Raw genomic sequence first — 81466 nt, forward strand, 5'->3', positions numbered from 1 at the left:
CGGCTACGCTGTGGCACGCGGCCACCGCAAGATCTGATGTTGTGTCCACAACGCACAGACGATCACGCGGTGGCCGCCTCGCGTCCAGCCCTTCCGAGCAGCGAAATCTCAAACGGCGGCTGCCGTATTAGGAACGGTTTAGCGGCAACCTACGGGTCGGTAGCTCTACCAGGCACAATAGGTCGGTTGGCGCGAAGAGGGAACTTGATCGTTCCGTGCCTGTTCCGGATCATGTGATCCGTCGGACCGCTCGCCCAAGGTGAGCGCCTTCCGTCGTGGGGAGCCGGGTCGCACTAGCCAACCGCTACCGAAAGGTTGTTGTGATGTACACCCGCACAGGGCGTCTACGTCGGTTTGTTCAGCCGGTGTCGTCCAGTAGCGAGGCCGTCGAAGGCTTGCAGGCCAGATCTACAGTCACGGCGTGACCACACCACGTACGCGCAGGCGCAGGCTGCTTCCGGCGCGCACTGTCGCCTGGATCGAACTCGTGGCACTGATCGTTGCTGTCGGTGCGCTTGCCAGAGACGTCTTCGACTGGAAGATCCCCGGCACTGCGAGCGAAGATCGACAGAAGATCCAAATCGACGTTCCCGAGTCAGGAACGCTGTCGAGGTGTGCCACGCTGCGGGGCTCCGCTCCCCGCATCAAGGGCAAGACGCTGTGGATGGCCCACATCTCTCCAGGCGGAAAATACAACTTCGCGCAAGCTACCTACGAAGACAACGGCCGATGGCATGCGACGGACACATTTGGCAGCGAAAGCGACGTGAACCAGCGCTTCCGTGTTGTCGTCTTCCTAGTTGCCCAAGAGACCTCATCCTTTCTGACTGGAATCCGGGGTGCGAGCGCAGACGGCAAGCCCTCCAGTGAGTACTCGGCCCAAGCACTCCCGCCTGGGGCAACTCACGAAGCATCTCTCATGGTCATTCGGGATGGCACGCGCGGCCAGCCCCACTGCGGGCAACTCGGAACGTAGCGAGGGGCCGCGAGCGTCGACAGCCTGAAGGTGCCCACTGTCAGCTTGGGAATCGGTTTGATCTACACGATGGGTGACTGTGCGACCTGGCGAACGAGCACGTAGTGTTCCGCCTGCCGGGCTCCCGGCGTACCGCTGCATCCCAATGTTGACCTCTGCATCGGGCACGCAACGGGCATGGCGGAGGACGGGTGCCGGTCCAACTCTGATGGCCGCTAAGGAGGCGCGAGATGAACGGGCTACCCGACGAGGTGATCGCGGCCGTCGGGCGTGTCACGATCGCAGCCGGCGACCTGGAACTCATCCTTGCCTGGATCGGGGCCACCCAGACTGACGGCGATGTCTTCAAGATCCTGGCCAAACCTGGAGAGCCGCTAAGAGCCGCTCATCGCGCCATCGAAGTAGCAGCACCGGTCTATCGCGATGCTTATCTGCCTGCTGTCGACATTGCTGCCCAACTCCTCGGCAGGCGTCACACGGTAGTCCACGCGATGTGGGTCAACAATGGCCCGGGGCAGGAGTGGGAGCTGCTTCACTACAAGACGCACGTACGACATCCGGCCGATCCTCTGACGCTTGACGAGCTGGCGCGCCACCTTATGGATATCAGGGATCAATTGGTGCGGATCGTGACGGCGCAGATCAACAACGCTCCGGTAGCTACTATTCCTTGACTCCATTTCAGCGCCAGCTAATATCAGGGGCACTCGACATCGATCATGTCTAAACTGCGCGCCGCCTGCCTGCGATATGCAGGGTCCGGCATTTGTTCAATGAGCTTTCGCGCCATGCGAACTTGATCCTGGAATTCAGTGCAGTTTCCAGCTCGCCGCTCCGTCTCTGCCCAGAATGTCCGGGTGCCTACTTGGGAGCGCTGCTTGATGCTTATTTGTTCAGATTCATCCAGCTTCAATGCTCGCTCGAACTGCCTCCTACCCTCCACTGGATCCCCCAATTGGAAGTAGCAGTCACCGAGAAGTCGCAATATGCCGTTCCGGATCGTTGAATTGGGAGCACGCACTAGCCCTCTCTCGGCTACATCAATGGCTCGTATGTACTGATCCGAGAAACGAAAGGCGTCGGCAATCACCAGGTATTCCGAAGGGAGGCCCCCACCTGGGATTTTCTCAACAAGAACAGCAGCCTGCTCGGCAAGCGCCAGGTTTTCCGCATTCACGTCGCCGGAGTAGGAGTAGGCAATAAGATTTCCGTCATCGTCCTTCAGCTCATCGGCCGACCCTCGCGCAGACAACGCTTGAAGGCGTTGAATTATCTGTCCCAGCTCAGTTCTAACAGCTACTTTTTGCTGCTCCTGGCTCTGACCATACGTGACGTATGCCACGACAGCAGAAACAACCATTGCCAGGATTGCAACGATCACACTAGCTTCTCGATACCATCTGGGGCGATTTCGAACCGCGCTTGCCTCTAGGGCCTCCAGCCTCGCCAGCAAGGATGAGATGTCTTGACTTTGATGACGCGGGGACCGAGGCGACTCATTCGGGTTTGCAGCAGGGACAGCACGCTGCCGACCACCCGACCCCTTACGCCGACCCAAAGCCGCCTCCACAGAGGTTTACGATCAAAGTGGCAACCGCGAAGGTACCAATGCCAGACAACCGAGCTACTTGATCCATCCCGTCTGCCGTCGACCCGCCCTCCTGGGGAGCGGGCCGCCGCCCGGCCCGCCACGTCAAGCGGACCTTGACGGCTCGTACGGACGCTGGCGGGTCGGGCGGTGGTCTGCTCGGCTTGCCCGGGTCGATGGCGGGCGGGATGGCTCCACCGCAACCACCCACGGACCGTGACCCGCCAGCGGAGCCCCGGCCATCCTGGAGCCGGAGCGCCCCCGCCGGAGGCGCAGTAGCCGCAGCCCCCGCGACCGCCGCCAACTCGCCGACGCGGCTGGCGTGCGCTCCCCTACGCCGCGCGGGCTCGTGGCCGCGCGGCCCGGCCGGCTGCCCGGCCCACCACAACCCGGTCAACGCTGCTGTCGTGCTGCGGCGGCCCACCGGGCTTTCCGCTCTCCGCGCCAGCCGCCGGGCGTGTTGCGTGGCCGGAGTCGGAGCGCCAGCGGAGCGACGGACGCGCGCCCAGGCGGCGGCGCGTGCGGCCCGTTCAGGGCCGCCTTGATAGATGTACAGAAAGTCCTCCCACACCGGCCGGCAGCCGGCCGCCCTGCGGGGTCACGACGGGTTGACGTGCCGGTACCCGGTGCTACTCTGGCGCTCGTCGAGCACGTCAGCGCGGCCTTCCCGCCGGATCGCTGAACTCGACTTCGGAGTTGCCGAGCGGCCTTCTTGCCGCTGATGCGGGCCACGTCCCGCCGGCTCTCGATTACACCGGCCGCTGCGCCGGCCTGGAATCCGCTGAGCGGCCCAGCACAGCCTGTCTCGCCGTCCACGATGGCCCTCGGATTCGCGCACCTCGACGGGTGGGGATCGCCTGCGGCAGCCCGCCGGAAGCCGACGACCAGGCACCCCACCCGTCCCGGCATCACCCAAGGTCCAGCGACCGGAAGAACCCAGATCAGCGGCGGTCCGAGGCCGATGGCCTGTGCCCGCCCTCCGGCGTGAGCCGCCCTCTCCGGCGGTGCCAGGAGACACCACGAACACCACCGACGGATACCGCTCCGGCGTCCGGTGGCAGTTCGTCGCCCGTCCCTGCCACCCCTTGAGGAGAATTTGTGTTCGCCCTGCCCACCCTCGCCGCCGGCCGTGACGTCCAGGCTCTGCACCGCGCCGCCGCCCCGGACTTCTTCGGCTGGCTTGAGCACACCCGCGCCGCCGGTGCCTGCACCCGCCCGATCCGCCTGGCTGGCACCCTCACCGCTGTCGAGTCCGGGACCGGCCGCGTTGTGGAACAACGGCACACCGACGAGCTGCCCGACCGGACGCTGTACAAGGCGTGCGGCAACCGCCGCGCCGCCCAGTGCCCGGACTGTGCCTGGGTCTACGCGGGTGACGCCTTCCACGTGGTCCGCTGCGGCCTGACCGGCGGCAAGACCGTCCCCACCAGTGTCGCCGCGCATCCGGTCGTTTTCGCCACCTTCACCGCGCCATCCTTCGGCCCGGTGCACCGCCGGCACATTCCCCGTCACACCTGCGCCGACCGGCGGCGATGCGACTGCCGGCCGGCACCCTGTCGCGCCCGGAGCATCGCCGGCACCTGCCCGCACGGGCAGTCCGCGGCCTGCTTCGCCCGCCACGACGCAGACGATCCGCAGCTCGGCCGACCGCTGTGCCTGGACTGCTACGACCACGACCACCAGGTCGTCTGGAACTACTTCTCGGGCGAACTGTGGCGACGCACCAAACAGGCCATCGAACGCCACCTCGCCGCCCTGTGCCGTCGGCGCGGCATTCCCCACGTCCAGGTCAGCACCGACTCTGGCCGGGTGCGCCGGGTGCCGCCGGTGCGGGTGTCCCACGGCAAGGTCGCCGAGATGCAACGGCGGGGCGCGGTGCACTTCCACGTCCTGCTGCGCCTCGACGGCGTCGACCCCGACGACCGGGACGCCCTGGTGCCGCCGCCGGCCGGCATTACCGTCGACGACCTCGACGCCGCCGTCCACGCCGCCGCCCGGCAGATCACCGTCGTCACCCCGCCGCACCCCGACGGCCCGCAGGGCTGGCAGGTCGCCTGGGGCGAGCAGGTCGACGTACGCCGCATCGGTGCCAGCGACGGCGACGTGACCGACGGGAAGGTGGCCGCCTACCTCGCCAAGTACGCCACCAAGTCCACCGAGATCACCGGCCACTGCTCCACCCGGCTCACCCCGGACACCGTCGACGCCTACGCCGACCCGGAGGGCAACCACCTGGCCCGGCTCATCGACGCCTGCTGGCGACTCGGCCGCCCCATTCATCACCACACTTCCCGCACCGTCGCCCCGGCCGGCGAGCGTCAAGCCGGCCTTGACACCACACCCAACGCCTACGCCGGGCTACGCCGATGGGCGCACATGCTCGGCTATGGCGGCCACTTCCTCACCAAGGCCCGCCGCTACTCGGTCACCTTCGGCCTGCTCCGCGACACCCGCGCCACCTACCGCCGGGCCGAGCACGATGACACCGCCGACAGCGGCGACGCCGCCGACACGGTCACCGTGGGCACGCTGGCCTTCGTCGGCTCCGGCTGGCTGACCGACGGGGACGCCCTGCTCGCCAACACCGCCGCCGCCCAACGCCGGGAACGCCGACGCGTCGGCCGGGAGGAACTCGCCCACGAGGCGTGGTCGGGGGTGGCGGCATGACCCGGCACCTCACCCCGCGCTGGTACTCGCCCGCCGAGGTCGCCGTGCTGCTCGGCTTCGGCCTGTCCAAGGTCAAGATGAAGATCGCCACCGGCGAGCTGCGTTCCATCAAAGACGGCAAGTACCGCCGCGTCCTGCCCGAGTGGGTCGACGAGTACGTCCGCGAGCAGGTCGAGCGGCAGGAGGCCGCCTGATGCCCGCCCGCACCCGCGCCAACGGGGAAGGCTCGATCTTCCCGTACCGCAACGGCTTCGCCGCGTACGTCTAGGTCACCAAGCCGGACGGCAAGCGGACCCGCAAGTATGTCTACGGCCCGACCCGTGAGGCCGTCCACGACAAGTGGATCAAGCTGCACCAGCAGGCCAAGGTCGGGCCGGTCGCCACCCGGGTGCCGACCCTGGGCGACTACCTGACCTACTGGCACCGGGAGGTGGTGCGGCCCAACCTCGCTCCGCTGACCTGCGCCACGTACGAGACGATCATCCGGTTGTACGTGATCCCCGGCCTCGGTGGGAAGCGGCTCGATCGGCTCCAGGTGCGCGACGTGCAGACCTGGATCAACGAGGTGGCGCGCACCTGCCAGTGCTGCGCCCAGGGCAAGGACGCCCGCCGCCCGGAGCCGAGACGGCGGTGCTGCGCGCTCGGCCGGTGCTGCGGTGACACGCCGTCCGCCCGCACCCTCAAGGACCCGCTGCTGTACTTCCCTGCTGTACAAAGCACCAGAGGGCACACCCCTCGATGGGGTGTGCCCTCTTACCTGGTCGGGGTGGCCGGATTCGAACCGACGACCTCTTCGTCCCGAACGAAGCGCGCTACCAAGCTGCGCCACACCCCGAGGCGTGCCGACAAATAGTAGCCCACCCGTCCCGACGGTCAAACTCGGTACCCACGAGGTCGTGATCCACTCCGTTCCGCCGGAACGGCGGTATCGGCGGGAGGCGGATCCCACCACGTCGGCGGAACGGAGTGGATCAACAGCGTCAGCGGGGGATCAGGGTGAGCAGGCTGGCCTCGGGCGGGCAGGCGAAGCGGACCGGGGCGGTCGGGTGGGTGCCGAGGCCGGCGGAGACGTGCAGCCAGGAATCCGAACCGGGCCAGTGGTGCAGGCCCTTCGCCATCGACCGGGGCAGGCCGCAGTTGGTCACCAGCGCTCCCACGCCGGGTACACAGACCTGGCCGCCGTGGGTGTGACCGGCGAGCAGCAGCCCGAAGCCGTCAGCGGCCATCTCGTCGAGCAGCGCCGGCTCGGGGGAGTGGGTGAGTGCGATGGCGAGGTCCGCCGTGGTGTCGACCGGGCCGGCCACCGAGGCGTAGTCGTCCCGTTCGACGTGCGGGTCGTCGACCCCGACCATGTCGATCGCCCGGCCGCCGGCCTTGACCGTGACGCGCCGGTTGTTCAGGTCCGTCCAGCCGGCCCCGGTGAGCACGTCGCGCAGCTCCTCGGAGGGCAGCTCCACGCCCTCGGTGTATTCCCGGTCCGGCAGGAAGTAGGTGAACGGGTTCTTCCAGACCGGGCCGGTGTAGTCGTTCGAGCCGAACACGAAGGCGCCCGGGTAGTCGAGCAGGGGTTGCAGCGCGCGCAGCACGCCCGGCACCGCCTGCGGGTGGGCCATGTTGTCCCCGGTCACCACGACCAGGTCGGGGTCGAGGGCGGCCAGCGACGCGACCCACCGCTGCTTGCGTAGCTGGTTGGGGGTCATGTGCAGGTCCGATAGATGCAGCACGCGCAGCGGTTCGGTGCCGGTGGACAGCACCGGGACATCGAAGCGCCGGAGGGTGAACATGTTGCGCTCGACGAGTGACGCGTACGCCAGGGCGGCGGCGCCCGTCGCGACGGTGGCGGTCGCGAGCCGGAATAATGTGCGCTTTCCCATGCCGATCAGAGTAGTTTGACCGTCCATGAGCACGCTGAAGGACCGCCTCACCGCCGACATGCGCGCCGCCATGAAGGCCCGCGACGAGCTGACCACCGCCACGCTGCGGATGGCCCTGGCCGCCGTCGGCAACGCCGAGGTGTCCGGCAAGGCCAAGCGGGAACTCAGCGACGACGAGGTGTTGACCGTGCTGACCAAGGAGGCCAAGAAGCGCCGGGAGGCGGCGACCGCCTTCGCCGACGCGGGCCGCGCCGAGCAGGCCGCCAGGGAGACCGCCGAGGGTGAGGTGCTGGAGCGTTACCTGCCGAAGCAGCTCTCCGACGCCGAGTTGACCGAGCTGGTCGCGGGGGCGCTCGCCGGGGGTGGGTTCACCGGCAAGGCGCAGATGGGCCCGGCGATGAAGGCGGCCCAGGCCGCGGTGGCCGGCCGGGCCGAGGGTGGTCGGGTGGCCACGGAGGTACGCCGACAGCTCGGCCTCTGACGACGCTCGCCGCCGGAGCAGCCGTCGGCCCGAGCCACGACAACGCCGAACGGGCGGGCCCCATCGAGGAGCCCGCCCGTTCGACGTGAGTTGCGGGTGGAATCAGCCGCCCGACCGGTCGTTCCCGGGCCCGTTGGGCGGTCCGTTCCCCTGCCGATCGTTGCCGTTACCGCCGTCGTTGCTGCCGCCGCCGGCGCTGACCTGGATCGTCACGATGCCGCCCTTGATGGTGCGACCGCTCGGGCTGGTGCCGGCGGCGGTGCCGGCCGGGCACTCCGAGGCGATCCGGCTGCCGGAGACGATCGGCTGGAAGCTGGCACCGGAGAGGCGCTGCTTCGCCTGATCGACGCTCAGGCATCGGACGCCGGGGATGCTGCGCTGGTCACCCTCGGAGATCTTTCTGCCCGGTGGGTCGAAGTTGATCCCCTTCTTGCCCTGCATGGCGTCGCGCAGCGTCTCGAAGACCGGCCAGTTGATGCCGTCGGCGGTCTTGTGCTTCATCCTGACGTTGGTCTGCGGCCAGTCGGGGTCGGCGAGGATGCCGGCCACCGCGTACTGCTTGGTCATGGCGACCAGGGAGGCGACCTTCTCCGCGTCGGTGGTCCCGGACTTGCCGGCGATCGGCTTACCCACGATCGACCGACCCTCAGCGGCCGTCCGGCTGCTGCCGCAACTGCCGCCTGAGGGATTGTCGCCGACCGGGCAGCGGGCCGCGTCAACAGCCGCCCGGGCCACGTCCGTGCTGAACCGCTTCTCGCAGCGCGGGTTGGCCAAGTCCAGCTTGTTGCCGTCCAGGTCGCGGATCTCCTGCACCGGAATCGGTTCGCAGTACTTGCCGTCGGCGGCCAGAGTGGCGTAGGCGTTGGCCAGCTCCAGCGGGGTGGTCTGCGACACGCCGAGGGTGAAGGCGCCCCACTGGTGCGCGGCCTCCTTGTTGTTGGCGAACTTCGCGTCCTCGCTGTCCCGGAACTGGATGCCCAGGCGCTTGGCCGCGTCGACCACGTTCTCCGCGCCGACCTGCTGCTGGAGCGGAACGAAGAACGTGTTGGTCGAGGCCGAGAAGGCGCTGCGCATGTCCTTCACGCCGCCCGGCTGCTTGTTCGAGTTGGTCGGGCAGTAGAGGTTGGTGCCCGTGCAGGCGGCCGGACTGCTGCTGCTGATGATGTATTCCGACTTGAACTGCTGCGGCGCGTCGATCGTGTAGCTGAGTGGGATGCCCTTCTCCAACGCGGCCACGATGGTGAAGATCTTGAAGACCGAACCGCCCTGGTAACCGGTGAGCCCGTCACCGCCGGTCAGCAGGGGGTTCACCGTGTTGGGGTAGTTGCCGCGCTTGTCCCGGTTCCGTTGGACCGGGTCGCTGTGCGGCTTGTTCTTCGGATTCTTCGGGTTGTCGAGCTTGAAGTTCCGGTTGACTGCCAGCGCGCGCACCCGGCCGGTGCCGGGCTCCACCACGGCGATCATCACGGCCTCTTTGGAGTTCACCGACTTGGCCTTGCGGACCGCCTTGTCGGCACCCTTCTGCGCCTGCGTGTCCAGCGTGGTGACGATCGTGTAGCCACCGCTCTTGAGCCGCCGCTCCCGGTCGTACGAGGTCGAGCCGAACGTCTCCTGCGACATCCACCAGCGGTAGAAGTAGTCGCAGAAGAAGCCCCAGGAGTTCTTGCTGGTAGCCACGCAGCCGTTGGGCGTCCGCTTGTCCTTGACCTTGAGTTCGGTCGCCTTGGCCGCCTCGGCCTCCTGCTCGGTGATGGCACCGATCTTGGCCATGTTGTCGATGACGTAGTTACGTCGGGCAAGCGCCTGTGGGCGGCCGTTCTCGGTGGTCGGGTCGAACGAGGTGGGTGCCTTGACCAGGCCGGCCAGCATGGCGGCCTCTTCGATCTTCAGGTCCTTCGGCGGCTTGTTGAAGTAGACCTGGCTGGCGGCGTAGACGCCGTATGCGCCATTGCCGAAGGCGGCGAGGTTGAGATAGGCCTCCAGGATCTCGTCCTTGGACATTTCCTTGTCCACCTGGAGCGCGTACCGCATCTCGCGCAGCTTCCGGGCGCTGGTGTCCTCGGTCGCGGCGATCACGTCGGCCGGGTGGGTGGCCGAGTACGCGATGCTCATCCGGACGAACTGCATGGTCAGCGTCGAGGCGCCCTGCCGGTCGTTGGTCGCCGAGCTGTTGTTGACGAAGGCACGGGCGACGCCGTTGAGGTCGACCCCGTTGTGCTTGTAGAACTCGTGATCCTCGGCGGCGACGATGGCGTTGCGCATGTGCGGCGAGATGGCGTCGAACTTGACCTCGCGCCGGTTCTCGTCGTACATCGTGGCCAGTGGTGTCTTGCCGTCCTTCGCCAGCAGATAACTGATCTGGGGTGCGCGGGCCATCGTCAGTTCCTTCGGCAGCGCGCCGAAGGTGTCCGCACCGGCCTTCGCGGCCAGGCCCGACATCGCCACGGCGGGGAAGGCCGCAGCGGCAACCACCACGCCGGCCAACAATCCACAGATCAGCAGCGATGCGGCGTTGGTCAGAATGTTGTGGTCACGTTTCCGCATCCAGGTCACCTCGACAGAGTACGCGAACAGGTAACGAGGGGCGCTGGGGCGTCTTTTCCCCATTTCCTGCGCGCGCCGGCCTCGTTGTGCTAGACGCGTGGCAGCGGCGTCCGGTTGCGTGAATCCGCGCCGAGTTTCCTCTCCGGGGAGCCCGGCCGCAGCGTTTTCCTGGACTCCGGTGGGGTAAGCGACGATCCCGCGCCCGACAGGCCGGGACTGTCCGAAATGATGGATTTGGCCGACAACGTTGCGTAATCAGACGACTACAGAGCATGATGGGGGCGGCGACAGCGCCACATGTCGTCCGTGCTGCCTTGGGGGTAAGGCGCGCGGACGCTCGGGGGGAGAAATGCCGGCTGGCCCGCGACGGCGTCGGTAGTACTGCAAGGGGGGACGTGTACAGATGGGCATGATCACTGACTGGCCGTCACTGGCGGCATGTCAGAACGGGGACCCGGACGCGTTGTTCGTACAGGGCGCCGAACAGAACGTGGCGAAGCGGATCTGCCGGAGCTGCCCAGTTCGGTACGAGTGCCTGGCCGACGCGCTGGACAACCGGATCGAGTTCGGCGTGTGGGGTGGCATGACCGAACGCGAACGTCGAGCATTGCTCCGCCGCCACCCGCAGGTCACCAGTTGGCGGAAGATGTTCGAGGCGGCGATGAAGAAGAACGCCAAGGACAAGGCCGGCAAGGATCGGCTCCTGGCCGCCACCACCAGCACCTGACCGGCGCGGTCAGGAGCGGCTGATCGCCGCGCCGATCGTCCGTAGCCCGTCGACGTCGTGCACGTCGGCGGGCTGCGCCGTCACCGAGACGGTCGGCACCTGCGGAAACGTCTCGGTGAACCGCGCCGCCACCCGCTGCTCGCGTACCGCCTGCTCGGCCAGGGCAGCATGGGCCCGCAGCACCTCGACGACGCCCTCGTGCCCACCGGCCGTGGCCAGCCGCTCGGCGGCCGCCCTGCTCTCCGGCGCGCCCAGCTCCGGCACCGCCGGGCGGTGCACCCGGTTGAGCACCAGGCCGGCGAGCGGCATCTGCTCCTCGCGCAACCGGCCAGCGAAGTACGCGGCCTCCCGGACCGCGTCCGGCTCCGGCGCCGCGACCAGCAGGAACGCCGTCTCCCGCGCCTGCAGGATGCGGTACGTCTGCTCGGCGCGCTGCCGGAACCCACCGAACATCGAGTCGAGTGCGGCCACGAAGCCGGACAGGTCGGTCAGCAACTGGGCACCGAGCACCTTCTGCACGACCCGGGAGAACATGCCGAAGGACGCGGTGACGAGGCTGAAGACGCTGCGCCCACCGGTGCGCGCCGGGGCGAGCAGCAGCCGCAGCATCCGGCCGTCGAGGAAGCGGGACAGCCGGGCCGGCGCGTCGAGGAAGTCCAGCGCGGACCGCGACGGCGGGGTGTCCACCACGATGAGGTCCCACTCGCCCCGCGCGTGCAGCTGGCCGAGCTTCTCCATGGCCATGTACTCCTGGGTGCCGGAGAAGGTGGAACTCATCGCCTGGTAGAAGGGGTTCGCGAAGATCTCCCCCGCCTTCGCCGGATCGGTGTGCGCGAGCACCACGTCGTCGAAGGTGCGCTTCATGTCGAGCATCATGGCGTGCAGTTCGCCGCCGCTGTCCTCGACGTCGATGCCCTTGACCTGCCGGGGGGTGTTGTCCAACTCGGTCAGCCCGAGCGACTGGGCCAGTCGCCGGGCCGGGTCGATGGTGAGCACCACCGTGCGCCGCCCGTGCTGCTCCGCCGCGCGCAGCGCGAACGCGGCGGCCGTGGTCGTCTTGCCCACCCCGCCCGCCCCGCAGCAGACCACGATCCGTACCCCGGGATCGGCCAGGATCTGGTCGACGTCCAGCGGCGGCGCGGCGTTGTCGGAAGGCACCAATCGAGCGTATCGGGCCCGGCGGGCCCGCGCGGCAGGCCCGACCTCAGGTGTGAGTCAGTCGCCGCCGAGGAGGGCCCTGGAGAGGACGTCCAGGCCGGCGCGGTCCACCCCGTCGGGCAGCAACGGCAGCTCCACCAGGGGCACGCCCAACTCCACCAGGTCGGCCCGGAGCGAATCCTCCAGCTCCCGGCGGATGGCCTGGTCGCGTGCCTCGTCGTGCAGTCCGGAGACGATCCGCTGGTCGGCCGGGAGCCCGGCGGCGCGCAGCCCACGCGCCAGCTCCGCCTCGGTGACCAGGCGCCCCGACGGCAGCGGTGGCCGGGCACCGTTGATGATCACCCGTCCCATGCCGAAGCCCAGCGAGGTCAGCTCGGAGATCGCGTCGATCGTCTCCTGCACCGGCATCTCCTCGAGCAGGGCCACCACGTGCACCGCGGTCATCGGTGAGCGCAGCAGGGCCGAGACGCCCTCGCTCTGGGTCTTGATCGGGCCCACCTTGGCCAGCCGGGCGGTCTCGGTGGTGACGTTCAGGAACCGGCCGATGCGGCCGGTGGGCGGGGCGTCCAACACCACCGCGTCGTAGACCCGCCGCTTATCGACCGTGCGGGTGGTGGCCTCCTTGACCTTGCCGGTGAGCAGTACGTCACGCAGGCCGGGGGCGATGGTGGTGGCGAAATCGATCGCGCCGAGCTTGCGTAGCGCCCGGCCGGCGGCGCCGAGCTTGTAGAACATGTCCAGGTATTCCAGCAACGCCTCCTCGGCGTCCACCGCCAGCGCGTACACCTTGCCGTCGCCGGGCGCGTCGGCCAGGTGTCGCTCGGCGTACGGCAGTGGCTCGGTGCCGAAGAGCTGGGCGATGCCCTGGCGCCCCTCCACCTCGACCAGCAGCGTGCGTCGGCCGTCGGCGGCCAGACCCAGGGCCAGGGCCGCCGCCACACTGGTCTTGCCCGTGCCGCCCTTGCCGGTCACCACATGCAGGCGGGCGGGCCAATCGGTGCCGGCCCGATCGGCCGGGTGCTGCGCTGCTCCCACCCGTCGAGCGTATCCACCCGCCGGGTTCAGGAGACCTCGCAGACCCACCAGCCGGATCTGCGGATCACGGTGAAGCGCAGGTCCTGATCGGTGATCTTCTCGTCGGCGGTGGTCACCGTCACCGTGGTGGTGACCGTGGCCCGGTCACCCGTCTCGTTGTCCACGGTCGGGGTGTTCCAGCGGAACCGGGGATTCTGGTGGGTCGAGACGTACGTCTCGATCTCGGCGACCTTGCCTCGGATCTGGTCCTGGTCGCGGGCGGCGCCGCAGACCAGGCGGGCGGCCTTGGCCGCGTCCCGCTCCTGATACACGGCGGTGAGGAAGTCGTCGACCGCCACCGACGGCTCCGGTGCGCCCTCGCCGGACTCGGCGTTGCGCAGCGTCAGGAAAGCGGCCACGCCACCACCGGCACAGAGCAGCAGCACCACGGCCAGGGCGAGGGAGGCCGTCCGAGCCCCTCCCCGGCGGTCGCCAGGTCCAGGGGCCGCACCGGACGGGGCCGGAAGGCCGGCAGGGCCGGTCGGGCCGCCGGCGGGTGGCTGGGTCATGGCGTACTCCCGGGTCGGGCGCGTCACCCCGCGGTGGCGGTGCGCGTGGGATCGGGTCGGCCGGGCCGGGCGCCCGTCCAGACCGGAAGAGTAACGGTCCGCGGCGGCGGTGCCGAGGGATCGTGAAGGCTCGTTCGCAACGGACGGAATCTCGCGGACGAGCGGCACCATCGGCACCCCGCTGCCGCGGTGTCGCAAATGTGACCGAAGGAGAGCAGGCGTGCGCGTCGGTGTTGATGTGGTTGATATGTCGGCCCTACCGTCGCTCCGGCACGCCCCGGCCCGGTCGCGAACCGCGGATTGGGCCGTCGGGCGGCGCCGTGACCAGGTACGACGCCCGGAGGCAGTGCATGCGCGACACGAACAACACCCCCCGAACGCAATTCCCGACGGGGGCCCGAGGGGGCAGCCGGACGGCCGATGAGAATCTCTCCGGCCGGCCACCCGTCAACGAACGTTCGTACGCGCGTCCGGTGGCGCCGGTCGTCTCGTGCGAGCCGGCCACCGGTCGGGACGAGGAGAGCCCGGGATACGTCATCCACCTGCCCATCCGGGTGACCGACCTGGCCGCCGCCACCGCCCTGGCCGGCCGGGTGGCCACCTCCCTGAACTTCCTGCCCGAGCTGGACGCCGGCGAGACCGAGGTGTCGACCGCCGACGACCAGAACAATCGACACCGGGTCTTCTGCGACCTGCTGCTGCCCGACCGCACCCGGTGCCCCCAGCCGTACGACCATCGGGGCCCCTGCGGCGAGTTGTCGACCGCGCCGGAACCGCGTCCCGCTTCGCGTCCGGGTGGCGGACCGTAGGCTGTGCCCGAAGTGTCCACGCCACGAGGGAGCCCTATGCAGAAGTGGGAATACGCCACCGTTCCACTGCTGGTCCACGCGACCAAGCAGATCCTCGACAACTGGGGCGAGGACGGCTGGGAACTCGTCTCCGTCGTACCGGGGCCGAATCCGGAGCAGCTCGTCGCGTACCTGAAGCGGCCGAAGGCATGAGCGCCGGCCCGCACGCCAAGTTGGCGGAACTCGGGCTGAAGCTGCCGGAGCTGGTGCCACCGGTGGCGAGCTACGTGCCGGCGGTGCAGTCCGGACAGCACGTGTACGTCTCCGGGCAGCTGCCGATGGCCGAGGGGAAGCTGCTGGCGACCGGCAAGGTCGGCGCCGGCGTCTCCGCCGAACAGGCCAAGCAGTTGGCTCAGCGGTGCGCCCTCAACGCGCTCGCTGCGGTCGACTCGCTGGTCGGCCTGGAGAACGTCGTCAAGATCGTGAAGCTGACCGGCTTCGTCGCGAGCGCACCCGGCTTCACCGGCCAGCCCGCCATCGTCAACGGTGCCTCGGATCTCTTCGGTGCCGTCTTCGGCGAGGCCGGCCGGCACGCCCGCAGCGCGGTCGGCGTCGCCGAACTCCCCCTGGACGCCCCCGTCGAGATCGAGGTCATCGTCGAGGTCTCCTGACCTTCCCCGCGATCTTGCAGTTTCTGTCCGGACGAACGCCCCTCAACGAGGGCGAATCGGGGGCCAGAACTGCAAGATCGCGGAACTCCGCCGGCGGGGTCGTACGATCGCAGCCATGGGAGGGCATGTGACGGGGGCGGTGACCGCCCTCGCCGGCGAACTACCGGAGTGGGTCACGTTGCTGCGGGCACCCAACCCGGGGCCGATGACGCTGGACGGCACGAACACCTGGCTGCTGCGGGCCGCGCCCGGCGAGCCGGCTCTGGTCGTCGACCCGGGACCGGCCGACGAGGGGCATCTGGCGGCGATCGCCGAGCGGGGCCCGATCGGCCTGGTGCTGATCACGCACGGGCACCCGGACCACACGGAGGCCTCCCGGCACCTGCACGAACTACTCGGCGGGGTGCCCGTCCGGGCCGCCGATCCCGCGCACAGCGTCGGCGGCCCGCCGCTGGACGATGCCGGGGTCGACGGGCACGGTCTGCGGATCCGGGTCGTGCCGACCCCCGGGCACACCGCCGACTCGGTCTGCTTCCTGGTCGAGCACGGCGGCCGGCGGGCGGTGCTGACCGGCGACACCATCCTGGGACGCGGCACCACCGTGGTCGCCCACCCGGACGGTCACCTCGGTGACTACCTGAGCAGCTTGGAACTGCTCTCGACGTACCGGGGGATTCCTGCGCTGCCGGGGCACGGCCCGGCGCTGGCCGACTGCGGTGCGGCCGCCGACTTCTACCTCGCCCACCGCCGCGCCCGGCTCGACCAGGTCCGGGCGGCGCTCGACGCGGGGGCGCGGACCGCGGCCGAGGTGGTCGCCAAGGTCTACGCCGACGTGGACCGCTCGCTGTGGTGGGCGGCGGAATGGTCCGTGCGCGCCCAACTGGAATATCTGGGCCGGGAATCCGGCGACGACGACGCGGGGTTGGACCGACCGTGACCTGCCCGGTGTGTGGAACCGTCGCGGTACCCGGCGCGCGGTTCTGCCACAACTGCGGCGCCGCGCTGCCCGCCGCCGCGATCCTGCCCGCCGCCGAACGGCGGGTGGTGACCGTGCTCTTCGGTGACCTGTCCGACTTCACCTCCTGGTCGGAGGATCTCGACCCGGAACGCGTCGGTGCGGTCACCGACCGGGTGCTGGCGGCCCTTGCCGGCGCGGTCAAGACCTTCGGCGGGCACGTCGACAAGCTGACCGGTGACGGGATCATGGCCGTCTTCGGTGCCCCGGTGGCGCACGAGGACGACGCCGAGCGCGCGGTGCGCGCCGCACTGTCCATGCAGCGGGCCGTCCGTCGGGTGCTCGACGACGAGCGTGGCGGTGGCGCTCCGCTGGGCCTGCGGGTCGGGTTGAACACCGGTGACGTGATCGCCGGCATCCAGGCCGCCATCGAGTACACGGTCATCGGCGACACCGTGAACACCGCCGCCCGGCTGGCCGACGCCGCCGCCGTCGGCGCGGTCTACGCCGGGGCCCGCACCGCCGCGGCCACCCGGCACGTGGCCAGCTGGCGGGCGCTGCGCCCGCTGCGGCTCAAGGGCAAGCGCGAGCCGGTCGAGGCGTACGAACTGCTCGGCCTGCTGGACGCGCCGGGCACCCGCTCGGGCCTCGGTGACGAGGCCCCCTTCGTCGGCCGGGAAACCGAGATCGGCCGGGTGGCCGGACGGCTGGCCGAGGTGATCGACCGGAACGAACCCCGGGTGATGCTGATGACCGCCGAGGCGGGCATCGGCAAGTCCCGGTTCGCCGCCGAGGTGGAGCGGTTGGCCGCCGGCTACGACGTGGGCGCGGGCCGGTACGCCGCGCACACCGGCGCCCGGGTGCTCTCGGTACGCTGCGCCGCGTTCGGCGAACGCCGCCGGCTCGCCCCCCTCGCCGACCTGGTGCGTGCCGCGACGGGGCTGCCCAACGACGCGGCCACCGCGATGACCCGCCCGGCCGTCGAGGAGCGGCTGCGTCGGCTCGGGCAGCGGCTCAGCCGCGCGCGCGGCGAGCCCGTCCCGATCGCCGTCGATCAGGTGCTGGCCCTGCTCGGGTACGCCGAACTACCCGCCGGCAGCCCCACCGACCAGGGTGACTGGAGCAGCGCCCAGCCGGCGAGCGACGTCGACGCGGTGCCGAACGCGGTGGCCGACCTGATCAGCGCGCTCGCCGAGGAGGCGCCGCTGGTGATGGTGGTGGACGACCTGCACGACGCCACCGCCGAGACCATCCGGGCGTTGGAGGCGACGCTGTCCCGGCTCAACGGTCCGGTGCTGGTGCTGCTGCTGGGTCGCCCGGAACTGGTCCGGGCCGCGGGCACCCTGACCCGGGTCGCGGACGCCGAGGTGCAGCCGCTGCCGCCGCTGCGGGGCGCCGACGCGGCCCGGCTGCTGACCAGCTACCTCGGCGGCGGGCGGCTACCCCAGGCCGACACCGACCGGCTGCTGGCCACCGCCCAGGGCAATCCGTTCTACCTGGCCGAGCTGGTCACCCTGTTGATGGAGCGCGGCGCGCTGACCGCCGGGGTGGGCAAAGGCTGGCGACTGGTGCCCGGCTCACTGGGCAGTCGGCTGCTCTCCCGAGACCTCGCGGCGGTGCTCGCCGCCCGGATCGACGCCCTGCCCGCCGAGGCGCGTGCGGTGCTGCGGGACGCGGCGGTGGTCGGCGACACCGTGCCCGACGGCGCGCTGGAGGCGCTGCGGGAGCAGCGCGCCGGTCGTGACGGCCGGCCGGCCGCGGTGGCCGCGGTCGAGCTGGACCGGGCGGTCGAGGAACTGTTGCAACGCCGCATGCTGCATCGCACCCGCACCGGGTACGCCTTCGCCACCCCACTGATGCGGGAGGCGGCGTACGCCGGGGTGAGTAAGGCGGAGTTGGCCGAACGGCACGCCGCGCTGGCCCGCTGGGCGGAACCGCAGGAGGGGCCCACGGGCGCTGCGGGCAGCCCGGTGACCGGCCCGGGTGGTTTCACCGAGGCGACCCGCGACGACTTCGTGGCCGAGCACGTCGAGCGGGCCACCGCGCTGGCCGACGCGGTCACGCTGCGTCCGGATGCGCCGGCCCGGGCGGTGGCGCCGCTGGGCGTCGCCGCGCTCGGGCGGGCCACCCGCCGGGCGCTGCACGCGGGCGAGCCGGCGCTGGCGGTGGAGTACGCCGAACGCGCCGCCGAGTTGACGGGCGTGGACGCCGTACCGGCCGCGGACCGGGTGGTGCATGCCCGGGCGCTGCTCCAGGTCGGCCGGGCCACCGACGCCCTCGCCTACGCCGAGAAGATCGCCGCGAACGCCGGTGACCAGGCGGACGTCCGGGCCAGCGCCCTGTTGCTGGCGGGGCAGGCCCAGCAGGTGATGGGCGACCTGTCGCGGGCGGAAGCCTCCTGGCGGGAGGCGTTGCAGGTGGCCACCGACGCCCAGCTGCCCACGCTGCGGGCCTCGGCGATGCGCCGGCTGGGCATGGCGGACTTCCTCGCCGGGCGGCTGGGGCAGGCGAGCAGCCGACTGGCCGCCGCGTACCAGGTCAGCCTGGCGGTGCGGGACCGCCGGGGGCAGGCGTGGTCGTTGCAGAATCTGGCGTGGGTGACCACCACCCGGGGTGACTTCGCCGGTACGGATGCGGTGCTCGGCCGGGCCGCCCGGCTCTTCGCCGAGCTGAAGGACCCTTACGGGCGGGCGTGGCTGCGGGGCACCGCCGCGTTCGCCCGACTGCTCGCCGGTCGCCTGCGGGAGGCGCGCCGGCTGGCCCGGATCTTCCTGCCGTTCGGTGAACGGGTCGGGGAGGCCTGGGCGGTGGGCACCCTGCGGGCGGTCGACGCGTACGCCAACGCCGAACTGGGTGAGCTGGCCGACGCCGACCGGGAGGCGCGCCGGGCGTACCGGGAGTTCGCCGCCGCCTCGGACGACTGGGGCCAGGGCTTCGCGCTGGTGGTCCGGGGAGTGGTGGCCCGCGGGCTCGGCGAGCCGGAACACGCCGCCGACCTGCTCACCGACGCGCTGTCGTACGCCCGCCGGACCGCTCACCCGCTGCTCACCGGGATGGCCGGCACGCTGCGCGGTTTCGTGGCCCTGGACATGGGCGACCGGGCCGCGGCCGAGCGCGACGCCCTGGCGGTGCTGACCACGGTGGAGCCGCACAACCCGCAGGCGCCGGCGCAGGTCGCGCCCCGGGTGCTGCTGGCGACGGCCCGGCTGGCGGCCGGCGACTCCGGCACCGCGGTCGGGCTGCTCGCCCCGGTCGCCACCGCCGCGGCCACCACGCCCTCGCTGCTGTTCTCGCGCCGGCAGACGATGGCGCGCTACGCCTCGGCGCTGCTCGCCCACGGGCAGCTCGAGCAGGCGCTGGACTGGGCCGGTCGGGCGATGAACCTGCCGGCCGAGGACGTCCGCAGCCAGGTGATCGCAACCAGCGTGCTCGCCGAGGCGCTGGCCGCAGGTGACCAACTGGCGGAGGCGTCGGCCTGCGCCGACGAGGCGGTCCGCCTGGCGTACGCCACCGAGCAACGCAGCGAGCGGGCCGCCGCCGAGGCGTTGCGAGACCGCCTACGGGCCGTTGGCTGAGCCACCCGTGCATGGCCGGTGGGTGTGGGTCTGTCGGTTCCGGTGATGTGTCATGTCGGTGATGGCCGCTAGCGTGAACACCGCACGCGGCGGTCGGTATCGACGGTCGTGACGGCGCTGGGGAGGGGTTCAGATGAGGCTGCCGCGTTCTGTCGCGGGTTGGACGATCGCGGTGTTCGGCGTGCTGGCGCTGGTCATGGGCGCGGTCGGGTTGCTCTGGCCGGAGGCGCTGCTGGCGATGCTCGGCTTCGAGATTCCCGAGACCCGGTCTTCCGGGGACTACACGGGTGTCTTCATGACCGCGTCGTCGATGGCCTCGTTCAACATGGGGGTCTACTACCTGCTCGCCACGGCCACCGAGTGGCGCGCGTTCTACCGGTTCACCGTGGTCTTCCGGCTGGTCACGTTCACCGTGTTCAGCCTCGTGGTGCTGGCCGACGTCGCACCCGGCCGGTTCTTCGGGGTGGCGCTCTGGGAAGGGCTGGGCGCGGTGGCCACCGCAGCCGGGCTCTGGTGGGACGCCCGCCGGGCGGGTCCGGCCGCTGACACCGCCGACGGCGTGGCCGGTGCCCCGGCGGCGGACGGCCGGCGCGGGCCGGGGACGCCGGGTGTGGAGCCGGCCGCCGATGCGGTTCGCTGAGCGGCCCGCACAGTTAGGTATTTTCGATACCGTGACCGACACTCCGCCCGGCGCCCTGCCGACGCCCATTGTGCCTGGTCTGACTGATTTGCAGGTCTTTGCCCGTGGCGGCTACGCGACCGTCTACCGGGCCACCCAGATATCGGTGGGCCGTGAGGTGGCAGTCAAGGTGGAGAACCGCACCCTGGTCAGCGAGCGGGATCAGGCGCGTTTCCTGCGCGAGGCGCGGGCCGCCGGCCGGATGTCCTCCCATCCACATGTGGTCGACCTCTTCGACGTCGGAGTCACCATCGATCAGCACCCCTACCTGATCATGGAACTCTGCGACGGGTCGTACGCCGAGCGGATGCGGAACTCGCCGCTGGACGCCGTCGAGGCACGAGACCTCGGCGTCAAGATCGCCGACGCGATCGCCCATTCACACGGCGCCGGCGTGCTGCACCGCGACGTGAAGCCGGCCAACATCCTCCACTCGCACTTCAACTCAGCGGTGCTGGCCGACTTCGGGCTGGCCGTGGTCGCCGAGATGCGGGACGCCTCGGTCGCCCTGGAGGTGCTCACGCCGGCGTACGCGCCACCGGAGATGTTCAGCCACAGCCCACCCTCGCCAGCCGTCGACGTGTACGCGCTCTGCGCCACGCTCTACGCGGTCATGCACGGGCGCCCGCCCCGCTGGCAGGCCGAGCGCAACCCGAGCCTGGTCACCGTGCTGGAGATGTTCCACCAGCCGATCCCCAGCCTGCCCGGCATCCCGGACGAGTTGATCGACGTGCTCCGCGTCGGGATGGCCAACGATCCCGGCGAACGGCCGTCCGCCGCGGAACTGCGCGACCTGCTCACCGGCCTGGCGTTGGAGACACCGGCGGAGTCGGGCGCGACCCCGGCCGGCACCGCCGCCCCGTCCCGGCCGGCTCCGGCGCCTGCCCGTGCGGACTCCGGCAGGTCGGGCGATCGCCATCGCCGGCGACGCTGGTTCCTCGGCGCGGCCGGCGTGGTCGCGCTGGCCGCCTCGGCGGGCGTCGGCGCCTGGGCCGCCGGCGGTGCCCCGCCGGCGCAACCCACCGTCCCGGTCCGGCCGGCGGCCAGCGGGGCGTTCCGTCCGGGCTGCGCCAGCCTGCCCGAGGCGTTGCCGACCGGCGCCGGGTGCGCGGCGGAGTTGGAGTGCTTCGGGCCGGTGCAGGTGCGCGGCCGGCGGGCCGAGGCCAGCCAGGTGCCGTGCGACACGCGGCACACCTGGGAGAGCTACGCCCAGGGTGAGTTGCCCGACGCCCTGTTCGACGCCGACCACGACGAGGTCGTCGCTGACCCGACCGTGCGCCGGATCTGCAACGAGGAGACCTTCCGGCTGGTCAGCGGGGCCGAGCAGTCGACCGGGTGGAACCTCGAGGTGCTGCCGCCGACCGACGGGAAGCTCGACCCGACCTACCGGTGCCTGGCCGGACGAGGTCTGGACGGGCTGGTCTCGCCCACCCTCACCAGCGGCTGAACGGCTCCGACCGGGTCGTTGCCGGCGGGGTCACCCACCGCTGTTGCCGCGGTAGCGGTCCCGCAGCGCGCGGACCGCCTCGCGGTCGCCCAGCGTCTCCAACGTGTCCGCGTCGATGCCGGGCGGCTCGACGCCGGTGGATCCGGCCGCCTGGTCGGGGTCCGCTGGGGGAATCTCGGCGTCACGCTGTCGAGCGGCGGCCACCGCCACTCCGGCGACGATGCCGCACAGGACGCAGAGCAGAGCCATCGCCACGCCCAGCAGATCCTGCCGGCGTCCGGCGAGCAACGACGCCAGCAGCCAGGCCGCCGCCAGCAACGCGACCATGGCCACCACGCGTGCGTCGAGCCGGGGGAAGCGTCTCACTCGTCCAGAATGTCGGCGATCGCCGTTCTGTCAACAGTGGTCGCCCACGCGGCGACGTATCAGCAGGAATAGCGGCACAACAAGTGACGAGGTCGTTACAGGCGTGTGCACGATGTCGGAAATGGCGATTTTATCGTACCAAACGTATTGCCCGGTGTCCCTAGAGTTTCCATGGTCGGGCCCCGCCCGACGTGTTCCGTAACCGATCGGAAGGCGTTCACATCCGGACACTGGCCGCTGCCGGACTCGCCGGCGCACTCCTCGCCGGGACAGCGGTCGCGCCCGCAGCCGCCGCCCCGACCTCGATCGGCGGCGCGATCGTCGCACACCGCACCAGCATCGCCGAGCGGTTGCGGGTCGACCGCGTGCCAACGCCCGAGCTGGACTGGTACAGGTGCTACGGCTACGCCGAGTGCGCCACGGTCGACCTGCCGCTGGACTACGACAAGCCGCACGGGGCGACGACCGAGATCGCCGTGCTGCGGGTGAAGGCGCGCGATCAGAAGCACAGGATCGGCAGCCTCTTCGTCAACCCGGGTGGGCCGGGCGGCTCGGGCACGGACATCGCCCTCGCCGCGCCGTACTTCCTCGGTGACGAGCTGCTCGACCGGTTCGACGTGGTCGGGATCGACCCGCGTGGCGTCGCCGCCAGCGAGCAGGTCAAGTGTTTCAAGTCGGTGAAGGACCAGACCCGCGCGTACGAGGGGCTGAACGTCGCTTCAGCTACAGCAGCGTCCTCGGGCAGTACTACGCCAACATGTTCCCTGACCGGGTCCGCGCCGTGGTGATCGACGGTGTGTTGGACGCGACGGCGTGGTTCGGCGGCGGCAACTCCGGCGACCTCGACCAGGAGACGCGGATGCGCAGCGCGCAGGGCGCGTACAAGGCGCTGCGCGAGATCATGAAGCGGTGCCGGACCGCGGGCGTCAAGGCCTGCCCGCTGGCCGGCGGCGACCCGATGGCGAAGTTCGAACTGCTGGCCAAGCGGCTACGACTTCCCGTACGACAACGGCCTGGAGACCTTGCTCGGGGTGGACTGCACCGACGCCAACCACCCGAAGGATGCCGCCTCGTGGGCGGCGCGGGCGACCAAGGCCGACCAACGTGACCCGCACTTCGGCCGGCTCTGGACATGGCTCAGCGCGCCCTGCGCCCGGGACAGTTGGACCGTACGCGACGAGAACCGCTTCACCGGCCCGTTCAACCGGCGCACCGTCAGCCCGGTGCTGGTGGTCGGCAACTACTGGGATCCGGCCACCAACTACAACGGGGCGGTGGCCACCTCGAAGCTGCTGCCGAACAGACGGTTGCTGTCCAGCGACAGCTGGGGGCACACCGCGTACGGGACGTCGGCCTGCGTGACCGGGGCGGTCGACGCGTACCTGATCCGACTGACGCTGCCGAAGAAGGGCAAGCTCTGCAAGGGCGACGTCCAGCCGTTCAAGGATCTGCCGGAGTCGGGAGCGGTCCAGCGAGCGGAGACGTCCAAGAGTGACCTGGCCGCCGAGGGCACGCCGCGCCGCGGTGAGCCCAAGCAGCTTCCGCCGGTGGTGGCGCCGCTGCCGGCCGTCGGCCCGCTGACGGTCCGCTGATCCGACGCCGGGGTACGGCGGCTGCCGTCGTACCCCGGCCCCCTCGCGGCCGAGGCCAACTGACGGCTTTGATCACCTGCGGGCGGAGCGGCTGCCCGAACGGCCGATTCCCCGAGTAGCATAGACGCAAGAAACGAATAGCGGTTACGATTCCTGCGACAGGGGGGAATCATGACTGCAGCTGCTCTGAAGGAAGAAACGTACCTGCCGGAGGCCGACGGACGGTTGGCTCAGGTCCACGACTTCATGCAGGCTCACGAGAAGGCCGGCCGGGGCCCGTTGGAGCCGCGGTACTTCCTGGCCGGAACCGCTCCTGGCGACCGGGTCGAACTTCCCGCCGAGATATACGGCGTGCTTCGTCAGGTCGTCGAGGCTCTCCAGCAGGGGTTTGCGGTGACTGTCGCCCCACGGACCCTGACGCTGACGACCCAGCAGGCAGCCGATCTGCTGGGAGTCAGCCGCCCTACGGTGGTCAAGTTGCTCGATGAGGGCAGGATCCCGTTCGAACGAGTGGGCACTCACCGACGGGTTCGGCTGCCCGACCTGCTTGCCTACCGGGAGAAGCGCAGAGCCGAGCAGTACGCCGCACTCGAGGCGACCTCCGTGGACATCGATGACGAAGAGGATCTTGATGTCGTGCTGCGGAGACTGCGGGAGGCGCGTCGTGCCGTCGCACGTGGACGGAGAGGACGCAAAGATTAGTGGGCCGGTAGGCGTCAAGACGCGCAGGTCTGCTCGTCGCTGATGACGGCTAACTGCGGCCTCGCCACCAGCGGCGCTTCCTGGGCGGCGCCGGCTCCGCTTCCGGCTCCTCCTCGTCCGCCCCGTCGTCCTGCTCGGCTCTGGCCAGGGCTGCCGTCGCAATCGCTCGGTCTTCTGCGCTGCAGCCAGGTGTGACCAGCATCAGCTGCGCCAGCGACTCCTCGATCGTGACCATCCGATCCGCCGCCACCGCCGCATCGAGGCGGGCCCGGACGAGTTGGCGTACCTCCTCGCGCACCGCTGGGTCGCGGTACGCAGCGGTGACGAGTGCGAACAGCGCCGCGTCGGCGACCCAGTCCTCGATGCCGAAGGCGAGGTCCACCAGTACCTCGCGCCGGGTCGACGTCGACCACGGCTCGTCCTTGGCGTGATGCAGGATGCCGAGGCACGCCCACGGCTGCACGAGCCGGTACCAGTACGTCGGCGTCGACTTGGCCAGGTGCTGCCAGCGAGGGCTGTCCGGCGCTTCGGGCAGGTGCGCGAGCAGCCCGAGCAGGTCGTCCAGCGGCAGCTCGCCGAGCGGCGCGGCCTGGAGGTACCCGGACAGGATCGAGGGCCACGGCTCCCCGCCGACCTCCTGCAGGAGCTTGACCGCGGCAGCCGACGGCGCCGGCACGGCCGGCACCGGCTCCTCGCCGTCGTACCGCCAGACCGCGTACCGACCCTGCCGAACGGGATTCCGGATGTCCGGAGCCGGAAACTCGGAGATGCCGATCTCAATCGGGCCGGCGATCCGACGGCAGGCGGTCATCGCACTGGCCGGCTCCGCGGCGGACAGCCCGAGGCCGGTGACCTTGAGCTGCTCACCTTGGGCCTGGCGACTACCGATCTCGTTGGCGACGTTGGAGATCGCCTCGCTCGGCATCGGCACCCAGTTGAGCCACGGCCGCTTCGATCCGGCCAGCGCGAAAACCACGTCGGTGACGTCACAGGGCTGTGGATCGTCCTGGATCGCAACCAGGTCCGTCACGTCACCGGATGCGCGGAACCGCATCGCGTGCCGGGCGGCATCCTGATGGGGGAAGGTGGGATCGGCCACCAGCCGCCGCAGGTCCGCATCCGCATCGCCCGTGATCATGGCGGGCAGCTTAGCAACGTGGACGGTCGGGCAGGGGGCAAGATCTACCTCTTTTTCCGGACCCTGGAGCTGGCAACCTGCCCTGAGGGTTCCCCCGCAGCTCGCAATGATCGTCAGTATGACCTGGGTTGGCCGAGTACGTGTTGGGCGACGAAGTTGAGGATCATCTCGCGGCTGACCGGCGCGATCCGCCCGGCCCGTACCGCCCCCAGCAGCGTCGCCACCCCGTACTCCGTGGTCATGCCAGCGCCGCCGTGCACCTGCACCGCCGTGTCCACCGCCAGCGCCGCCGCCTCCCCGGCCGCGTACTTCGCCATGTTGGCAGCGACGCCGGCCTCCAGGTCGCGTCCGGCGTCGTAGAGCACGGCAGCCTTCTGGATCATCAGTCGGGACAGTTCCACCTGCACGGCGGCATGGGCGAGCGGATGCGACACGCCCTGGTGGGAGCCGATCGAGCGTCCGCCCCACACCGTCCGCGTGGCCGTGTACTTCGAGGCGCGTTCGATGGCGTACCGGCCGGTGCCGGCGCCCATCGCGGCGACCATGATCCGCTCCGGGTTGAGGCCGGAGAAGAGCGCGAGCAGGCCGGCGTCCAGCGACTCGCCGACCAGCGCGTCGCCGGGCAGGCGAACGTCGTCCAGGTAGAGCAGGAACTGGTTCTCCGGGGAGAGGATCTCCATGTCCAGCTTGGACCAGGTCAACCCGGACGCGTCGGCCGGCACGATGAACAGCGCCGGCTTCAGCCTCTGCGGGGTCGCGTCCGCTGAGTCGGCACCGTCGTCCGTGTCGGCGACGCGCGCCACCACCAGCACGTGCCCCGCCTCGTCGACGCCGGAGATGTAGCACTTCTGGCCCGACAGCACCCAGTCGTCGCCGTCGCGGCGGGCCACCGTGGCGAGGCGGTGGAAGTTCGATCCGGCCTGCGGTTCGGTGATCGCGAAGACGATCTTTTGGGAGCCGTCCGCCAAGCCTGGCAGGTGGCGCTTGCGCTGCCGCTCGGTGCCGTGCCGGTTGATGACGGTGGCGGCGATGGCGGGAGAGACCACGAGCAGCAGCAGCGGGCAGCCGGCCGCCGCCAGCTCCTCGCAGACGACGGCGAGCTCGGTGATGCCGCCGCCCCCGCCGCCGTACTCGGTCGGGATGTTGACGCCCAGGTAGCCGAGCCGCCCGGCTTCGTGCCACAGCTCTGTGGTGTGCTCGCCGGCCTTGGCCTTCGCCACAAAGTAGCGGTGGCCGTACCGCTTCCCCAGCGCCCGCACGGCGTCGCGCAGCTGATTCTGCTCTTCAGTCAGGTCGAAGTTCATGGCTGAGCCTCCTCAAGGGGGTTGACCACGGCGAGCACGGCGCCGGTGTCGACCCGGCCGCCGGCCGGGACCGGCAGCTCGGCGACCACACCGTCGGCGGGGGCGAGCACGGGGTGTTCCAGCTTCATCGCCTCCAGGATCAGCAGCGGGTCACCGGCGACGACCCGCTGGCCGACCGCCACGTGCACCCGGGTCACCACGCCAGGCAGCGGCGCGAGCAGCGACCCGGCGGCCAGCTTCGCGGTCGGCAGGGGAAAGCGCGGCAGCTCGGCCAGGCGCGCGGCCCCGTCCGGGCCGTCCACGAAGATCTCCGACCCGACCCGGTGTACGCGGTACGCCCGCCGCACCCCGGCCACGTCCAGCACGACCCGCTCCGGGTACGCCTCGACCATGGTTACGGCCGGCATCGCGTCGGCGGCGCTGCCCTCGGCAGCCGGGGTGTTGCCGGCAGCCGCGGGGGACGGCGACGCCGACCACTCGGCGAGGCCGCCTGCGCGATTCAGGCGGTACCGGCTTTCGATCTCGTTGCCGTCCCGGCCGGTGAAGCGGGTGACCTGCGGGAAGGCGGGCACGTTTCGCCAGCCCGACGGCAGCCCACGCAGCACCGGCGCCGAGGCCCGGCGGGCGGCGGCCGAGGCGAGGGCCGCCGCCAGGGCGACCAGGGGAACATCGCCGGCCGGCAGCAAGGGCGCGAAGAGCTCGGGGTGTCGGTCCAGGAAACCGGTGTCGACGTCGACGGCGCCGAACTGCGGGCTGCGCAGAACGCGGACCAGCAGGTCCCGGTTGGTGGCCACGCCGTGCAACTCGGCCCGGGCGAGGGCACCGGCCAGCGCACGGGCCGCCTCGGCGCGGGTGGGCGCCCAGGCGATCACCTTGGCGAGCATCGAGTCGTAGTGGACGGTCACCACCGACCCGTCGACCACGCCGGAGTCCAGCCGCAGGCCGCGCTCCGACGCGAACTCGGCGGTCACCCCGGGCACGGCGAACCGGTGCAGGGTGCCGGTCGCCGGCCGGTACCCCTGGGCCGGGTCCTCGGCGCAGAGGCGTACCTCGATGGCGTGGCCCTCGGCCGGCGGGGCCGCGGTCAGCGACAGGGGCGAACCCTCGGCGACGAGCAGTTGCAGCCGGACCAGGTCCAGGCCGGTGGTCAGCTCGGTGACCGGATGCTCTACCTGGAGGCGGGTGTTCATCTCCAGGAAGTAGAACTCGCCGCCCGGGGCGAGCAGGAACTCGACCGTGCCGGCCCCGACGTAGTCGACCGCCCGGCCGGCGGCCACCGCCGCCTCGTGCAGCCGCTCCCGCACCCCGTCCGGGAGGACGCCCGGGGCCTCCTCGACGATCTTCTGGTGGCGGCGCTGGATCGAGCACTCGCGCACGCCCAGGGCCACCACCGTCCCGTACGCGTCGCCGAAGATCTGGACCTCGACGTGCCGGCCGCTGTCGACGTACCGCTCGATGAAGACCGTGCCGTCGCCGAACGCCGACGCCGCCTCGCGGCGCGCGCCGGACACGGCCTCGGCGAGCCCGTCGGCGTCGCGGACCACACGCATGCCGCGCCCGCCGCCCCCGGCGGACGCCTTCACCAGCACCGGAAAGTCGGTGACCTGGGCGGCGTCGGTCCAGGTGGGCAGCATCGGCACGCCCGCCTCGGCGAGCAGCGCCTTCGCCGCCAGCTTGTCGCCCATCGCGGCGATCGCCTGGGCGGGCGGCCCGACCCAGGTCAGACCGGCGTCGGCGACCGCCGTGGCGAATTCGGCGTTCTCGGCGAGGAAGCCGTAGCCGGGGTGGACGGCGTCCGCGCCGGACCGGCGGGCCGCGTCGAGGATCGCCCCGATCCGGAGGTACGTCTCGGCGGGCGTGTTCCCGGGCAGCCGGACCGCCTGGTCGGCCTCGGCGACGAAGGGTGCCTCGGCGTCCGCGTCGGAGTGCACGGCGACCGTCTGCACGCCGAGCGCCCGGCAGGTGGCGAAGACCCGGCGGGCGATCTCGCCCCGGTTGGCGACCAGGAGCCTGCTGATCATTGAGCCTGCCTCTCGTTCGCGACTGCGGGACTACTCCGTTTCGCTGCGTTCCTCGCGCTCACATTCGAAAGACGCCGAAGCGCTCGGCGCCCTTGACCGGGCCGTTGTGGATCGCCGACAGGCAGAGCCCGAGGACGGTACGGGTGTCGCGGGGGTCGATCACCCCGTCGTCGTAGAGCCGCCCGGAGAGGAACAGAGCGCCGGACTGGGACTCGATCTGCTGCTCCACCATCATTCGCATCGCCGCGTCCGAGTCCTCGTCGAACTCGCGTCCCCGCGCGGCGGCGGCCTGCCGGGCCACGATGGAGAGCACCCCGGCCAGCTGCGCCGGGCCCATCACCGCCGACTTGGCGTTCGGCCAGGTGAACAGGAACCTTGGTTCGTACGCCCGGCCGCACATCCCGTAGTTGCCCGCACCGTACGAGGCGCCCAGGTTGACCGTCAGGTGCGGCACCGTCGAGTTCGACACCGCGTTGATCATGAGTGCGCCGTGCTTGATGATGCCGCGTTGCTCGTACTCGGTGCCGACCATGTAGCCGGTGGTGTTCTGCAGGAAGATCAGCGAGGTGTCGGACTGGTTGGCGAGCTGGATGAACTGCGCCGCCTTCTGCGCCTCCGCGCTGAACAGCACACCCCGGGCGTTGGCGAGGACGCCGACCGGGTAGCCGTGCAACTCGCCCCAGCCGGTGACCAGCGCACTGCCGTAGGCCGGCTTGAACTCGTCGAACTCGCTGCCGTCGAGCACCCGGGCGAGGACGTCGCGCGGGTCGAAGGGCACCCTGAGGTCGAAGCTGGCGATGCCGAGCAACTCCTCCGGGTCGTACCTCGGTGGCTGCGGGCACGGGTTGCGCGGCCCGGGACCATGCTTGCGCCAGTTCAACCGGCGTACGCACTGCCGGGCCAGCCGGATGCCGTCCCGCTCGTCGGCGGCGAGGAAGTCGGCCAGGCCGGAGGCGGTGGCGTGCATCGCCGCGCCGCCCAGCGACTCGTCCTCGGCGTCCTCGCCGGTAGCCATCTTGACCAGCGGCGGCCCGGCCAGGTAGACCTGCGAGCGGTCGCGGATCATGATGGTGAGGTCCGACATCCCGGGCACGTACGCGCCGCCGGCCGTGGCGTTGCCGAAGACCACGCTGACCGTGGGGATCTTCGCGGCCGAGAGCAGGGTCAGGTCGCGGAACACCCGGCCGCCCGGGATGAAGATCTCCGCCTGGGTGGGCAGGTCCGCGCCGGCCGACTCGACCAGGTTCACCATCGGCAGGCGGTTGGCCAGGGCGATCTCGCCGGCCCGTCGGGTCTTGGCGAGCGACCATGGGTTGACCGCGCCGCCGCGTACCGTCGGGTCGTTGGCGATGACCAGGCACTCGACGCCCTCGACCACGCCGATCCCGGTGACCACGCTGGCCCCGACCGGAAAGTCGGTGCCGTACGCCGCGACCGGGGAAAGTTCCAGGAACGGGCTGTCCGCGTCCAGCAGCAGCTCGATGCGCTCCCGGGGCAGCAGCTTGCCGCGTTTGTGGTGCCGGGTCACGTACTTCTCGCCGCCGCCGGCCCGGGCCTGGTCGAGCGCGACGTCCAGTTCGGCAAGGCGCTCCAGCAGCGCCTCCCGGTTGGCCCGGAAGGCCGGCGAGGCAGGGTCGATCGCGCTGTCGAGTGTGGTCACAGCCGGGTGCCCCTCGCGGCGATCTCGTTCATGATTTTGGATGCAGGTGGGCCGGCAGGTCGATGATCCGGGAGCGGAGCAACTCGCCGAGCGCCTTGGCCTGCGGATCGAACCGGGTGGAGGCGGCCACCCCCGGCCCGAGCAGCCCCTCGATCACGAAGTTGACCGCCCGCAGGTTCGGCAGTTCGTGCCGTGTGACGGTCAACGGAGCGGTCTCCGGCAACAGTTCCGCCAGCCGCTCCACCGTGAGCCAGCCGCGCAGCCAGGCCCAGGTCGCATCCGTACGCGCCCAGACGCCGAGGTTCGCGTCGCCGCCCTTGTCACCCGAACGCGCCCCCACCACCGTGCCCAGCGCCGCCCGTCGACTCACCCCACTGCCCGGTAAGGAGGGGCCCCCTGTTAACGCCTGGTGTAGTAAAGGGGCCCCCTCCAAACACGTCACCGGCGGCGGGACGATCGGGACCCGGGTGCCGTCCGGCAGCACCGCGACGTGGGCGACCGCGTCCTGCGGCACGGTGTCGGCGGTGAAGACGCCGTACGGAATCGCGTCGCCGGGTGGTGTGGTCAGCGTGCAGCCCGGGTAGGAGGCCAGGGCCAGCTCCACCGCCGCCGCCGAGAACGCCCGACCGGCCCGCGCCCGGTCACCGTCGCGCAGGTGTACGTGCAGCAGCGAGCTGGCCGTCTCAGTGTCGGCGGCGTCCGGGTGATCGGTGCGGGCCAGCACGAATTCCAGCCCGTCCCTGCCGACTGCCTCCTCCAGTTGCGCCCGGACCAGGGCCGCCTTGGCAGGGATGTCGAGCCCGCAGAGTACGAAGGTCATCGAGTTGCGGAAACCGCCCAGGGTGTTGACGCCGACCTTGAGCGTCTCCGGCGGTGACGTCCCCCGCACGCCGGACACCCTTACCCGGTCCGGCCCGTCCTGGGCCAGTCGCACGGTGTCCAGGTGGGTCACCACGTCCGGCCCGAGGTATGCCGGACCGCCGACCTCGTACAGCAACTGGGCGGTGACCGTCTCGACGGTGACCGCGCCGCCGGTACCGGGATGCTTGGTGAGCACCGCCGAGCCGTCCGGGTGCAGCTCGGCGATCGGGAAGCCCGGCCGGTGCCCGCCGTCGGGCAGTTCAATGAAGAAGCTGAAATTGCCCCCGGTGACCTGCGCCCCGCACTCGATCAGGTGCCCGGCGACGGTGGCTCCGGCCAGCGCGTCGAGGTCGTCGCGTCCCCAACCGAAGCGCGCGATGGCCGGGCCCACGACCAGCGAGGCGTCGGTGACCCGACCGGTCACCACCACGTCCGCCCCGGCGTCCAGGCAGGCGGCGATGCCGAACGCCCCGAGGTACGCGTTCGCGCTGAGTGCGTCCGGTCGGGCCAGGGCATCGCCCTCGACGTACCCGATCCGGACAGGGAGGCCGAGGCGGTCGGCGAGCGCACGGATCGCGGTGGCCAACCCCGCAGGGTTGAGTCCACCGGCGTTGGTGACCAGCCTGACCCGGCGGTCGAGCGCGGTGTCGAGACAGCCCTCAAGCTGCCGCAGGAACGTCTTCGCGTAGCCCAGGTCGGGATCACGCATCCGGTCCCGGCCGAGGATGAGCATGGTCAACTCGGCCAGGTAGTCGCCGGTCAGCACGTCCAGTTCGCCGCCGTCGAGCATCCCCCGCCACGCGGAGAACCGGTCACCGTAAAAGCCGGAGGCGTTGCCGACGCGCAGCACCCCGCTCATCGGGGCCGTCTTTCATTCGCGGCTGCGGGGCTCCGCTGCGCTGCGCTCCTCGCGCTCATCGGGGCCGCCTTTTGGTGCCGGGCGGACCGGCGAACGCCTGGGCCACGTCCAACCACCCGTCGGCGACCGGCCCGGTGGCGACCAGGGCGAGGTCGGCGCGGTGCCGGCGCCGCGTCACCAGCAGGCAGAAGTCGAGCGCCGGACCGGTGACCCGGTCGGCCGCGTTCGCCGGACCGAAGGACCAGGTCACCCCGGTGGGCGCGACCAACTCCACCCGGACCGGCGCCGTGGGCACCGCCCGGCCGTGGGCGGCGAAGCTGTGTCCGACGGTACGGAAGCCGAGGTACGCGATGTGCCGCAGCCGGTCGGTGACGGGCCGGGTGACGCCGAGTGCCTCGGCCACGTCCTCGCCGTGCGCCCAGGTCTCCATGATCCGGGCGGTCGCCATCGAGGCCGGTGACATGCGGGTGCCGTACCAGGGCAACTTCTCCCCGGCGGCGGCGAGGGCGGTGGCGAGCGCCGAGCGGCCGGCCCGCCAGCGGGTCAACAACACGTCGGGCGGGGCGAGGAACGCCTCCGCCCCGGCGTCGACCAGCCGGGCCGGGTCCGGCGCGGAGGCAACCGAGGCGTGGAACGCATCGGCGTCGGTCGCGGCGAGGCGGGCTGCCTCATCGGTCCACGCCAGGTGGGCGATCTGGTGGGCGATCGTCCAGCCCACCGCCGGGGTCGGCCGCGCCCAATCCGGTGACGGCAGCGGTGCGACGAGCGCGTCGAGCTGCTCGGACTCGGCGGCCAGATCCGTGAGCAGTGCGGTCAGGTCGACCATGATGCCTCCGGGCGGGTTGGTCCGGTCAGGTGGGTGTGTACGCGGTGGTGAGCAGGGTGGCCAGCTGGTGTTTCCAGGCGTGCAGCAGCGTGGCCCGGCGGGTCGAGTCGTCGCTGAGCAGGTTGGCCACGCCGAGCCCGCGCAGCAGGTCGAGGGTGGCCTGCACGGCCTCGCGTACGCCTGGCCGCCGCTCGTCCACCCCGAGCAGGTCGACGGTCAGCCGGTGCATCTCCCGGCCGATCCGGGTTTCGAGCGGCAGCAGGGCGGCGCGCAACTCGGCATCGGTGCGGGCGGCCACCCACAGCTCCAGTGCCGCGACGAAGAGCGGCCCGGTGAAGGCGGCGGCGAGCAGGTCCACCACCCGGTCCAGCCGGTCGGCGCCGGCCGGCAGCGCGTCCGCCTCGGCGCGCAGCTCCGCCGCCCGGCGCTCGGTGAGGTGGCCGACGGCGGCGGTGACCAGGGCGGTCCGGGTCGGGTAGTGGTGCAGTTGGGCGCCCCGGGAGACGCCGGCCCGGGCCGCCACGACGGTGGTGGTGGTGCCGGACCAGCCGTGCTTGACCAGGCAGTCGACGGTCGCCTCCAGCAGCCGGGCCTGGGTGGCCCGACTGCGTTCCTGTTGAGGGGCGCGCGTCGATGCGTGGCGCATGGTCGTCAGCCTGACGCCATCAAAACAAACAGTCAAGCCTGACTTTTTTTGCGGTGACCGAGACGATCCGGTCCGGGACCTGTCCCGGTGGCCGGACAGCCCGGCCAGCGAGGGCCCTGCCGGTCACGAATGCCGCCGCGTCGGGAGCGGGCAGGCGGGAAGCTCCGGTGACCCGGCCGGACGTCAGACGCGGGCGCGGCGGGCCAGGCGTTCCGGGTCCAGGATGATGATGCTCTTGCCGTCCAGTCGGAGCCAGCCGCGCGAGGCGAAGTCCGCTAGGGCCTTGTTGACCGTCTCGCGGGAGGCGCCGACGAGCTGGGCGATCTCCTCCTGGGTCAGGTCGTGCGTCACCCGCAGCACGCCGCCGTCCCGGGTGCCGAACCGACCCGCCATCTGGAGCAGGTTCTTCGCGACCCGGCCGGGCACGTCGGTGAAGATCAGGTCGGCGAGCGCGTCGTTGGTCCGGCGCAGCCGGCGGGCGAGCACCCGCAGCAACTGCTCGGCGATCTCCGGGCGGTTGTTCAGCCAGGGGCGCAGGGCCTGCTTGCGCAGCCGGGCCAGGCGGCTGTCGGTGACCGCGGTGGCGGTCGCCGTACGCGGGCCCGGGTCGAACAGCGACAGCTCACCGACCATGTCCGAAGGACCCATCACCGCGATCAGGTTCTGCCGGCCGTCCGCTGCCCGGCGGCCTACCTTGATCTTGCCAGACAGCAGGATGTAGAGGCTGTCGCCGGGCTCGCCCTCGTTGAAGACGACCTCGCCCTTGCGGATCTCGACCGTCTCCATCTCCTTGGCGAGCGCCTCGGCCGCCTCCGGGTCGACGCCCTGGAAGATTCCGCTGCGGGCCAGTACCTCGTCCATCGCGCACCTCCGGTTACGCGTGCCGTCCGTCGGCGGGGTCTGCCGTCCGCTGATCCGTCGCGCGCCGACCAGTCTAGGCGCACGTGAGCAGGAATCGGAGGTGCACCCCTGGAATCTTGATCGTTGGATGTGACGTCGCCGTCGGTATCACCCGGTGGTGTTTCGCGCCGGTGCGGGCCGCGGCCCCCGTCGGCCGGCGCAGGCCGTTGCCCCGTCGGTCCGCCCGGTTCGGGCCGCTGCCGGCCGACGGCGTCACCGGCCGTAGGGTCACGGCGTGCTGAGTGACCCCCTGCTGACCGAGCGCCACGAGAACGGGCGGGACGTTCCGCTGCTCGTGTGGCGTGCCGGACGTCCCCTGCGGGCGGTCAGCACCGCGCCGCTGGGCGGCGGGCTGGGCGTACGACGGTGGGTGCTGAACGCGACCGTGCCGATGTCGTACGACCGGGACGACCCCGCCGACCACCTGGCCGGCATGGCCCGGCGGCTCGGGCTCGACGGGCCGGGGGTGGGCCTGCTGACCGGGGTGGACGTCGGCGAGGTGGTGACGCGGTCGGACGGCGGCGTGCGGGTCTGGGCGACCGTCGGGCTGGGCACCCCGGTTCCGGCGGCGGCCCCGGCCGTGGCGGTGCCGCAGCGGGTCGGCACGGTCAACATCGTGGCGTACGTCCCGGCTCGGCTCGGCGACGCGGCGCTGGTCAACGCCGTGGCCACCGCCACCGAGGCCAAGGCGCAGGCGATCGCGGAACTGGGCCTGCCCGGCACCGGCACCCCGACCGACGCGGTCACCATCCTCTGCCCGCCGGACGGGCCGGTCTGCGACTACGGCGGTCCGCGCTCGACCTGGGGAGCGCCGCTGGCCCGGGCGGTGCACGCCGCGGTGCTGGCGGTGGGGGCCGACACCGTTCCATGGTCGGATCGGCTTCCGGGCTGATTCTCCCACCCGATCGGCCCTCGTGGCCGAGTTGCCCGCCCGGTAGCGTCGCCCACGATGTACGCTGCCGCCCCTCTTCCCTCCCGTCCGCGTCGCCGCACCCTGGGCGCCGTCGGCGCGTTCCTCGTCGCCCTTCTGTTGGCGGGTTGCGGAGACTTCGGCGAACGGCCGGTCTGGCAACCCGGCGCGGGCGGCGGTGCCACCGGCGGGCCGGTCGAGTCGAGCGCCCCCGTGGTCAAGCCGATCTCGCTCTCCGCCACCGGCGACATCGTCATGGCGATGGCACCCAACCGGCTGCCGCCCAACAACGGCAAGGGCTTCTTCGACTCGGTCAAGAAGGCGCTCGCCGCCGACCTGGTGATGGGCAACCTGGAAGAGCCGTTGACCGTGGACACCGGCACCGGCAAGTGCGGGGCGAACTCCACCCGCTGCTTCCAGTTCCGAGCCCCGCCCGAGTACGCCGCCCATCTGGCCGACGCCGGGTTCGACCTGCTCAACCAGGCCAACAACCACGGCAACGACTTCGGGCCGAAAGGGTACGAGAACACCCAGAAGGCCCTGGAGAAGCACGGTCTCGCGCACACCGGGGCGCCTGACCAGATCACCGTGGTCGACGTCAAGGGCGTCCAGGTGGCGGTCGCCGGCTTCTCCTCGTACGCCTGGTCGAACAGCCTGGTCGACATCCCGGCCGCGAAGAAGGTGATCGCCAAGGCCGCCACCATGGCCGACATCGTCGTGGTGCAGGTGCACATGGGCGCCGAGGGCGCGGAGATGACGCGGGTCCGACCCGGCACCGAGATGTTCCTCGGCGAGAACCGGGGCGATCCGGTCAAGTTCTCCCGGGCGATGATCGACTCCGGGGCCGACCTGGTGGTCGGCCATGGTCCGCACGTGCTGCGCGGCATGGAGTTCTACAAGGGTCGATTGATCGCGTACAGCCTGGGCAACTTCGCGGGCGGCGGCAACTCGCTGAGCAACAACGGCCGGCTCGGCTGGGGTGGAGTGCTCAAGGTCAAGCTCAACCCGGACGGCAGTTGGGCCGGCGGCTCGTTCGTCTCCACCTACATGAACGACGCCCGCAAACCGACGATGGACCCCGACGACCGGGGCCTCGGGCTGCTCCGGGAGCTCACCGAGCTCGACTTCCCCGAGTCCGGCGCACGGTTCGACGACTCCGGGAAGATCAGACCGCCGGACGCCGACTGATCCCGTTCCGGGACGCGGCGATCCCGGCGGCCAGTTCCGCGTCCGGTCGCTGCTGCTCGCCGAGGCGGTCGATCGCCGGGTCGGCTCCGGGGCCGGCCGGCGAGTCGGAGCGACGACGTAGGCTGGCCGTCGTGACCAGAAGTGCCATCGAGACCGACCTCGGGCGTACCCGCCGGGCGCGGCGGATCGGCCGTGTGCTTGCCGAGACACATCCCGACGCGCACTGTGAGCTGCACCACTCCAGCCCACTGGAGCTGGCCGTCGCGACCATCCTCTCGGCCCAGTGCACGGACAAGAAGGTCAACGAGGTCACGCCCAAGCTCTTCGCCCGCTACCCGACCGCCGCCGACTACGCCGGGGCGGACCGCGCCGAGCTGGAGGACCTGATCCGGCCCACCGGCTTCTACCGCAACAAGACCAGCTCACTGATCCAGCTCGGTCAGGCGCTCGTCGAGCGGTACGACGGACAGGTTCCCGGCCGGCTGGCCGACCTGGTGACGCTGCCCGGGGTCGGCCGTAAGACCGCCAACGTCATCCTCGGCAACGCCTTCGACGTGCCCGGCATCACCGTCGACACCCATTTCCAGCGGCTGGTGCAACGCTGGCGGCTGACCACCGAAACCGACCCCGTCAAGATCGAGCACGCGATCGGAGCGATGTTCCCGAAGCGCGACTGGACCATGCTGTCGCACCGGATCATCTTCCACGGCCGCCGGGTCTGCCACGCCCGCAAGCCCGCCTGCGGGGCGTGCACGCTGGCGAAGCTCTGCCCGTCGTACGGCACCGGGCCGACCGAGTCGGCCGCCGCCGCGAAGCTGCTCAAGGGTCCCCGGGCCCGCGACCTCGCGGCCGCCGCCGGGGTCGACCCCGACCTGGTGCCCGTGCAGGCGGTCCGGGCGGAGGCGCCGTGATCCGCCGACTCGCCCTGCTCTCCGTGTCGCTGATGCTGCTGGTCACGACCGGCTGCACCGCCGAGCCCGAGGCGGCCCCGCCCAGCCGGCAGGAGGCGGCAGCCAGCCGGCCGTCGCCCTTCGAGGACTGCACCGCCCTCACCGGCGGCCCGGCCGGCACCGGCGACGGGGGCGCAGCCGCTGATCTGCTGCCCGAGCTGACCCTCACCTGCTTCACCGGTGGCACCCCGGTCGCCCTGCGGGACGTGGCCGGTCCGGCTGTGATCAACATCTGGGCCTCGTGGTGTGCGCCCTGCCGCAAGGAACTGCCCGCCTTTCAACGGCTCAGCGAGCGCAGCGAGGGGCAGCTGCGGGTCATCGGGGTGAACACCCGGGACGGCCGCGAGGCCGCGCAGTCCATCGGCGAGGACTTCGGCATCCGCTTCCCGATGCTCTTCGACCAGGGTGCTGCGCTGCAGCAGAGGCTGCGCCGCAACGCGTTTCCGCTGACCATGTTCGTCGCCGCCGACGGGCGGATCCGGCACCTCGACACCTCCGGCGCGCTGGACGACGCCCGGCTCGCCGAGCTCGTCCGGCAGCACCTCGACATCACGGTGCCGGCGTGAGCGAGGTACCGGCGTGAGTCACGGCCCGACGGCGAACGGTGGGCAGCGGCAGCCGCCAGCCTGGGTGACGCCGCTGCTGGTCCGGCTCGGCACCGCGCGCCGCGAGGACTTCACCCGCCTGCGCACGCCGGAACACGGTGGCCGGGAGAGCGCCGTGCTGGTGCTGCTCGGCGAGGCGACCGACACCGGCCCGGACGTGCTGATCCTCCAGCGGGCCGCCACGCTGCGCAGACACGCCGGCGAACCGGCCTTTCCCGGCGGGGCCGCCGATCCGGAGGACGCCGACGCCGCCGCGACCGCGCTGCGCGAGGCCAACGAGGAGGTCGACCTCGATCTGGCCAGCGTCACCCTGCTGGCCGAGCTGCCGAGGCTGTGGATCCCGGTCAGCGAATTCGTGGTGACCCCGGTGCTCGCCTGGTGGCACGCGCCCCACCCGGTGCATCCGCGGCAGCCGGCCGAGGTCGCCCACGTGGCCCGGCTGCCGATCGCCGAGCTGGTCGACCCCGACAACCGGGTTCAGGTACGCCACCCGAGCGGCTGGGTGGGGCCCGCGTTCTCCGTACGCGGAATGCTCGTCTGGGGTTTCACCGCCGGGGTGCTGGCGGCGTTGCTGGACATGGGCGGCTGGAGCCGGCCGTGGCCGCGTGACCGGGTGATCGACCTGCCGCCGGTCGCGGCGTCACCGGCCCCGTCGGCCGGTACGGACGAGGCCGACGAGAGCGCGGTCCGCTGATCGGGCCGTCACCTTCCGCAAGCGATCGTCATCCCGCGAGCCACCGGCCCGTACGCTTGAGCCGTGTCGGCCGTGGATCTCGTACTGCTGTTACTCATGCTCGTGTTCGCGATCAGCGGATACCGGCAGGGGTTCGTCATCGGGGTGCTGTCGTTCTCCGGGTTCTTCCTGGGCGCCCTGATCGGCCTCCAGATCGGGCCGATGTTCGCCCAGCAGTTCGTGGACAGCGGCAACCGGGTACTCATCTCACTGGTCGCCATCTTCGGTCTGGCCGTGGTCGGCCAGGCGCTCGCCGGCTGGCTCGGTTCGCACCTGCGCCGCACGATCGCCAGCGACGTGGGCCGGCGGATCGACGACGTCGGCGGCGCCTTCGTCTCGCTCTTCGCGGTGCTCCTGGTCGCCTGGCTGGTCGCGGTGCCGCTCGGCTCCTCCTCGCTGCCCTGGCTCGCCGCCTCGGTGAAGAACAGCGCGCTGCTGCGGGCGGTGGACGCCGTCATGCCCGACCAGGCCCAGCAGCTGTCCAGAGCGCTGCGGAACACCGTCGACACCAACGGCTTCCCGGATGTCTTCGACGGCCTGCGGCGTACCCAGGCCCGACAGGTCGAACCGCCCGACCCGGCCCTCGCCGGCTCCGAGGTGGTGGCCAACGGCCAGCGGTCGGTGGTCAAGGTGCTCGGCTCCGCACCGAGCTGTTCCCGGCGGATCGAGGGCTCCGGCTTCGTCTACGCCGACGACCGGGTGATGACCAACGCCCACGTGGTCGCCGGCACCCGCGCCGTCGCGGTGGAACTGCGCGGCGACCGGTACGAGGGTGAGGTCGTCGTCTACGACCCGAACCGGGACCTGGCCGTGCTGTACGTCCCCGGGCTGCCCGGCCCGTCGATGCGGTTCGCTGCCGGCAACACCTCCAGCGGCGCGGACGCCATCGTGCTCGGGTTCCCGCTGGACGGGCCGTACAACGCACAGTCGGCGCGGATCCGCGACGTCGACCGGATCACCGGCCCGGACATCTACTCCTCGGGCAACGTCACCCGGGAGATCTACACGATCCGGGCGCTGGTACGCAGCGGCAACTCGGGTGGACCGTTGGTCTCGTCGAACGGTCTGGTGCTCGGGGTGATCTTCGCGGCGGCGGCCGACGACCCGAACACCGGCTTCGCGGTGACCGCCGCCGAGGCCCGCTCGGTGGCGCTGGAAGGCGCGCAGCGTACCCGCGGTGTCGGCACCGGCGACTGCACCTGACGGTCTCCGGTCAGCGCTGCGACTGCCGGAACCGGCGCACCATGAACGCGGCACCGGTGAGCAGCGCGACGAAGATCGCCGAGCCGATCCAGAGCCGTTCCGTGGCGGCATCGTCCGGTGCCCCGGCGGCCCGAGCCCGCCACCGGGCCTCCTGGCGCGGCCCGCTCAGGCCGAGTTGTTCGGCGTCCGGGTCGTCCACCCGGGTCAGGCCGGGCGCCGCACCGAACCCGCTGACCCCCGGCGAGTCGTTGTCGTCCAGCGGGTTGTGGTGGATCAGCGGCACGTCGGCGGTGAGTGCCGCGATCGGGTCGACCAGGCCGTAGCCGAACCGGTCGTCGCGGCCGGTGGGGCCGATGTCCTTGGCGGTGACCAGCAGCCGGTTGACCACGTCGCCGGCGGACATCTGCGGATAACGGGACCGGACCAGGGCCGCGGTCGCGGCGACCAGCGGCGCGGCGAAGCTGGTGCCCTGCACCCGCCAGTAGCCGGAAGGGGGGCGAGCGCCGACGAGTCCGCTGGCCGGAGCGGTGAGGATGGTGGCGCGGCCGGTGATCGCGCCGCTCCACAGGTTGTTGCTGTTGCGTTCGAGGCCGGAGACCGCGAGCACGCCGGGCTCGCGGGCCGGGTACCACACCTTTGCGTCCGGCGAGGTGACGAGGTTGCCGGTACAGGCGACCACCACCACGTCACGGGCGAAGGCGTAGTCGATGGCAGCGGCCAGGGCGGCACTGTCGCCACTGCCGCCGAGGGACAGGTTGATCACACGCGCTCCGTTGTCGACCGCCCACCGTACGCCCTTGGCCACGATGAGGGCGTCGTCGTAGCGGTTCTCCTCGTCGAGCACCCGCACGGGCAGGATCCGGGCCTCCGGCGCCAGCCCGACCACGCCCTGCCGGTCGTCGTTGCGCCCCGCGATCAGGCCGGCCACCGTCGTGCCGTGGCCGACCGGATCCGGCTCGGCCGAGCCATCCGCGGAGACCAGGTCGAGCCCGGGGAGTACCCGGCCGACCAGATCCGGATGGGACCCGTCCACCCCGGAATCGATGACGGCGACGGTGACCCCGCGCCCGGTCGAGGTCCGCCAGGCGATCTCCGCGCCCAGTTTGTCGAGTTGCCACTGTTCGTCGCGGATCTGGTCGGCGCGTTCGATGACGTCTGCGGGCGCGTACGCCACCGGGACGCCGAAGGCGGGTGAGGCGACCGGCATGGCGGTGGCGGGGACGACCGTGACGGCGGCCGACAGTGTGGTGGCCACCGTCGCGAGCAGCGCCCGGTGAGCGAACAGTCGAGGCCCGATCGAGCCGACGTGCCGCACCCTGGTCACATTCTCAGCCATTCGTCGCAGGACACATGACGATCGGAGATTACCGGTTCCGTCCCGGTTTCAGGGGCGTTCCGTGGACTCCGGGTCACTGTGGCGGTAGGTGGGCCAACTGGACCAGGCGTACCCCCTCGCGACGGGTGAGCAGCCGGCCGCGTCCGGGCGGCAGTGGACCGGGGCGCACCGCGCCGAGCAGCGCGCCCTCCTCCGGGTTGCCCGACATCACCAGGCCCGAGGTGGACAGTTCGCGCAGCCGCTGCACAACGGGCTCGTACTGGGCGCGGCCGGCACCGCCGCACCGCCGTACCAGCACCAGGTGCAGTCCGACGTCCCGGGCCTGCGGCAGGTGCTCCTCCAGGGCCCGCAGCGGATTCGCCGGTCCACTGGCGATCAGGTCGTAGTCGTCGACCAGGACGAACAGCTCCGGCCCGGACCACCAGGACCGGTCGCGCAGCTGTGCCGGATTGACCTCCGGGCCGGGGATCCGGCCCTGCATGTAGCCGGCGGCCGACTCGATCAGCTCGGTGGCGTGCGCCGCCGCCGTGCCGTACCCGATCAGGTGCGGTGTCTCGATGACACCGAGCAGGCTGCGCCGATAGTCCACCAGGATCACCCGAGCCTGTTCCGGGGTGAACCGGGTGACGATCGAGGTGGCCAGGGCGCGCAGGAACGACGACTTGCCGCACTCGGCGTCGCCGTAGACCACGAAGTGCGGCTCGGCGGCGAAGTCGAGGACGACCGGACGCAGATCCGCCTCGGCGATCCCGATCGGGATCCGCAGCCCGGTGGTGGCGTCGAGGTCGAGGTCGGCGTACGGCAGCACCGCAGGAAGGAGCCGCACCCGCGGGGCCGCCGGCCCGGACCAGGCTTCCCGCACCCGCCGCACGAGGCCGACAGTGTCCGAGTCGGCGGAGCGCGGCAGCGCGGTGAGGAAGTGCAGGCTCTCGGCGGTGATGCCGCGCCCCGGCTTCTGCTCCGGTACGTCGCCCGCCGCGCGGCGGGCGACCAGCGAGTCGGACGGATCACCGAGGCGCAGCTCCAACCGGGAACCGAAGAGGTCCCGGATGGCCGGACGGAAATCCAGCCAGCGCACCGCGCTCGCCACCACGTGCAGGCCGTACGACAGGCCGCGGGTGGCGAGGTCGGTGATCAACGGTTCGAGGTCGTCGTACTCCGTGCGCAGGGTGGCCCACCCGTCGACGACGAGGAAGACGTCACCGAAGAGGTCGTCACCGGGCTCACCGGCCCGGGCCCGGGCGGCGCGGCGCTGTCGCCAGGCGCTGATCGACTCCACCCCGACTTCGGCGAAGGTGCGTTCCCGATCGGCCAGCAGGGTGGCCATCTCGCCCACCGTGCGTCGCACGCCGGTGGGGTCGGTCCGGCCGGTGACCCCGCCGACCTGGGGCAGGTCACGCAGCGCGGCCAGCCCGCCGCCGCCGAAGTCGAGACAGTAGACCTGGACCTCGGTCGGGGTGTGGGTGAGCGCCAACGCGCAGATCATCGTGCGGAGCGTGGTGGACTTGCCGCTCTGCGTACCGCCGACGACCGCGACGTGGCCCGCCGCGCCGTCCAGCGCCAGCCAGAGCACGTCGCGGCGCTGCTCGTACGGCTTGTCGACCACGGCCACCGGCACCTGCAGCGCCCCGTGCAACTCCGGATTGCCAAAGGTCAGCCCACGGTGTGGGTCCAGCACGAGCGGCCCGACCAGTTCGTCCAGCGCGGGTGCGCCATCCAGCGGCGGCAGCCACACCTGGTGGGCCGGGGGGCCCTGCCCGGCGAGCCGCGCGACGAACAGGTCCAGCAGGGTCTCCTGGTTCTCCTCCTCCGGCTCGACAACGGGCGCGGGGGACGGCGGGGCGGGCGTGAAGTGGGTGGAGAAGGTGAGCAGCCGAGGTCGGGCCGGTCCGGCCGCGGTGGCCTCCGCGCCGCGCCGGCGTACCGGCCCGGAGACGTAGGCGGCCTTGAACCGCACCAGCGGCTCGGTGCCGAAGCGCAGGTAGCCGTGCCCCGGCGAGCGGGGCAACTGGTGTGCGTCGGGCACCCCGAGCACCGTCCGGGACTCCAGCGCGGAGAAGGTCCGCAGACCGATCCGGTACGACAGGTGGGTGTCCAGCCCACGCAGCCGGCCCTCCTCCAGCCGCTGCGAAGCCAGCAGCAGATGTACGCCCAACGACCGGCCCAGCCGACCGATCTGGACGAACAGGTCGATGAAGTCGGGCTTGGCCGACAGCAGTTCGGAGAACTCGTCGCAGATCAGCAGCAGTGATGGCAGTGGAGCCAGCGGGCTGCCCCCGGCCCGGGCCCGCTCGTAGTCGCGCAGGCTGGCGAAGTTGCCGGCCCGGCGCAGCAGTTCCTGCCGGCGGACCAGTTCGCCGTTGATCGCGTCGACCATGCGGTCGACCAGGGGCAGCGCGTCGGCCAGGTTGGTGATCACCGCAGCGGTGTGCGGCAGCCGGTCGAAGGAGGCGAAGGTCGCCCCACCCTTGAAGTCGACCAGCACGAAGTTGAGCTGTTCAGAGGAGTGGCTGGCGGCCAGCCCGAGCACCAGCGTACGCAGCAATTCGGACTTGCCGGAGCCGGTGGCGCCGATGAGCAGCCCGTGCGGGCCCATGCCGTCCTGCACCGACTCCTTGAGATCCAGCTCGACCGCACCGCCGTCCACGCCGACGCCGATGGGCGCCCGCAGTCGGTCCCGCGCCGATCGCGGGGCCCAGCCCTGGTCGGCCGTGAAGTTCTCCGGGTCGCCGATGCCGAGCAGTTCCGGCAGCCCCGGCTCGACGCCGGGCGTCGCGTCCGTCCTGCGGGTGGCGGCGGCCAGGCGCAGCGGTGCCAACCGGCGGGCCACCGCCTCGGCCTCGGCGAGCGCCAGTGCGTCGGGGCCGCCGACCTCCGCGGGACCGTCCGCCGAGTGCGAACGCAGCCGGCCCCCGCGCAGCTCGAGGAGCAGGGCGAAGCGGTCGAGCAGCCGGGGTGGTGGGGTGCCCAGGTCGATCAGGGTGACCGCGTCGATGCCGCCGTCCCCGGCCAGTTCGCTGGTGCCGGTGAGGTCGCCACCGTCCAGGACGACCACCAGGTGCGGCCCGTCGGTGGCGGGACCGGCCGGGTTGAACCGGGACCGGGGGGCCAGCACCTCGTCGAGCAGGCGTTCCAACTCGACCGCCGAACTGGTCACCAGGCGCACCGGGCCGAGAGCGTCGCTGCGGGTCGGGTGCTGCGCGTGCGGCAGCCACTTGACCCACTCCCAGGCACCGCGGCGTTCCGGTCCGGCGCAGACGGCGACGAGCAGCTCGTCCGGGGCGTGGAACACCGCGAGCTGGGTGAGCATCGCCCGGACCAGCGCCTGTGCCTCCGCCGACCCCGTCGGGCCGGTCGGCGTGCCCCGGACGAAGATCCGGGCGAAGCTGCGCAGCGACACGGCCACCGGCAGGTCGGGCACCACGGAGTACGCGTCGAGGAAGCGGCGCAGCGCGCCGGCCGTCATCGGCTCCAGCTCCTCCAGTGGGCGGGTGACCGGCGGAACCAACGGGGTGGCCAGGGTCTGCGGCCCGACCCCGACCCGCACCACCGCGAAATCCGGATCGGTGGGACGTCGCTCCCAGACCCGATGGCTGTCCACGGTCGACCAGAGCAGCGCCGGATCCGGATGCCGGTAGTAGAGGCCGGCGCGCTGCCGCGTCACGGTCTGCCGAACCTGGCGTCGCAGCGTCGTCAGGTGCCGCAGGTACTCGCGGCGGGCCGCCATCATCTCGGACTTCCTGGGGCTGCCCGAGGCACTGCCCCAGGTGGTCACCAGCATGGCCAGCGAGGAGAGGCCGAACATGCCACCGACCACGTACGAGTAGGCACCGCCGCCCCGGCCGAACATCATCGCCATCGCGACCGTGCCACCGAGCATCGGCAGCACCATCAGCATCTGCTGCCAGCGTCCGCCGGTGCCGGCCGGGATCTCCGGTGGTGCCTCGACCGGCAGCTCACCCGCTGGTATCTGTGGTGCCGGCCGCCGCGGCGGCCGCCGGATGACGACAGTGGACACTCATCCTCCTGACCGCGTTCGGTAACGCGAACCTGGCTCATCGTAGGTAAAGTCCTTCCGTCCGCGCAGCCGTCACCCCCTGTTCGACATGGAGATCATTCAATGACAATCGGGCTGGCCCGGGTCAGCGTCAATGCCCCTCAGCGGCGGGTGGACGTGGCTCTGCCGGAGCAGGTTCCGCTCGTCGAACTGCTGCCCGAGGTGCTGCGCCACGTGGGCGAAGGACTCGCCGACGACGGCGAACGGCACGGCGGCTGGGTGCTACGGCGCTGCGACGGCAGCGTGCTGGTGACCGCGCAGACCCTGCTCACCCAGGGCGTCCGCGACGGCGAGGTGCTGCACCTGGTGCCGGCCCGCGCCGAATGGCCCGAGCTGGAGTACGACGACGTGGTGGAGGCCATCCTCGACGGCGCGCGGCGGCGCGGCGGCGCCTGGTCGCCCCACGCCACCCGGGCCGCCGCGCTGGGCGGTGCCGGGGTCCCGCTCGCCGTCGGCCTGCTCGCCCTGCTGGCCGGTGGACCGGGCCAGGCGGCCGGCTGGCAGGCCGCGACCCTGGTGGCGGTACTGCTCGTGCTGGCCGGCACGGTGCTGTCCCGCGCCCAGGGCGACGGGCCGGCCGGGGCGGCCGTCGGCGGCTATGCGCTCCCCTACGCGGCGGCGGCCGGTGCGCTCGCCGTCAGCTCGGGCGACCCGGTCGGACCGCTCGCCCCGCTGCGCTGGATCGGCGCGGCCGAACTGCTGGCCGGTTCGGCGGCGCTGCTGCTGGTCTCGGTGCTCGGGCTGCTCGGGGTGGCGACCCGACTACGGATCTTCGTGGCCGGGGTGATGGCGGGCGCCGTCGGCCTGCCGGCCGCCCTCGGCGGCCTGTTGCTGGGTCCGGCGGGCACGGCGGCTGTGCTGCTCTGCGTGCTGCCCTTCGCGATCGGGGCGATCCCGCTGCTGGCCATCCGGCTGGGCAAGGTGCCACTGCCGCCGATCACCCTGCCCACCGGTGCCCCGGACGACCCGGACCGGGCCCGCGACCTGCCCGACCGGGGACGGGTGTACGCGGCGGTGGCCCGCACCGAGGAGATGCTGACCGGGATGCTGATCGCGCACGGGGTGCTGGCCGCGGCCGCCGCGGTGGTTCTCGGTGTCACCGGTGGCCATGCCGGCCGGCTGCTCGTCGCGGTGGCCTCGGCGGTGCTGCTGCTGCGCGCCCGGCTCTTCGCGGCGGTGCGACACCGGGTGCCGCTGGTGCTCGCCGGATCGGTCGGATACGCCGTCCTCGGCGCGGTGCTCACCGCGCAGACCGGCCCGACCGGTCAACTCGCCCTGGCGGTCGGGGGGCTGCTGGTCGCCCTGGTGGTGGTGGCCAGCGGCATCACGTACGCCCGTCGGCCGGTCTCCCCGTACCTCGGTCGGCTCGCCGACGTCACCGACACCGTCCTGGTGGTCTCCGTCGTGCCGATCGCCTGCGCGGTGCTCGGCCTCTACGAGCGGGCCCGGGGGCTGCTCGGCTGAGCAGCCCCCGGGCCAGTCGAGACATCGGTCAGTGAGTGGTTTCCCCGCGCTCCGCGGCGTCCCTGGCCCGCTGGTACGACGCCTGGATCTCGGCCTCGGCCTCGGTACGCCCCACCCAGGTCGCGCCCTCGACCGACTTGCCCGGCTCCAGGTCCTTGTACACCTCGAAGAAGTGCTGGATCTCCAGCCGATCGAACTCGCCGAGGTGGTGGATGTCACGCAGGTGTTCCTGTCGCGGATCCTCGTAGGGGACGCAGAGGACCTTGTCGTCGCCGCCCTTCTCGTCCGTCATCCGGAACATGCCGATGGTGCGGCACCGGATCAGGCAGCCCGGGAAGGTCGGCTCGGGCACCAGCACGAGGGCGTCCAGCGGGTCGCCGTCCGCGCCCAGGGTGCCCTCGATGAAGCCGTAGTCCGCCGGGTACTGGGTGGAGGTGAAGAGCGTGCGGTCCAGCCGGATCCGGCCGGTCACGTGGTCCACCTCGTACTTGTTGCGGTGACCCTTCGGGATCTCAACCGTGACGTCGAAATCCATCTGCACGCTCCCTCGTTCGCCCACGCTGGCTTGATGCCGAACCGGCGGCCGACCCGGACAGGCGATTGCGCACCCACCGACTCCGGCCGCCGCATAGTCTTCGGACCGAAGTAGTGTCACCCAGGCCGGTTCCAGACTGGGAGGAGGGGGTAGTGGGGAGGGAAGATTCACACTACCGATCCGGGAGCCCTGGTGAGGCCGGTGCCGGCCAGCCGGCGACCGGACGGGTGCCGGTTCCCGACGCGCAGGCCCTCCGGCCGCAATCTCCGGCTCCGCTCACGCCACCAGCATCCGGCCCGTCCGCCTCGTCCCACCGGGGCACTGCCTCGGTGCGGGGTGCCGCCGAAGCGACGCCCGAGTTGACGGCGGGAAACCGCCCAAAGCTGGACGGAACCACTCTGACGCCCGATCAGCCACCGGGTGGCGAGGGTCGATTCGCTGGCGCCGTTGCGCAGCCGCCCCGGTCCGCCTCCCGCCGTCGGCGGCTGCCGCTGCTGCTCGCCGCCGTGCTGGTGCTCGTTCTCGTCGCGGTGGGGCTGGTCGTGACTCGTCCCGGACCTGTAGGGCGTTGGCTGGGCGACGGACCCGCCGGTCCCGCCAGCACCGGGGCGCCCGAACCCGTGCCGGTCGCGGTGCTGGCCACAGCCGACGTCAGTGCACCGATGCCCGGTGCCGAAGGGCTGCGTGCGGTGCTCGATCCGCTGGTCGGCGACACCGCCCTCGGCGGTCGGGTCAACCTGGCGGTTGCCGACGTGCTCACCGGGCAGTCGCTCTTCGACCGGGGCGGTGGTGAGGGCACCGTGCCGGCTTCGGTGACCAAGCTGCTGACCGCGGTGGCCGCGCTCACCGCGCGCGGCCCGGGATACCGGATCCCGACCCGGGTGGTGGCCGGATCGGAACCGGGTGAGGTGGTGATCGTCGGCGGCGGCGATCCGACCCTGGCGGCCGGTGCCAAGGGCTTCTATCCAGGAGCCGCGAGCCTGAAGGACCTCGCCGGCCAGGTGCGTACGGCGCTGGGCGGGACCACGCCGACCCGGGTCGTCGTCGATGCGTCGCTCTACCCCGGGCCGGTGCACGAGCCGGGCTGGGACGAGGACATCCCCACCCACGGGTACGGCGCCGCAGTGACCGCGCTGATGCTCGACGGCGCGCGCAAGGACCCCAAGGCGACCCAGGGGTGGGCCGAGCGGGTTCCCCAGCCGGAGCTCACCGCCGGCCGGGCCTTCGCCCGCCTGCTCGGCGTACCGGAGACCGCAGTGCGGCGGGGCACCGCTCCGGCGGCGCCGACCGAGGCGACCGGGACGCCGGCCGGGACCGTCGAGCCTGGCGCCGAGTTGGGCGTGGTGCACTCCCCGCCGCTGATCCGGCTGGTCGACATCATGATCAGCGAGAGCGACAACATCGTCGCCGAGGCGTTGGCCCGCCAGGTCGCCCTGGCCCGTGACCAGCCCGCCTCGTTCGCCGGTGCCGCCGCGGCGATGACCGACGTGCTGACCGAACTGGGCCTGCCGGTCGACGGCATGCGGCTCGCCGACGGCAGTGGTCTGTCCCGCACGAACCGGATCAGTCCGGTGCTGCTGACCGAAATGCTGGCGCTCGCGGCCAGCCCGGACCGGCCCGAGCTCGGCGGCGTCTTCAGCGGGCTTCCGGTCGGCGGCTGGTCCGGCACACTGCGCGACCGTTACGGCTCGGCGCCGGGCACGGCCGCCGGCGCCGGGGTGGTCCGGGCCAAGACGGGCACGTTGACCAAGGTGCACGCCATCGCCGGGGTGGTCACCACGGCCGAAGGTCGGTTGCTGACCTTCGCCGTGCTCACCGACCAGGTCGCGCCGGACGGGATGGAGCCCGCCCGAGCGGCCCTCGACCGGATCGCGGCGGCCCTCGCCACCTGCGGCTGTCACTGAGCGGGCCGACGGATCGGGGCAGGGTGTCCCGGCACGGGTACCGTGGGTCGCATGGCGCAGTTCGTGGACTGGGATCTGGCCGTCGCGACCGCGGGGGCACTGGGTAAGTCGGGCCCCCGGGTGTCGTACGCAGAGGCCACCGAGGTGGTCGTCGACCTGCGCCGGCTGACCGACGAGGCGGCCGAGCACGTCGCCACACACACCGGCCTGACGTCACAGGTGGCGCACCCGCCGGTGCGGGTCGTCGACCGGCGGGACTGGGCCGCGACCAACGTCGCCGGCCTGCGTGAGGTGATCACGCCCCTGGTCGGCCGGCTCACCGAGCACAAGCAGCCCGGCGCGTTGGCCGAGGCGGTCGGCTCCCGGGTCACCGGGGTGCAGGCGGGCACCGTGCTGGCGTACCTGTCCGGGCGGGTGCTCGGCCAGTACGAGGTCTTCTCCGCCGATCCGGGGCAACTGCTGCTCGTCGCGCCGAACATCGTCGAGGTGGAGCGCAAGCTGGGCGCCGACCCGCGTGACTTCCGGCTCTGGGTCTGCCTGCACGAGGTGACCCACCGGACGCAGTTCACCGCCGTGCCGTGGATGCGGGCGTACTTCCTCGGCGAGGTGCAGGCCTTCGTGGACGCCGCGCAGGGCGGCGAGCATCTGCTGGACCGGCTGCGCCGGGGCGTGGGCACCCTCGCCGACGTGGTCCGCAACCCGCAGGGCCGGGCCAGCGTGCTGGACATCGTGCAGACACCGGGGCAGCGCGCGGTGCTGGACCGGTTGACCGCGCTGATGACCCTGCTGGAGGGGCACGCCGAGTTCGTGATGGACGGCGTCGGCCCGCAGGTGATTCCGAGCGTGGAGCGGATCCGGGCCGGGTTCAACCGGCGCCGGGAGGCCGGCAACCCGGTGGAGAAGGCGGTCCGGCGGCTGATCGGCATCGACGTCAAGATGCGGCAGTACGCTGAGGGCCGCAAGTTCGTGCACGCGGTGGTCGAGCGGGTCGGCATGGCCGGTTTCAACCGGGTCTTCGAGTCACCGTTGACCCTGCCCCGACTGTCCGAGCTGAGTGAACCGGACGCCTGGGTGGCCCGGGTGCACGGCCCGGTCGGCCCGGTGCCGGACGCGGGCTGAGCACCCGTCCGTGGCCCCGCTCGCCCCGCCCGTCGCCGCGATCCGGCACGCGGTCCGTCGCGCGCTGGCCGTTCTGCCGGCGGACGGGCCGGTGCTGGTCGCCTGCTCCGGCGGGGCCGACTCCCTCGCACTGGCCGCGGCGACCGCGTTCGTCGCGCCGCGGTCAGGCCGCGCCGCCGGCCTGGTGACCGTCGATCACGGACTGCAGACCGGGTCGGCCCAGCGGGCCGAGGCGGTGGCGCGGTGGGCCGAACAGGCCGGTCTCGCGCCCGTGGAGGTGGTCCGGGTCGACGTCGCCGGCCGGCCGGGCGGACCCGAGGCGGCCGCCCGCGATGCTCGCTACCAGGCGCTGACCGAGGTGGCCGGGCGGCACGGCGCGACGGCGTTGCTCACCGGACACACCCGCGACGACCAGGCCGAGACCGTGCTGCTCGCACTGGCCCGAGGCGCCGGCCCGCGCGGGCTGGCCGGGATGCCCAACCGTCGTGACCTGAACGGGGTGCCGCTGCTCCGACCGCTGCTGGAGATCGACCGCGCGCAGACTCGCGCGGCGTGCTCGGCGCTGGGGCTGACGCCGTGGGAGGACCCGCACAACAGCGACCCCGCGTACGCCCGGTCACGGATCCGGGCCGACGTGCTGCCCCTGCTGGTCCGGACGCTCGGGCCGGGAGTGCTGGACAATCTGGCCCGCACCGCGCGGCTGGTCGCGGCGGACAATCTCGTACTGGACGGACTGGCCGTCGAGGCGCTGGCCGGGGCTCGGCATCCCGATGGTGGGCTGGCGGTCAAGGTTCTCGCCGATCTGGCTCCGGCGATCCGTGCCCGGGTGCTGCGCGCCTGGGCCCACGAGTTGGGCGCAGCCCCGGCCGCGCTGTCCCACCGCCACCTCACCGCGCTCGACACGCTGGTCACCGCCTGGCGAGGGCAGGGGCCGGCATACCTGCCCGGCGGGCTGCGGGTGTTCCGCAGCGCCGGCCGGCTGCTGTCGGCCGGCCCGGATCAACCGAGCGGGACGCGGTCGCGGAACGTGCGGCGATAGGCGTGTGGGCTGGCGCCGACCCGACGGGTGAAGTGGTGGCGTAGCGCGGCGGCATCGCCGAAACCCGCGCGATCGGCGACCGCCTCCACGGTCAACCCGGTCTCCTCCAGCAGCCGGCGGGCCAGCAGGACCCGCTGGTTGGTCAGCCAGTCGTGCGGGGTGGTGCCGGTCTCCGCGCGGAAGCGGCGGGCGAACGTGCGGGACGCCATGCCAGCCCGAGCGGCCATCTCGTCGACCGTGATCTGCTGCTCCAGCCGTCCCATCAACCACTCCAGAACCGGCTCCAGGGTGGCTGCCTCCGGCACCTTGGCGATCGGCGCCTCGACGTACTGGGACTGCCCGCCGTCGCGGTGCGGCGGTACGACCATCCGTCGGGCCAGCCGGGTGGCGATCGCCGAGCCGTGCTCCTGGCGCACCAGGTGCAGGCAGGCATCGATGCCGGCGGCGGTGCCGGCGCTGGTGAGCAGGCGACCATCCTGCACGTAGAGCGAGTTGCAGCGGACCCGGGCCTCCGGGTGCCGGCGTTGCAGCTCGTCGACGTGCCGCCAGTGGGTGGTGCACTCCCGGCCGTCGAGCAGCCCCGCCTCGCCCAGCAGGTACGCGCCCGCGCACACGCTGAACAGGTAGGCCCCCCGGTCGGCAGCTCGGCGCAGCGCGTCGTGCACCTCGGACGACGCGGTGGTGGCGGGGTCGTGCGCGGGAACGGCCACCAGATCCGCCTCCTCGACCGGGCCGAGGTCGGCGCTCGGCACCAGCTGGAAACCGGCGGAGGTGCGCACCACGGCACCCCGTGGGCCGCACACGTCGAAGCGGTAGCCGGGCAGCCCGTCGGCGGTGCGGTCGGTGCCGAACACCTCGGCGAGCACGCCCAGCTCGAACGGGGCGACACCATCCAGGACGAGCACGGCGACCGAGCGGAGCATGTGACCAGACTAACCCTGCCGCTGGCAGGATATCGAGCATGACTGGCATTCCTGCCACTTTCCGCCTGCTGGCGAGGCGCGCAGACTGACTTCCGTCCGGTGCGCATCGGCGGCGACAAACCACCAGCAATCATCTGAAAGCGGGCGCCGTCGTGGGATTCCTGTTCGTTCTGCTCTTCTTCCTGCTCATTGCCCTCGCCTCGGCTGCGGGGCTGACCGCCGACAGCCGCGACTCGGCCGACTGGAAGCCATCCGAGGCCGGCCGCCGATGGCGATCCCGCCCGTACTGGGCTGATTAGGCTTCTTTGCCGGGAAAGCCCGGCCCGGGGGCGCCCGCAAAGAGGCGGCCCCGGCGACGCCTCACCCAGGGCGTACGGCAGGCTAGGGTCATGGCTGACGGCTCCTGGTACGACGCCGACATCGACCACGTGATCATTTCCGAGGCGCAGATCCGCGAGAAGATCGCGGAACTGGCCAAGCAGGTCTCCGCGGACTACGCCCACGTCACCGACGGGCTGCTGCTCGTCTGCGTGCTCAAGGGGGCGGTCATGTTCATGGCCGACTTCGCCCGGGCGCTGGGCCGACAAGGGCCGCCCGCCGAGTTGGACTTCATGGCCATCTCGTCGTACGGGCAGGGCACCACCTCCTCGGGCGTGGTGCGCATCCTCAAGGACCTTGACCGGGACATCGCCGGCCGGCACGTCGTGGTGGTGGAGGACATCGTCGACACCGGGCTGACCCTCTCCTGGCTGCTTCGCTATCTGGAATCCCGGTCGGCGGCGAGTGTCGAGGTGGTCGCGCTGTTCCGCAAGCCGGACGCGGTCAAGGTGCACGTGCCGGTCAGGTACGTCGGCTTCGACATCCCGACCGAATTCGTCGTCGGTTACGGCCTCGACTTCGGCGAGCGCTACCGCGAACTGCCGTACGTCGGCGTGCTCAAGCCGGAGGTCTACGCCCGCTCCTGACCTGCCGGTGGCCTGGCCGCCGGTCACGGTGGACGTTCAGCCAGCTCTCAGCTGATCGGGCTACTGTGGGTCACGGTGGTGGGGAGGTCGCTCTCGGCCACGCCGGTCGATTCCCGGTTCGCCGTACGCGTAACTGCTGGGCTCGTCAGCTCACACCCGTGCCACACGGTGTACCGTCGAATGACCGTGGCGCGGCAGGTCCGTGTCTCGGGGTCAGGGCCGGCCCGCACGGCGGCCGTGGCAGCCGCCCCGGCGGCGACACCCACAGTCGGTCAGGACGTCGATCAGGAGGATGCGGGCGTCTCGGCGCTCGACAACAGCATGGAACGTACGCGTTTCTTCCGCCGACCGGTGTTCTGGGTCATCCTGGTCATCCTCGGCGCAGTCGTGCTCAGCCAGTTGTTCACCAGTGGCCCCAGCTACCACCGGGTGGACACGTCCGTCGCGCTCGACCAGCTCAACAAGGGCGGTATCGAGAAGGTCGTCTTCCAGGACAAGGAACAGACGATCCAGCTCAAACTGGCCGAGAAGGCCGAGTTCGACAAGACCACCACCGACCGGATCGAGGCCCAGTTCCCCTACGAGGTCGGCAACGAGGTCTGGAACCAGATCTTCGACGCCAAGGCGAACAACCGGGTCACCGGGCCGGCCGACACCGAGGTGTCATCCGACAGCATCTGGGTCAGCCTGCTGGTCAACCTGCTCCCCATCGCCCTGCTCGTGCTCCTGCTGCTGTTCTTCATGTCCCAGATGCAGGGCGGCGGCTCCCGGGTGCTCAACTTCGGCAAGTCCAAGGCCAAGATGATCACCAAGGACACGCCGAAGACCACCTTCGCGGACGTCGCCGGCTCCGAGGAGGCGGTCGAGGAACTGCAGGAGATCAAGGACTTCCTGCAGAACCCGGCGAAGTACCAGGCGCTCGGTGCCAAGATCCCGAAGGGCGTTCTGCTCTTCGGCCCGCCCGGCACCGGTAAGACCCTGCTCGCGCGGGCGGTCGCCGGCGAGGCCGGAGTGCCGTTCTACTCGATCTCCGGCTCGGACTTCGTGGAGATGTTCGTCGGTGTCGGCGCCAGCCGGGTCCGTGACCTGTTCGAACAGGCCAAGGCGAATGCCCCCGCCATCGTCTTCGTCGACGAGATCGACGCCGTCGGCCGACACCGCGGTGCCGGCATGGGCGGTGGCCACGACGAGCGCGAGCAGACCCTCAACCAGCTGCTCGTCGAGATGGACGGCTTCGACGTCAAAGGCGGCGTCATTCTCATCGCCGCCACCAACCGTCCGGACATCCTCGACCCGGCGCTGCTGCGGCCGGGCCGCTTCGACCGGCAGATCCCGGTCGACGCCCCCGACATGGAGGGCCGCAAGGCCATCCTCCGGGTGCACGCCAAGGGCAAGCCGTTCACTCCCGACGTCGATCTCGACTCGGTGGCGAAGCGGACGCCGGGCTTCAGCGGCGCCGACCTGGCGAACGTGATCAACGAGGCGGCCCTGCTGACCGCACGCAAGGACCAGCGGGCCATCAGCAACGACTCCCTGGAGGAGTCGATCGACCGGGTGATCGCCGGCCCGCAGCGCCGGACGCGGGTGATGAGCGACCGGGAAAAGAAGATCACCGCGTACCACGAGGGCGGGCACGCCCTGGTCGCCTGGGCGTTGCCGCACGCCGCGCCGGTGCACAAGGTGACGATCCTGTCGCGAGGCCGCTCCCTGGGCCACACTCTGGTGCTGCCCACCGAGGACAAGTACACCCAGACCCGCGCGGAGATGGTCGACACCCTGGCGTACGCGCTGGGCGGGCGGGCCGCCGAAGAACTCGTCTTCCACGCGCCGACCACCGGCGCCGGCAACGACATCGAGAAGGCCACCCAGCTGGCCCGGGCGATGATCACGCAGTACGGGATGAGTTCCAAGCTCGGTGCGATCAAGTACGGCACCACCGGCGACGAGCCGTTCCTCGGCCGCAACATGGGCCACGAGCGGGACTACTCCGACGCCGTCGCCGCCGAGATCGACGGCGAGATGCGGGCGCTGATCGAGCTGGCCCACGACGAGGCCTGGGAGATCCTGGTCGAGTATCGGGACGTCCTGGACAACATCGTGCTCGAGCTGATGGAGAAGGAGACCCTCTCCACCGCTGACATGGCGCGGATCTGCGCCCGCGTGGTGAAGCGTCCGCCGATGGCCCCGTACAACGGCTTCGGCAAGCGCCAGCCCTCCACCGAGCCGCCGGTGCTCACCCCGGCCGAGAAGGAGGCGCTCAAGGTGCAGGCCGAGGCGGACGGCGCCCAGGCCACCGTCGGCGGGGCGACCTCGAACAACTCGGACGGTCCACGCTGAGCGCCGACGACCCGGCGGCCGGCTTCTCCCAGCGGGGGCTGGCCGCCTCATCCACCGAGCCGGACGACGGCCTCGACTACATCGCCGCCCGGCTGGTCAACGGTCGGCTGACCGGGCGACCGATCGAGGAGACCATGGACCTCGCCCGGATCGAGAAGGCGGTCCGCGAGATCCTGATCGCGGTCGGGGAGGACCCGGACCGCGACGGCCTCCAGCAGACCCCGGCCCGGGTCGCGCGGGCGTACGCCGAACTCTTCGCCGGCCTTCGGGTCGACCCGGCCACCGTGCTCACCACCACCTTCGAGGCCAACCACGAGGAACTGGTGCTGGTTCGGGACATCGATGTGATGAGCCTCTGCGAGCACCATCTCCTGCCGTTCCGAGGCAGCGCCCACATCGGCTACATTCCCGGTTCCGACGGACGGATCACCGGCCTGTCCAAGCTGGCCCGACTGGTCGAGGTCTTCGCCCGTCGCCCGCAGGTGCAGGAGCGGCTCACCGCCCAGATCGCCGACCTGCTGATGGAACGGCTGGCGCCGCGCGGCGTGGTGGTCGTCCTGGAGTGCGAGCACATGTGCATGGCCATGCGGGGCATCCAGAAGTCGGGCGCCAAGACGATCACTTCGGCGGTCCGGGGCAGCCTCCAACGGGACGCCAAGTCCCGCGCCGAGGCGATGGCGCTGATCATCCGCTGAGCGAGACCGGCAGCAGGGCGGTGGCGGCCAGGCGGGTTCTGGCTGAGGCTGGCGTCATCGAGGGCGACCGGGAGGCGGCCACGACTCACGCGGCGAGCATGGTCAGGACGATCCCGGTGGTGGCCATCACCGCCGGGATCAGGCAGACCAGTGCACCGAACCGCGGAGTCCGGTCCACCCGGTGCCCGAGCTGGGCCGGGAACAGGCGCCCGACCGCGAGCCAGCCCACGCCGAAGGCGACCGCCGGTGCCGGCAGCCCCACCACCAGCGCCAGTACCCTCACCGGGTTGGTGCCGGCGAACACGTGCACCACCACCAGGAACAGCGGGACGAGCAGCCCCAGCGGCCCGTACACCAGCAGGTTGCGCGCCTTCGGCGGCCAGTGAGCCACCCGGGGCAGACCGCGGGCGGCGAGCGTGTCGTCGGCGCCCTGCGTCCACCGTCGGGCATCCCGCAGCGCCGTCAGCACCGCCGACGGGCCACCCGACATGGACCTGGTCGCCTCGGTCAGTTCCGGTGGCGCTGGTGCCAGCGAGATCTGGGGAACGCCCAGTTCACGTAACCGGGCCTCCTGCGACGCCAACCCGGTGCGTACGGCGGCCAACTCCTCCCGGGCGGCCTGCACCGTACGGGCCTGCTCACCTGCGGCGGTCGCCGCGTCCCGGCGTACCCCGTCAAGCTGGCGGGCTGCGGCCAGGTAGTCCGCCCACGCGGCCGCCATTGCGTTCTCGGCCTGGATCGGCTCGCTGCCGACGGTCTGTGGCTGGCTTCGCGTCATGCCGGTTCCCCGTCCTCGTCCTCGGGCACGTGATACGGCACCAGCACGACGCCGCGGTCATCCGGGCCGTCCCAGAGCACCACCCGGTCGGGGCGGGGCCGCCACTCCACCGCCCGACCGAACACCGGTGTGAGCTGGGCACCCGGTACGCCCGCCACCGCCACGGCGGTCAGCTTGTCGACGGTCTCCTCCGGCTCCAGCAACGCGGCGAAGGAGGGCACGGTACGCCACCAGCCGAGCACGTGCTGCCCGACCGGCGGTCCCTCGTACAACAGCGTCCGCAGTCGCGAGGGCGGCAGTTGCTCCGGTGACGCCACATCCAGCCCGAACACCACCAGGTAGGCCGGCTCACCGGTCTCCAGGGCGGCAAGCAGACCGGCCAGGTCGACCGTCTCGACCGGATGCCGCTCGGTCAGCTCCGCCGCCAGGTCGTCGGCCAACGCTCGCGACACGGCGTCCGGCGCGGCGATCAGGAATCGTGCCGCGCCCGGCGGATGGTGGGCCGCGGTGCTTCGGGCGGCCATCGCCAACAGCCGGGTCCCCTCCGGGCGCGGACCGAGGACGGCGAGGTTCCGCCCAGCGGCCGGCCCGAGCGGCACCGTCACGGTGCTCCGCGCGACATCCACGGCGCGCCCGAGCAGCGCGGATGGGGCCAACGACCGCCCGGCGAGGGCCGCCCGGTAGCGCGGATCGTTGTTCAGCAGCGGGCGGGCGTAGCCGGCGAAGACCACCGGCGGCGTGGACTCCTTCGCGCGCGCCGCCCAGAGCCGATGCCGCAGCCGCTCGGCCGTCTCCGGGTCGTCCTGCGGATCAGGAAACCGGACCATCCGCTCGTGACCCCGGATCGCACCCCGCGGACCGCCCAGCCCGCCCGCGGTGTTCACCACCGCGCTGCCCACCGGCAGGCCGGCCGCGGCGTCGTTCGTCGGCTCCAACACCGCCGCGCCACCCGGCAGCGCCACCCGCACCGGGAACTGGCCGAGCAGCGAGTCCCGGTACCCGCCGTCGGTGCGGGCACCCAGCCCCAGGTCACCGTCGCCGGCCAGGACCAGATGCACACCGTACGCCCGGCCGGTCCGCGCCAGCTTGTTCAACCGGGCGCCGGCGTCGGTGGCGAGCCGGTCCCGTTCGGCGAAGAGCAGCTGCAGGTTGTCCACCACGCAGACGATCCGGGGCAGCGGACGGTGTGCCCGCAGCTCCGCGAAGCGTTGCCCACCGACACGCGCGGATGCCTCCGTGCGTCGGTGGACCTCGGTGATCAACTGATCGAACAGGTCGAGCACGTACTCCCGGTCGGCGGCCATCGCGGCCGCCCGGACCTGCGGGATCCAGGACCGGTCCCGCTCGGTCTGCAGGAACTCCGCGAAGGACTCACCCGCGCCGAGATCGGCCAGGTACAGCGACAGTTCGTCCGGGCCGTACCGGGCGGCGAGACCGAGCAGCGCCGTGGTCAGGAAGGCGGAACGACAGGCCGGTGACCGGCCGCCGACCAGCCAGTGCGGTGCCAGTTCGGTGAAGCCGAGCGATACCGGCCGACCACCGGCGTCGCCGATCGTGGTGCTCAGCCCGTCGCCCGCGTCCGCCTGCCACAGCTTCTCCTCGATCGGTGGCAGGAGGTCGGGCAGGGACAGTCGGCTACCGGCCTCGACCTGCGCCGCGATTCGCCGGCAGACCGCGTCGACCAACTCGGCCGGTGGATCCGGCTCGAGGAACACCGGCGAGTTCAACCCGGCGCCGGTGCCCGGGGTGGCGAAGGGAGCGTCGGGCGGGTCGCCCAGCAGCGCGTACCCGGTGCGCATCGCCACCGTCGTGGCCCTGGGCAGTGGCGCCCGGCCGGCCGGCGGACCGCCCGCGACGATCAGGTGCAGTCCGGCGGCCGGCCCCTGCTCGGCGAGCGCCTCGATCCGCGTCAGGTCGGTCGGCTCGGTCTGCTCGGGCAGCGCAGCCATCACGAGCAGCAGCAACCGGTCGTGTCGGCGGGGGCCGGACGACCCTGGCGCCACCCACCGCTCCGCCTCGGACAGCGCGGCGCGCAGCCCTGCGGAATCGGTGGCCGGCGGGGACAGCACCCCGGCATCGCCGAGGGCCGCGAACGGCGCCAGGGCCATCCCGGCCGCGTCCACCACCCGGACCAACAGGGCGCCTGCGGGTGTCGCTGCCAGCAGCCGCAGCAGTACGGCCCGGAGCAGTCCGGCGACCCGCGGATCGTGCGCGTCGGTGTCCACCGCCAGGTGGCCGGCGCCGAGGAGCGGCACCACGGCGGGGAAGCGAGCGTCGTCCAGCGGTGCGGCAGCGCCGATCCGGACGAAGGGCGGCGGACCTTCCCCCGCCGGGGTCGCCGGGTCGAGGACGTCCAGGGCGGTGCCGGCCCAGCCGGGCGCCAGGATCGCCGCTGCGGTGGACAGCCGTTCGGCCAGCGCGTACTGGCGACGCTGGTCGGCGGGAGCGGGGCGGATGTCGTCGAGGACTGAGGCCGCTGCCGCCGCCGTAGCGGCGGCCCGGCGGTGCAGCGCGGCGGCACGAAGCGTCCGTGCCTTCGGACCGCCCACCGTGTCCCCTCCTCCGCCCGAGGTCGGCACCCACTCGCCGGGCAGGAACGACGGTATCCCAGCGGAGGCTCGACCCTTGGGATGCGTGACGGCGGTGCGCCGAACTTGTCGTGGATCTCACCGATCGACGGCGATCCGTCACGATCTGCTGAATCTGGGGCATTGGGCCGATGGCTGACAAGCGATAGCCTCAGGAGGTGGAATCAGTGCCGCCCCCCGCCGGTTCCCAGGTCTCCCGCGTACCGGCGCAACGGACCCCGCCGAAGGAACTGGCCCCGCCCGCGGTCGCACCAGCGCCGCAGCGGCCCCGCCGGCGGCTCCGGACGGTGCTGGCCGTGGTCGCCGGGACAGTCGCGGCGTTGTGCCTGGGCGGCGGAGTGACCGGCTACCTCCTCTACGACCGAGCCACCGCCCCTGATCGCAGTGCACCCGATGTCGTAGTAGACAACTACTTGCGCGCCTTCTTAGTGGACCGTAACGACGTGCGTGCAAACCTGTTTGTCTGCGAAGGAAACACAGACTTCGCCGCAGTGCGCGCACTTCGAGCGGAGGCCCTGCGACGCGAGTCTGACTTCGGCGTCACAGTGCGAATCAGTTGGGGAGCCCTTTACCAATTCGAGACGGCGCAGGGGCAGTCGGTCCGAACTACTCTTACAATAGCGAGCTCCGCCGAGGGTGAGTCGCGAAGTAGCAGACGCGAAGACTGGGTCTTCGACGTCACTGACAATGGTGATGGATGGCGAGTGTGCAGCGGACGGGTGACGGCAGGCTGACATCACTCAAGCCACAATAAGTGAACGGGCACCTCCATGGTGGTTGGTGACTGGCCGCGCCAGGCCCAGCGGTACCACTCCATCTCCGGTGCGACCCGTACGCAGATGTCGCCCTCCGCACCCGAGTAGGTCTCGGTCACCGCACGCAGCTCACGGTGCTCGACCGAGCCGACCATGTGCACCACCCGTCGGCCGACGACCGAGTCGGCCTCGAAGACCGGTGTTGGTGTCCGATGTGCCGGCGCGTCGAGCGAGACGAGCCGAATACCACCCCCGCCCGCCGCCGGCGTGGTGGTCCGCGAGACCACCGTTTCGACCCAGACCCGCTCTACCGGCACCAGTGGTGCGAAGACCTCTACCTGGTCGGACTCGGCGCGGTACCACTCGTGTTCGGGGATGACCGGCACGTAGGTGCGGCTGTTCTGCAGCACTCGCTCGTCGGCCCGCAGGTCGCCCCGCCAGCCGAGGCCGGGCAGCCCGACCAGCACCCGTCGCCCGCGCAGGTCGACTTGTCCGGCCGCCGGGAGAACCTCGATCGGGCGAGGTGGCTGCGGAGCCCAGTCCGGCTGGTCGGCGAAGGGGTCGGGTAGCGGTTCGGTCATGGCGTCGCTCGGCTCACCCGGTGCCCTTCAGCGGTGCGCCCTTCGACTGCATGAACGGCACCGGATCGATTGCGCTACGGCTGCTGCGGTCACCGTCGGTGTGCACCTCGAAGTGCAGGTGCGGCCCGGAGGAGTTGCCGCTGCTGCCCACCTCGCCGATCACCGCACCAGCCTCCACGGTGTCTCCGGCGGCGACCCGGGGACGACTCACCATGTGACAGTAGCGGGTGACGATGCCCTGGGCGTGCAGGACATCGACGAACCAACCGCAGCCGCCCTTGCCCGGCCAGCCGTCCACGTTGCAGCTGTGCCGGCCCCTCCGATCCGGGTCGCATCGGGAGACCAGGACCCGGCCCGTCGCCGCGACGCGGATGAGGGTGCCCTTCGGCGCGGCGATGTCGACGCCGTTGTGCGCCGGACGGCTGGCGGTCCGGAAGCCGGATCCCACGCCACCGGGAATCGGCGCGGTCCAACCGGAGGCGGCGATGTCACCCGACGCGGCGGAGTCGCACACCTCCTGCCCGGCGATCAAGACGGTCCGGGCTGCGCCGCCGGCCAGCGCGTCGACGATGCGGGCGGCCAACTCCTCGTGCTTGGCGTACGCGTCCGGGAAGGCGCTGATCTGCACCCGCTGGGCGGCTACGGTCAGCGGCAGCTTCTCCCAGCCGGACACCTCGACGAGCTTTTCGTAGAACTTGCGCGACGCGTACTCGGGATTCATCCGCTGGCGGACGGTGCCCCACGACGCCCGTTGCTGGAACAGGCCAACGGAGTCGTGGTCGGCACCGATGCCCTCGTGGGGGATTTCCCGCGACTCGGCGACCGTGCGGTTGGCGAGATTGAGCAGTCGGGATTCCTGCATCGCGGTCGCCACGGCGATCACCCAGCCCCGGGGCGGCACCCTCATCTCCTGTCCGACCTTGATGATCACGGCGGCGTTGCGGAGCTGACGCTCGCCGTACCGGGCGAATCGGGGCATGGTGCCGGTAACGTCGACCTCGAAGTCACCGGTGCACTCGATACTGGTCGGGGTCAACTGCTGCTCGGCGGCGTCGCCGCCGAGTTCGGTGAGGAAGAATGCGCCGGTGCCGCCGGTACAGCAGAGGAAAGCCAGCGCTGCGGTGAGTGCGGCAGCGAGGGCGCCGACCCGGACCGGCCGGCGAGGGGGGCCGCTCTCGTCGCTACTCATCCCTGCTCCCAGTCCACGGCGTCGACGAGCCACCGCCCGTCCGGTGCCACCAGCTCGAGCCGGAGTTGCCCGGTGTCGAGCGGAATCAGCGCCTCCACGACAACTTCGCTATGGACCTGCACGATCACCTCGTCCGTCACCGCGCGGGCCGGCACCCCGCCCGGATCGGCACCGGCGAGCTTGCCAGTGAGGGAAACCGTCGAGAAGGGGCGAAGGCCCGCACGCCAGTCCTCTGCGGTCAGGCCGGAGCGGCCCAGCCAGGCCGCCACGAACCGTTCCGCGACCTGCTCGGGCCTGGCCTCGCCGGGACGGGTGACCGGCGACGGGGTGCTGGTGGTCGAGATCGCGCCGTCGTCACCCGTGGTCGGGTCCACCGTGGTGATCGGCTGCGCCGGCCGGTTGCTCAATCCGGCCGTCGGATCGCCGGGGCCGGCGACCAGTCGGGCTGCTCCGACCACGCCGAGCACCAGGACGGCGATGCCGGCGGCCAGCCCGAGCCGGGATCGCAGCATCCGGGTGAGCAGGAACTCGATCGTGCGCCGCACCGCGGTCACCGAGCCTCGGAGCGGACCCGGGGCGCCGGCTTCTCGGGAGCCCGCTCGGCCGATCCGGGACGGTAGATGACGAAGGATGGGTTCTCATCCGGTACGTCCGGCTCGCTCCACGAGGCGGGCTGTCGGCGACGGGGTCGGGGCGCGACGGGACGGGGTTCGCGGCGTTGCTCCTCCGCCGGGCCGGACGCGTCGTTGGCCGTCCGGGCGTCCGGGCGCTTGGGCTCGGCTGGTGCGCCGCTCGGTGCCGGGTCCGGGCGGGCCTCCGGGCGCACCTTCGGCTGCTCGACCACGACCGTCCGGCGCCGCCCCGGGCCGGGCTCGGTGGTGCCGCCCGGCTCGGCGACGTCGAGGCGGGCCGCGGTACGCATGTCCCGGAAGAACCGCCGATGCCAGGAACCGGCCGAGCTGACCGCCTCACTGCTGTCCTTGCCGCCGAGTTGGGTGATCCGTCGGTACGGGCGCAGCAGCAGCCAGCCGACCACCCCGCACAGCCAGACCAGCACCACCTGCAGCCAGCCCGGCAGGGTGGGGGTGTTCATGATGAGGTCCACCGCGAAGAGGTAGATGGCCGCGCCGGTGCCGAAGATCGCGATGTTGAAGAGGGCAGCGACCACCGCGTTGCCCAGCCGGCGCAGACCGGCGCTGGCCGGGCGGAGCAGGCCGATGGTGCCCAGGATCGGCGCGGCGATCACGGCCCACCGGAAGATCAAGAAGCCCAGCAGCACGAGCAGCGACGCGGTCAGGTCGAACATCGCGAAGAGCAACGCCGCGAGCACCGCGATGAAGCCCGCGCCAACCCGGTCCATGTCCCGGACGCCCTTCAGGTACTCGTAGGCTTCCGGGTCCTCCCGCTCGATCTGCTCCGCCACCGTCATCCACTGTTGCTTTTTCGCATTGATGGTGGCCTCGCGGGTCTGGGGATTAGCCCGGATCTTCTCTACTTCCTCCCAGGAGAGTGACTTGGCGTCGTAGAGGGCCGCGCCGTACTTGCGAGCGGTCTCGCTGTCGGCCGAACCGAGCACACCACGTAGCCAGTTGCGGTAGAGCATCGACTCGGTGGCGGTGTCGCTCGCTCTTACCGCTGGCGGTCGATTGTCCTTGCAAGCCGTCGGATTTGGATCATCGCACTTGTCGGCCGGGGTGTCTCTCGTCGTTGGTCCGACGGCGTCGTGTACGACCCCCAGTGTGGAGACGAGGGCGCCGTCGGCGAGGTTGGCGGACTTGACCGGCCAGGCGGCCAGCGCGGTGATCGCCACCATCACCACGAGGGCCCAGCCCGCCGTGGTCATCGCGTTGCTCATGTCGGACTGCCGGGAGCGCCAGAGCAGGTAGAGACCGACCACGCAGAGCGTGACGATGCCGAAGACGCTGAACACCTTCTGGTAGATCGCCTTGGTCGCCTGGTCCACGAGCGGATCCGCCCAGCCCCACATGGTTCCCGGGTCCCAAGCGCGCTCCCGCAGGGCGTTCGAGGCGCCGATGATCGCCGTGGCGATCATGAACTCGCCGTTGGCGATGGTGTTGGTGAATTTGTAGTCCGGGTGCAGCAACGTGGTTGCGCACCCGGATTCGATCTTGTAGGTGCTGTAGCTGTAGCCGGCGTAGCCGTAGTCGCTGTAGTAGCCCTTCGGCCCGGGCAGCTTGGAGGCCTCCGGCCGGGAGGCGAACCAGCCGGCGACGCCGGAGTCCGGCGCGGTCGGCGTCGGGGGGTTGCGGCAGGTCGCCTCGGCCTCCGCCACCTGTTGAAGCTTGGTGACGCAGGCGCGGAAGTCGACCTGCCACTCCTGCGTCGTGCAGAGTTCTGCGGCTGCCTGGTACGCGACCGGGGCGGCGTACGCGGGTGTGCTGGTGAGCCCGGGCCAACCGATCGTGGCCGCGGCGAGAACGCCGAGCGCCAGGAGGAGCGCCGTGATCCGTACCCGGGCCCTCGCCATGTTACGCCTCCATGTCAGGCAGCACGGTCGGCAGCACCCCGGCAGCGGCGGCGATGGCGGCGGGAGTGGTGTCGAGATGATCCAACAGGCCGTCCACGTAGGACACGTCGACCCGTACCTTCTGCACTCGGCCGTCTACGTCGCGCATAACGAACTCACGGAAGCCGAGTCGGTGGGCGGAGGTGGCGTCGGCGGTGGAGAGCGAGGCGAGGGTCGCCTCGTACCCGTCGTCCACGGGCACGCGCAGCAGCCGGAGCGCCTCGGAGGCGATCTCTGCGTCCTCGGCGATCCGGCCGACGAAGACGGTGGAGACCAGGTTCTGTACGTCGAGGCCGAGGATGTCACGCGGATTCTGCGAGGCGACCAGTGCGGCGAGATTCCACTTGCGGGAGTCGCGGGCTAGCCGGACGAGGAAGGATCGGCCGGAGCGCCATCCCTCCATGAAGTGCGCCTCATCCAGGCCGACCAGCTTACGAGACGACATGGAGCCGCCGTAGCAGCGCCGCACCGCCAGCCGGTGCGCGGTGTGCAGCATCGGCAGGGCCAGCGATTCCTCAGCCGACCAGTACTCGCGTTCGATCTTCAGGTCGGGCAGTCGGAGGCCGGCCATGGTGATCACGGTGAGCGCCGCGTCCGGGCCGAGCAGCCCGTCCGGCGGGCGGCCGAAGAAGAGCATGGCCAGCGGCATCTCGGCGGTGTCCAGCAGTAGGTTGGCCAGTTCCCGGCCGGCGTGGTCGTCGAGTTGCCCGAGGCAGCTGACCACGTCGTCCAAGGTGGAAGTCTCCTCGGCAGGCACCTGGCGTACGGCGTGCCGGAACAGGGTGGCGGTCGAGGCCTCGCGGGCGACCTGGGGCGGCACCAGCATCATGCAGATGTCCTGGACCAGCATCCGGCGTTCGGCGCGGGCGTTGGAGACAGCGATCTCGAACTCGCGGTCCCCGGCGGCGCCCGCCGCGAACTCGCTGCGCAGTGGCGTCGGGATCAGCGAGTACGGCGCCAGGGTGCCGTGTTCTGAGCCGGTCAGGTTCAGCACGCGGGAGTACGGTCGCAGCTCCGGCATCGCGCAGAGTCGCGCCAGCGGGCCGGACGGATCGAGCAGGGTCACCTGCACGCCGCGCCGAGCGGCCAGATAGCCCAGCGCGCCGAGCAGTGTCGACTTGCCGCCGCCCGGCTCGGCCACGAAGACCGCCAGGCCGGAGCGCTCGCGTACCTCCATGGGGAAGTGCAGGTCGAGGAAGACGGGCCGGCGGCAGGTGCCGGCGGTACGACCGATCAGGTCGCCGCGGCGGTCGCCGACCGTGGAGGCGGCCTGCGGCAGTGCCGCCGCCAGCAGGGGGACCGGCATCCGCCGGACGTAGCCGGTGTTGGCGATCGGCTCACCCGGGATGAACTCCCGGGCCAGCCAGTCCTGGTTCTTCGGGTGTTGCAGCGAGATGCGCAGCTCGCGGGAGTACAGCTGGATCAGCCGGCGGGCCCGTTCCAGGCACTCCTCGCGGGTACGCCCTCCCACCGCGATCCGGTGCCAGCCGTGTGCGCGGGCGGAGTCGACCGGGAGGCCCGTGGTCATCTCGTCGCCGATCACCAGTGCTCGCTTGGCCAACCGTTCCAGCTCGGGTGGGGCGTCGATGCCGTGCTCGGCGTAGTCGAGCTGCTGCGACCGGATCATCCTCAGTCGGTGTTCGAGGTTACGGAAGGAATCACCAGAGCCGAGGATGTCGACCCGGGTGGAGAGTTCCATCGGCCACGGCAGTCGCTCGTGGAAATGCAGCCATGGCTCGTGGCGCTCGGGAATCTCCAACGGCTCCATCCGGCCCACGGCGAGCACCGCCACGTGCCGTTCCTCGCCGGTCATTCGGTTGACCAGTTTCACCGTCGAGCCGTACGGGGTGCGGTAGCGTTCTACCTGCTCGGTGAGGGCGAGCAGGTCGCCGCGTTCCCAGCGCCCGCCGGTGATGGGCGAGAGCGCGCCGGGGGGCGCCATGCAGAGCGCCACCGACCGGTAGAGCAGCCACTCCAGTTCTTGTGCGGTGACCCGTCGCCCGCGCATGCCGAACGCGCCCAGCACCTCGTCGAACTGCTCGACGGTGCGGCCGAGCTTGCGCCGCTCGCCCTCGGCGACGCCCCGCCCGAAGGTGCGTAGTACCCGTTCGGTGAGCGAGTCGCCGAGCGAGCGGCGGGCGAAGGTGACGCCGAGGTAGGTCTGCCCCTCGGCGTGGTTGACCGAGAGCAGGTGCCGCTGCGCGGCCACGAGGTGGTCGGCCCAGCCGGTCGTGCTCGGCACGTCCGGCAGTGGCGCGGCGGTGTTGGCGTCGACGGTGCGGGCCCACTCGTCGGCCGGGAAGGGCCGGGTGGTGCGGCGCAGGTGCAACCGGAAGCCGGCCAGGCCGGCGTACTGCTCGGAGATCGCCGCGAGCAGTGCCTCGCGTTCCGCGTCCGGTCGGAAGGCCCAGCGGACCTCGGGCAGCCAGTACCAGGCGGTAACGGTGTTGGGGGTGAAGGTCAGATGGCCTGCGATCTCGGTGATCGCCAGTTCGACCGCCGGGTCGCGATCTCCGAACTTGATCTTCGGGGGCCGAACTCGGACGGGTTTGAGCGGCCGGTCGCGGCGGTCGACCGAACGCTGCCGGGGCGGGGTGGCGGCACGGGTCGTCGGTGCGGCGGTCCTGCCTGGCGTCCGGGCGGGGGCCTCGGCCGTGCGGGCACCCGCGTCGTCCGGGTCCGTGGCGGACGGGCTGGCCTTCGGCCGTCGGTCGTTGGCTGGCACCGGCGTGGGCCCTGGGGACGGGGATGGCGCCCGGGAGGAGGGCGGTGTGCCTGGGTCGACGATCGTGCTGGCGTCGTCCATCCGTCGGCTGGCTGATGTGGCGGACGCGGGACCGGGCTGCGCGGGCACCGTGGGCGGCGCCGGTCGGCGGGCCGACGGCGCCGGTCCGGCGGGGACTGCCTGCTGTGGCAGGGCGCGGGCCGAAATACCGTTGGACCGGTTGGCGGAAGCCGGGCGAGCGTACGCCCCACCGAACAGGTCCAGGAAGGGTGAGTCGATGTCGGCACCGTCGCGGGTGGACGGAGTGGCCGGCGTGGACTCGGCCGGTGCCGCTCGGCGCGGTGCTGGGCGGGGTGCCTGGAAGACCCCGACGCTGCCGTGCCCGGGGGTGGTGGCGAGGGCCGGATCCAGGGCAGCGTCGTCGAGCTCCCCAGATTGGGGGTAGTCGAACGAACGCGCACGGTGACTGTGTGGTGCGGCCGGGTGTCCGGCCGGAGATCCCGGCGTGGGGGAGGGGCTCATGCGATCGCCCTGCCCGCATCCGCCGACGGTGTGGGGTGGCCGCGTTCCCCGAGGTCTACCGACAACCTCCTGGGCGGCCCGTACGGCGTGCAGCCGGTCATGCCAGTTCCTCCCGGATCCTGATCCCGCTGCCGACCAGGCGCGGATCGCGCTGTTCGGCGGCCGGCTCCCGGGTGCGTCGCCAGTCGGTCAGCGCGGTGCGGATCACCATGCGCGCCGGCCGATCCGGGTCGACGTACCGGAAGACGAACGAGGTGGTCACGATGGCGAGGGCGATCTCCCACGCGGGGAAGAGCTCGACCTGCAGCGTGAACAGCCAATGGATGAACATGTAGAGGGGAACAAGCAGGATGAACAGGCCGTACTGGGCGTACGGCAGGTGAACCGGAAGGGTGTAGCCGGGCGGCCCGAGGTAGACCAGGCGGGCCCGGTAGATGTCGTCGTCGGTGCGTAGCCGCATCTCGTGCCCGCGCCTACTGAAAGATCAGGTTGATCAGGAAGTCGCCGATGAAGAAGAGGGTGGCGGCTCCGGCGATGAAGGCCAACCCGACGATCGCGATGGCGGAGCTGGTCAGCACCTTGGAGATCTCGCCCCGGCTGGCGCGGCCGATGAAGATGACGCCCAGCACGGCCAGTAGGATCGGTGCGATCTTGCTGGCGAAGAAGGTGACGACGCCCTCTGTGTTGATCCCCTTCGGCTCCTCGGCGGCGAGCGGGATCGACGACGCCACGGAGGAGAGCAGGTGGAGGGCGTTGGTGGACGCCGTTTCCATCAGCTCGATGGCGATCACTGGAACCTCCCCAAGTCGCGGCCGGCGGCGCCGCGGTGGTGCAGTAGCTAAGCCTGTCGGGATCGATGCGCACCCTGTGTAGCGGTCAAGACTCTGCGTGTGTCACTGGCCACGGAAGGTGGCGGTTTCTGGGCGAATTCTCCTGCTTTGGCCCTCCTTGGCCGCGTCGTCATCTCGATGCCGGGCAATTTCACAGCGTACGGGCCGCCCCCCTTTGCGACAAGCCGCGAAGAGACTGCCCGATTCGGCCCGGGCAGCCGATCGTACGCCTGTTCCAAATCGCATGTCAGGGCCTTCGACCCGGGCTGTCCGACGTGGTCGAGAGGACCGGTACCGTCTAGTCGTGACCGATCTGGTACGGGCTCCGGCCCCGGTGGTGATGGGCGTCCTGAACGTCACGCCCGATTCGTTCTCCGACGGCGGACGCTACGCCGACGTCGACGCCGCCGTCGCACATGGAGTCCGGCTGCGTGCCGACGGAGCCGGGTTGGTGGATGTGGGTGGAGAGTCGACCCGCCCCGGTGCCGACCGCGTCGACGCCGACACCGAAAACGCCCGGGTGCTGCCGGTGATCCGGGAGCTGACCGCGGCCGGCGTACCGGTCAGCATCGACACCACCCGCGCCCGGGTCGCCGAGGCGGCCCTCGCGGCCGGCGCGGTCGTGGTCAACGACGTCTCCGGCGGCCTGGCCGATCCACGCATGGCCCGGGTCGTCCGGGACGCCGGCTGTCCCTGGGTGCTGATGCACTGGCGGGGCCACTCCCGGCAGATGAGCGAGCTGGCCAGCTACCGCGACGTGGTCGCCGACGTACGTGCCGAACTTGATCAACGGGTGACGGCGGCGCTCGCCGCCGGGGTGGCCGCGGACCGCATCGTCATCGACCCGGGTCTCGGCTTCGCCAAGACGGCGGCACACAACTGGCAGCTCAGCGCCCGGCTGCCCGAACTGCTGGAGCTGGGCTACCCGCTGCTGTTCGGCGCGAGCCGTAAGTCGTACCTCGGTCTGCTGCTGGCCGGGCCCGACGGCACGCCGCGCCCCACCGGCGGGCGGGAGGTGGCCACCGTCGCCACCAGTCTGCTCGCGGTCGCCGCCGGCGCCTGGGGGGTGCGCGTGCACGACGTGCGTGCGACCGCCGACGCGCTCGCCGTCTGGCAGGCCACCGGCCGCCCGAAGCTGGCCCGGCCGCCCGCTGCCGGACGGGTCGATACCAGCATCCCGGAGACCGTGACCGCCGGTGCCGTCGAACGGCAGGGCGACCGGGGGGTACGGCGGTGACCGATCGGATCGAGCTGACCGGCCTGCGGGCGTACGGCCGGCACGGGGTGTACGACTTCGAACGCGCCCGGGGGCAGGAGTTCGTCGTGGACGCCGTACTGGAGTTGGATCTCACCTCGGCCGCCCGGTCCGATGACGTGGCCGACACCGTGCATTACGGCGAACTGGCCGACCGTCTGGTCGCGGTGGTCACCGGCGAGCCGGTCAATCTGATCGAGACCCTCGCCGATCGGCTGATCGAGGTCTGCCTGGCCGATCCCCGGGTGTCCGGTGCGACGGTCACCGTGCACAAGCCCGAGGCGCCGGTTCCGCACGCCTTCACCGACGTCGCCGTCACGATGCGCCGGGCGCGGACCCGATGACCCGCGCCGTGCTCGCCCTCGGCAGCAACCTCGGCGACCGGCTCGGTCACCTGCGCACCGCTCTGGCGGTGTTCGGTGACAGCGTGCTGGTGGTCTCGGGGGTGTACGAGACCCCGCCGTGGGGCGACACCGAGCAGCCGGAGTACCTGAACGCGGTGCTGTTGGCCGTGGACCCGGCGGCCGGCCCGTACGACTGGTTGGCGCGGGCCCGGGCGGCGGAGCAGGCCGCGGGCCGGCTCCGGGACCCACAACGGCGGTTCGGGCCCCGCACGCTCGACGTCGATGTCGTCGCGGTGTGGACCGACGACGACCGGCCGGTGCTCAGCGACGACCCGGAGTTGATCCTGCCGCATCCGCGAGCGCACCTGCGCGCCTTCGTGCTCCGGCCGTGGATCGACATCCAACCTTACGGTCAGCTGCCGGGACATGGCTGGCTGACCGACCTGCTGACCTCCGGCCCGGCCGCCGCCGAGGTCACGGAACTGCGCCCGCGACCGGATCTGCCGTTAGAGTCGGGAGCATGACGCAGTCCCCACCTCCTGACGGGCCGCGGATGGGACCGACCCGCATCTCGACCCTGGTGGTGACCGCCCTGGCCGCCGCGGCGGCTGCCTGGTTGCTGATCAGCAGTTTCTACTACAGCCAGCTGCCCCCACTGCCGTGGCTCCCGGTGGTCACCCTGGCCGGCCTCGCGGTGCTGGAGGCGTACGCCGCGATCAACACCCGAGGGCGGATCGAACGCCGGCCCGGTCGTGATCCGGTGAATCCGCTGATGGTCGCCCGGTTCGTCGTGCTGGCCAAGGCGTCCGCCCTGGTCGGGGCGATCTTCACCGGCTTCTACGCGGGGCTGACCGGCTGGTTGTTCGTGCAGACCACGCGGGCCGCCGGGGAGGACCGCCCCGCCGCCGTCGCCGGCGTGCTGGCTTCGGTCGCCCTGGTCGTCGCCGCGCTCTGGCTGGAGCGGTCGTGCCGGATCCCGGACCGGCCGGAGGACGAGCACGAGCCCGACGATCGGGAAACCCGCCCGGGCCGGCGGTAGCCGCGGCTGCCGCCTCTCTGACACTCCGACACCGATTGCAGGGGGTTACGCCCGGCCGGAAGCGCGGGTACGGTGCCTGCGACCGGAAGGCGACGGCCATCGCCGGTCCGCCCGCGCGTCGGTGCAGTCCGGGCGGCCGCTGGGAGGCAGAGAACATGGGCTACGACGAACCGGGCCGGAAAGGACCGCCGGAGCCGATCTCCGGGGTACCCCCCGATGGGGCGGACACGGCGGTCGTCGACGACACCCAGGGCGGCGAGCCGGGCCGGGATCGTTTCGGTGTCCACGTGCTCTGGGAGACGCTTCTGCTGCTCGGCTTCGGTGTCCTGGTGTATCTGGTCTGGCAGGAGAATCCGGGGACGTTGCGGGGCAGCGGGCTCCGCGCCCTCATCATCGACGTGGTCGGCCTCGGCCTGGTGGCGATGGCCGCCGGGCTGAGTCTGCGGACCGCCGCGGTGAATCTCGCGATCGGACCGGTGGCGGTCGCGGCCGGGCTGCACTTCGCCGAGCAGAGCGACCGTGGCCTGCTCGTCGCCGTCGGTACGGCTGCTGCGGCCGCCGCGGTCGGTGGGCTGCTGCTGGGGCTGGTCGTCGTGGTGCTGCACGTGCCGGGCTGGGCGGCCAGTCTGGGCGGGGCGGCCGGGGTCATCTTCTACGTCGAGCAGCGTTCCGCGCCGGTGCTCGTGCAGGGGGACCAGGATCCGGGCAGCATCGCCGGGCAACTCTTCGTGGGGTTCGCCGCGATCGCGGTCATCGGTGGGTTGTTCGGGGCGATGGGTCCCGTTCGCCGGCTGATCGGTCGATTCCGTCCGATCGCCGACCCGGCGCGGCGGCGCGGGGTGGCGGCGGCCGTCGTCACCACCGGTGGGTACGTCTGCTCCACCGTGCTGGCGATGCTCGCGGGTGCGCTCGTCGCCTCGGCCGACGGGGCGGTGACGCCGGCCGCCGGGCTCGACTGGACGGCGCTGGCGGTAGGTGCCGCCCTGCTCGCCGGCACCAGCGCCTTCGGCCTGCGGGGCGGCGTGTTCGGCACGCTCCTGACGGCCGGCGCGATCGGCCTCTTCTTCGCGTACGCGCAGCTGCGTGGCTGGACGGTGAGCCGCTGGACGGTCGGTGGTGTGGCACTTGCCGCCGGGTTGGTGGTCACTCGGCTGGTCGAGACGTACGGCCGACCGGCGTCGGGACCGAGAGCGCGGCCGGCGCCGCCACCGGACGGCGACGCGGCGAACGCCGACGGGTGGGCCGTGCCACGGTCGGAGCCGGTCGGGGACTGGCCGCCCGTCCTGCCGAGCCAGCCGACCGGCGGTACGGTCGATCCGTGGAGCACCCGCCGGTGGGAAACCGGCTCGCGGACCTGGGACGCCGAGGACCGGTGACGGTTGGGTCGCCGCCGGTGCGTCGTCGGCGAGCCGGGCGTGTCCTGCCGGTTAGGCTCGGTCGCATGACCGACACATCATCGATCTCCGGGGGCCGGTCCTTCGAGGAACTGGACGTCCTCTCCACGGAGGAGCTACGCGAGCAGGCGTTCGCGGTGGCCCGGAAGAACCGCGACGCGAGGTTCTTCTGGTCGGTGCTGCGGCACCTGCCGAACGCCGACGAGGCCGCCGCGCTGGACGGGGCCCCGAACTCGGTCGGACCGACGATCGACGAGGCGGTCGCGTTGTGGCGGGAGATGACCGGTCACGGCTACGAGGAATCCGCGCCGCTGCTGCGCGCCGCCTTCATCGACTATCTGATGCGACACTGACTGCACGGCCCGACGTAGCACCATAAATCGCGCGTCGCGTTTGCCCATGTCGATCCGCTGGGAATTAGCGGGCCATGGCTCTCACCAATCGTTACAAGTCCGCACCGGGTGCCGGCACGCTCGCCGCACTCATCCTGGTCCTGGTCTTCGGCAGCCCGTGGTACGCCGACTGGGCCAGGGACAACACCGATCCGGACACCGCCGGCGGGTGGTTCCTGAGACTGCTCGCCTGGCCGGCCTGGCGATTCGACTCGTCCGACTCGATCCAGGAGATCTTCGCCGCGGATCTGAAGGCGATCCTCGTGGTCGCCCTGACCTTCCTCTTCCTCTACCTCCTCCCGGGTTCCCAACTCGCCCGGGCCCGGGGCACGCTCAGCCAGTTCTTCGCCGGCTGGGCGGCGTACGTCTTCGCGGGGGCCTTCGCGGCCCTGCTCACCGCACTGATCCGGACCGACCCGTCGCTGCTCGGCGCCTTTCAGGCCGCTGGCGACGGTGCGGAGTACGGGCTCTTCACCGGCTGGATCATCGGGATCGCGACCCTGGGCGGCTACCGGGGACGCCGCTGACCGGCCGGCTGACCGGCCGGCGGCTCAGCCGGGCAGTTCCGCCAGCGCCAGGACCCGCTCCCGGCGCAGCAACCCGACCGGCCGGCCCTCCTCGGTGACCACGGCGTGCCCGCTGGGCGAGGTGAGCAGCACGGCCAACGCGTCGTACGCCGAGTTGCCCAGCGACACCGCCGGCAGTTCCGCGCCGCCGTCGGCGGGCAGCGGTTCGAGCACCTCCCGGGTGACCGGGGTGACCGCGAGCCGACGGATGCCCCGGTCGGCGCCGACGAACTCGCGGACGAACGGGGTGGCCGGGGAGCCGAGCAGGGCCGCCGGGCGGTCGTACTGTTCCAGCCGGCCGCCCTCGGAGAGGACCGCGATCCGGTCGCCGAGCCGGACGGCCTCATCCAGGTCGTGGGTGACCAGCACGATGGTCTTGCGTACCTCGGCCTGCAGCCGCAGGAACTCCTCCTGCAGGCGGGTCCGCACGATCGGGTCGACGGCGGAGAACGGCTCGTCCATGAGCAGCACCACCGGATCGGCCGCGAGGGCCCGGGCCACACCCACCCGCTGCCGCTGGCCGCCGGAGAGTTCGTGCGGGTAGCGCCGCCCGAACTGCCCCGGATCGAGGCCGACCAGCTCCAGCAACTCTCCGACGCGATGCCGGGCGCGCTCGGTGGACCAGCCGAGCAGGCGGGGCACCGTGGCGACGTTCGCGGCCACCGTCTGGTGGGGGAACAGCCCGACGTTCTGGATCACGTAACCGATCTGCCGCCGCAGCCGCACCGGGTCGACCCGGGTGACGTCGGCGTCCCCGAGCAGGATCCGGCCGCTGGTCGGCTCGATCAGCCGGTTCACCATCCGCAACACCGTCGACTTGCCGCAGCCGGACGGGCCGATCAGCACGACCAGTTCGCCCGCGTCGACGTGCAGGCTGAGGTCGCGGACCGCCTCGGTGCCGTCCGGGTAACGCTTGCCGATGCCGTCGAGGGTGATCGAGGCCGCGCGCCGACCGTCGCCGGCGACCGGGGTACCGTCCACGTGTGTCCTTCCGCCTGAGTTACCGGGACGACCCGGGTAACCCGTGGTTTTCCTGGCAGTACCTGCGGGACAACTCTGACACGGTGGTGGCGGCGCTGCGTGACCACACCACGCTGACCCTACGGGCGGTGTTGATCGCCGCGCTGGTCGCCGTTCCGCTGGCCGTGTTGGCGTACTGGTACCGGCCGCTCACCGGGCCGATTCTCGCACTCACCGGGGTGCTCTACACCGTCCCCTCCCTGGCCCTGTTCGCGTTCATCGCGCCCTACCTGGGCATCGGCGTCGTGACCGTGCTCAGCGTGGTGGTGCTGTACGCGCTGCTGGTGATCGTGCGAAACACCGTCGCGGGGCTCAACCAGGTGCCCGCCGAGGTGCGGGAGGCGGCCGAGGGGATGGGGTACGGCCGTTGGGGCCGGCTGCTGAGGGTGGAGCTGCCGCTGGCCCTGCCCGGCATTCTCACCGGCCTGCGACTGGCCACGGTCTCGACGGTGGCGCTGGTCACCGTTGGGGTGGTGATCGGACGCGGTGGGCTTGGGCAGATCATCTTCGCCGGCTTCCAGAACAACTTCTACAAGTCGCAGATCATGACCGGGACACTGCTCTGCGTCCTGCTGGCCCTGGTGCTCGACCTGCTCCTGGTCGGCGTCGGTCGGCTGCTCACGCCGTGGCTGCGCGGGCGGGCCGGATGAGCGGCAGGACGGGCGGGGGCCAGCGCGACGCCAACCGCCGGAGGCCGCGATGAATCCGGTACGACAGGCGGTGCTGTGGCTCAACGACCCGCTGAACTGGACGAACCCGGGTGGCATCCTGGACCGGCTCGGCGAACATGTGAGCATCTCGGCCGCCGCGGTGCTGCTCGGCTGCCTGGTGGCCTGGCCGCTCGGGCTCTGGCTGGGCCATACCGGGCGTGGGGGCGGGTTGGTCGTGCTCGTCTCCAACCTCACCCTGGCGGTGCCCACGCTGGCCCTGCTGACCATCCTCCCGCTGACCTTCCTCGGCTTCGGCCGCCCGGCCGTGGTGGTCGCGCTGGCGGTGTTCGCGGTGCCACCGTTGCTGGCGAACGCGTACACCGGGGTGCGGCAGGTCGACCCGCAGATTCGGGAGGCGGCGCGGGGCGTGGGCATGACCGGGGCGCAGGCGCTACGGCGGGTCGAGTTGCCGCTCGCGGTGCCCTATCTGGCCGCCGGCTTCCGCACCGCCGCGGTCCAGGTGGTCGCCACGGCGGCGTTGGCGACCTTCGTCAACGGCGGCGGTCTGGGCGAGATCATCCGGCTGGGCTTCGGTCTGAGCATCGCTGTGGGCGGTGGTCAGATCCTCGCCGGCGGGCTGCTGGTCGCCGGGCTCGCGCTCAGCGTGGAGCTGTTCTTCGGGTTCGTGGAGCGGCTGGTCACCCCCCGTCCGCTGCGCCGCGCCCGACGCGGTGCCGGCCGCCGCGCCGCAGACGCGATCACCGGTTCCTGACCTGACCGGGCACGCCCGCCGTTGGTGGCCGCCGGCACGAGACGGCGGGCGGGTGGTGCGCGGTGCGGCCGGGGCGGATGGTGACGGTCCGGTGACGAAGTCTCGCAGAAGTTGTCGGTGCCGGCCGGCACGATGTTGGGTGGAAGTCGCGGGCGGCCGGAACGGGCATCGCCCGTCGGACACGCGGCCGGCCCGGACGGGTCGCGCCGGGACACGGAAGGCGGGCTCATGCACCCGGGTAGAAGACTGTCCATCGGCCTCGTCGGTGCCATCGCCGCAGCAGGTGTGCTGGCCGGGTGTGGCGAGGCCGGTTCCTCCGGCACCGAGGCGCCGCGGCAGGCCGCCTCCGGTGCGGGGTGCGCTCCGGTGGCCGGGCAGCAGCTCATCGCGCTCGAGGACGACAAGGCGCTGCAACACGCCGACAATGTGATCCCGGCGGTCCACGGCAAGGTGGTCACGCCGCAGCTCATCGCGGCGCTCGACAAGGTCTCCGCCGTGCTCGACACCCCGAAGCTCGTGCTGCTCAACAAGGCGGTCGACGACGACCGGAAGAGCGCCCAGGCTGCGGCGCAGGAGTTCGCCGCCGCCAACGGGCTCACCGACGGTGTCGAGCGGGGGCCGGGCGGGCGGCTCACCGTCGGGGCGGGGAACTTCACCGAGAGCGAGATCATCGCCCAGCTTTACAAGATCCAGCTGACCGCCGCCGGTTACCAGGTCACCGTCCAGCAGATCGGCAACCGTGAGCTGTACGAGCCGGCGCTGGAGAAGGGCGAGATCCAGGTCGTCCCGGAGTACGCGGCCACCCTGGCCGAGTTCCTCCGTGGCAAGGTGAACAGCGGCGGCCAGCCGGTCTCCTCGCCCGACGTGGACGCCACTGTCACCGCGCTGCGTGGCCTCGGCGAGAAGGTGGGCCTGGCCTTCGGCGCGCCGGCCGCTGCACAGAGCCAGAACGCCTTCGCCGTGACCGAGGAGTTCGCCGAGAAGTACGGCGTGCGGACGCTGTCCGAGCTGGCCGAGAAGTGCTCGGGCACGGCGACCGTGCTGGGCGGCCCGCCGGAGTGCCAGCAGCGCCCGTTCTGCAAGCCGGGCCTGGAGCAGACCTACGGGCTCGAGGTCGGCTCCTTCTCCTCGCTCGACCAGGGCGGTCCACTGACCAAGACCGGCCTGCGCAACGGAGAGGTCAGCGTCGGCCTGGTCTTCTCCACCGACGCGGCGTACGCACAGAGCTGAGTCGACGGCGCCCCTGGCCCAGCCGGCCGGGGGCGTCACATCGTCGCTGGTCGGAGTGTCTGCTCCGAAAGACCGCCAAACTCTTCCCCACCACCTGCCGCGGGACCGTTCCCAGCCACCGCAACTCTCGGTAGGCTGCGGACCCATGCCCGCCCCGGTACCCACCGACCCGCGCAGCACGCGACTACTCACCGCATTGTTCTGGGGCGGTGTGGCCCTGGCCCCGGTGGCGGCGCTGATCCTGCTGGTCGCCGACGGCAACGGACCACTGCGGTTCGCGGCGGTGTTGGCGATCATGGCGGTGGTGTTGATCGGGCTCTCCATCGCGCTGCGCACCGAGGGTGGGACCGGCCCCGCCGAGGAGTTGCGGGAGGAGCTCGACGAGCTGCGGCGGGAACTGCGCGGTGAGATCGTCGCCGCTGCCCAGCGTGGCAACCAGGCACTCGACGAGGCCCAACGGGTCCAGGAGGCGCTGGCCGGGCTGCGGCGTCGGGTCGACGCCGGCGGCACCGGCCCGACTGCCGGTGTCGAGTCGCCCGGTGCGGTCCGGGCCCGGGTGGTGGAGCCGGAGCCGGAGGCGCCACGGCGCTACGCCGAGCGGCCCGCCGGGCAGGCCGGTGTGTACGGCGCCGGGCAGGCCGGTGGCCACGACGCCGGCCCGGGCGGCGGTTACGACGATGAACAAGCGGGCACCGGTTACGCCGCTGACCGTCCGCCCGCTGGCCATGCCGGTGACCGCCCGGTCAGCGGCTCCGCCGGGGTCTACGGCTCGGCCGGACGCCCGGAGCACGACAACCGCCCCGGCGACCCGGCGCCGCGCCCGCTCGGCGTGGTCCGGCACACCGAAACCGTGCACGTGACCACCCGCCAAACCATCGTGGACGGTGGGGTGGGCGAGTCCGGCGCGCGTTACGGCGGCTACGCGGCGCCATGGTCCCCGCCTCAGGAGGAGCGCCCGCACGGCGGTCACAGTGCCGACCGCGACGACCGCCCATGGTCCGAGGCGGAGGACTCCCGTCGCCGGGACGATGCCCGTTCCTGGTCCGGCCCGGCTCACGAGGAGGACCGTGCGCGGCCGGACTCCCGGAGCGCGCGCCCCCGGTTCGGCCAGCGCGAGGCCTGGTCCACGCCCCGGGATGACCACGAAACCCACCACGATGATCGCGCGGCGCACCGCGATGACGGCGCGCACCGGGAGGATCGCGCGGCGCACCGGGGCGACCGTGACTGGGGAGCGCGGCACGACGAGCCGGGTTGGGACGACGGCGGACAGCAGTGGGATGTCCCGGCCGAACCGACTTCGCACGGTCGGCGGCAGCGGGCGGACGACACCGGCGAGTACTGGGCACAACTGCGGGCCGGCGACCGGTGGGCGGCGGTACGCGACGATGATCAGGGGCGCGAGCTGCACGTCGGTGAACGCCGCGCCGAAGTGCACGCCGACCACACCGGCACCGAGTACCGGATGGCGGACCGCTGGGCGAGCGTGCGCCGCGACGAGCCGCGGCGCGTCGCCGAGGGCGCCGAGGACCGGCGTGACGGCTGGGGCGAGCCGGAGCCTCGCCCAGCGCTGCCCGCCGGTGGGGTGCCGGTGCCGCAGGAGTGGCGGCCGCCCCGCCAACGTGCGTATCAGCCGGAGCCGGCGCGCGAGTACCAGCCCGAATCGGCGTACGGATATTCACCGGAGCCGGCGCGCGGCTATCCACCGGAGCCGCCGGCCCGCGGGTACCCGCCGACCGAGGCGGCGCGGGGCCCGCGTCCGGAGCCTGAGCCGTACGGCCGCCGGCACCACGCCGAGGAGCCCGGCTATGGCCATTCGGGCCCCGACGGTGCCCGGAACCGCTGGCGCTGACCCGGCCCGGCCACGACGCCCCGGGCGAACCACCCGGCTTGCGGATCATTTGTCGATGTCGCCCACCACGAAGAACATCGACCCGAGGATGGCGATCAGATCCGGTACCAGGCAGCCGGGCAGCAGGGTGGCCAGTGCCTGCACGTTCGCGTACGACGCGGTGCGCAGCTTGAGCCGCCACGGCGTCTTCTCGCCCCGGGACACCAGGTAGTAGCCGTTGATGCCGAGCGGATTCTCCGTCCAGGCGTACGTGTGCCCCTCGGGTGCCTTGAGCACCTTCGGCAGCCGGGTGTTGATCGGCCCGGTGAGCCGGTCGACCCGGTCCAGGCACTGCTCCGCCAGGTCGAGTGAGGCGTACACCTGGTCGAGCAGCACCTCGAAGCGGGCGTGACAGTCGCCGGTGGCGCGGGTGACCACCGGCACGTCGAGCTGGTCGTAGGCCAGGTACGGCTCGTCGCGGCGCAGGTCCAGATCCAGACCGGAGGCTCGGGCGACCGGGCCGGAGGCGCCGAACGCGGCGGCGTCGGCGGCGGAGAGCACCCCGACCCCGACCGTACGGGCCAGGAAGATCTCGTTACGCCGGATCAGGTTGTCCAGGTCGGGCATCCGGCGGCGTACCTCGCCGATCGCGGCTCGGGCCCGGCCGGTCCACCCCGACGGGACCTCCTCCTTCAACCCGCCGACCCGGTTGAACATGTAGTGGATCCGCCCGCCGGAGACCTCCTCCATCACCGCCTGGAGCGTCTCCCGTTCCCGGAAGGCGTAGAACATCGGGGTGATCGCGCCGATCTCCAGCGGGTACGAGCCGAGAAACATCAGGTGATTGAGCACCCGGTTCAGCTCGGCCAGCGCCATCCGCAGCCAGGTGGCCCGCTCCGGCACCTCCATGCCCATCAGCCGTTCCACGGCGAGCACCACGCCCAACTCGTTGGCGAACGCCGACAGCCAGTCGTGTCGATTGGCCAGCACGATGATCTGCCGGTAGTCGCGTACCTCGAACAGCTTCTCCGCGCCCCGGTGCATGTAGCCGACGATCGGTTCGGCGGCGATCACCCGCTCGCCGTCGAGGACGAGCTTGAGCCGCAGCACGCCGTGGGTGGAGGGGTGTTGCGGCCCGATGTTGAGCACCATGTCCGTGCCGAGTTGCTCCCCGCCGGTGCCCGCCACCAGCCCGGCTCCGGTGCCGACGGTCAGCTCGCGCAGGTCACCCGTGGTCATGCCCGCCATCGTGCCATGGACGCCGGCCCGCGCGCGGACGCGGCGACACTGGACAGCCACCTCACCGTTGCCACGAGTCGGCCGGCGCGGACCGGCCGGGCAGCGGCCCGTCGTCCGGCAGCCCAACCGGCTGCCACAGCCACCAGTGCCCGCCGAGACCGGTCGGATCGGTCAGCTCGGCTGTCGCCGACGCCTCGGCCAGCGCCCGCACGTAGCCGGCCGGGTCCCGGACGGCCAGGGCCAGCGGTGGCCGGCCGCCGTCGGCCCCGAGCGCGCGCAGCCCCGCCCGCTGCGATTCGAGGACGTACGCACACCGGGCGACCCGCTCGCCGGCGGAGGCGACCGAGTCCATGGCGACGTGCGCGGTGACGTCGCACGTGCCGTCCGGCACCGGCGGCACCTGTCGCCCGCCCCGGTACCCGGTCAACGACCCCCCGAAGGGCCGATCACCAAGCAGGTGCCCGTAGTCCACGGCCAACGCCAGCCCTCGGTCGACGTGCCCCACCGCATCCGTCCACGCCTCGTCCCTGGTCCGCCCGATTTCCGCCCGGTATCCCATGAAGGTGTGGTCTGTGGGGGTGTGGTCTGTGGGGCGGTCCGGGTTTGCTGATGGCACGGTGGGGGTTTCCGGGCAGCCCGGCCGGCTCCGGGCGGTCAGGCTTGATCCCTGCGCCGGTCGGGCGGCCCG

At 71.7% G+C, this 81466-nt stretch carries 74 protein-coding genes, 1 tRNA gene and 2 pseudogenes; 44 read left to right on the forward strand and 33 right to left on the reverse strand.

The genetic code is table 11. The features are described 5' to 3' along the window. Window positions 1–421: 421 nt before the first annotated feature. Together IEY61_RS25445 and IEY61_RS25450 are read left to right on the forward strand one after the other, a co-directional pair. Window positions 422–976 (forward strand): hypothetical protein, encoded by a 555-nt coding sequence (locus tag IEY61_RS25445; protein ID WP_189048704.1) that lies wholly within the window; start codon window positions 422–424, stop codon window positions 974–976. Between the two features lie 230 nt (window positions 977–1206). Further along, complete coding sequence (locus tag IEY61_RS25450) at window positions 1207–1650, forward strand: hypothetical protein (protein WP_189048706.1); 444 nt, start codon at window positions 1207–1209, stop codon at window positions 1648–1650. Between the two features lie 23 nt (window positions 1651–1673). Here IEY61_RS25450 and IEY61_RS25455 read toward each other — a convergent pair whose 3' ends face one another. Continuing rightward, window positions 1674–2357, reverse strand: a complete 684-nt coding sequence (locus IEY61_RS25455) for a tetratricopeptide repeat protein (RefSeq protein ID WP_189048708.1) — start codon at window positions 2355–2357, stop codon at window positions 1674–1676. A 1314-nt stretch (window positions 2358–3671) separates the two neighbouring features. On the opposite strand from IEY61_RS25455, the gene IEY61_RS25460 reads away from it, so the two are divergent. The 3 genes and pseudogenes from IEY61_RS25460 to IEY61_RS25470 all read left to right on the forward strand — a co-directional run. After that, window positions 3672–5231: a replication initiator gene (locus tag IEY61_RS25460; RefSeq protein WP_373293216.1), complete on the forward strand. Its 1560-nt coding sequence runs from the start codon at window positions 3672–3674 to the stop codon at window positions 5229–5231. After that, window positions 5228–5425, forward strand: coding sequence for an excisionase family DNA-binding protein (locus tag IEY61_RS25465; protein ID WP_189048713.1), 198 nt, complete (start codon window positions 5228–5230; stop codon window positions 5423–5425). The genes IEY61_RS25460 and IEY61_RS25465 overlap by 4 nt, the downstream gene beginning before the upstream one ends. Continuing rightward, window positions 5425–5919 (forward strand): annotated as a pseudogene (locus tag IEY61_RS25470) (N-terminal phage integrase SAM-like domain-containing protein); the annotation flags it as partial. The gene IEY61_RS25465 and the pseudogene IEY61_RS25470, both read left to right, overlap by 1 nt. 70 nt (window positions 5920–5989) lie before the next feature. Here IEY61_RS25470 and IEY61_RS25475 read toward each other — a convergent pair. Together IEY61_RS25475 and IEY61_RS25480 are read right to left on the reverse strand one after the other, a co-directional pair. Next, window positions 5990–6066 (reverse strand) — tRNA-Pro (locus IEY61_RS25475). A gap of 145 nt (window positions 6067–6211) precedes the next feature. Further along, window positions 6212–7105 carry a metallophosphoesterase gene (locus IEY61_RS25480; RefSeq protein WP_189048715.1) on the reverse strand — a complete coding sequence of 298 codons (894 nt, stop codon included), beginning with the start codon at window positions 7103–7105 and terminating at the stop codon, window positions 6212–6214. A gap of 25 nt (window positions 7106–7130) precedes the next feature. Between IEY61_RS25480 and IEY61_RS25485 the strand changes: the two genes are divergently transcribed. Next, the gene (locus IEY61_RS25485; protein WP_189048717.1) at window positions 7131–7586 is read left to right on the forward strand and encodes a GatB/YqeY domain-containing protein; all 456 of its coding nucleotides are present in this window, start codon (window positions 7131–7133) and stop codon (window positions 7584–7586) included. A gap of 102 nt (window positions 7587–7688) precedes the next feature. Here IEY61_RS25485 and IEY61_RS25490 read toward each other — a convergent pair whose 3' ends face one another. Next, window positions 7689–10130: a penicillin-binding protein gene (locus tag IEY61_RS25490; protein ID WP_189048719.1), complete on the reverse strand. Its 2442-nt coding sequence runs from the start codon at window positions 10128–10130 to the stop codon at window positions 7689–7691. 403 nt (window positions 10131–10533) lie between these two features. On the opposite strand from IEY61_RS25490, the gene IEY61_RS25495 reads away from it, so the two are divergent. Continuing rightward, on the forward strand, window positions 10534–10857 hold the full coding sequence (locus IEY61_RS25495) for a WhiB family transcriptional regulator (RefSeq protein WP_189048722.1): 324 nt from the start codon (window positions 10534–10536) through the stop codon (window positions 10855–10857). Between the two features lie 9 nt (window positions 10858–10866). On the opposite strand, the gene bagB is transcribed toward IEY61_RS25495, so the two are convergent. From bagB to IEY61_RS25510, 3 genes are read right to left on the reverse strand one after another with little or no spacing between them, the layout of a single operon-like run. Then, entirely contained in the window at window positions 10867–12018 is a 1152-nt protein-coding gene (gene bagB / locus IEY61_RS25500; RefSeq protein ID WP_189048724.1) for an ArsA family ATPase, read from the reverse strand. A gap of 54 nt (window positions 12019–12072) precedes the next feature. Next, window positions 12073–13050, reverse strand: a complete 978-nt coding sequence (bagA, locus tag IEY61_RS25505) for an ATPase BagA (protein ID WP_189048726.1) — start codon at window positions 13048–13050, stop codon at window positions 12073–12075. Window positions 13051–13076: 26 nt separating this feature from the next. Next, a complete protein-coding gene (locus IEY61_RS25510) occupies window positions 13077–13598 on the reverse strand; it encodes an Rv0361 family membrane protein (protein ID WP_189048728.1) in 522 nt (173 codons plus the stop codon). 350 nt (window positions 13599–13948) lie between these two features. Here IEY61_RS25510 and IEY61_RS25515 point away from each other — a divergent pair, with 350 nt between their 5' ends. The 7 genes from IEY61_RS25515 to IEY61_RS25545 all read left to right on the forward strand — a co-directional run bounded on the left by IEY61_RS25515 (window position 13949) and on the right by IEY61_RS25545 (window position 21713). Next, entirely contained in the window at window positions 13949–14407 is a 459-nt protein-coding gene (locus IEY61_RS25515) for a hypothetical protein (protein ID WP_189048730.1), read from the forward strand. A 36-nt stretch (window positions 14408–14443) separates the two neighbouring features. After that, window positions 14444–14599 carry a Sp36 family protein gene (gene sp36, locus IEY61_RS25520; RefSeq protein ID WP_013736319.1) on the forward strand — a complete coding sequence of 52 codons (156 nt, stop codon included), beginning with the start codon at window positions 14444–14446 and terminating at the stop codon, window positions 14597–14599. After that, window positions 14596–15057 carry a RidA family protein gene (locus IEY61_RS25525; RefSeq protein WP_189048732.1) on the forward strand — a complete coding sequence of 154 codons (462 nt, stop codon included), beginning with the start codon at window positions 14596–14598 and terminating at the stop codon, window positions 15055–15057. Before sp36 ends, IEY61_RS25525 begins: the two co-directional genes overlap by 4 nt. A gap of 115 nt (window positions 15058–15172) precedes the next feature. Beyond that, complete coding sequence (locus tag IEY61_RS25530) at window positions 15173–15994, forward strand: MBL fold metallo-hydrolase (RefSeq protein WP_189048734.1); 822 nt, start codon at window positions 15173–15175, stop codon at window positions 15992–15994. After that, complete coding sequence (locus IEY61_RS25535; protein ID WP_189048736.1) at window positions 15991–19587, forward strand: adenylate/guanylate cyclase domain-containing protein; 3597 nt, start codon at window positions 15991–15993, stop codon at window positions 19585–19587. The genes IEY61_RS25530 and IEY61_RS25535 overlap by 4 nt, the downstream gene beginning before the upstream one ends. Window positions 19588–19720: 133 nt before the next feature. Then, window positions 19721–20227 (forward strand): hypothetical protein, encoded by a 507-nt coding sequence (locus IEY61_RS25540; RefSeq protein WP_189048738.1) that lies wholly within the window; start codon window positions 19721–19723, stop codon window positions 20225–20227. A gap of 31 nt (window positions 20228–20258) precedes the next feature. Next, window positions 20259–21713: a serine/threonine-protein kinase gene (locus IEY61_RS25545; protein ID WP_189048740.1), complete on the forward strand. Its 1455-nt coding sequence runs from the start codon at window positions 20259–20261 to the stop codon at window positions 21711–21713. A gap of 30 nt (window positions 21714–21743) precedes the next feature. On the opposite strand, the gene IEY61_RS25550 is transcribed toward IEY61_RS25545, so the two are convergent. After that, complete coding sequence (locus tag IEY61_RS25550) at window positions 21744–22079, reverse strand: hypothetical protein (protein WP_189048742.1); 336 nt, start codon at window positions 22077–22079, stop codon at window positions 21744–21746. 191 nt (window positions 22080–22270) lie between these two features. Here IEY61_RS25550 and IEY61_RS32025 point away from each other — a divergent pair, with 191 nt between their 5' ends. The 4 genes from IEY61_RS32025 (at window position 22271) to IEY61_RS25560 (ending at window position 24373) form a co-directional block, all read left to right on the forward strand. Beyond that, window positions 22271–22867 (forward strand): hypothetical protein, encoded by a 597-nt coding sequence (locus IEY61_RS32025; protein WP_308424594.1) that lies wholly within the window; start codon window positions 22271–22273, stop codon window positions 22865–22867. After that, complete coding sequence (locus IEY61_RS32030; RefSeq protein WP_308424595.1) at window positions 22837–23187, forward strand: hypothetical protein; 351 nt, start codon at window positions 22837–22839, stop codon at window positions 23185–23187. The genes IEY61_RS32025 and IEY61_RS32030 overlap by 31 nt, the downstream gene beginning before the upstream one ends. Further along, the gene (locus IEY61_RS32035) at window positions 23111–23671 is read left to right on the forward strand and encodes an alpha/beta hydrolase (protein WP_308424596.1); all 561 of its coding nucleotides are present in this window, start codon (window positions 23111–23113) and stop codon (window positions 23669–23671) included. Before IEY61_RS32030 ends, IEY61_RS32035 begins: the two co-directional genes overlap by 77 nt. Window positions 23672–23842: 171 nt before the next feature. Further along, window positions 23843–24373 carry a helix-turn-helix domain-containing protein gene (locus IEY61_RS25560; protein WP_189048744.1) on the forward strand — a complete coding sequence of 177 codons (531 nt, stop codon included), beginning with the start codon at window positions 23843–23845 and terminating at the stop codon, window positions 24371–24373. Between the two features lie 49 nt (window positions 24374–24422). Here the strand turns inward: IEY61_RS25560 and IEY61_RS25565 are convergent, their stop codons facing one another. From IEY61_RS25565 to IEY61_RS25600, 8 genes are all read right to left on the reverse strand, one after another. Continuing rightward, a complete protein-coding gene (locus tag IEY61_RS25565) occupies window positions 24423–25511 on the reverse strand; it encodes a hypothetical protein (protein ID WP_189048746.1) in 1089 nt (362 codons plus the stop codon). Between the two features lie 113 nt (window positions 25512–25624). Continuing rightward, complete coding sequence (locus tag IEY61_RS25570) at window positions 25625–26815, reverse strand: acyl-CoA dehydrogenase family protein (protein WP_189048748.1); 1191 nt, start codon at window positions 26813–26815, stop codon at window positions 25625–25627. Beyond that, on the reverse strand, window positions 26812–28836 hold the full coding sequence (locus IEY61_RS25575) for an ATP-binding protein (protein WP_189048750.1): 2025 nt from the start codon (window positions 28834–28836) through the stop codon (window positions 26812–26814). Before IEY61_RS25575 ends, IEY61_RS25570 begins: the two co-directional genes overlap by 4 nt. A 58-nt stretch (window positions 28837–28894) precedes the next feature. Further along, complete coding sequence (locus IEY61_RS25580) at window positions 28895–30496, reverse strand: acyl-CoA carboxylase subunit beta (RefSeq protein WP_189048752.1); 1602 nt, start codon at window positions 30494–30496, stop codon at window positions 28895–28897. Between the two features lie 28 nt (window positions 30497–30524). Next, complete coding sequence (locus IEY61_RS25585) at window positions 30525–32216, reverse strand: acyclic terpene utilization AtuA family protein (protein WP_189048754.1); 1692 nt, start codon at window positions 32214–32216, stop codon at window positions 30525–30527. A gap of 55 nt (window positions 32217–32271) precedes the next feature. Continuing rightward, on the reverse strand, window positions 32272–33042 hold the full coding sequence (locus tag IEY61_RS25590) for a TIGR03084 family metal-binding protein (RefSeq protein WP_189048756.1): 771 nt from the start codon (window positions 33040–33042) through the stop codon (window positions 32272–32274). Window positions 33043–33067: 25 nt separating this feature from the next. Then, the gene (locus IEY61_RS25595; protein ID WP_189048758.1) at window positions 33068–33688 is read right to left on the reverse strand and encodes a TetR/AcrR family transcriptional regulator; all 621 of its coding nucleotides are present in this window, start codon (window positions 33686–33688) and stop codon (window positions 33068–33070) included. 183 nt (window positions 33689–33871) lie between these two features. Beyond that, window positions 33872–34549: a Crp/Fnr family transcriptional regulator gene (locus IEY61_RS25600; RefSeq protein WP_189048760.1), complete on the reverse strand. Its 678-nt coding sequence runs from the start codon at window positions 34547–34549 to the stop codon at window positions 33872–33874. Between the two features lie 274 nt (window positions 34550–34823). On the opposite strand from IEY61_RS25600, the gene IEY61_RS25605 reads away from it, so the two are divergent. Then, window positions 34824–35480, forward strand: a complete 657-nt coding sequence (locus IEY61_RS25605) for an adenosylcobinamide amidohydrolase (protein ID WP_189048762.1) — start codon at window positions 34824–34826, stop codon at window positions 35478–35480. 57 nt (window positions 35481–35537) lie between these two features. After that, entirely contained in the window at window positions 35538–36686 is a 1149-nt protein-coding gene (locus IEY61_RS25610) for a CapA family protein (RefSeq protein WP_189048764.1), read from the forward strand. On the opposite strand, the gene IEY61_RS25615 is transcribed toward IEY61_RS25610, so the two are convergent. Next, window positions 36664–36834, reverse strand: coding sequence for a hypothetical protein (locus IEY61_RS25615; protein WP_189048766.1), 171 nt, complete (start codon window positions 36832–36834; stop codon window positions 36664–36666). The genes IEY61_RS25610 and IEY61_RS25615 overlap by 23 nt on opposite strands. On the opposite strand from IEY61_RS25615, the gene nth reads away from it, so the two are divergent. From nth to IEY61_RS25635, 4 genes are all read left to right on the forward strand, one after another. Further along, on the forward strand, window positions 36818–37597 hold the full coding sequence (gene nth / locus IEY61_RS25620) for an endonuclease III (RefSeq protein ID WP_189048768.1): 780 nt from the start codon (window positions 36818–36820) through the stop codon (window positions 37595–37597). The two genes, IEY61_RS25615 and nth, sit on opposite strands and share 17 nt — an antisense overlap. A gap of 32 nt (window positions 37598–37629) precedes the next feature. Beyond that, window positions 37630–38202: a TlpA family protein disulfide reductase gene (locus IEY61_RS25625; RefSeq protein ID WP_373293217.1), complete on the forward strand. Its 573-nt coding sequence runs from the start codon at window positions 37630–37632 to the stop codon at window positions 38200–38202. Window positions 38203–38215: 13 nt separating this feature from the next. Continuing rightward, the gene (locus IEY61_RS25630; protein ID WP_189048772.1) at window positions 38216–38935 is read left to right on the forward strand and encodes an NUDIX hydrolase; all 720 of its coding nucleotides are present in this window, start codon (window positions 38216–38218) and stop codon (window positions 38933–38935) included. Between the two features lie 63 nt (window positions 38936–38998). After that, complete coding sequence (locus tag IEY61_RS25635; RefSeq protein WP_189048774.1) at window positions 38999–40177, forward strand: MarP family serine protease; 1179 nt, start codon at window positions 38999–39001, stop codon at window positions 40175–40177. Window positions 40178–40187: 10 nt separating this feature from the next. On the opposite strand, the gene mycP is transcribed toward IEY61_RS25635, so the two are convergent. Then, on the reverse strand, window positions 40188–41513 hold the full coding sequence (gene mycP / locus IEY61_RS25640; protein WP_189048776.1) for a type VII secretion-associated serine protease mycosin: 1326 nt from the start codon (window positions 41511–41513) through the stop codon (window positions 40188–40190). A gap of 73 nt (window positions 41514–41586) precedes the next feature. Then, a complete protein-coding gene (gene eccCa / locus IEY61_RS25645) occupies window positions 41587–45531 on the reverse strand; it encodes a type VII secretion protein EccCa (protein ID WP_189048778.1) in 3945 nt (1314 codons plus the stop codon). 102 nt (window positions 45532–45633) lie between these two features. Here eccCa and eccD point away from each other — a divergent pair, with 102 nt between their 5' ends. Continuing rightward, the gene (gene eccD, locus IEY61_RS25650; RefSeq protein ID WP_189048780.1) at window positions 45634–47034 is read left to right on the forward strand and encodes a type VII secretion integral membrane protein EccD; all 1401 of its coding nucleotides are present in this window, start codon (window positions 45634–45636) and stop codon (window positions 47032–47034) included. 28 nt (window positions 47035–47062) lie between these two features. On the opposite strand, the gene IEY61_RS25655 is transcribed toward eccD, so the two are convergent. Further along, on the reverse strand, window positions 47063–47569 hold the full coding sequence (locus IEY61_RS25655) for an inorganic diphosphatase (protein ID WP_189048782.1): 507 nt from the start codon (window positions 47567–47569) through the stop codon (window positions 47063–47065). 485 nt (window positions 47570–48054) lie between these two features. Between IEY61_RS25655 and dacB the strand changes: the two genes are divergently transcribed. From dacB to tilS, 3 genes are read left to right on the forward strand one after another with little or no spacing between them, the layout of a single operon-like run. Further along, on the forward strand, window positions 48055–49473 hold the full coding sequence (dacB, locus tag IEY61_RS25660) for a D-alanyl-D-alanine carboxypeptidase/D-alanyl-D-alanine endopeptidase (RefSeq protein WP_229706441.1): 1419 nt from the start codon (window positions 48055–48057) through the stop codon (window positions 49471–49473). A 51-nt stretch (window positions 49474–49524) separates the two neighbouring features. Beyond that, the gene (locus IEY61_RS25665; RefSeq protein WP_189048784.1) at window positions 49525–50592 is read left to right on the forward strand and encodes an Rv3626c family coenzyme F420 biosynthesis-associated protein; all 1068 of its coding nucleotides are present in this window, start codon (window positions 49525–49527) and stop codon (window positions 50590–50592) included. Window positions 50593–50602: 10 nt separating this feature from the next. After that, a complete protein-coding gene (tilS, locus tag IEY61_RS25670; protein ID WP_189048786.1) occupies window positions 50603–51631 on the forward strand; it encodes a tRNA lysidine(34) synthetase TilS in 1029 nt (342 codons plus the stop codon). On the opposite strand, the gene IEY61_RS25675 is transcribed toward tilS, so the two are convergent. Further along, a complete protein-coding gene (locus tag IEY61_RS25675) occupies window positions 51592–52554 on the reverse strand; it encodes a GlxA family transcriptional regulator (protein WP_189048788.1) in 963 nt (320 codons plus the stop codon). The genes tilS and IEY61_RS25675 overlap by 40 nt on opposite strands. A gap of 152 nt (window positions 52555–52706) precedes the next feature. On the opposite strand from IEY61_RS25675, the gene IEY61_RS25680 reads away from it, so the two are divergent. The 4 genes from IEY61_RS25680 to folE all read left to right on the forward strand — a co-directional run bounded on the left by IEY61_RS25680 (window position 52707) and on the right by folE (window position 56551). Beyond that, on the forward strand, window positions 52707–52853 hold the full coding sequence (locus IEY61_RS25680; protein ID WP_189048790.1) for a hypothetical protein: 147 nt from the start codon (window positions 52707–52709) through the stop codon (window positions 52851–52853). Window positions 52854–52943: 90 nt separating this feature from the next. Then, window positions 52944–53519, forward strand: a complete 576-nt coding sequence (hpt, locus tag IEY61_RS25685) for a hypoxanthine phosphoribosyltransferase (protein ID WP_189048792.1) — start codon at window positions 52944–52946, stop codon at window positions 53517–53519. 321 nt (window positions 53520–53840) lie between these two features. After that, window positions 53841–55856, forward strand: coding sequence for an ATP-dependent zinc metalloprotease FtsH (gene ftsH / locus IEY61_RS25690; RefSeq protein ID WP_189048794.1), 2016 nt, complete (start codon window positions 53841–53843; stop codon window positions 55854–55856). Between the two features lie 38 nt (window positions 55857–55894). Then, window positions 55895–56551, forward strand: a complete 657-nt coding sequence (folE, locus tag IEY61_RS25695; protein ID WP_189048839.1) for a GTP cyclohydrolase I FolE — start codon at window positions 55895–55897, stop codon at window positions 56549–56551. 85 nt (window positions 56552–56636) lie between these two features. Here the strand turns inward: folE and IEY61_RS25700 are convergent, their stop codons facing one another. Next, window positions 56637–57329, reverse strand: a complete 693-nt coding sequence (locus tag IEY61_RS25700) for a hypothetical protein (RefSeq protein WP_373293215.1) — start codon at window positions 57327–57329, stop codon at window positions 56637–56639. Then, on the reverse strand, window positions 57326–59878 hold the full coding sequence (locus tag IEY61_RS25705) for an FtsK/SpoIIIE domain-containing protein (protein ID WP_189048796.1): 2553 nt from the start codon (window positions 59876–59878) through the stop codon (window positions 57326–57328). The genes IEY61_RS25700 and IEY61_RS25705 overlap by 4 nt, the downstream gene beginning before the upstream one ends. A 206-nt stretch (window positions 59879–60084) precedes the next feature. On the opposite strand from IEY61_RS25705, the gene IEY61_RS31515 reads away from it, so the two are divergent. Beyond that, window positions 60085–60651 carry a hypothetical protein gene (locus IEY61_RS31515; RefSeq protein ID WP_229706442.1) on the forward strand — a complete coding sequence of 189 codons (567 nt, stop codon included), beginning with the start codon at window positions 60085–60087 and terminating at the stop codon, window positions 60649–60651. Between the two features lie 2 nt (window positions 60652–60653). On the opposite strand, the gene IEY61_RS25710 is transcribed toward IEY61_RS31515, so the two are convergent. The 7 genes from IEY61_RS25710 to IEY61_RS25740 all read right to left on the reverse strand — a co-directional run bounded on the left by IEY61_RS25710 (window position 60654) and on the right by IEY61_RS25740 (window position 69007). Next, entirely contained in the window at window positions 60654–61253 is a 600-nt protein-coding gene (locus IEY61_RS25710; protein ID WP_189048798.1) for a hypothetical protein, read from the reverse strand. Window positions 61254–61266: 13 nt separating this feature from the next. Then, window positions 61267–62442 (reverse strand): M23 family metallopeptidase, encoded by a 1176-nt coding sequence (locus tag IEY61_RS25715; protein WP_189048800.1) that lies wholly within the window; start codon window positions 62440–62442, stop codon window positions 61267–61269. Then, complete coding sequence (locus IEY61_RS25720; protein ID WP_189048802.1) at window positions 62439–62996, reverse strand: hypothetical protein; 558 nt, start codon at window positions 62994–62996, stop codon at window positions 62439–62441. The genes IEY61_RS25715 and IEY61_RS25720 overlap by 4 nt, the downstream gene beginning before the upstream one ends. Further along, window positions 62993–64930: an MFS transporter gene (locus IEY61_RS25725; RefSeq protein ID WP_189048804.1), complete on the reverse strand. Its 1938-nt coding sequence runs from the start codon at window positions 64928–64930 to the stop codon at window positions 62993–62995. The genes IEY61_RS25720 and IEY61_RS25725 overlap by 4 nt, the downstream gene beginning before the upstream one ends. Before the next feature lies 1 nt (window position 64931). Next, window positions 64932–68216 (reverse strand): ATP-binding protein, encoded by a 3285-nt coding sequence (locus IEY61_RS25730; protein WP_189048806.1) that lies wholly within the window; start codon window positions 68214–68216, stop codon window positions 64932–64934. 97 nt (window positions 68217–68313) lie between these two features. Further along, window positions 68314–68676, reverse strand: coding sequence for a hypothetical protein (locus IEY61_RS25735; protein WP_131301716.1), 363 nt, complete (start codon window positions 68674–68676; stop codon window positions 68314–68316). Window positions 68677–68689: 13 nt separating this feature from the next. Continuing rightward, complete coding sequence (locus IEY61_RS25740; protein WP_189048808.1) at window positions 68690–69007, reverse strand: hypothetical protein; 318 nt, start codon at window positions 69005–69007, stop codon at window positions 68690–68692. A gap of 343 nt (window positions 69008–69350) precedes the next feature. Here IEY61_RS25740 and folP point away from each other — a divergent pair, with 343 nt between their 5' ends. From folP to IEY61_RS25775, 7 genes are all read left to right on the forward strand, one after another. Continuing rightward, window positions 69351–70283, forward strand: coding sequence for a dihydropteroate synthase (gene folP / locus IEY61_RS25745; RefSeq protein WP_229706439.1), 933 nt, complete (start codon window positions 69351–69353; stop codon window positions 70281–70283). Continuing rightward, on the forward strand, window positions 70280–70645 hold the full coding sequence (folB, locus tag IEY61_RS25750) for a dihydroneopterin aldolase (RefSeq protein WP_189048810.1): 366 nt from the start codon (window positions 70280–70282) through the stop codon (window positions 70643–70645). Before folP ends, folB begins: the two co-directional genes overlap by 4 nt. Next, window positions 70642–71169 (forward strand): 2-amino-4-hydroxy-6-hydroxymethyldihydropteridine diphosphokinase, encoded by a 528-nt coding sequence (gene folK, locus IEY61_RS25755; protein ID WP_189048812.1) that lies wholly within the window; start codon window positions 70642–70644, stop codon window positions 71167–71169. The genes folB and folK overlap by 4 nt, the downstream gene beginning before the upstream one ends. Before the next feature lie 29 nt (window positions 71170–71198). Then, a complete protein-coding gene (locus IEY61_RS25760; protein ID WP_373293218.1) occupies window positions 71199–71684 on the forward strand; it encodes a DUF3180 domain-containing protein in 486 nt (161 codons plus the stop codon). A 155-nt stretch (window positions 71685–71839) separates the two neighbouring features. Beyond that, window positions 71840–73060, forward strand: a complete 1221-nt coding sequence (locus tag IEY61_RS25765; RefSeq protein WP_189048816.1) for an ABC transporter permease — start codon at window positions 71840–71842, stop codon at window positions 73058–73060. A 65-nt stretch (window positions 73061–73125) separates the two neighbouring features. Continuing rightward, window positions 73126–73431, forward strand: coding sequence for a hypothetical protein (locus IEY61_RS25770; protein ID WP_189048818.1), 306 nt, complete (start codon window positions 73126–73128; stop codon window positions 73429–73431). A gap of 74 nt (window positions 73432–73505) precedes the next feature. Then, window positions 73506–73997: a hypothetical protein gene (locus tag IEY61_RS25775; RefSeq protein WP_189048820.1), complete on the forward strand. Its 492-nt coding sequence runs from the start codon at window positions 73506–73508 to the stop codon at window positions 73995–73997. A 24-nt stretch (window positions 73998–74021) separates the two neighbouring features. Here the strand turns inward: IEY61_RS25775 and IEY61_RS25780 are convergent, their stop codons facing one another. Then, on the reverse strand, window positions 74022–75017 hold the full coding sequence (locus IEY61_RS25780; RefSeq protein WP_189048822.1) for an ABC transporter ATP-binding protein: 996 nt from the start codon (window positions 75015–75017) through the stop codon (window positions 74022–74024). Between the two features lie 2 nt (window positions 75018–75019). On the opposite strand from IEY61_RS25780, the gene IEY61_RS25785 reads away from it, so the two are divergent. The 4 genes and pseudogenes from IEY61_RS25785 (at window position 75020) to IEY61_RS25800 (ending at window position 79560) form a co-directional block, all read left to right on the forward strand. After that, a complete protein-coding gene (locus tag IEY61_RS25785; RefSeq protein ID WP_189048824.1) occupies window positions 75020–75706 on the forward strand; it encodes an ABC transporter permease in 687 nt (228 codons plus the stop codon). Between the two features lie 49 nt (window positions 75707–75755). Continuing rightward, window positions 75756–76478 (forward strand): ABC transporter permease, encoded by a 723-nt coding sequence (locus IEY61_RS25790; RefSeq protein ID WP_189048826.1) that lies wholly within the window; start codon window positions 75756–75758, stop codon window positions 76476–76478. A 52-nt stretch (window positions 76479–76530) separates the two neighbouring features. Beyond that, window positions 76531–77708: pseudogene (locus IEY61_RS25795) on the forward strand (glycine betaine ABC transporter substrate-binding protein). Window positions 77709–77853: 145 nt separating this feature from the next. After that, on the forward strand, window positions 77854–79560 hold the full coding sequence (locus IEY61_RS25800) for a hypothetical protein (protein ID WP_189048831.1): 1707 nt from the start codon (window positions 77854–77856) through the stop codon (window positions 79558–79560). A gap of 45 nt (window positions 79561–79605) precedes the next feature. On the opposite strand, the gene IEY61_RS25805 is transcribed toward IEY61_RS25800, so the two are convergent. Continuing rightward, window positions 79606–80787 (reverse strand): NADH-quinone oxidoreductase subunit D, encoded by a 1182-nt coding sequence (locus IEY61_RS25805; RefSeq protein ID WP_189048833.1) that lies wholly within the window; start codon window positions 80785–80787, stop codon window positions 79606–79608. A 52-nt stretch (window positions 80788–80839) separates the two neighbouring features. Next, window positions 80840–81466 (reverse strand): SAM-dependent methyltransferase (locus tag IEY61_RS25810; RefSeq protein WP_189048835.1); only part of this gene is annotated, 627 nt, incomplete at its 5' end.

Source organism: Micromonospora sonchi (assembly GCF_014646235.1).
Lineage (GTDB): Bacteria > Actinomycetota > Actinomycetes > Mycobacteriales > Micromonosporaceae > Micromonospora > Micromonospora sonchi.

What these genes read in the sequence shown, in the direction of transcription:
- IEY61_RS25450 (WP_189048706.1), top strand. Translation starts at nt 1,207, where the DNA reads ATGAACGGGCTACCCGACGAGGTGATCGCGGCCGTCGGGCGTGTCACG.
- IEY61_RS25465 (WP_189048713.1), top strand. Translation starts at nt 5,228, where the DNA reads ATGACCCGGCACCTCACCCCGCGCTGGTACTCGCCCGCCGAGGTCGCC.
- IEY61_RS25480 (WP_189048715.1), bottom strand. Translation starts at nt 7,105, where the DNA reads ATGGGAAAGCGCACATTATTCCGGCTCGCGACCGCCACCGTCGCGACG.
- IEY61_RS25485 (WP_189048717.1), top strand. Translation starts at nt 7,131, where the DNA reads ATGAGCACGCTGAAGGACCGCCTCACCGCCGACATGCGCGCCGCCATG.
- IEY61_RS25490 (WP_189048719.1), bottom strand. Translation starts at nt 10,130, where the DNA reads ATGCGGAAACGTGACCACAACATTCTGACCAACGCCGCATCGCTGCTG.
- IEY61_RS25495 (WP_189048722.1), top strand. Translation starts at nt 10,534, where the DNA reads ATGGGCATGATCACTGACTGGCCGTCACTGGCGGCATGTCAGAACGGG.
- IEY61_RS25510 (WP_189048728.1), bottom strand. Translation starts at nt 13,598, where the DNA reads ATGACCCAGCCACCCGCCGGCGGCCCGACCGGCCCTGCCGGCCTTCCG.
- IEY61_RS25515 (WP_189048730.1), top strand. Translation starts at nt 13,949, where the DNA reads ATGCGCGACACGAACAACACCCCCCGAACGCAATTCCCGACGGGGGCC.
- sp36 (WP_013736319.1), top strand. Translation starts at nt 14,444, where the DNA reads ATGCAGAAGTGGGAATACGCCACCGTTCCACTGCTGGTCCACGCGACC.
- IEY61_RS25525 (WP_189048732.1), top strand. Translation starts at nt 14,596, where the DNA reads ATGAGCGCCGGCCCGCACGCCAAGTTGGCGGAACTCGGGCTGAAGCTG.
- IEY61_RS25530 (WP_189048734.1), top strand. Translation starts at nt 15,173, where the DNA reads ATGGGAGGGCATGTGACGGGGGCGGTGACCGCCCTCGCCGGCGAACTA.
- IEY61_RS25540 (WP_189048738.1), top strand. Translation starts at nt 19,721, where the DNA reads ATGAGGCTGCCGCGTTCTGTCGCGGGTTGGACGATCGCGGTGTTCGGC.
- IEY61_RS32030 (WP_308424595.1), top strand. Translation starts at nt 22,837, where the DNA reads ATGTTCCCTGACCGGGTCCGCGCCGTGGTGATCGACGGTGTGTTGGAC.
- IEY61_RS25560 (WP_189048744.1), top strand. Translation starts at nt 23,843, where the DNA reads ATGACTGCAGCTGCTCTGAAGGAAGAAACGTACCTGCCGGAGGCCGAC.
- IEY61_RS25565 (WP_189048746.1), bottom strand. Translation starts at nt 25,511, where the DNA reads ATGATCACGGGCGATGCGGATGCGGACCTGCGGCGGCTGGTGGCCGAT.
- IEY61_RS25570 (WP_189048748.1), bottom strand. Translation starts at nt 26,815, where the DNA reads ATGAACTTCGACCTGACTGAAGAGCAGAATCAGCTGCGCGACGCCGTG.
- IEY61_RS25575 (WP_189048750.1), bottom strand. Translation starts at nt 28,836, where the DNA reads ATGATCAGCAGGCTCCTGGTCGCCAACCGGGGCGAGATCGCCCGCCGG.
- IEY61_RS25585 (WP_189048754.1), bottom strand. Translation starts at nt 32,216, where the DNA reads ATGAGCGGGGTGCTGCGCGTCGGCAACGCCTCCGGCTTTTACGGTGAC.
- IEY61_RS25590 (WP_189048756.1), bottom strand. Translation starts at nt 33,042, where the DNA reads ATGGTCGACCTGACCGCACTGCTCACGGATCTGGCCGCCGAGTCCGAG.
- IEY61_RS25595 (WP_189048758.1), bottom strand. Translation starts at nt 33,688, where the DNA reads ATGCGCCACGCATCGACGCGCGCCCCTCAACAGGAACGCAGTCGGGCC.
- IEY61_RS25600 (WP_189048760.1), bottom strand. Translation starts at nt 34,549, where the DNA reads ATGGACGAGGTACTGGCCCGCAGCGGAATCTTCCAGGGCGTCGACCCG.
- IEY61_RS25610 (WP_189048764.1), top strand. Translation starts at nt 35,538, where the DNA reads ATGTACGCTGCCGCCCCTCTTCCCTCCCGTCCGCGTCGCCGCACCCTG.
- IEY61_RS25615 (WP_189048766.1), bottom strand. Translation starts at nt 36,834, where the DNA reads ATGGCACTTCTGGTCACGACGGCCAGCCTACGTCGTCGCTCCGACTCG.
- IEY61_RS25625 (WP_373293217.1), top strand. Translation starts at nt 37,630, where the DNA reads ATGCTGCTGGTCACGACCGGCTGCACCGCCGAGCCCGAGGCGGCCCCG.
- mycP (WP_189048776.1), bottom strand. Translation starts at nt 41,513, where the DNA reads ATGGCTGAGAATGTGACCAGGGTGCGGCACGTCGGCTCGATCGGGCCT.
- eccD (WP_189048780.1), top strand. Translation starts at nt 45,634, where the DNA reads ATGACAATCGGGCTGGCCCGGGTCAGCGTCAATGCCCCTCAGCGGCGG.
- IEY61_RS25655 (WP_189048782.1), bottom strand. Translation starts at nt 47,569, where the DNA reads ATGGATTTCGACGTCACGGTTGAGATCCCGAAGGGTCACCGCAACAAG.
- IEY61_RS25665 (WP_189048784.1), top strand. Translation starts at nt 49,525, where the DNA reads ATGGCGCAGTTCGTGGACTGGGATCTGGCCGTCGCGACCGCGGGGGCA.
- IEY61_RS25675 (WP_189048788.1), bottom strand. Translation starts at nt 52,554, where the DNA reads ATGCTCCGCTCGGTCGCCGTGCTCGTCCTGGATGGTGTCGCCCCGTTC.
- hpt (WP_189048792.1), top strand. Translation starts at nt 52,944, where the DNA reads ATGGCTGACGGCTCCTGGTACGACGCCGACATCGACCACGTGATCATT.
- ftsH (WP_189048794.1), top strand. Translation starts at nt 53,841, where the DNA reads ATGGAACGTACGCGTTTCTTCCGCCGACCGGTGTTCTGGGTCATCCTG.
- IEY61_RS25700 (WP_373293215.1), bottom strand. Translation starts at nt 57,329, where the DNA reads ATGACGCGAAGCCAGCCACAGACCGTCGGCAGCGAGCCGATCCAGGCC.
- IEY61_RS25710 (WP_189048798.1), bottom strand. Translation starts at nt 61,253, where the DNA reads ATGACCGAACCGCTACCCGACCCCTTCGCCGACCAGCCGGACTGGGCT.
- IEY61_RS25715 (WP_189048800.1), bottom strand. Translation starts at nt 62,442, where the DNA reads ATGAGTAGCGACGAGAGCGGCCCCCCTCGCCGGCCGGTCCGGGTCGGC.
- IEY61_RS25725 (WP_189048804.1), bottom strand. Translation starts at nt 64,930, where the DNA reads ATGGCGAGGGCCCGGGTACGGATCACGGCGCTCCTCCTGGCGCTCGGC.
- IEY61_RS25730 (WP_189048806.1), bottom strand. Translation starts at nt 68,216, where the DNA reads ATGAGCCCCTCCCCCACGCCGGGATCTCCGGCCGGACACCCGGCCGCA.
- IEY61_RS25735 (WP_131301716.1), bottom strand. Translation starts at nt 68,676, where the DNA reads ATGCGGCTACGCACCGACGACGACATCTACCGGGCCCGCCTGGTCTAC.
- folK (WP_189048812.1), top strand. Translation starts at nt 70,642, where the DNA reads ATGACCCGCGCCGTGCTCGCCCTCGGCAGCAACCTCGGCGACCGGCTC.
- IEY61_RS25760 (WP_373293218.1), top strand. Translation starts at nt 71,199, where the DNA reads ATGGGACCGACCCGCATCTCGACCCTGGTGGTGACCGCCCTGGCCGCC.
- IEY61_RS25765 (WP_189048816.1), top strand. Translation starts at nt 71,840, where the DNA reads ATGGGCTACGACGAACCGGGCCGGAAAGGACCGCCGGAGCCGATCTCC.
- IEY61_RS25770 (WP_189048818.1), top strand. Translation starts at nt 73,126, where the DNA reads ATGACCGACACATCATCGATCTCCGGGGGCCGGTCCTTCGAGGAACTG.
- IEY61_RS25775 (WP_189048820.1), top strand. Translation starts at nt 73,506, where the DNA reads ATGGCTCTCACCAATCGTTACAAGTCCGCACCGGGTGCCGGCACGCTC.
- IEY61_RS25790 (WP_189048826.1), top strand. Translation starts at nt 75,756, where the DNA reads ATGAATCCGGTACGACAGGCGGTGCTGTGGCTCAACGACCCGCTGAAC.
- IEY61_RS25800 (WP_189048831.1), top strand. Translation starts at nt 77,854, where the DNA reads ATGCCCGCCCCGGTACCCACCGACCCGCGCAGCACGCGACTACTCACC.
- IEY61_RS25805 (WP_189048833.1), bottom strand. Translation starts at nt 80,787, where the DNA reads ATGGCGGGCATGACCACGGGTGACCTGCGCGAGCTGACCGTCGGCACC.